Origin of the sequence: Shewanella sp. SM69, from assembly GCF_025653985.1 — a bacterium.
Classification (GTDB): Bacteria; Pseudomonadota; Gammaproteobacteria; order Enterobacterales; family Shewanellaceae; genus Shewanella; species Shewanella oncorhynchi.
The window spans coordinates 461374-574991 of the sequence record NZ_JAKKRV010000002.1 but is presented as its reverse complement, the minus strand read 5'-3'; the positions used below and the strand labels follow the sequence as shown (position 1 = coordinate 574991).

The window sequence follows — 113618 nt, the reverse complement described above, 5'->3', positions numbered from 1 at the left end:
ACCTAACTCAGTCAAGGTCAGTGTCTTACATTCAATCAGTGCCTTAGAGGCCAGCATCAAGCTGTTTAATCGTTTTAGGTGAAGTTCTGGGCAGTATTGGTGTAAAGAATGTTGTAGGATATTGGCTTCGCGCATCTTGTTGTCCAAGTGTAGTTTTTGGCGAAACCATTTGATCATGCAACAAGATGCGCTTCCACCCTAATTTGATGATTTATTTGTAAATCATCAGGGGATTCTTCAGTGCTTAGTGAGGCTTTGAAGCTGATAATGACTCTTGCTAAATAATGCCTTTATGACATTTTTTGTTACATTTGTTTCTGGATCTAGCCAAAATATATAGTGTAAATCATAATGCATACGGTTAAATGTGTAGGCTAAATAGTATTTATCCTTGCTCAAGGTTTTGATTTTTAAAAATATTTAATTATGAGATAACGCTTTGCGGATAGTTAATTATGTTGGCTGGAGGAACAGAGACTATTCGATTTTACTCAGTTCGAATTCTTTGTAGTTAATTAAGTGATAAGTCTTTTATCTACAAATGCTTAACTGTCTTTTATAAAGCGAGTTGATAAATAATAGTCTATGAAGACTGTAAAATGATATGTCTTTTATATTTATAATTTGTTCTACCAAATATATAAATAATGCCTTTACAGGCACTCGTACCATTTGTTGCTTAGCAGCTTTGCTGTGTTAAATGACATTAAGCTGTGAAGTGGGAATGGGCTTACTGAGCTTTAATGTTTCTGAAATATCAGTTTTACTAAGCTTTAATAGAGCCGCCAGTTCATATGTGACACTAAGCTGGCGGTTTTAAATAGATAAACTGAAGCGGTATGGGTCACTCTTTGTTTATTTTAGCTTTGAAGCTGGCTTTGGTATTGTCGTTAGCTTGTTTGTACCAGTAATCCAGCATTTGACTGATTTCAGCTTGGCTAGGTGTCGTCGCTGGAGTGATTTGCTGAGCCTTATCATTGTTCGCTGCGACTGCTGACGACATAACTGCTGGCGCGATCAAGCTCGTGGATGTGGCTGCTGATGTTTGGCGTATTTGCGGCTGGCTTGCCAATACTGGTGCAATGGCGTCGCTTGCTTGCGTTGTTGCGGTATTCATAGTGAGATTTAATGAAGCCGGATGATTGCTAAGGTTGTACTGCAGTATCTCGTGTTCGAAATCCCGTCCCAGTTGAATGCCATTCTTAATCAATTTATCGTTGGTAAAACTCACTGCTTCATCTTGAGCATTTGATAGTGTCAGCTTGGGTGACTCATCAAATTTCTTGGCATCTCTGGCTGAGTTGATGGCGGGAAGTGTCAGCGTGAGTGTTTGTGCTGATGCATCAAAACGGACGATGAGCACGTCGGAGAGATAATGCACTGAGTCAGCTTGTTGTCGATATTGCGCGGCATAACGGAAGGCAATCTGATTGGTCCCATCGGCTAAAACGAGATCGCCACTCTTTACGGCTGGCTTGCCATTGACCGTTAACACTTCAGCATTTTTAGGTAGTTTGAGATGAACATCGGCCGTTGCTGGCTGCACAGTCCCCAGCACTAATGCCGTGGCACATAAGATTGATTGATATTTCATAAGCTTTCTCTGTTGTTGCGAGGACGCCGCTAAATAATAAGGCAGAAATTTGGCGACACAAAGCAGGTTTAACCTTTAGTGTGGAGCATGATGAACTAAATGGCGACACGCCGTTTATAGATCGCAGATTAGCGTTAATTTAATCTGTAGGGAATAAAAAAGGCTCACGAGGAGCCTTTTTTAGCATGATATTTCGGGATTGAACGCTTATTTGGTTAGGTTGATGCTATAAACGGCGAAACCCAGTTCATCCTTACCGATCTTCTTCATTTCACGTTGTTTATTGGCTTCGATAAAGGCAGCGGCTTTGTCACTGTCTTGGGTTTCGAAGCGAATGTCTAATGTGACGTTGGTAGTGATGGTTTTGAAATCCCAGTTGTAATCGGCACTTGGATTGACCATAGCTTCGTACTTACCTGTGGTTTCGTTGTACTGAGATTGCGCTGTGATATAAGCAGCTAGCGCTTCACGGTTAGTATCGGGCAGTTCAAGTACCACATGGTCGCTACCCGTACCAGCAAACTTACCCCCAAAGGCGCGGTAGTTATTTGAGGTGACGATAAATTCTTTCGCGGCAAATTCTTCACCTGTGATGACTTTGCCGTTTTCGTCTTTATAGCTTAAATCAACGATACGGTTTGCGTTGGCATTAACGACGGCGCAATCGCGGTCAAACTTGCTCGGTTGGGTCACATCAATTTTATAGGTTAAGCCATCCAGTACGTCGAAGTTGTAGGTTGGATGACCATCCCAATTGATTAAACCTTGTGGGGTGGTTTTTGCTGGGTCAATTTGATTGAACTGGTTCGCTGAGCACTCGAGCCAATCTTTCAATTCGGCGCCCGTTGCTTTGACGGCCACCATAGTATTGGGATACAGGTACAGATCAGCGGCGTTTTTAAAGGTCAGTGGGCCTTTATCAACTTGCACAAATTGATCTGCATCACTGGTTGTACCGTGGCGACCGCCCGCTTTAAAGGGTGCAGAGGCTGACAGCACTGGCAGCCCTTTTAATGCTGCAGGTAATTTCGCTTTCACGTTAGCGATTTGCGCATCGGAAACGATTTGTACCGTAGGGTCGTCCTGCACTAAGGTAAGGAAGCTGTACATGTCCGCTGCGGCAACGCCGATAGGTTCATCCACAAAGGCGAGGGTGCCTTGGTGTTCTGCTGCGACTGCATCTTTAATTGCGGGATCTTGGCTAACTAACTCTTCCTTAGTTGCACCATTATATATGGGGCGAGCTTGCGTTTTCGCACTAAGGACATGCCATTTACCATCTCTACGTTCAAGTTTAAAGTCAACAACCCCTAGGTTATCACCCCAACGACCTGGCATCACTGCGGGGACGCCGTTCAGTAGGCCTTTAGTGACGTCGGTATTGGGTAAGTCGGCATACTTAGCATCAGGGAAGATAGAGTGGCTGTGGCCGAATAGAATCGCATTGATACCATCAACATAAGTCAAAGCGTAAGTGGCATTTTCAGCCATAGGATCGCCAGGATTTTCCGTTGAACCAATGCCAGAGTGAGGAATGGCGATAATGATATCTGCCCCTTTGGCTTTCATTTCTGGGACATATTTTTTCGCGGTTTCAATAATATCTTCGACCGTCACTTTACCCGTCAGATTTTGTTTATCCCACAATAGAATTTGCGGTGGCACAAAACCAATATAACCAATGTTAATGGTTTGATTATTGCCTTCACTGTCGATAATGTTTTTTTGTTTGATGATATAAGGGGTGAATAAATGCTCACCTTTTTTAACCTCATTCCAGCAACCATTATCGTCGGCGCAATAAACGTTTGAGTTGATATAAGGGAAATCTGCACCACTAATGGATTTATTTAAGAAATCTAAACCATAGTTAAATTCATGGTTACCGATATTACCGACTTCATAATCTAATAGGTTCATGGCTTTATAGGCTGGATGAATATCACCCATTTGCAGGCCAACTTTAGCCATGTAATCGCCCATTGGGCTGCCTTGTAGTAGATCGCCGTTGTCGACGAGTACGCTGTTTTTGGCTTCGTTGCGTGCAGCGTGGATTAAGCTTGCAGTACGGGCTAGACCGATAGTTGGGTCATTTTTGCCACTGTAGTAGTTGAAATCCATGATATTTGTGTGCAGATCTGTGGTTTCGAGTACCCGTAAATCGGCTTGAACGACTTTGTCGTCATCAGAATTACAGGCGCTTACACCAAGGGCGGCAGTGATCATCACTGCGAGTATTTTCTTATTTAACATAGTTATCTCTATTTATATTTATTTGACCCCAATGCATGTTCCGTAAAAGAACATGCCCATCATCCCGTTAATTCAGCGTAATTTAACTGTTAGGTTAATTTGCCGCTAAGTTAACGAGCGGGAATTATAAAGACATTTGATGATCTGAATGTGACATTAATCGGATAAAAGCTGTTTCAAATTGTGACTCAAGGTTTGCTTGCCTAAATAGTGAGCCATTTGGCCTGTTTATTTGTTACGCCAATGTTTAAATAATTACAGTAAACAGTTTATTAAGAAGAATTAATATTTGTTATTGGAATGGCATTTTATTTGCTCAGCCCCTTGTCTATGTCGGGGATATTTGACTTAAAACTTCAGTAGAATTGTTTTAAATAATTCTTTTACATCAAATTTTAGCCAATGTTGATCACCTATGCTCACATGTCTCTTGGCTTGATTGAGGCGAGTTAGGTTTAGCGTAGCGTTGGCAAAGGCTTATTTAGACGAGTAATACACATAAAGTGATACAAATTAGCTGTGCTCTGGGCGGGTAAAACTTGGCTGAAATGCGCGTAACTTGTTAAGGTAGTTCATCGAAATTGACGTACGAAGCTACACAAGTTCGTTAAAACAGACTGTTGTAAACCGAAAGCCAAAATCCGTTTGCGCGCACCTTTCACCTTAAAAATACAATCGAAAGGGCAGCAACATCCAAGGGAGTTAATATGCGTAAGTCCGTTATTACCACAGCCGTAGCTGCGGCATTGTTACTTGGCGCTTGTTCAGACAAGCCTGCTGTAAGCACCAATGAAGCCAAAAATGCCGTTGCGACTCAATCCGCCGCCAAAGCTGAAGCAGCTAATGTGCTGCTGAGCAAGAGTCCACTGCAAGATCAAGCGCCGCAATTTAATCTTATTCAGTCTGCAGATTATGCTCCCGCCTTCGAGCAGGGCATTAAAGCTCACGATGCAGAAATCGCGGCGATTGTGAATAACAAACAAGCGGCTAGTTTTGACAATACCATTCTCGCCATGGAAACCTCGGGTGAATTGTTAACGCGCGTATCGCGTACCTTCTTTAATCTCGCAGGTCTGATTTCTGATGATGATTTCCAGAAAACCGAAGCGGATCTTGCACCTAAGCTATCTGCCCACCGAGATAATATTTATCTCGATCCGACTTTATTTGCCCGTGTTGAAGCCGTATACCAGCAAAAGAGCAGCCTAAATGCGGAAGATCAGCGTCTAGTTGAATATTACTATGAGCAGTTTGTCCGCGCTGGCGCGAAATTGTCGGCCGAAGATAAAGCTAAGATGCGAGACTTTAACGCTGAGCTTGCAACCTTAGCGACGGACTTTTCACAAAACAGCTTAAAATCATTTAAAGATGATGTGGTTGTTGTGACTGATAAAGCCCAGTTAGCCGGTTTATCCGACAGCGAAATCGCCACCTTAGCCGCGGCTGCCAAAGCTGCTGGAAAAGAAGGCTATTTGATTACGTTAGTGAACACGACACGCCAACCTGTGCTTTCTAGCCTGAGTAACCGTGAACTGCGCCAAAAAGTATGGGAAACCTCGGCGCACAGAGCCGTCGCAATCAATGGTCCATTGATTGTCAAAATGGCGCAAATACGGGCTAAAAAAGCCAATTTACTGGGGTTCGATACTTGGGCATCCTATGCGGTTGCCGATCAAATGGCGAAAACCCCTGCTGCTGTGTATGAAATCCTCGATGATTTAGCGCCAAAAGCTTTAGCTCGCGCCAAAGTGGAGGCGGCTGATATTCAAGCTGAAATCAAAAAGGCGGGCGGTGATTTTGAACTGCAACCTTGGGATTGGGCTTATTACGCCGATAAAGTGCGTCAAGAGAAATACTCTCTCGATGAAAGCAGCATCAAGCCTTATTTCGAGTTTAATACTGTACTGAAAGACGGGCTGTTTTTCGCTATGCATAAATTGTATGGCATCAGCTTAAAACCGCGTACCGATTTACCTGTGTGGCATTCCGATGTTTTAGCCTTTGAAGTTTTTGATAAAGATAACAGTTCTATTGGCTTATTCTATCTAGACCCGTATGCCCGTGAAGGTAAAGGCGGCGGCGCGTGGATGGATGAGTTCGTCACCCAAAGCGGTCTGCTCGGCACTAAGCCCGTAGTCTATAACGCGCTTAATATTCCTAAGCCAGCCGATGGCCCAACGCTAATGACCTTCGATGAAGTGACCACTCTGTTCCATGAATTTGGCCATGCAATACACGGTTTATTCTCGCAGGTGAAATACCCAAGCGTGGCTGGCACATCAACCGCACGTGACTTTGTTGAGTTCCCATCACAGGTTAACGAAGATTGGAATATCGACCCTGCTGTGATTGCTAACTATGCCAAACACTATAAAACGGGTGAGCCAATTCCTAAGGCGCTGCTTGATAAAATCTTAGCGGCCAATAAGTTTGGCCAAGGTTTTGATACCGTTGAGTACCTGTCAGCGGCCTTGTTAGATATGGAATGGCACTCTATCAGCGCCGACACTCAAATTAGCGATGTAGAGAAGTTTGAGCACCAAGTGCTAGCTAAACATGGTCTTGATTTTGCGCCAATACCACCCCGTTATAAGTCGAGCTACTTTAGCCATGCCTTCTCCGGTGGTTATTCCGCAGGTTATTACGCGTATCTGTGGACCGAAGTGTTTGCCGCCGATGCCTTTGCCTATATGGGCGAGCAAGGTGGATTAAAAGCCGATAATGGTGACAAATTCCGTAAGGAAGTCTTATCTAAAGGTAACAGTGAAGATCTCATGCAAGATTATATTCACTTTACTGGTAAAAAACCGACAACAGAGGCACTGTTAAAGCGCCGCGGTTTAGTCGACTAATCGATTCGTTGTAAAAAGGCCCAAAGGCTTGTTAGGGAAACCTAGCAAGCCTTTTTTATTGATGTCGGGGCGGATTTATTAACCATTTTTTGTTTCAAGACAGGAGGTTTAGAGGATAAGGAAATCTGCAGGTAACGCTCCTAATCACAGTTCCAAAATAGTTTGTTGGAATGTTGTCGAAAGACAGTCTTAAACTATTTTTTATTGATTAAATTGTTATGTTTGATTGTCACTTATAAAGTTAGCAATAGTGTCCTCCGTACGTTTACTCTCTAATAACCACTCAACCCTCCATTCAGTTAGGCGCTCACCCTTTTTATGAATGAATTTTCCTGCTTCTGGTTCATCAATCCATTCAAGCTGTTTAATAAGTACTAAAGGCGCTTCAGACCCATCAGTTTCATTCGAAAATTCAAGAGCCTCATTATAAGTATGAAATGCGTAATAGTAGATTTCACCATCAAATTCATCTGGTGCACCTTGCCAAGGGCGGCACCAAACACGATATTCTAGTACTTGATCATAGAAATAACCGCCGCCTGATTTTGTTTCCGCCGGATACTCTCCAACCCTATTCTCATCGATTGAATCAGGATACATCTACAATCCCTCAATGGAATATAACGCCATATGCAACAGCGGATAAGGTTTACCCTGTCCATCAACGGGTGAGCGACCCGTTACTGAAAAACCAATATGCTGGTAAAAACCTAATGCTTGCTGATTCTGCTCATTAACATCAACCTTTGTGGCTCCCAGTTCTTTAATGGCATGTGTCGCTAGCATGGAACCAATACCTTTTCCGCGCGCGTCAGGTGAGATGAACAGCATTTCAATATTGCCATCATGTATCCCGCAGAATCCGAGTATTTCTCCATTGTCATTTTTAGCGCACTTTAAGTGAACGGCGTCAAAATATTGTTCGAGGATCAACGGTTTTAATTCCTGTAGATCTTCTTCTGCTAAAAAGTCATGGGTTGCTCTCACTGATGCTTCCCAAATATCGAGCAGACTAAGATGATCTGCTTTTTCTACCATCTCAATATTCATCATATAACTCTATTGAAAATTTAATGCCGCCTAAGTGGCGAATAATAGTGGGTTAACATGTGAAGCGGGAACGTACCATTATTACTAATCCGCATTTAAGAAGTTTAGGCGTAAGTTCCGTAACATCTTTTTCCCAAGATGTTAGCTGCCAAGCTGCACTCTGTCATCTTGACCTTTCTCGCTATTTCCCTATTTAGTATCAATAAAATAAAAACAGGGAGTATTCGCTCCCTGTTTATGATATTTAAAACTTCAATTTAGAGGGATGATGTTATGTTACTCGGCCAGTAATCCGCGGCTACGCAGTAGCGGCTCTATACCGGCTTCTTTACCGCGGAAGTTTTTATACATCAGCATAGGATCATCGCTGCCGCCTTTCGAAAGGATATTATTACGGAAGGAATCCGCAGTGGCCTTGTCGAAAATGCCGTTTTCTTTAAAGGCTTCGAAAGCATCTGCACCTAAAATATCCGACCAGAGGTAGCTGTAGTAGCCTGCTGAATAACCGCCCGCGAAAATATGCGAGAAGTAAGTGCTGCGATAGCGTGGGCTAATTTCTTCAATCAGTCCCATTGCCGCTAACGAGTCCGCTTCAAACTTGGCCGCATCCTTTGGTATAGTGTCGGTCAGTGTGTGCCAATCTAAATCGAGTTTAGTGGCCGCCATGTATTCAACGGTAGAAAAACCTTGGTTGAACTTGCTGGCTGCTTGGATTTTCTTCACCAGTTCTTGCGGGATCACTTCGCCGGTTTTGTAGTGCTTGGCAAATTGGGCTAACACTTCTGGCTGAGTCATCCAGTTTTCATTCACTTGCGATGGGAACTCAACGTAATCGCGAGGTACGGCGGTGCCGCCCTGTGAGCGATATTCGACGTTCGATAACATGCCGTGTAGTGCGTGGCCAAATTCGTGGAATAGTGTGCTGGCTTCATCGAAAGTCAGCAACGCTGGCTCATTACCCGCTGGGCGAGGGTAGTTTAATACGTTGACAATAATAGGTTTAGAATCAACGCCATTCATATTGTATTGCTTGCGGAAGGAGTTCATCCAAGCGCCGCCACGTTTGCTGTCACGGGTGAAATAGTCACCCATAAAGATGGCCATCAGTTTGCCGTCTTTATCGTAAACTTCCCAAGTACGAACTTCTGCATTGTATTTGGGCAAGTCGGTGCGTTCTTTAAAGGTTAAACCGTACAAACGGTTAGCCGTGTAGAACACGCCTTTTAATGTACTGTCGAGGGAGAAATACGGGCGGGTTTGTTGCTCGTTAAAGCTGTACTTAGCGACACGGATCTTGTCGGCGTAGTAATCCCAGTCCCACGCTTGCAGCTTAAAATTGCCACCTTGAGCGTCAATCATAGCTTGCATATCAGCCACTTCGTTTTTGGCTTGGGCCAATGCCGCTGGCCATACTTTATTGAGTAAACCGTAGACGTTTTCTGGTGTTTTAGCTGTGCGTTCTTCTAACACGAAATCCGCATGGGTTTTATAGCCCATCAGTTGAGCACGTTCAGCACGCAGGGCAGCAATCTTAGCGAGGATAATCTTGTTATCGTTGGCGTTATTGTTGTTACCGCGCTCGATATAGCCTTTGTAGAGTTTTTCACGTAACTGGCGATTATCGGCATAGGTTAAAAAAGGCGTGATAGAAGGGCGAGACGTGGTAAATACCCACTTGCCTTCGTGGCCACGTTTTTTGGCGGTTTCAAAGGCTGTGGCAATCACATCTGCGGGTAAACCCGCGAGATCGGCTTTGCTATCAACCACTAATTCGAATGCATTGGTTTCGGCTAATAGATTGTCGCCGAAGGTTAAATTGAGTTTGCCGATCTCTTCGTTCAGCGCGCGCAGTTTGGTTTTATCTGGCTCGCTTAAGTTAGCGCCGCCACGGGTGAAAGATTTATAGGTATCTTCCAGTAATTTGGCTTGGGCTGTGCTGAGCTTCAGGTTGTCTTTTGCGTCGTGGACAGCTTTAACTTTTTGAAACAGTTTGTCATTAAGCAAAATATCGTCTTCGGCGGACGATAACATAGGCGACACTTCTTTGGAGAGTGCTTGCAATGCTTCATTCGTATCCGCGCTCGTCAGGTTAAAGAAGACGTTAGAAACGCGCGTCACTAGATCGCCAGAAAACTCCATGGCTTCAATCGTATTGGCGAAGGTGGGTTTTGCTTTATTATCAACAATTTCTTGAATTTGCTCGTGTTGTTGGGCGATTCCCGCTTTAAATGCGGGGAGGAAATGCTCAGGCTTGATTTTATCGAAGGCCGGAATTTCCATAAAAGTATCATAGGGTTTAAAGAATGGATTAGTCGCATTCTGGCTGATAATTTGCGCTGACACTGCATTTGGCGCCGCACTTGCTTGAACACTGGCATCGGGTTGTTGTGTGCTACAGGCGCCCAAAGTTAAGGCTAAAGCGATGGTACTTAGCGTGAGCTTAGCAGTGCGTGGCGTGAGGGCTTGCGGTTTGAGGGTTAGTCCCTTCATTATTTGTTCCCCGTTAGGTCGATATTGTTATGGATGTTTGCATGATGATGGCCTTGGATTTCAAGAAAAAATTGAAGTCTACGTACGGCTAAAACCATTAAATTAAGCTTAATGTGACTGTTTAACATGTATCGGACTAGGGGTTCCATCGATTTTGTGTTTAGTTTGTAACAAATGTTTTGTTTCAGGCTTTTAAGCAAAATAATATGGCAAACTGGCTGAGGCTTGTTATCGGGTCTCGGTGCGCTTTATTGGCAACATCATTGGTCAAGGCTGTAGTCGAAGATAATAGCCGCAAACACGTCGCAGATGACTGGTATAAGCAACACGTTGCAGTAAACCAGCTTAATCCATTTTCAACCGTCTCTTGCAGTACGGTCCTAAAACACGAATAACAATAATAGGATCTTCTATGTCTCAATCTGGTATTCAACATGCTCGCGTGCGTCGAGCGTTATCTTTGGCATTACTGACTGCGTCCAGCTGGGTTATGCCGCAGTGTATTGCAGCGCCAGCAACAACAGCGCCAGCAACAACAGCGGCTCAAACAAACGTCCCCCAGTTAAGCCAAAATGCACTAAAGGTCGCCGATTACGCGGTCGCAAAATACGATGCGGCTATGGTGCAGAGTTTGACTCAGTTGGTGAGTTTTAATACCCAAGCGGTTGAAGGGCAAACGCCAGATACCAATCCCGCCTTTGTGGGCTTTAAGTCGAGTTTAAAGCAACTCAGTCAGGAGCTCGGGTTAGATTATGCCGATCATGGTTATGTGGTGTTGATTGGCTTAGATGCCAATTCGGCTGTGAACAATGAACCTAAAAAGTTAGGCATAGTCACCCACGGCGATGTGCAACCAGCTAATCCTGCCTTGTGGGCGCAGAGCCCTTATCTGCTTGATACTCAATCGGAACCAGGCAAACTGATTGGCCGCGGCACAGAGGACGACAAGGGCGCCATTGTCACTGCCATGTATGCGATGAAGGCGATTAAAGATAAACACATTAAGCGAGATAGACGCATTGAACTCTTGGTTTATCTTGCTGAAGAGTCCGACTGGGGACCACTGAAAACCTTTTTAGCCAGCTACACGCCAGCGGATATGAACATTACTATTGATGCTGAATACCCCGTGGTCACCGCCGAGAAAGGCTGGAGCAAGATTACCTTTACTGTACCCAATATTACGCTCTCCAATATAGAAGCGAAAGCAGAGGCTTCAACTCAAACTCCCAGATTAACCGCTTTCTCTGGTGGCTATTTTGCCAGCCAAGTACCGCAGCAGGCTGAAGCAGAAATTGAGGCGGTTTCACCTGCATTACTCACAAAGTTACAGACCAGAGCCGCCGCGCAGCAGGGGATGAAATATCGTTTTGAAAACCATTGCGTCGATAAACAGTGCAACTTGCATATCTTTGCCGACGGTAAAGCCGCCCATTCATCCACTCCTGAAGATGGAGTGAATGCTGTGACCCATTTGGCGGCATTGTTAAGTCCCGAATTGAATGATAAACCTTGGCCGAAAACTAGCGCATCCTTAACTGTCGCCGCCATGGACGAGCTGGTGGGGTTAGGCATTTATGCCGAGCAGTTTGGTGACTTAGCCTATAAAGATGATTTTATGGGACCGCTGACCTTAGCCCCAACTGTGGTGGTGCAAACGCAGAAGGGCACTGAGGTGACCATTAACTTGCGCCGTCCTGTCGGCAAAACACCAGAGTTACTCGCTAAACAAGCCCGTGAAGCCTTAGCCCTGTGGCAGGAGAAACACCAAGTGCAGCTTGCTGATATCGAAAGTTATTGGGGCGAGCCTATGGTGATGAAAGGTGCGCCACAGCAACAAACCCTGCTCGACGTGTTTGCCCACTTCACTGGCATAGTCGACCCTAAACCCGTTGCAATCGGCGGGTCAACCAACAGTAAATTATTCCCCAATGCCTTAAGTTTTGGCCCAGCCATGCCGGGCGTGGAATACACTGGCCATACCGAAAAAGAGTTCATCACCCATAAGCAATTTATGCTGAACCTAAAAATGTACACCGCAGCATTTATCGAAATATCGGCGGTTAAATAGTACTCTTTGTGAAAGTGATTTGTGGATGGCATAAAAGTGTAGGGGAGCAATAAAGTTTCTTATCAAGTATTAAGCCAAGCATTAAGGGTTAATAGAACTATGGCGGTTAAATCTTAGATTTCCGCCATTCCAACTTGAAATGCTCAAAAGCTCAAAGCTAGTGAGTTATATCGTCAGTTGTGCTGCATGAATTGTCATTGTTTCCCCAGTGACTCGCCCTCTTTCATTTAATAAGAAGTATCCCTGAGGGCTCAACTAAAACATCGCTGTTTTAGAAGGTCACTGGTGCAACAATACCAATCTTCACTAACCTTTTCGCTGTTCGTTTAGCTAAAAAGCTAATGCCCCAAAGCTTTCTAGCACTCGGCTGGTGAATCGCAAACTTGCTACCTCATTTCCCAACAAATTCCCATCAATGTTCTGCTTTCAACTATTCACTACAAAGGGCTTAATGAGAACGTCATACAGTCGTATTCAAACTGCTTTGTTTTGAATATTTTTTAGTCGCCACTTGTGCGCGTTAACTCAAGTATTTAAATCTAAAAACATTTTAAATTAAACACTTAAAGGTTACCGTTTTTGGTAATATGTGAGGGAAACGCGCATGCGCACTATGAAATGTTATATTTTTAAAGGTGAATTTTATGAAAAGGAAGTTTTTAGCTTTATCGATTATCAGCTTTTCTTCACTTGCATTTGGAAAGCCTGTCTACTTGAATTGTAGCGTTTCATCAAACAATGAAACTAAAGTTTTCAGCACCAAACTGGACGAAGAGTCAGGAAAAATTACTCATTTGAACAAAGGCGGTGGTGCATTCAACGCTGAAGGTTTTTTTTCCGCAAATAAAATTTCATATCAAAAGGTAAGTGCTGGCGGAGGCATCAAAATGACTTACCTATATGAAATTAATCGAACAACACTAGCAATAACAGAGACTTTTGTTGCGGAGCCTAGTGATCCAAAAATGGCCTTAACAATTCCCGCGTCAACAATTTTGATGTCAGGCGCTTGTGAAATCGAGGAAGTTGGCGAACGTAAAATATAATAAACGTATTATGTTCATTCGCTTCGCTGATTGGGAAGCAATCTAGCTGGCTTCGCGCGTGCCTCGAGATTATCAGCAGCAAGCCTATACCTTCTATGTGAAAAGTTGACTCATACAAATATTAATCTAAATATGCCAAGTAGCACTGTAGTTTAAGTTCACTTTAGTGTCCCAAAGTGAGCTAGTGAGTCACTCTTACCTTTTTGAGTTTGTGAGCAATTATGAGTAAAAATTATAGAGTAATCGATAGCCAAAATGGAATTGTAGGAAGTTATTTAAAAATGGTTTGTTATCGCAACTCTGATTTAATGGGGCAGGTTACAGCATTAAAATGGTTTGCAATGACAATTGTTGAGATGGTTGTTGGAACAGAGTTGCTAGAGAGCTTTGTGATCACCGGCTCTGTTATTCCTTATTACACTATAGTAAAAGATGATAGCGCTAATTATGGAAGCGAGTTGCATCTTTCACTTCACATACCTGAAGGAGTAATTACTAATATATTGAGAAACCAAATTATTGAACTTTTATATTACAAATATTCTTTACAGTATTTAATATTGAGTCCAGTAGGTAAACCTTATGTGAACAATGAAAAGAATACTATTGATTGTTCAAGAACACGATTCAGAGCTAGAAAAGATATTTTCTACCAATTTATTGCGTTGCGAAGAGTTTATGATTTATTTTGGCTTGTCTTTAATATCACTGTTGATTTAATAGTGTTTTTTGTGACTACTGACATTAAGTTTGCACTGTTATCTGCTCTTTTTGTTGAGGCTATTCGACGACTATTACGGGTATAATAAGATGTTGTATACGAACTCGTGACCTGTGTTGCTGTTTTTGCTAACAGAAAAGACAGTGAACGCAGCGTTAATCATAGATTTATTCACGGTCGTTTATCCTCAAATTGGGCCGAGAATCAGAGGCTGTTCATAATTCTGTGTCAGGTTAATTTCACAGATCGATATGGTTTTCTAAGCGCCCCTCAAAATGGATTGAGAGCTGTGATAGCGTCAAATTCCAGTTTTGGATGGGATGCGTCCAGCGCTCAGAGGCCTTCAATATACCCGCGTAAAGCAGCTTGAGTAAACTGTTCTCGCTAGCAAAACCGCCCTTCGTTTTGGTTAACTTCCTGAATTGCCTATGTACCGCTTCAACCGCATTAGTGGTGTAGATGGCAGTGCGGACATAATCTGGGTATTTGAAATACACCGATAACAGCGCCCACTTGTTGCGCCATGATTTAATCACCACGGGGTATTTATCGCCCCATTTTGTCTCTAGCTCATCCAGTGCCATCTCGGCCGCATTCAAGGTGGCAGCCTTATAAACGCACTTTAAATCGGCCATAAAGGCCTTTTGATGCTTAGAAGCAACATACTTCATCGAGTTACGAATTTGGTGGATGACACACAGTTGCACTTCCGTCTGCGGGTAAATGGTTTCAATCGCTTCAGGAAAGCCTTTAAGGCCATCAACGCAGGCGATGAGAATGTCTTTAACGCCGCGATTATACAGGTCAGTTAGCACGCTTAACCAATGGTGAGCGCCTTCATTATCAGACAGATATAAGCCTAATAGCTCTTTTTTACCTTCGACGTTAAGGGCCAAAATGGTGTAAACCGCCTTGCTAATAAAGCGACCGTTCTCTTTGATTTTATAATGAATTGCATCGAGCCATATGACGGGGTAAAGCGGCTCTAGCTCGCGTTCGCGCCATGCTTGAAGCTCAGGTAGTAACTTGTCAGTAATGGCGTTCACCGTGCCGTTGGACACCGACATGCCGTACATGTCTTCGATATGCGCGCGAATATCTTGATAGCTGGAGCCTAATGAAAATAAGCCAATGATTTTACGCTCCATTTCATCGGTAAGTTGGGTTTGGTGCTTTTTGACTAATTGAGGTTCGAAGGTGCCCGCTCTGTCTCTGGGCGTATTGAGCTCGAAGTTGCCAATGGGGCTTTTAACCGTTTTAGTGGTTTTACCGTTTTTACGATTAACCGTATCAGGGTTAGCCAAATGGCCATCCAACTCAGCAACTAATGCCGCTTCAGTGAGTTGCTTAATCAAAGGGGTTAAGATGCCATCCTTGCCTGTGAGGTCTTTTCCTTCACGTAGCGCTTGAATGGCAGCATTGATATCAAAAGTAGGTGTGGTCATAAATCATCTCTTTTTGGTATAGCTTAAAGAAATGACACAGAAATTTGAACACTACCGAGAATCACTCTAAGGTAGGATGATTTACGCCATCTGCTAAAACCCGTCCTTGCTCCCCGTATGTGGTTATTTTAGGAGGATTTTCTCCCTTAATATGAATCAAACTCTATACTACTGATTCATACCCATATATGCGCCTCTTATGTTCTATTACGACTAGTTATGTCTAACCATTAAGGAATGTTGATTAGTTTATAGTCAAAAGAAGCATTGCTAGTACAATAGTTAATCCGAATCTGCCTAATTAGAGCTAATTATCTAACAATGCTTTGTCCAAAAGGCTGTTTGATTTTTATTAAAAATCTTTTCTAAATCATTAATAAATAAAAAAAGCGGTAAAATAACCGTCTGAAATAAATGAGCTAATCAATCGTTAGTGTCTGCTCTCGTCTTTAGAAGCAACAAGTTACGCTAATGCGCGAAAGGGGAGCCATGGTGATTTACGAGACGACCGTCCGCCCCATGGACGGGGCGGTCGAGCATCCAAGGACGGACTAGCTGCGTGTCGGAGAATGAATGCCATGGCAAGCCTATATGATTGAATACCAGCCAACACTTAGATCCCTGTGACTGAAATAACAGGTCACCCAGTACAATTTGCCTACACCTTCTGTCCTGAAGTGAGTTGTGTTTAGTATGATATTTCATGACTCTATTGCAGGAGAACTAAAGTAAAAAACAATGTAAATCAGCACAATAACTTTTCCACGCAATAAAAAGCCCTGCTTATACAGTGATGTATAGCAGGGCTTTTTGATTGCGAGTTTGTATTCGTTGAGCGGAAGGACAAGCTTTACTCAGGGTTTATGACCTAGATCGAATAGGTCATAAATCCTTTTTATCTCATCCACCTATTTCTCTCACCCATTTCTTTACACTCATCTCTTTCACTAACATTGGCATCATGGAGATGCTAGTAGCCGATGGCTTCGCTACCCGAGTGGCGTGGATCAGACGCGCCAAAAATCCCTTGTTCGGTCACCATGATTGATTGTGTACTGCCCATAGCGGACTGTACTTTCACTTTGTGGCCTTTGGCTTCGAGCAGGGAAATGGTATCGCGGTTTAAGCTGGATTCGACTCGCAGCTCATCGGGCAGCCATTGATGGTGCACCCGCGCCGCATTACTGGCTTCGGCGATGTTTAATCCATGGTCGATCACATTCATGATGATCTGCAGTGTTGTGGTGATAATGCGTGAACCGCCGGGGCTACCAGTGACGAGGAAGGGCTTGCCATCTTTCATCACAATAGTGGGGCTCATGGAGCTCAATGGGCGCTTATTGCCTTCGACCGCATTGGCATCACCGCCAACTAAACCGTAGCCGTTTGGCACGCCGGGTTTGGCCGAGAAATCATCCATCTCGTTATTGAGCAAAATGCCAGTTCCTTTGGCCACTAAACCTGAGCCGTAGCTGAAGTTTAAGGTGTAAGTGTTTGAAACCGCATTGCCCCATTTATCCACTACCGAGAAGTGAGTGGTTTGGTCGCTCTCATAGGGCGCGAGTTTACCTGGCTTGATTTCGGCGCTTGGCGTTGTTTTATTCATCGCGATTTGGCTGGCGATTTTTTGGGCGTAGTCCTTACTGGTTAAGGCTTTGACGGGCACCTTATAAAAGTCGGGATCGCCTAAGTATTCGCTGCGATCGCTATAGGCATGCTTCATGGTTTCTGCCATCAGATGAATCGTCTGCGCCGTATTGTGGCCGAGTTTATCAATCGGGAATTGTTGCAACACGTTGAGCATTTCGATGATGTGTACGCCGCCCGATGATGGCGGTGGCATAGACACAACCTCGTAGCCACGGTATTCGCCGCGTACGGGTTCGCGTTCTACAACCTTATAATTTTTAAGGTCGTCTAAGGTCATAATGCCGCCAGCGTCTTTCACCGCATTGATGAGTTTAGTGGCGGTTTCACCTTCGTAGAATCCTTTGGTGCCTTTTTCAGCGATAAGACTTAACGAATGGGCAAGTTCAGGTTGTTTAAGAATATCATCCACTTGATAGTCACTGCCGTCGGCTTTGTAGAAGATAGCGGCCGTGGTTGGCCATTGGGCCATGCGGCGTTTTAGGCCAGCAAGGGATTGGGCAAGATCTGGCGTCACGCTAATGCCTTCCTGCGCTATTTTAATCGCGGGCGCGGCGACTTGGGCGAGAGTCATAGTGCCATATTTTTCAAGGGCTAAGCTCATGCCCATCACTGTACCTGGCACACCCACGGCAAGACCGTGTTCGCGGCTTAGTTTTTCAACTGCGTCGCCATTTTCGTCGAGGAAAATGTTTTTCTTGGCTTTAGACGGCGCCATTTCACGGTAATCGATAGCGATGGTTTTGTTTTCTTTGGCAATATGCACCAGCATAAAACCACCGCCGCCGATATTGCCAGCACGGGGTAAGGTGACAGCCAAACTGAAGGCGACAGCCACGGCGGCGTCAACTGCATTGCCGCCTTGCTTTAGGATCTCAACGCCGGTGCGACTGGCGAGAGTTTCTTGGCTTGCGACCATGCCATGCTTAGCCCACACAGGTTGTGCGGTGGCCATCTGGCTGAAAATTGGCGATTCATCGGCAAGCAGACTGGGAGATGATAGTAGGGGAAGCGCCATCGCAATGGCGAGAATAAGAGGTCTAAAAGGTCTTGTTGGACGCATACTCAATCCTGAATTTATTTTAATTATGGCTATGCAATGTGCCGAGAATTAGGCTTAATTGCAACCTCGTATACTTGTTCACACCAGTAAAGGACGATAATTTACCCAATGAGACAGCTTATTTTGGCTTTTGCGAGCTCAATGTCGGATATTTCGGCCAGTGCGTGGAATGCCGCCATGGGTGAGGCGAATCCATTTTGCCGCCATGAGTTTCTGTTGGCACTTGAGCAAAGCCGCTCCGCCTGCACTGCAACCGGTTGGACGCCTCGACATTTATGCGTGTTCGATGCGGGTGACACATTAAATGATGTCGCCAGTAAGGATAAAAGCTTGTTGCCTTTGGCTGAAGGAGGGTTTATCAGTGTGCAAACGGCTAAGCACTTCAATCAGTTCCCACTTATTGCCGTCATGCCCTTGTACCAAAAATCCCACTCCTACGGTGAGTATGTGTTCGATTGGGCGTGGGCCGAAGCCTATGAGCGCCATGGGCTCGATTACTATCCCAAATGGGTGAATGCGATCCCTTTTACCCCAGTGCAAGGTCAACGGATGGGCATTCATCCCGCATTGGAGCGCGCCGAGCAACTGCGCGTGGCGGCATTACTGCTGCTGACATTGAATCGCCGACTAATATCAGCGCAGGATAATCTCGTACTTGAGGAAGCTATTCTTAATCAGCCAGGGCTGGGCGATAACCCGATTTCCTCATGGCATAGCCTGTTTGTTACCCCAACACAAACGCCGTTATTTGAAAGTTTGCCAAATTTGCTGTTAAAACGCTTAGGCACTCAGTTCCATTGGAATAATCGCAGTTATCGGGATTTTAATGATTTTCTGGCGGGCTTTAGTTCCCGTAAGCGTAAAAATATCTTGAAGGAGCGGGCGCAGTTACAGCCTTTTAATCTTAAGTTTCAGTTTGTCGAAGGGGAGCAGATCACCGCTTCGCAATGGCAGACTTTTATCCAATGTTATCAATTAACTTACCTTAAGCGCTCCGGTCATCGCGGCTATTTAACGCCAACCTTTTTTCAGCAGTTGGGGGCACAACTCGCTGCGCAAGTCCTACTGTTGGTGGTTGAAGATGCAAAGGGCGAGATGGTCGCTGGCGCCTTGTATTTAAAAGGTGAGAATACCCGAGGGCAGAAATGCTTATATGGTCGTTATTGGGGGACGACGGTTGAGCTTGACGGTTTACATTTTGAGGCCTGTTATTATCAAGGTATTCAATATTGTATTGAACATGAGTTTCAAGTGTTTGATGCGGGCGCGCAGGGGGAACATAAGGTGCTGCGTGGCTTTGAACCCGTAGCAATGTATTCCTACCATAACATCGCCCATTTGGGATTTAAGGCGGCGATTGCCGACTTTGTTGAGCAAGAAACACTGCAAATGCAGCAATATATGGCGCAGATGCAGGATGTGTTGCCCTACAAAAAAGAGCCTTCATAAAGACCGAGTTAACGGGACTTTATTGGGTTAATTTTAGGTAGAACAGGTTACATTTAAGCGGTTAGTTCAAACCGTTAGCTCATGGCTAACCAAACTCCTACGCCTATCATTAGGCTGCCTGCAATGCGGTTTAACCAGCGAATATTATCGCCACGGCTCAAGAAGATGCGCAGGCTTTTGCCACCACTGGCGTAGGCGAGCATAGAGGTAAATTCGGTCACCATGATAATGCTCAGTAAGGCGAGGAGCTGCGGCGCGACGTCGCGCTCGGCATTGATAAAAGGGGGCAATAGCGACACCATAAATGCCCAACCTTTAGGATTGGCAATGGCGGTAATAAAGCCTTGAGAGATCAAGGTAACATTGCTGGCTCTGGGGTTAGTGTCATCATCGCTTAATATGGCCATCTTGCCGCGCGCGCGCCACATCTGTACGCCGATAAAGCCTAAATAAATCCCGCCGATCCATTTGAAGATTTGAAAGACTTCGGGATAGTTGAGCATGATACTGGCAACGCCCATCACGGCGGCTGTCGCCACTAACGCCACCCCAACCAGTTCACCCAACATCATCCACAGGGTGCGGCGCACACCTATACTCATGCCCAGTGTCATGGCGAGTGTCATGCACATGCCCGGCGTAATAGAAACAAAGAAGAAGGTCGGGATAAACACTGCAAGTAAGGCAAAATCAGGCATGGTTTGGTCATTCTTGGGTGAAGATGAGAAGGGCGATAGTGTAATGAAAACGGCTGATTTAGCCAATCTGCTTATTTTGAACTTGCTCTCTTTAAATGTAATCGGTTGTGTTGGCTGGCGATATTTCACGCAAAAAGCATATTGTAGTTATTATTAACAATATGCTCACTAACCCCATTGTGATTAATTCTGCAGTTGTTCGGTTAACAGTGATTAACTTCATAGTTAACAAGATAAGACATTGACTGTAGGTTCTACATCAGTATCGATCAAGTAGACACTATCGGCGCCCACCATATAATAACTGTATAGGTCTTGGTAAATATGTTCGCCTAATTCACCATAATAAGGACGGCGTGCATTTTTTACCGACTTCCATATTGGCCAAGGTAAAGAAAAATAATCGGCATTGGATTGATTCGTGATATTTAAATCTGAATCAATAGGGAATGGCGTATTGCTTTTATCATCATGTTGAATATCACTAAAGTTATCACTTATGTTATCTAAGAAGGTTTGATAACTTGACTCATCAATGACTTGTATTCCTGAAATCGTAGGGAAATACAATTCCATCGTGAATGCATCGTTATCAAGTTCCTGCCACAGTATGGTTAAAGATAAATGGTCTAATCTGCAACTCAGGTTCGGGTGTGGCTTTAGGTTTCTGTTCAAGGGAAACCAAGGTTGATAAGCCGCTTTAATCATAGCGAAACCTCGTTATATTATTGTGTTAAGAACATATCTTAGTCGTTTGGCTGTTACTTTTTTGCATTATTTTTGCTGAAAGTACCATAACCTAAAAATAACTGAGAAGCATGTTGAGATTATCCAATATTTTTTGAAACTCATATCAACCAAATGCGCCTTATCAATCATAATTTGATTGATATGCTAACCCATATTCTCAAATCAATGGTTAATGACTGTTCTAGGACAGTTCAAAAATGGGTTCAGCACATTATGAAATCGCCTTATTTCTCCTCTTTTAAAAATACTCTCTTGGTGACTGTCGCTTTGGCCGCCAGTATTAATTACGTTATGGCTGACGACAGTGCCTCTGCGTTTAGTCTCGAAAGTAATTTAGCTGATAATTCAAGGTTCCCTCCTGAGTATTATTGGAATCAATTTGGTTGTTCGGGCGAAAATATTGCGCCGCGTTTAACTTGGCAAAATGTACCTGCCGGTACCAAGAGCTTTGCTGTCACTTTATATGACAAAGATGCGCCTACTGGCAGTGGTTTTTGGCACCGTGTTGTGTATGACATTCCGGCACAGGTGTCGACTCTCGCAGGTGGTGTGAATGGCGGAGCGCTACCCAGTGGTGCCATTGAAGCTAATACCGATTTAGGTAAACCTGGATTCTTTGGACCTTGTCCACCAGAGGGACGTGAACACAGTTATGTATGGACAGTGCATGCTTTGGATGTGGCGCAGTTGCCGATAGACAAGGGATCAACACCCGCTTTGGTGGGATTCTATCTTTGGCAGCATAGATTAGGCGAAGCAAGTTTAACGCTTTTAGCTGGCCCACGTTAGGAGGAATGAAGATGACCATATTATCTACGCGCATTACATACCCAATGTTATCAAAGGTTTTTACACTACTGGCAACCAGTTTGTTGTGTTCTCACTCATGGGCGACACAGACTGAGCCGCTGGCAAAAATGGAAGTCTTTGCCGAACTTGATGGGGCTGTGGGCGGTATTACTTTCACATCAGATGAACGATTGATTTTCAGTTATCACCCTTTCTATCAACCTAATATTAAGGTGGCAGAGCTTTTAGCGGATGGTAGTACTATGCCATTTCCTAATTCGGATTGGCAGCAATGCCATGATCCGCAGGGCAAAGCGAAAGAACCTGACACTTGCCTTAATTGGGTGTTGGGGCTGCGAACCGACGATCAAGACAGAGTTTGGCTATTAGACTCTGGCCAGCAGGCGCCACGTATTGAGCCTAAATTAGTGGCGTGGGATACCAAGAAAAACCAATTAGATCGCATTATTCATTTGCCCGCGCCAGTCTCTCTTCCTGAGTCACAACATAATGACTTTGTTATCTCATCTCGACATCAAGCGATTGTGATTGCCGATGAGGGGATTGGCACGGGTCCCATTGGTGAAAAGGCTGCGCTGGTGGTTGTGGACTTAAATACAGGGAAAAGTCGGCGCCTATTACAGGGAGATAACAGTGTGATGCCAGATTTACAGCGGCCACTGATTATCGATAAAGACTCAAAAGATAGAAAGCAGATTGAAGTTTATGTGGGTGCCGATGGCATTGCTTTAGATAAAACCCAAACATGGCTCTACTTTGCCCCGATGAATAAAGACAAAGTTTACCGTGTGCGGATGACAGATCTCATCAATCCTTCGTTAACGCCTGCGGCACTCTCTGCCAAAGTGGAGGCTTATGCCGATAAGCCCGACAACGGTGGCTTAAGTATTGATGAAGCGAATAATTTGTATTTAACGGAAGTGGGAGAGCGGGCCATTGGTGTGATCCCTGCAGATTCTCTCCAGTATCGCACTTATGTCCATGATGAACGTATGGTTTGGCCCGACGGTGTGAGTTATGGCAAGCAAGGTTACTTGTACTCTGGGGCTGCGCAATTACCGTTATCGGCACCATTAAACAATGGCAAAGCTGAAAACAGTCCACCTTATTATATTTTCCGTTTTAAGCCGTTGGCTGCGGGCGTTCGTGGTAATTAATTCGAACAATTAATCTCATCAATTAATTTTATAACCTTACGCCAAGTGCTTATCTTAACTGAATTTATTCACACGATTTTTGCGGATTAAAACGGTTTGGATTCGCACTTGGTTATACCGAGTCACTGAGTCACGACATCCAGAGGATGACAATATGAACATTATCGGATTGGATCACTTTACCATCAGAACGCCCAAACTGGTTGAAACGCTGTTGTTTTATCAAGTCATCCTTGGATTGAAATTAGGTTGGCGGCCACAGTTTGGTTTTCCTGGACATTGGCTCTATGCCTCAAATAAGCCCATTTTGCATTTGGTGGAAGCGGGCGATCAGGCGCTAGAGGCCTACTTAGGGGAAAACAGAAATATTTATGGCTCGGGACGTGTTGACCATTTGTCGTTTCGTGGCACGGATTTACACCAGATGCAGCAGCATTTATGCCAGCAGATGATGACTTTTCAGGAACGAATTGTGCCTGAGATTGGTGAGCATCAGTTATTTCTTGAAGATCCGAATGGCATCAAAGTAGAGATGATATTCCCCTATGCAAAGGATAACGCCATCGTTGGAATTGTGATGGATAGGCTCGCTATTTCAGACACCAAGGAGCCTGAACATGGCGGAGATTAATGTCTTCAGGCGGCAATTATTGCAAACGCTGGGATTGGGCAGTTTGGCATCATTGGCATTATTTCCTCGAGGTGTGATAGGTATGAATTCATTGAATACGAGTACAAATATGGAGAGCTCACAGGGTAAGCCGAAGATTCGCATGGGAGTGACGGACTTAAGTTTTCATCGTGTCACCGCCGCTGTGGTGGCCCATGTGATAGGGATTATGGGCAAAGAGGTGCAACGAAGCTATGCATTGCACGAGGCTAATTTTGAGCAGCTAGGTGAAGGCACAGTGGATATGCTGTGTTCTGCATGGCTGCCCCATAGCCACGGGATTTATCGACAAGGTGTCGAAGAGCGAGTTGCTACGCGGCAACTCGGGCTACATTATGAGCCCTATGCGCTCTGGGGCGTACCCGATTATGTGCCTGCTGAGCAAGTGTCGAGCATTGAGGATTTACTCAAACCTGACGTGCAGCAACGTATGCGGCCCATCATTCAAGGGATTGGTGAGGGGGCGGGGATCACGCGATTTTCTAAAAATATTATGACGCAATATGGATTAACGGCGGCGGGTTATCAATTTAGAACAGGCACTCAGGCCGACTGTGTCGCCGCTTTTGAGTCTGCTGTGGCGGTAAACGATTGGGTGATCGTTCCTTTGTGGCATCCACAATTTTTACATCATCAATACGGCATTCGCGATCTTCAGGACCCTAAAGGTTTACTCGGGGGAAAAGATAAAGCGGTATTGCTCGCCCGTGAACACGAGTTAGCGGTTAATTTCTCGCCCGCACAAATTCAGGTACTTGATAACATAGTATTATCGAATCAAATGGTTGCAGAACTCGATTATGCGGTTAATCGACAAGGAATGACGGAAGATGAGGCAGCTGCGAACTGGCTGACAGTCAATCCTCAGCATTTGACGACCTGGTTAGCCCCGCTGCTTAATCCTGCGAATGCCTCATCTCAGGAGGTGACATTATGATGATCACACCTGAATCGCGGCTAGTGGCGGCAGGGCTTGAACTACCTGAGGTTGCTGCGGCTCTTGGAAATTATGAACCCTATTCAATTGTTGGCAGTCAGTTAATGACCTCGGGTCAGTTTCCCTATTTAGAGGGCGAGCTTCAGTATCAAGGACAATTGGGCGCAGATCATACTGTGAGCGAAGGCTACGCTGCCTGTCGTCTTGCTACCCTAAATGCCATTGCCCAATTGAAACAGGCTTGCGGTGAGCTTTCGCGGATAAAACAAATTTACCGCTTGGAAGGGGTGCTAAATGTGCATCAATCTTGCTTTGAACATCCTAAAGCACTCGATGGGGCTTCGGATTTATTGCTTGAAATCTTCGGTGAAGCAGGGCGTCACAGCCGGATGATTTGGACAAATCCTGTCATGCCGCTGAACAGTTTGTGTCTAGTGTATTTATTTGCAGAACTCTATTGTGATGACGAACAAAGGCAATGACCTTTGTCTCGATTGAGATTGGATGCTTGAATGTGACTCACATTGGCTGTTAGCTAAATGTTCTGTCAGCAAGACGGGTAGTTCATTCAAGAGCATATGAGGCAGTTCTTGAACTTTCATCAATCGATTGTTAGGGTTAGGTCATCATTGACGGAATGTTGACAATACGATGACTGAGAAACAAAAAATGTTGGCGGGCCAGCCCTATAAGGCTTGGGATAATGAGTTATTGGCTGAGCGGATGCGGGCGAAATCCATTTGTCATCAGTTTAATCTGGCCGAACCGACTTTACTTGATGCCCGAATGGAGCATCTTCGTGGCCTGCTTGATATTCAACACTGTGCCCATATTGAGCCTAATTTCTTTTGCGATTACGGCTATAACATCCATATTGGTAAACAATTTTACGCCAATCATAATCTAACCATATTAGATGTTTGCTCCGTCTCGATTGGCGATAATGTGATGTTTGGTCCCCATGTGATGATTTCTACCGCAACGCATCCTATTAATCCCATTGCGCGGCAAACGACGGAATACGGCGCGCCAATTCAAATCGGCAATAATGTCTGGCTAGGTGGAAACGTCTCTGTACTGCCCGGTGTGACCATTGGTGATAATTGTGTCATTGGTGCTGGTAGTGTAGTGAATAAGAGCATTCCGGCGAACTGTGTGGCGGCGGGGAACCCTTGTAAAGTTATCAAACCTATCGATGTGGACTAGCGCAGGAAAGTTAAAGCCGAGTGATTGGTGTCAAAGCTGATAGTGATTTAGATGACGATATAGATATTCGTAGAAAGAAAAACGGTACGCAGTGCGTACCGTTTTTTATTAGTTGGATGACAATTTACAGTACGCCGCGGCGCATTTGGTCCCGTTCAATTGATTCAAACAGGGCCGTAAAGTTGCCTTCACCAAAACCTAAGTTATTCTTACGTTGGATGATTTCGATGAAAATCGGTCCAAACAGGTTTTTAGTAAATATTTGCAATAAATAGCCTGTATCATCACCATCCACCAGAATTTGGTGATGTTTAATGCGCTCACGATTCTCTGTAACCTGCGGTAACTTATCGAAAATAGTGTCGTAGTATTCAGGGATAATGTCTAAGCATTGGATTGAGCTGCCTTCCATCGCATCCAGAGATTTAACGATATCGCGGCTTCTAAAGGCTAAATGTTGCACACCTGGGCCATTGTATTCCTTCAGGTATTCATCAATTTGGTTTTTATCGCTGCCTTTACCTTCGTTGATCGGGATACAGAAGCTGCCATCTGGCGAACGTAGGGCGTAGGACACTAGCGCGGTTTGTACGCCGCTGATGTCAAAGTAGCGCACTTCCGTAAAACCAAAAATGTTTTTATAGAAGTTAGCCCAATGTTCCATTGTGCCTTTGTAGACGTTGTTGGTTAAGTGATCGACCTCGATAAAGCCTTTCTCTTGGGTGATGACTTGCTCGTCTAAATCTTCAAAATCAGCGGCATAGATATTGTTATCTGCGCCAAAGGTGTCGATGAAATAAATTAAGCTGTCACCAATGCCGTAAATCGCAGGATAAGGCAGATCTTTGTTGGCATCATCGGCGGGTTTTGCACCACGTTCAACGGCAACGCGATAGGCAAAGCCGGCATCTTCTACACGCCAGCCCATAGAACAAATGGCTGGGCCGTGGGATTTAGCAAACTTAGCTGAGAAACCTTCGCGTTCAGTGTTGAGCAGAAAATTAATGTCATTCTGTTTGTAGTACAGGATGTCTTTGTTCTTGGCTTTTTTCAGCAGAGAAAAACCAAAGTCGATAAAGACTTTGTGCATAAAATCAGTATCAGGGCTGGCGAATTCAGTGAATTCGATACCTAATAAGCCCAGTGGATTTAGTTCGCTTGCCATGTTGTTTTCCTCGTTATTTTAGTGCAACACGCCGTCACTCTAATGACTCCCGCATGGGAGTGCAGGTGGCTTGGGGCTAGTCTTCTAGCCAAGAGCGGTTGTAGTCTTTGCTCATGCAATTTTGTACATGTTCGGTTAATTTCAGTGGGGCGAACGTGTCCACCATCACTGCATATTCATAGGTTTCTTTTTTGCCAATTGAGGCTTCAGTGCGGCCCGGTTGTGGTCCGTGGGCCACGCCTTTTTGATGTAAGGTCATGTAACCCGCTTCAATGCCCGTGCGGCTCATAAAGTCGCCATCGACGTAATACAAGACTTCGTCGCTATCTATGTTGTTGTGGTAATAAGGCGCCGGAATCGATTTAGGGTGGAAATCGTAGGGGCGCGGTACGAAGTTACAAATCACAAAGTTATGGGCGGTAAAGACTAAGTGATCAGAAGGGGGGAGATGGATTTTGCCTACCTTTGGTGCGTATTCTGTGATGTTGAATGCCCAAGGATAAACGCAGCCATCCCAACCTACTAAATCAAAGGGATGCCATTCGAGCGTGGTGAGTTGGTACTTATCGCCAAACTTACACACTAAGGGGAAGGCGCCGCGCTCAACCACAGCATCTTGCAATGTAGGTACGCGCAAATCGCGCTCGCAGTAAGGTGCTGATTCTAATAGCTGACCATACTCGTTACGGAAATGCTTAGGCACTTCCACCATAGAGAATGACTCGATGACGAAAAGTCGCACATTGCTGTAATCGTTGAATTTTAGTTGATAAGTGGTACCACGTGGGATCACGAGATAGTCCCACTTTTGGACCTTAATCGTGCCGTACTCGCTGTAGAGTGTGCCTTCGCCTTCGTGGACAAAAACCACTTCATCGGCATAGGCGTTACGGTAAAACTCGTCGGTATCGGCGGTGACTTTGGCTGTATACAGTGCTAAGTCATTGTTATAAAAAATCTTGTTACGGGCGCTGAAAAAATTACCTTCACGGTCGGCGTCGCGGGAATCGAGTTTATAGTTTTGGACCAGCGAGTCTTCCCAATTGGCACCATGGCCTAGGCTATAGGGCGCCACTTCTAATGCTTTGGTTGGCATGTTGTGGTGATATTTATTGGAATAAATATTGGAAAAACCATGGGTTGAGAACAACTCTTCACGGTAAAGCTCGCCGTTTTCCTTTTCAAATGCGATATGGCGCTTATGGGGAATCTGGCCTTGTTTCACATAAAATGGCATGGAGGATCCTTGGTTTTTACAGCGGCGTGAGATTAGCTCTACTTCGCTTGTCGTTATGGTTATGTGATCTTGTTATCAATTTAGTTGCTTGAATGAACAAAAAAAAGAATAATAAATCCGCCATCTCAATCTAAAAATTAGATGGTATTCTAATCTTTACGAATCGTAGTGTTTCCGTGACATGTTCATTAGAGCCAAGGAGTGACCATGCGCATCGATATTGATGCTTTTAATGTGCTGCAAGTGCTGGTGGAAGAGGGCAGTTTTGCCAAGGCGGCGGAGCGATTACACAAAGCGCAATCGGCGGTGAGTTATCAAGTTAAAAAGTTAGAAGAGCACCTAGGCGTGCCGCTTTTTAGCCGTGAGCAATATCGTGCTGAGCTGACGCAAGAGGGCCGAGTGATTTTGGCCGAGGGACAAAGATTACTGCAACACCTTGCAAACATTGAACATCTTGCCAGTCGTTTCAGTGAAGGCTGGGAGCCCAAGCTAGAGCTAGTGATAGACGGTGCCTTACCGATGGAGCCTATCATGACGGCCTTAAAGCGCATGGCTGAACATCAGATCCCCACTAAAATTCAGCTGAATATGGAGTTTTTAGGCGGTGTACAACACAGATTCGAGCGTGATAATGCTGACTTGATGTTAGTGAAAGATTATCGCACTGGCCCCTACTATCATCCGCAGCCGTTGCCTGCAATTACTAGCGTACTGGTAGCCAGTGCTTCGCATCCTTTGTCTTTTATTCGCGAAATTAGTTTGTCTGAGCTGCAGCAACATGTGGAATTAACTATCGAAGACTCTTCACCCAATAAAAGTTACCGCGATGAAATGCAATTTGGCGGCGATAAAGTGTTTTATCTTTCTGGCTTTATCATGAAAAAGAACGCTTTGTTAAAAGGCTTAGGTTTTGGCTGGTTGCCGGACTTTTTAGTGCAAGAAGAGTTAGCTAAGGGCGAATTAGTTGAAATCGACTTCGTCGGTGGCAGTCGTTTTACGTTTATTCCACAACTCGTCTCGACCTTAGAGCGTCCGTTAGGCCGTGCGGGACAACTTTTTACCGAGTTGATATTAGAGGAGTTTGCTAAGGCTGAGCAGTTTAATGGTGTGGGTTTGGGTTGATAAGTCTTCGCTTGTCATCTTTTGATACAAGTTACCGCATAAAATAATCGCATTTTGACATTTTATGTCATAGATTAATGCCTAGGTCAGATTAAGGTTTAGATTGAGAGTTAAAATAAGGCCTAAATTCAGATTGAGCTTAGATCTAGATTAGGGTCGAGATGAAGAGTGAAATTGAGCCGCGATAGGTAAAGAGTCGTCCATCGGGGTCAATCTAAAGGATAGTAACAAGGAACTGACAGTTAAGGGGAACAGTATGTCTAGACGTTGTCATGAAGTGGATTATGAAATTATCGGCCACAGTATGCAGTTGGTTGAAGTGGAACTCGATCCCAACGAAACCGTGGTCGCTGAAGCGGGCGCGATGAATTATCTAGAGCAAGATATTAGCTTTGAGGCCAAAATGGGCGATGGCTCTGAGCCTGAGTCAGGCTTTTTTGGCAAGTTGGTGGGCGCGGGTAAACGGGCATTGACGGGTGAGAGCATTTTTATGACTCACTTTACCAACCAAGGCAATCAAAAACGTAAAGTCGCTTTTGCCGCCCCTTATCCTGGCACTATCCTAGCGATCGACTTGGCCGAACATGGTGGTGAGCTTATCTGTCAGAAAGACAGTTTTTTGGCTGCGGCTTTAGGTACACGCGTGACGATGAAATTTAATCGCCGCTTAGGTACCGGATTTTTCGGTGGTGAAGGGTTTATTCTGCAAAGTCTACAGGGCGATGGTATGGCGTTTATCCATGCGGGGGGCACCTTAGTGAAAAAAGAACTAAAAGGTGAAACCTTAAGAGTTGACACAGGTTGTCTTGTTGCATTTACCTCAGGGATTGATTACGACATAGAGCGTGCAGGCTCATTAAAGTCTATGGTCTTTGGCGGTGAAGGTTTGTTTTTAGCCACACTCAAAGGCCACGGGACGGTTTGGCTACAAAGCTTGCCATTCTCACGTATGGCGGACCGTATTATCGCCCATGCCCCATCTGCGGGAGGCAGTGATCGCGGTGAAGGCTCTGTGCTTGGTGGTATTGGTCGCATGCTCGATGGGCGCTAAATTATAAGCTGACATGCTGTCTCCTGTTAAGGCATTCCAGACTATCCTCTGGGATGCCTTTTTAGTTGAAACCTGTCATTTCCTTTATTGTTTTAAGCATTTTCGCCGTTGTTAAGGCTTTGTTGAATGCGTCTTTCAATTAGTTTAGATATGAGATACATCATCAAATAGCCCGTGCCTAAGGCTAAAATCACCGCGACGACATTCTCCGTATACAGGCGGTAAGCGTAGAAAGTACCGACCAGTACTGCGATACCAGCAAGGCGAATAAGTAGACTTTGAGTAAAGTAGCCATGAGCTTTGATATAAGCAAGCTGGTAGCCATTGAGCATCATAAATATAAAAAACATGGAGAAATGCATTAATACTGGGGCCGCTTTAATGTATTGCTCGGGGAATAACCAAGCGACTAACGGCTTGCTCGCAAAGACCATAACGACAAAAAAAATACCGCTGGTCCACAAAGAAACTTTCGTCAGCCATGACTTAATTTGTTGAACTTCGTCAAAGCGTTTTTCTCGTACGCACACTGCGACTTCGGGCAGCACAAAACGGTAGATGGGAAAGACAAAAAGCAGGGTGAGGTAAGTGATCATCGGCCGCACCACCACTTGGAAATCACCCAGTTCATCTATGCTGAAATAGGCAATAGTCAGCAGTACGGTGATGTAAATCATCAAGATACTGGCCCCCGCTTCCATGGACGCCGTCAGGCTTTTCTTCATAAAACTGCGTAAACCCGTATCAAAATGCACTGCACTTAAGGGCGGAGTGGCAATATCTTTGCGCCGTTTTAAGTACATATATAAGGCAACGATGAGCGATGACAGTGTCATGCTGTAAAAGAGTGATGCAATGGCGGTTTGTTTTAAGCCGTAGAAACATAATAAAAAGCTAGTCACTTGCGCGAGCGGCTCTAACCAAGTGACTCTATTGGAGATGGCATATAGCCGGTACATGGCAATTTGATTGGTAAAATAGACCTTGAGCCCCATACTCAGAATAATCCCAACCAATTGAAAATATTCTACATTGAGCTGAAGTTTGTGTTTGATATAGGGTAAAACTAAGCCCCATGTCAGTAGTACCATAGCGATCAAGCTGTAGCGGAATATATTAGTGATATCCACATCTTGCTTGGTCTGGGAGTAGGTCACCACCATAGAGGAGCGAAATCCCGTCATTAGGATTAGCGACAGTGAGATAATGTCGATCACTGTGTGATAGAGCGCTAGATCGGCTTTGGCAACCCATTGTGCTAGCCAGAGTTTAAATAGAAACCCCACAGAAATACTGGCGAGTGATGCCCAGAACCCCGCAATAATTGCCTGCTTAACCCGTCGAAGTGAGGTGTTTTCCATTATCAAAAATCCAGCGTTAGTCTACGGTCATTATCGGGATGCTATGAATTCAATTAAGATTTTGCCTTAGCCGCATGAGTATTTTTAGGTGACACTTATCTTGTTCTGTTCGATATCTTTTCACCCTGCATGAGTCTAGCATTTAGCCAATTTACGACCAATAGCCAGATAGTAAAGATATGATAAATATCAATATGTTGCTTTATTGTAAGTTAGAACGTTATTGAGTGAGGACTGGGATGATAAATTGTCTTACAGACAACGTTTTTTGATAGATCAAAGCAGTATTAAGAAGTACTCAACGCCCAGATAAGCGCTGGGCGTAGTTGTAAAAGTGTCAGTTATAAATGCCATTTTGCCATGGGAAGTTAATCGGTAATGATATTGACGATATCGAGGATTTTACGGCTGTTATTATCGAGTTTGATTAGTGCACCTTCGACTTGAATGCTAATGATGCCATCTCTGTCTAAGGGGACTACGATGCGGCCGCGATCATAAATATCATGCTCAAGCACATCACCACGCTGGAGTTTTTTCTGCCAACCGGGTGGCAGTGACTGACCTTGGTCAACTTTTTTCTGTAGTCCCGGCGGTAGACTTTTATCCTTTTTGTGGTGCTCATGGTCATCTTTAGCAAAGGTTGAGATGGACATCGTTAAGCTGAGGACAAGTCCTGTGATTACCACTGAGGTTAATTTATTCATCTGTACTCCTAAGGGGCATTGAGTTGATGTTGTGTCCAATGCTTGATGTGGCCAACAATAGGCGATGCTAAATGAACTATAGCTGAACGTTCTGGTTCAAGATTGCTTTCTAGCGGGTTAACATGAGTACGGCTTGCCATTGTTCGGCGGTCACAGGTTGGATACTGAGTCTTGACCCCTTAGAGACTAAATACATGTCCGCCAGTTGGGGTAAACTTTTTATCAAACTTAAGGGAATAATCTCGTTAAATTTTTTGACAAAGCGGATATCTACTCGTAGCCATCTTGGTTTGGTTGGATCTGACTTAGGGTCAAAATACTTCGATTCTGGATCGAAGGCCGTGCTGTCGGGATACGCATTGGTCACAACTTCAGCGATACCGACAATACCGGGCACTTTGCAGCTTGAATGGTAAAAAAATACCTTGTCGCCAATCTGCATCTCATCGCGCATAAAGTTACGCGCCTGATAATTACGGATCCCATGCCAAGCTTCAGTTTGGTTAGGGCAAGCCTTAAGATCATCTATGCTAAATTCGTCGGGTTCCGATTTCATAAGCCAGTAGTTCATCTTGTTTCCTTTACTCATAGTTGCCGTTAAGCGCTTCAATACCGCTGAGTTTATCTGAATTTTGTCGAATACCCCAGTTCGTCACCCATATCAGATATTGTGAGTTTGATTAAGTTTCCGTTCAGATAACGTGGCTTAGCCTGTTGACAGCAATCTTATTTGGTATGCCTTATGCAAATTTTCGTTTCTAAGGCAAAGCGTCAAATTCGATCTCGGTTTGTGACTGGTGTCGTACAAGTTGTGGCAGCAGAGGCAACCAAAACCTGTGAGGTGTGTTATGGGGACTTCAACAATGACATCCGATTGTGGCTTATACACTAAATATCTTAAGGATTTTACGGCGGGTGATGTGATCTTAAGTCATGAGCGAATGCTGGAATTTATTAATGACCTGACAACGCAAGGTTGGTTATTGGCTAATTTCACTTGGGACTATTGGTATAACAACAGTTACTTAGTCGATAAACCTGCCTATATTCGTGATGCGAGCATCGCACAATGTAAGTTGCTGCTAACCGCCATGACGCGACTCGAGGTTTTTAGCCCCGGCGTGTTAGAAAATATGCGTCGCCAAGGGGTGTTACTGGCCATTGTTGAGCGGTTACAAAGCTTAAATGTGCCTAAGTCGAGTGCTCATTTTGAGTTTATCAGCCGTTAGCACTGGGCTTTAATGGATTGTTATCTAATAGTTTGTCTTACTCTTTAGTCTAATAAAGTGCTTTTTTACTTGTGACATGATCCGTGGATTGGTTAGTTTGGACCTCGCTAACCATAATAATAAATGCACGGAGGCCTTAATGTCAGTTCCTACAAGCCAAGTTATAAGCCCGCTCAACGTTAGCGAGTTTAGAGGCGAGTCATCACCGAAACTCGTTGAGAAGACCATAGGTCAATATCTTGATGAGATTGCGGCAACGTATCCCGACCAATTAGCTGTCGTCGTACACCATCAACATATCCGCTGGAATTACCGCCAATATCTTGCCCAAATCGATGCGCTCGCCACAGGACTATTAAAACTCGGCATTAAGTCTGGTGATAGGGTAGGGATTTGGTCGCCTAACAATATCGAGTGGTGTTTAACTCAATATGCGACCGCTAAAATTGGCGCCATCATGGTGTGTATTAATCCTGCGTATCGTCCTGAAGAGTTGCAATATGCGCTGAGTAACGTGGGTTGCCGCGCAGTAATTTGTGCTGATAAGTTTAAATCCAGCAATTATCTTGAGATGCTATATGAATTGGCGCCTGAGCTAACCTCTTGCCCCTCGGGTAAATTACAAGCTAAAGCCGTACCTGAGCTTGAATTTGTGATCCGTATGGGCGCGGAGAAATCCGTCGGTATGCTGAATTTTGATGACTTGATCGTTGATGTGACCGCCGCTGACAGGATAATGCTCGAGAGGATTGCTAAGGAATTAAGCCCATACGATGCGATTAATATCCAGTTTACCTCTGGCACGACGGGCAGCCCGAAAGGTGCGACCCTATCCCATCATAACATATTGAATAATGGCTATTTAGTCGCAGAGGCGATGAAGTTTACCTGTCACGATAAACTCTGTATTCCAGTGCCTTTATACCATTGTTTTGGCATGGTACTCGGCAGTTTAGTCTGCTTAGCTAAAGGCGCAACTGCTGTGTTCCCCGGAGAATCCTTTGATCCACTGACGACATTGCAAGTGATTGAGCAAGAGCGTTGCACCGCTTTGCATGGCGTACCGACCATGTTTATTGCCGAGTTGGAACACCCAGAATTTGCTCGTTTTGATTTGAGTTCCTTACGTACCGGCGTGATGGCGGGGGCAACTTGTCCTGAAGAAGTGATGCGACGTGTACAAAACCTGATGTATATGAAGGAAGTGCTGATTGGTTATGGTCAGACCGAATGCAGTCCGCTCAATCACATTACTGAAATCGACTCACCCGTAGAGAAACGCGTGCTTACCGTTGGCCGTGCTTTACCCCATACCGAAGTGAAAATTGTCGATGAATTTGGCGAAGTGCTGCCAATTAATCAACCCGGTGAAGTTTGTAGTCGCGGTTACTGCATTATGCAGTGTTATTGGAATGATCCTGAGAAAACGGCGGCAACCATAGACAGTCAAGGCTGGCTACATTCGGGCGATATTGGCCAAATGGATGAGCAAGGTTATGTGCAAATTGTGGGGCGCATTAAAGATATGATTATTCGCGGCGGCGAGAATATTTATCCCCGTGAGATTGAAGAGAAACTTTACACCCATAAAGATGTGCAGGATGCGGCGGTCTTTGGCGTTCAAAGCGATAAATACGGCGAGGAAGTGTGTGCTTGGATCAAAGTCCGCTCAGGAGCCGTGATTACAGAGGCTGATATTCGTCATTTTCTCACCGAGAAATTCGCCTACTTTAAAGTGCCGCGCTACATCAAGTTTGTGGATCAGTATCCAATGACAGTGACGGGAAAAATTCAGAAATTCAAAATGCGTGAGCTGATGTATCAAGAGTTATATGAAGATATTAATGCTTAAGTCATTTGGCTTTGAGTTGATTAATACTATTGATATTTGACTTCCAAGCCGCGCAATGCGGCTTGAATTTTATTCTGTCTAGCTATTTCGGTTAGCAGATAAACGAACAAGCTAATTGGCTAATGAAAAAGTCGGCGAGTCATACCATCAAGCCAAGCTGTACTTTGAGTTAGCTTTTGCTGCTAATGTCGTTATTCTAATTGTAACAAAACTTCACTTCCCCACTGTGGCTTGATGGCTATACTAAAACCAGTCATAAAATCTAACCAGTCATAAAATCTCGGCAGATAAAAACGAAAGCGTTAAGTTGTCGATGATGTAGTCGTAAATCCATGTAGGCAAAGGAGTACTAAATGGTTCGATGGCGTTCAATGCTCCTTGTGTATTGTCTTTCCTTTATGGGATTGAGCGTAGCTAAAGCGGATACCTTAATGCTCACTTCTTTACTTTGGCCGCCTTATTCAGGAGAGCAATTAACGGAGCAGGGTGCCAGTATTGCCGTGGTACGGGCGGCGCTGAACGTTATGGGACATCAGTTAAAAGTGGATTTTTATCCGTGGAGCCGCGCTGTCAAACTTACGACTATGCCGAACTCTGACTACATGGGTTATTTTCCTGAATACTATGTAGAAACTGAAAAGTTTATTTTTTCAAAACCGATTGGCGAAAGTCCATTGGGGCTAGTGGAGCAAAAGTCCCATCCAGTAAGTTGGAATTATATTGAAGATCTTAATCGCTATACCTTAGGTGTGGTGAAAGATTATGTGAATACTCAGGCCTTAGATCGCATGATCGTTTCCGGTGTACAGCGGACTGAACCTGTGACTTCGGATGAGCATAATGTTAAAAAAGTTGCCGCAGGTCGGATTGATGCCGCGGTGATTGATGTCAACGTTCTGCACTATTTACTCAAGCAAAAGCCTTTACAGCCGCTGGCGACAAAGTTGCAAATAAATCGGCAAATTCTGGCGAATAAGCAGCTCTATGTCGCGTTTCGTAATACAGAAGAGGGACGGCGTTGGCGAGATATTGTTGACCAAGGCTTAGCGCAGGTTGACGTAGAAACCATCATTGGAGAGCTACTTTATCGTGAAGACTAATGTAGGGTTTTAGGATGGTTTATTCTTTGTTTTACCCGCTATTTTTCCGCTTATTTCCCCGTAAAGTCACTTCTGATATGCAGTTTGTCATCATTTTGTCTTTGTTCAATATTAGTATCACTTTAACGGCATGAGTTGTTCTCTCATTTTATTGATTAAGGTGACATGAAGAAACTTCCTTTTGAGCTTCCATTTGAGTTAGATACGCTGCAGCAACTCATTGATACTCACCATCTTAAGTTGGATTATCAGATCCTTGCCGACATTCCATTCCGCCAAGAGCATTTCCCCCTTTACAGTGTTGAGTTAGGTGGTACAGATACGCCTTGTCCGACAGTGCTCTTTGTGGGTGGCGTGCATGGGGTTGAACGTATTGGATCTCAAGTTATTTTGGCATTGTTAAACAGTTTATTGCAGCGGCTTGTTTGGGATAAACATCTACAACAGATGTTAACGGGCCTGCGGTTAGCTTTTGTACCTGTAGTGAATCCTGTTGGGTTATTCATGGGAACGCGGGGCAATGGTAATCAAGTGGATTTGATGCGTAACGCTCCGATAGAATCCCGTGAAAAAGTGTCCTTTATGGTGGGAGGACAGCGTATATCGTCACGGCTGCCCTGGTATCGCGGTATTGGGGGAATGGAGCTGGAAACTGCGGGCTTAGTTGCCTATGTACAACAACTGTTGAGTCGCAGCACAAGTTTGATTTCGCTCGATGCCCACTCGGGATTTGGCTTGAGTGATCATATCTGGTTCCCCTACGCCCATACCCGTACCGCCTTCGAAAATGCCAATTATATTTTTCATCTAAAACAATTATTTGAACAGAGTTATCCCCATCACGGCCATTATCGGCTCGCGCCGCAGAGCCAGTTTTATCGCACTCATGGTGATATTTGGGATTATCTCTATCGCCAGCACCAAGTGGCTGATCCTTCTGCTCAGGTGCCATTTTTACCTTTGACATTAGAGATGGGATCTTGGGCATGGATAAAGAAGAATCCTAGACAAATATTTAATTTTGCTGGCTTTTTTAATCCACAAAAAACACATCGTCACCACAGGATTTTACGCAGGCATACAGTACTCATGCAATTTATGATGGAAGCGGCCTATGCCCAATCGTTAGAGCAGTTAACACCTGAACGTTTGGCTGAGCTGACAGAGCGTGCGCGGCATTATTGGTATCGGGAGTCTCAGTCATGACCACTTGGGTGTTATTAAGGGGATTAATGCGTGATCAGCGCCATTGGAATGGTTTCGATCAGCGTCTGCGACAAAATGGATTGCGAGTGCTGACACCGGATCTTCCGGGCAATGGGACGCTATCCCACGAATTAAGTCCGCTTAAGATTGCCGATTATGCCCATGCCGTGTGGCAGCAATTAGATGAGCAGGTACAGGAAGGGGAGACTATTTATCTCCTCGGCTTGTCTATGGGCGGTATGTTGGCGCTGGAAATGGCATGCCAGCGACCTTGGCAGATAAGGCATGTCTTTGTATTAAACAGCAGTGCGGCGAATTTATCGTCTTGGTATCAAAGATTTAACCCGCTGAATGCATTGAAGGCTTTTTTCATGCGGGCTCGGGGTAACGCTTTACATCCAATCGAGTCGACTATAGTGCGTTTAACCAGTTTTCGTCATCGGCGAGATCGAGAGTTAATTGTCAAGTGGAGTGAGTTTCGCCGCGATACCACACCAAGTGGACGCAATGTATGGCGACAACTTTGGGCGGCTTTTCAATACCAATGTCCATTGACTGTGGAAGTGCCGATAACTGTGCTCTGCGGTGACCGTGATGCGCTGGTGAGTATGGCATCGAGTAAGGCGTTAGCATGGCATTTTTACACCGATTTGATTGTACTTGCTTATTGTGGTCACGATGCTGCTATAGATGCACCCGCAAAACTGGCGCATTATCTGTTGGACATTGTGGGGGCGACTAAGCCGCAAGCGCAGTTTTCTGCGGATAGCGAGTCTGCCAATACTCAATATGATTGCAATGATTTATTGGAGGAAGAAATAGCCTTAAACGAAGCGATATTTGCTGTATGGGATGACAAAGCGCTATCCACTCTTGAAACCAAATAATCGAGAGTGAATAGCGCAGTTAACGCATTGTCTTATTAAGCTTTAGCCACTACGGTTTGGCCTATCGGTGTGAGGCTGAGTAAAGCCAACTTAAGATGCTGTATCCCAAAGGGAATTCCGATAATCGTCACAAAACAAGCTAAGGCGTGGACCAAATGCCCTATGGCTAACCAGATCCCAAACAGTAAGAACCAAATGATATTTCCTACCATGCCTAATGCACCTGTGCCTAAGTCTTCACGTCCAGTTAAGTGGCGACGGTTCATTTGTTCTTGGCCGAAGGGCCAAAAGGTCATTTCGCCGATAACAAAACAGGCGCGGCCGAAGGGAATACCAATGATACTGATAAAACACAGGATACCTGTGAGCCACCAAGCGAGTCCCATTACAAATCCGCCGAGTACAAACCAAGCTATGTTGAATATTAAGCGTAATACAGCCATTGAAAACTCCTTGTGTTTACCCTGTTAGCCTTTATCGTTAGCTTTGATAAATTGAATATATGTCAATGTCTAAGCGATAACTATGCCAACTATTTAACTTATTAATAATCAATGGTTTAAATTTATGCATTCGAGATTCATGTGTCATTTTCACTAGTTTTTCGCCAAATTGATAATTTCTTAAGGGCGTAACAGGAAGGTCGGAGTTACACTAGCCTTCCCTTAACTGGCTTAAAAACCAGAGAATTTAATCGTTTGAGTCGCTTGATGTTTGCAAATTCCCCTGTCGATACATTTGCCTTTGCTGGCAGAGACATATTCCTAAAACGTGATGATTTACTGCATCCGGCGTTTAGTGGCAATAAAGCTCGCAAATTCGGCTATTTTTTAGATCATGAGTTTGTAGGCATCAGCAAGGTGATAGGTCATGGCTCGCCATTAGCTAACTCACTGTATTCATTGTCAACATTAGCGAAGATGAAAGGCTGGCAATGTGATTTTTATGTAGATCATATTGCCAGTCAAGTGGTTAAACATCCTACGGGCAATTACGCTGCCGCTTTAGCGAATGGCGCTAATATTATCGATTTAAGTGTGTTAATAGCACAAAAGCAGGCGTGCACTCAGTCGCAATCTGAACCTCACGTTTTGTCAAATCTTAAGGCTAGTCCTGAGCCTACTGCGCAAGTGGGCGATGTGCGACTGAGTTGCCCTGATTATATCGAGGCTCAAGTACTCGTGAATGAGCCGACGGCGCTTTTTATCCCAGAGGGGGGGCGCTGTGCTTACGCCGAATACGGGATAAATAGATTGGCGCAAGAGATAGTACAGTTTGCGCAGGCGAATGGATTGGTTGATTTAACGGTGTTTTTACCTTCGGGGACGGGAACGACTGCGTTATTTTTAAATCAGTATTTTATCCGTCAGCAAACGGATATTCGTGTCGTGACTTGTGCCGTTGTCGGTGGCGATGATTATTTGCGCTTGCAATTTTCGTTGCTTAATACCAATACCAGTGAGCATCCACAGATTGTTAATGTCGGCAAGAAATATCATTTTGGTAAACTTTATCCGGAATTTTATGCCATGTGGCAGCGGGTCTGCGCCTCAGGCGTGCAGTTTGAATTACTCTACGATCCCTTAGGTTTTATTGTGCTTGAAGATTATTTACAACGTAGTGAACCAGGTCATGTGATGTATTTGCATCAAGGCGGATTATTGGGGAACGAGACCATGTTGCCGCGTTATCAGCGTAAATTTGGCCAAAGTAGCTATGCCCACGGTGCCAGATATTTACTTAGTGACGCTAAGACATAATGTGTTTGAAGCTGTGTCATGCCTAAGTTAAGCTTATGACATTGAATGATGGGGAATACTCATGACTGAAGCGGAATATCTTGCCAATTACGATCCTAAGGCTTTCAAGGCTCAGCTACTGACAGTGGATGCCGTATTGTTTACCTACCATGATCAGCAGCTTAAAGTACTCTTAGTGCAACGTTCAAACCATCCTTTTTTAGGTTTGTGGGGATTACCTGGAGGCTTTATTGATGAACATTGCGATCAATCCCTAGAAGAAGCGGTGTTACGCAAATTGCAGGAGAAAACTGCGGTAGTGCCACCTTATATTGAGCAGCTTTGCACTGTGGGTAATAGTCGTCGCGATGTCAGAGGCTGGTCGGTGACTGTGTGTTACACCGCCTTGATGAGTTATCAAGCCTGCCAAATCCAGATTGATTCAGTGAGTGATGTTAAGTGGTGGCCATTAGCGGATGTGTTACAGATGCCCTTGGCGTTTGATCATCTGCAGTTAATTGAGCAAGCGCGGGAACGCTTAACACAAAAAGCCTTATATTCTTTAGTGCCAGGATTTGCACTGTCTGAACCTTTTACCTTGCCAGAACTGCAGCATGTACATGAGGTTTTACTGGGCAAGCCTATCCAAGGTAAATCTTTTCGTCGGCGGGTTGAACAGGCCGATTTATTGATCGATACGGGATTAAAGCGCACCGAACGGGGTCGTCCTGCTAATTTATACCACTTGAAACCCAATACCGCATCGTATCGCTTCTTAAGAAATTTAGAATGTTGATCACAGTGAATGTGGATTTAAGCCAGATATTCGCCTTGCTCAATATGAGTTACGGCGACTGCTTATGCCTTATTCATGGTGACTTTGAATCAGTAAAGGCTGTTTAATTACTGATTTTGCCCTAATGTCTCCGATTCTTGTATTACTCGATACCCATATTGTGGCTTCTTAGTTGTCGCACCCATCAATAGTGTCTGAAAGACACTATATGCCATTTAAGCATAACATTTCAGGTTGCTCCGTCTGAAATAGTCTAAAAATCAACTTTACACAATAATGTCTTTAAGACACTATTATTCATGTAGACAACAAGGGCGCCGTCAATTTCGGCAATCTTGCCACAGACAGGAGGTTACTATGTCTCAACGTATTCAGACGTCTCAAGATGTTTTTCACGCTCAATGTTCGCAAACCGATTTTTATCGGTTACCCGCTGCTAGCGATGAGACTCACTACCGCTTATTTCAATTTGGTGCGGGGGAGAATCATGTTCAAATACTTGTTCCTCCTGCTAAACGAGTAACGATCTTTTTCAGTTATCGGGGCGATCATTCCATCATGCAGCTCTTGTTGTTAACTGATGCATTGCGTCGCAGTGGTGCCGAGCAAATTAATTTGCTACTGCCTTATATGCCGGGCGCTCGCCAAGATAGGGTGTGTAATGCCGGTGAGGCCTTGTCGGTAAAAGTCTATGCTAGCCTAATTAATCAGCAGCAATATGCTTCGGTCACCATTTTTGACCCTCACAGCGATGTCACCGCCGCATTGTTAGACCGAGTTCAGGTTATAGACAATCACAGCTTTGTCGCCGCTATCACTGCCCAATTATCGGGTGAGCTAGTGTTAGTCTCGCCCGATGCGGGGGCGAATAAAAAAGTATTCGGTTTAACTAAAGCGTTACAGGGAATGCCGGTGATCAGGGCCGATAAACATCGCGATGTGGTCAATGGTCATATTATCGCTACCGAAGTGTTCTGTGATGATTTATCGGGTAAAACCTGCTTAATCGTCGATGACATTTGTGCTGGTGGCAGAACTTTTATCGAACTTGCCATCAAGTTAAAGCAAAAGGGGGCCCAAAGCGTCATTTTGATCGTGTCACATTATGAAGATAAGGCCAGCGAATCGGCTCTGCGCGAGGTGGGCATCGACAGATTATTTTGTACCGATAGTTTAGGTGTCCCCACACATATTTCGAGCGAGTTCTGTCATTGCCATGCTGTTTTGAGTTATATGAATCATTAAGGAAAATATTATGTACTTGAATCCCGTTACCGCCATTGATGGCTATAAAGTCGACCACCGTCGTCAATATCCCGATAATACTCAAGTGATTTTTAGTAACTTGACCGCCCGTAAATCCCGTCGTGGTTATACAGACCAAATGGTGTTTTTTGGCTTGCAATATTTTATCAAGCATTTCTTGATTGACAGTTGGAACCGTGATTTCTTTCAACAACCCAAAGATCAGGTCATTCGTCAATTCTCCCGCCGTATCAATAACTATCTCGGGCCGAATAATGTTGGCACTCAGCATATTGAGGAGTTGCATGATTTAGGTTATTTACCAATAAAAATCATGGCTTTACCTGAAGGCTCAGTGTATCCACTAAAAGTGCCTTGCTTGGTTTTGTACAATACCGATGAGCGGTTCTTTTGGTTGACCAATTACCTCGAAACCATCCTTTCCGCGAATGTGTGGGGTATGTGTACCAGTGCCACTACCGCGCTGCAATACCGCAAAATATTTGAGACTTACGCGCTAGAAACCGATGGTGACATCGCATTTGTTGATTGGCAGGGCCATGATTTTAGTTTCCGCGGCATGTATGGTGCAGAGGCTGCGGTAATGAGCGGCGCCGCCCATTTACTCAGTTTTACGGGTACAGATACCATTCCCGCGATTGATTTTCTTGAGCAATATTACCGTGCCGATAGTGATAATGAACTCGTTGGCGGCAGTGTGGCCGCAACGGAGCACAGTGTGATGTGTGCGGGTGGTATGGAGAATGAATTAGAGACGTTCCGCCGTCTGATTGAAGATATTTACCCAACGGGCATTGTCAGCATTGTTTCAGATTCTTGGGATTTTTGGCAGGTGATGACAGAATTCACTTTAGCGTTAAAAGACCGCATTCTTGCCCGCGATGGCAAAGTGGTGTTTAGGCCTGATACGGGTTGCCCTGTGAAAATCATTTGTGGCGATCCACAAGCACCAATCGGGAGTCCCGAATATAAAGGCGCTATTGAGTGTCTGTGGGACGTCTTTGGGGGCAGCACAACTGCCAAAGGGTATAAAGCGCTGAATAGCCATGTTGGACTGATTTATGGCGATTCAATCACCATTGAACGGGCTGAAGCCATTTGTGCTGGCTTAAAGGCTAAAGGTTTTGCGTCAACCAATATTGTGTTTGGGATTGGCAGTTTTACCTATCAACACGTGACCCGAGATACTGACGGTTATGCCGTGAAAGCGACCTTTGCGAAAGTTGATGGTAAAGACAGAGAAATATTTAAAGATCCTAAAACAGATGATGGCACTAAAAAATCTGCTAAGGGTTTAGTGGCGGTATTTAAAGATGAGCAGGGTCAATTTTATCTTAAAGATCAAGCCAGCTGGCAAGATGTCAACAATTGCGAGTTTGTCCCCGTATTTGCCGATGGTGAACTATTAACGGAATATTCTTTGGCAGATATTCGCGCAAGGTTGGCAGAGTCTAGAAGTTGAGCCTATCGATTTGTGATTTTTAACGGCTATCGACAATAGCGAAGATAAAACTGGCAATGTGATTTCTATTAGGGTCATATTGTCAGTTAAGTTTTGAATTTATTTTAAGTCGCGTAAGTAAAACGCCCTATAAATAGTCAAATGCAAATACAAGCGATTAAGACAGTAACTGGTTCCGTTTAAGAATTTTATAGGTACGACGGCCAATGTTTTCGAGGTTTTTTAAATCTTTTAGGCTAGGCGTCACCTCACTAAATTGCCAATAACTGATTTCGGCATCTAACATTTCCAGCATTTTCTTCGAACAACCTAAACATTGTCCCTGGCACAGTTGTGCTTCTTCTAAATTGAGTGGAATAGTCTCTTTGATCTGGTTTATCAAGGTTTGCATGGCAATTTGAGTATTGGGTTTTGGCATAGATGATGTGCTGAACAGTATTCATGTGTATGAATATTAGTGGATACTGCAATGGAAAGAGGTGATCTAACGCTGGATTTGACTCATTTGGTTCGGCAGGTATCTGTGTGAGAGAGATACAGCCTGAACCAAATGTGCTCGTCATAATGACGTAAAAAAGGATAGCGTGTTCGTGACATTCGGCTATCAGTCTACTTAAGTGCTCGGTACTGCGAAGATAATGGAAACCGATTAAATACACTTGAGTAAACGGGTACTGCGGTATTAATTTTTAACTTATCGTTTTACTTACTTTTTGACTTATTTGTTCGCGGACAATAACCATTTCATAAAGCTGATGGCTTCTGTACGTTTAGAAAAAGTCTGTCTGTTTTTACCTTGACGATCGGTAAAAGCAATTGAGGTTTTATTTACTGAGATTGAATCTACAGGGAAGTTCACTGTAATTTCATGTCCATTAATTTTGTATGACATATGCCACACTCCTTTTTGTTAATTCACCCATAGGTGAGATAGTTGTAACTATAAAATATCCTTAGCAATTGTGCGAAAGATTCGTTCTATTGAGTATCGAGGTTACCCCATCTTTGATTCATTAATCAAGAGATGCTTAATCGATAAATATTTCATGTTGTCGATTACGTCAATGGAATAACTCGATTCAACCAGTTGACCATAGCTTAATGACAATACTATGACAACAAGGAGAACGGTAAGTTCACAGACATAACCACATGATTTTAGTGATATCGAATGATTGAGCTTATGGGGTTTTGCTTGTAGTAGGCTTTCTTTATGAGGACCGAACTCTGATTGCTAAATATCAGGCTGGGTTAAAAAGGTAAACAACAAGGTGTATCTCAAAACGACGTGCAGTATATCAATAAAAATGGCTTATGCAAGTTTAATTTTTATTCGATGTCATTATTTATTTGCTAATGTTGAATTAAAGTGTATTTTTCGTGGCTATTCACTTGATTTAAAGGGGAAAGGTCAGGTCGGTTTGTGCGTTGTTTTTTATTTTTGTGGTAATTGACTAAGATTAATATTGCCGTTTTATAGGCAAATGTTATAAAAAAATCCCACTAAAACAGGTCATTTTAATGGGATTAATCGTAGTCAGTTATGTAATGGACTCATTAAACTGAATTTATAAATGAATCTATGCGTTTGCTCTTGTTTAAAAAACTCAGTCAAAAGGTTTAATAAATTAGTTCACCTATGGGATTGAGTAGCTTACTCAGACCTTTGGTAAAATGCAGCGGTGCATCTAATACTGTGTAGCATAAGCAACCGTTAATGGTTTTCGGTGAGTGATGATGTTGGCCGTCAAGCACGATAAAATCACCTGGCACATAGTCACCATTTAGATCGGAAAACTCTCCGGCTAGTAATAGTGTTAGTTCATAACCTTTATGGGTATGTTGGGGGATTTCACCTTGGGCATCTATATGCAATAGGCTAGCGCGGGTGTTCGTTTCGTCGACATCAAAACGCATGCGACTGACTTTGCCTAATATTTGCCATGGACGGGCCAAATGCTGACGAAACACCGAGGGCACAGTGTAATGCTGTTGCTTTATGTCGACATCGATAGGGGCGTTATTAGGCACATTTGTCGCTGCCGGTTGAGCCATGATTTGCGCCATCATAGCGTCAATGTCCAATGCCGATTCTTGATTGTCGCCTGAGTGTTGCACCTCAACATACTCTCTGTGCATCAACTCTTCGCCCGTATCATTTGCAGCATGACCGCCATCAGGATTTAATGCTAAATTTGCAGCTTGTTCTGTGAATAGGGCAAGCTGCTCTCGACAAGTCTCACATAGGTGGCAGTGTGCGGATATTGCTATCGCCATTGATAAAGGTAAGTTCCCATTGGCATGGCTCACGAGTAATTCTTGTTGGGGATGATGCTTAATCATTGTGTGTCTCCAAGAAGCTTTTCAACTTTTCTAGCCCTAATCTTAAACGGGACTTTATGGTCCCAATTGGTACCTTTAGGGCATCGGCTAGCTCTTGTTGAGTGAGTTCTTGCATGTAAATGCCTTGCACAACTTGTCTTTGTGCTATGGGAAGGGCATCAAGATGTTGGAGTAATTTAGCCGTCAACTTGTGATCAGCGAGTGTGTCCTGAGCCATGGTCGCATCACACAGCGGCCAAATATCATCACCGAAAGTATCTTCTCTATTGTGTTGTACCCGTCTAAGCATATCGAAACATTGATTACGCATAATGGTAAACACCCAAGTTGTCACTGACCCTTTTTCTGCATTATATAGATGAGCCTTAGTCCAAACGCTGGTCATGGTTTCTTGTACTAAATCCATCGCCAACCCTTGTTGATTCAGTCTTTGTAAACCAAAGGCTCGGATCTTGGGCATGAAATGCTGGAATAAGTGACCAAAGGCGGCTCTGTCTCGGTTGTCTGCTACTTGTAGCATAAACGTGATTAAAGCATCCGCTTGAGGCTCGCAGGTTTGGGAAGCTGGAATTTCGTTATCCATAGCCGAATTAGTCAGAGACGTGATTGGGACATGATACCGAGTTTGCCTGCTTTGTGATTGAATATTTTCCATTATTTTCGCTCTTATCGCAGTCGTGAGTGCTGAGTGTGATATCAGTAACGACAAAATTGAGAAGTGTGTTGCACTTCTGAGCCCATTTTTGTTGTTAAACTTTCAATCAATACGAAGTGGCTTAAATAAAGGATCATTCACAGCATTATTTAATGACGGCCCGCAATAGATCTCGGGTCATAATATGATCTAAGGCATTAATGCAGGTGTACTTTTCGGATGCTTGTACGGGTAATATTTCTAGCCAGCGCTGGCAGACCCAAGCGATATCATCGAACTGTTCTGTTTGGTAGTGCTTGAGATGTTGCGGATATTCCTTAAGAATGTTTTGTAACATTTGACTCAAGTAACGTTCATCGGTCGCAATACGTACAGCAGGCCAATTGTCGATTAAACTGACGTCTCCGCGTTTTAAACCATCGGCTTCGACACTGATTTTATCAAGTTTAAAGCGTTTAGAACCTTGAATACTGATCCCTAATAGTCCGTCTGGTAAGGTTTCAAAATCAATAATATGCACTAAGGTGCCTATGGGCTGAATGGTTTTACCATCCTCTTCAAGCATACATAAGCCAAAGCCTTGGCCTGACTTTAATGATTCGGCGACCAAGCGCTTATATCTAGGTTCAAATACCCGCAGTTGTGTGTAACCTTCGGGTAATAAACAAATGGGTAATGGAAAAAGAGGTAATTTCATCGTGGCCTCTGGTGAACTTATGTTCTTATCATTACGTACCATAATGTCAGTTCGATCAGTAAAATTATTCAACAGTAGTTTACCCATAGTGAGAGGATGGCATGAAATTAAATCCATTTGAGAAAAAGATCGTTCAGCATCCATTACGTTTTTGGCTACAAAATCATCTCGAAGCGCCTTTACTAACGTCTATGATGCCAAAACCTATGGCTTTGTGCGAACGCGCATTAGAAATAGGTTGTGGGTTTGGTAACGGCATTCAGTTGATCCGCGAACATTTTGGCGCGGGACATATCACGGCCGTGGATATCGATACTGACATGGTTGCCTCCGCACAATCCCGTTGGCAATCTCGGCCGCAAGGGTTAAAAGGGCTGAGTTTCTCGGTTGCTGATGCAACATGTTTACCCTTTGCCGATAGCGAGTTTGATATGGTGTTTGATTTTGCCGTATTCCACCATATTCCAGAGTGGCAAGCGGCCATTAAGGAAGTTGCAAGGGTGCTGAAACCGAACGGATACTTTGTGATAGAGGATTTATATCGTGCCGCAATTTGTAATCCATTGAGCCGACGCTTATTTGAGCATCCACAGCAGAATCGCTTTAATCATAGTGAGTTGTTAACGGTATTGCACCAGCTGGGATTTAAGATTGTCCGCGATAGAAATGCCTTTAATCTTGCGGGTATGGTGCTCGCCCAGAAAATATTGCGTTAGGCGTTAGAGTTGATGCTTAACCTAAATTGAATCGTTAGGATTAAATGATTGCGTTAGCACTAAGACCAAATATTAGCAATGCCGCGTATTATCTGAAGATATCAGCTTAGGGATGCGGATATCTGAGATGCGCTAAACGAAGTTTATGGCCGAACTTTGCGAGAGTGGTTGTAATTTTTAGATAAAATAGACTCTCGGCATGGTTCTTCATGGGAGTTTACCGCTATAATTTGAGCTAATCCGTCGCATGTGGGGAAAGGATTTTCCTCAAGAGTAGAGAAGCAGCATTATGGCAAACGTACTTGCAACCGTAGATCAGCGTACCAAACTCGTTGGTGAGAACCGACTTGAGTTGTTGCTCTTTAGCATTAATTCCACGCAGTTATTTGCCATTAACGTCTTTAAAGTCAAAGAAGTCGTCAAGCTTCCTCCCTTGAATGCGATGCCGGGTAGTCATCCGCATATTTCTGGTGTTGCTAATATTCGTGGGATTTCTATCCCCGTGATTGATTTACGTTCGGCCATAGGGTTTAAGCCCGTGCCGCCTAACGAAGATGCCAATATGATCATCACAGAATATAACCGTAGTGTGCAGGGTTTCTTAGTCGGTAAGGTTGAACACATTATCAACATGACTTGGAGCGATATTATGCCGCCGCCGAAAACGGCTGGGCGTAATAATTATCTAACGGCAATTACTCGCATAGAGCATCAAGGTCAGTCGCAGTTAGTGTCTATTATCGACGTAGAAAAAGTCTTGGCGGAGATCATTCACTACGATATCCGTTTATCTGAAGGTGTACTCGACGAAACCTTAGTCCATGAAATGCCAGGCAGAAAAATCCTGATTGTGGATGATTCATCGACCGCCAGACGTCAAGTGCGTGAAACGTTAGGCCAACTGGGTATCGAAATTATTGAGGCATCTGATGGCTTACAAGCGCTGACGTTATTGCAGAAATGGCGTGATGAAGGTAAACAAGTTGCCAAAGAATTATTGATGATGATTACCGATGCTGAAATGCCCGAAATGGACGGTTATAAGCTCACTTCTGAAGTGCGCAGTGATAAAGCTATGTCGGATTTATTCATTACCTTAAATACTTCGTTGAGTGGCAGTTTTAACCATGCCATGGTTGAAAAAGTGGGCTGTGATAAGTTTATTTCTAAGTTCCAACCGGATTTGCTGGTGCAAGTGGTGCAAGAAAGATTAAGACAAGTGATCAATCACTGATCGCATTTTGAGATTCGAACTATCGGTGATTGACCTTGAGTCGATCATCGATAGGTTCGGCGCTTTGAATGAACGCTTTAATAACAGTTTTTAATACGGTCTTGAATCACATTCTTTTAACTGCTACCCTTTCAACTGCTTTTCTGCAAACATCTGCCAACCCACTACCTATAACCCACTACTTATAACTCGCTAGATTATAACGCTAATTCGGCTGCTACATCGTGTAATACTTGGCGCTTCATTTCTTTGGCGGCGGCGATATGGATACGGGCGAGCCTTAAGGCATAGTTGAATCTTGCTCGGCCGACGAGGCTTACCAGTTCGGCAAAAAACTGTGGATCTAAAGTGAATTGCGTCGAATAGTATTGGATAGCGGCATTGACTGAATTAAAAGTCACGCCATCGAATTCAAAACCTGCGTTATAACCTTGGTCGTCAATTTCTTCGCCTTCTAATACCAGTGGCCAACCGGGCGCATTGATACGGTCGCGGGCAATTTGGTACATCATCCAAGCACTTTTTTTAAAACCTTCAAACACTTTGCAGGAGAATTCGGACTCAGCAAGCTCTTCTTCGGTCCAATTAATCCCAATGGCGAGGTGTTTCGCATAAATACGCATCAGTGCATCTTTGACGGCCATACGACAATCCCAAATGGAACTAAGAGTATGTTGTTTGGCTAATCGCAAACATTCGCTGCAGGCGGGCACAGCTAACGAAGCATGTGGTGTATGTGTGTGTGCGATATATTCGAAGTGTTGATGACTCGGTTCGCCACAAAACCAGCATGTATGGCGTTTGTCGAAGGGAATATCGATAAGCGGAATAGCAGACATCAAGGAATGAGCACCTCAGTCCTTGATGTCATCAATGGCATACTGAAGCGATTAAACTTCTTCAACATCAACCAAATCTTTTGCTAAAACAATCGGATCAAGTTCAAGACAATCTTCATCGGTTTGCCAATCAACACCGATCAATACACCATCGTCGTTTAGATCTGAGACCCAATATTCTAGAAATTCTTCTAATGAAATAGAAACGGGTTGATAGTCGTGCCATTCGTCGCTGCAATGGGATTTTGCAGTAGCTTCATTTGACCATAATGGCATCACATCTGTGTCTTCAAATTCTGAAGAATCACAAACGACCCAGCCTTCGCCAGTTTCATCCATTAGACCCCAAAGCGTCTGATGTTGTTTTACATTTTTGATAAAGCCAGCCAAAGCCGCATTGATTTCAGTCATGATAGGTCTCTTTGATGTGTGCTGTTAACTTATCCATTATACGGTAACGTGCTGCGATACCAAGGGATTCTTTGTTAAGAATTTTTTTGTGTTGGATAACTGAGCAATAAGCCTATGCCGCAAGGTATTTATGGCGATAAGGATTGTGTTACGTGTCACTATGGGTCAGGATTATCGATAATGAGTCGCCTTGGTACAGGCTGTTTTACTGACTAAATGTGGCTTAGATAGGGGCTTTACGTAGCGGAGAAACGTGTCTTCTATGCTTTTGGCCGTTAAAGGTGTTTTGGATTCTAACCTTTAACTCGTTATGCCAAGGCGAATATCTCTCTAGGGCAATTCCCTCTTGAAGACGGAATATTGTCGTGTTTAGCCACAACAGTGTGATTGTTGTGAGATCAAATATTGGAGTTGTTGATTTGATTAAAATTAAAGGGTTAACTTATCTGTTTGCGAGTATTGCCGCCTGTGTCAGTCTGAGTGCCTGTTCAAGTGCGCCAACGGCGAGTGCCAGTGCTAACGCAACCAGCACTAACGCAAGTGACATTGCTGCTGAAGCCAATCCAATGCCCGATATCAGTGCTAGCGTACAATCTAATGCAGAGGCGTTTCCAATGTGCTTGACTGGACTGCAAGCGCGAGCACGTGCAGAAGGCCTGTCTGAGGCGACGATAAACTCTACCATTGCGAACTTGAAATTTGTCCCTCGAGTGATTGAGCTGGACCAACAGCAACCCGAATTCAGCCAGACATTTGATAATTATTTCAGTAAGCGCGCGACCGAATGGCGCGTCAATGAAGGCCGCCGTTTACTGCAAAAGCACAGTGTCTTACTTAATCAATTAGCGCAAAAATACGGCGTCCCACCGCAATATATCTTGTCTTTTTGGGGACTGGAAACGAACTACGGTTCCTATAAAGGCAAAATGTCGGTATTGAATTCGCTGGCGACTTTGGCCTGTGAGCCACGCCGTAGCAATTATTTCACCATAGAGCTTATGCAAGCCTTAAAACTGAAAGAAAAGTATCAGTTCGATGATGACACTATGGTGGGATCATGGGCAGGTGCTATGGGACATACGCAATTTATGCCTTCTGCGTATGCCAAATATGCGGTCGATGGTGATGGCGATGGTAAGGCCGATTTATGGAATAGCACTACAGATGCGCTCACTTCTGCCGCGAACTTTTTGCAGCACTTAGGTTGGCAGCGTAATCAGCGTTGGGGGCGTGAAGTCTTGTTGCCAAAGGATTTTAGTTACAGTCATTTAGGTGCGAAACAGCCCTTGTCGTTATCGGAATGGGCTGCGCTCAATGTAACGCAGTCGAATGGGCAACCTTTGCCTGCCGTCGATATTCAAGCTGCGCTGTATTTGCCTGCGGGACACACAGGCCCAGCCTTTTTAGGTTATGAGAATTTTAATGTGATCATGCGTTGGAATCGCTCCGAATTTTATGCCATTACGGTTGGGCACTTAGCCGATCGTATTAATGGTGGACAACCCTTGACGGTCAGTCCGCCTGAGCAACCACGCTTAAGCCGCGAGCAAGTAAAGCAACTGCAAACAAAACTGAACGAGGCTGGATTTGATGTTGGTAAGCCTGATGGCGTGTTGGGACGTAACTCTATGGCAGGGTTGCAAGCCTTTCAACGTAGCAAACAGATGATTGCCGATGGCTTCCCAAGCCCAGAGGTGTTTACCGCTTTAGGATTATCACTTTAGTTACTGTAGCTACTGTAGCTACTGTAGCTACTGTAGCCAAAGAGCGCTCGCTGCGGGTTTTGAGTGCTTTGAGGCCGGATAAAAAAGTGGAGTGAAAAGCGCAGTTTTGTTAAGCTCGGCCCACAATTGAAATCGAAGAAAATCAAAGGATATTCGATGAGCATTAAAGACGATATGGTTGTGCAGTTTAACTACACACTGCGCGACGAGAAAGGTGAAGTGATCGAGACGAACGAAGGTCGCGATCCGATTGCCTATTTACACGGTCATGACAACATGATGCCAGGTGTAGAAAACGCGATAAATGGTAAAGCCATAGGTGAAAAGTTCACTGTGACTTTGCCTGCTGCTGAAACCTACGGTGAGCGTGTAGCGGATGCTGACGCACATCAACGTGTGTCAGTTAAGCACTTATTAGGCGCGACTGTGTGGAAACCAGGCATGACAGCAGTGGTTAATACCGACCAAGGTCAGCGCCAAGTGACTATCGTTAAAATGGGTAAGTTTATGGCGACTGTGGATGTAAACCATCCATTAGCCGGCCGCGAACTGACATTTGATATCGAAGTCGTTGGTGCCCGTGACGCGAGTGATGAAGAAATCGCCCACGGCCATGCCCATGGCGCTGGTGGTCATCACCACTAATCTTTAGGCTTCGGGTTCGGCTTCGAACTTGGCTTCTATTTGACTCAATGTGAGATGAGTATAAGTTCAGTATGAGTTGAATGAATCGAGGCTAAAGATTAAATAGCAAAAGCCCAAACCTAGGTTTGGGCTTTTTGTTTTTATGGTGCTAATGGCTTAATGATTGTCGCAACCGCTAATGGCTCCTTATCTCGCTAATGGCTATGTTCATGCTCGAGTGGTTTGTCGGCAAACATCATATCTAGGCTTGCTTGGGTTTGGGGATGATAGCCGCTGCGAGCACTGAGATAGACACTCTTGGCCCAGTCGTATTTATCTGAGCTTGCTAGCTTTTGATATAAAGGCACGATTAAGCGCATGCGGCCAATATGGGTTAAGTGTTGTTTTAATGCGGGTAGTACTGCGTAATAGCCGTTGTCTAGGGCGAGTGAATACCATGCGAAAGCAATTTCACTGTTGCCAGTGCCCGTAAAATGGAACGCCTTATCTAGCTCGGCAAGTTTGGTTTGATCTAGATTGATCCTTGGCATTTCATTGATGAATCTTAACCACTGGTGGACTGTCCAAGTGCTGGTTTTCAACTCGCTTGCACTGAGTTTACCCTCGAGCCAAGTTTGTCTTTGAGCATCAATATCATCGAAGGCATGGGAATTAGGCGGCACAAGAAATGACGGTAAACCTTGACCTTCAATCCAAGTATCCACTTCGCCTTCACTGACAAGATGGGGATATTTGTTTAATAGATTCAAAGATAAATATTCACGGAATTGCGCCGTAGTAATACTCTGAAATGCAAAATGATCGAAGTAGCTTTTTACAAAAGTGTCGAAGCGTTCACGGCCAAATTTTTGCTCTAAAAATATTAAGAACAACTGGCCTTTTACATAAGGGACACCGCTGAAGGCTTCGTCGGGCGAACGTTTACCGAGATTGAGATGTAGCACTGAATCGGCAGGAGTAAGTTCTGCAAGCTCGGCAAGCAATTCAGAGTAGCCGATGGTTTGCTCCATCAGCGCTCGGTCACGACCATAGAGATCTTCCATGATGCGATTCTCAACATAGGTCGTAAAACCTTCATTAAGCCAGAGATCGCGCCAAGTGGCGTTGGTCACTAAATTACCCGACCACGAGTGCGCAAGTTCGTGGGCGATGAGGCTCACTAAGCTTTTATCACCCGCGATCACTGTGGGTGTAATAAAAGACAAACGCGGGTTTTCCATGCCGCCAAAGGGGAAACTTGGTGGCAAGATAAGTAAGTCATAACGTCCCCAAGGGTAATCGCCATAACGTTTAGCCGCGATTTTGATCATTTCTGGCGTGTCGGCAAATTCTTTGCTCGCTTTGTCGAGGATCTCTGGCTCAGCCCAAATGCCCGAGATGTTATCTAAGGGAGCAAACTTTAAATGTCCGGCCGCAATGGCAATCAAATAAGCTGGAATAGCCTGCGGCATAGTGAATTGGGTCTGCGTGCTCGACAGGGTTTTGCGATCGGCACTCATGACCACAGTAATGGCTTTATCGGCCGTAATCGTTGCGCTATAGGTTTGGCGAACGGCTGGCGTATCTTGCAGTGGGATCCAACTGCGGGCGTGAATAGCCTGACTTTGACTGAACATAAAAGGCAACTGTTTACCTTGGGTTTGCTCAGGAGTTAACCATTGAATACCAGACGGATTATTCGATGTGTGATAATTGATTTTGACCTTTTGACTATTTTCATCAGCAAGTTTGATGGTTAGCGCGGCGCCTTTTACAGCGTCCGCTTTGGCTAACGTGAAGGGTACGCTTTGCCATTTCCCCGCTGTATTTAAAGCACTTACGCTGTTAATCGTCAGATCTCGAGTATCTAAGATGAGTTCTTTCCCCGCCTTATGCCAAGCTAAATCGAGGGTGGCTTCACCGGATAAGCGGTTTTGCTTAAAATCGACGGTAAGGGCAAGCTCCGAATGACTCACGCTGACTTCAGTGTAATTGGCGTAGGTCAGTGCATCTTGGTTCTGCTGCGTATCAGCTTGTACAACAGTGGCAGTAGGCTCAGTGGTTAAGGTATTTGGAGTGCTATTGGCATAAGCGCAGGGAAGTAGTTGCAGGGCAAAGACTAGGGTGCTGCAAAGGACGGTTCGACGAAGTGAAAGCATTATTTATAGTAGCCTAATGATGAAGTATGTTAGTTCGAGTTTGGGGTGATAAGACCATCAATTCAGCTTGGTTTTCTGTTAACCCACTCTATTAGCGCAAAAGTTTACCTGATAATTCACTGGATTTGTTATCTCACTGTTAGCTCAAATGTAATCAAACTTTAATGGCTTGAATGCTGGTCAGGAAATGCCATCGGTAAAAGAGCACAAGTTTGCTATGATGACGGCGTTTTCACATAGGGCGGTTATCATAATGGTGTTAGATTTTTCGCAGGGTAAGTTAATCGTTACTGAGTTCGAGGTTCAAGTGCGCCTCAACGTTGCCAGTATCGTACTGCAAGCGAGTGCTGAGGATATCGGCTTGAGACGTCAGCCTCCTATGCTGATCGCCGATGGTGGCGGTGTACGTTGGAGCTTAGTATTGGACTCAAATACTCAGTTACGTGCGATTCAAGATGTGCTGGGCATGGATGCTGAATAACCTGTGCCCGAGTGGTGATGAGTGTTTAACGTATAGATTTATCATCATTTTTTAGTTGATGAGTGTTTAATATCGAATTGGGAATTTTTAGTATGTCAGTTTCTCTTGAGCGTATTGTTGTCGAACCTAAGACTCCTGCTACGGCTGTGGTTATTTGGTTACATGGATTAGGGGATTCGGGGGCCGGATTTGCTCCCGTAGTGCCTGCATTAGGCTTACCTGTAGATCATGCTATTCGATTTATTTTTCCCCATGCACCAGAGCAAGCCGTGACCATTAATGGTGGCTACGTTATGCGCGCTTGGTACGATATTAAAAGCATGGATTTGCATGACAGAGCCGATATGCAAGGCGTGCTTGAGTCGGAGAAAATGGTTGCCGCATTAATTAATGAACAAATCGCAGCGGGTATTGCGAGCCAACGTATCGTATTAGCGGGATTCAGTCAGGGTGGAGTAATGAGTTTATTCTCTGGACTGCGTTTCCCTGAGCCACTTGCAGGGATTATGGCGTTGTCTTGCTATTTACCGACGGGCGATGTGTTACCCGCTGAATTAAGTGCGGCGAATCGCAATACACCCATATTACAGCAACACGGTCTACAGGATGATGTTGTACCATTATCCGCTGGAATGTTAGCAAAAGAAGCCTTAACGGCGGGCGGCTATCATGTTACGTGGCAGACTTATCCAATGCCTCATTCTGTCATTCCTGAACAATTGAAAGCGATTTCTAAGTGGTTATTACAGCGATTTGAAATGTAGATAAGTCTAATTGCTGATAAAAGCAGCATGCGGTAAGTTGAAATTTACCCATGCTTGTTTTTTTAAAGGAACAATCGCGATGTTTTTTCATATTTCCTAAGTTATTTATAACAAACGATTAAAATCCATTTATTCCATTTTTATTTTGTATTCTGTAAATATATAAAAATCAGTCATTCAGCTTATTTTTTATATGAAACAAATCCTTCTTAAAATGCCCGCCAAATTTCATATAAATGTCAAGTTTTTAATAAAAATGACACAATTTATCTTTATTATTTGCTATTATCCGTGACGCTGAACTTGATGGAGTTCACGGCAATCTTTCTATGATAAAATAATTAAAATCAAGGGGTTGATGTAATGAGACATATGCTTATTAAAGGATTAGTTGCAACTGCTGTTCTCGCTGCACTTGCGGGTTGTAATAATAGTGATGACGATAAAGTTCCAACAACGTGTGCTGAAGCGGGAAGTGCTTGTAAAACGTTTACCGTTTTACATACCAATGACAACCATGGCCGTTTCTGGGAAAACAGTGATGGTGAATACGGTTTAGCCGCTCAGAAAACTCTAGTTGATCAAATTCGTGCAGAAGTGAGTAAGAATGGCAGTCAAACCTTATTATTATCTGGTGGTGATATTAATACGGGTGTACCAGAATCTGATCTTCAAGATGCCATACCAGACTTTACGGGCATGAATAAAATCGGTTATGACGCCATGGCTGTTGGCAATCATGAGTTTGACAATCCGTTATCAGTACTTGATATGCAGCGTCGCCTTGCTGAATTCCCTATGTTAGCGGCGAACATTTACCGTAAAAATGCCGATGGTACTCTTGGTGAGCGTTACTTTGATGCCTATAAAGTATTTGACGTTAATGGTCTTAAAGTTGCTGTTATTGGTTTAACGACAGAAGACACTGCTAAGATTGGTAACCCAGAATACATTAGCGATCTAACATTCACCGATCCCAAGGTGGAAGTTGCTAAAGTGATTAAAGAAATTAAAGATGCCAAAGCGGCAGATATCATTTTCGCTACCACGCACATGGGTCATTACGCGGATGGTAAAAATGGTAGTAATGCCCCTGGCGATGTAGCTATGGCTCGCGCATTGAAAGAAGGGGATTTACAAGTTGTTATCGGTGGTCATTCACAGAATCCAGTGTGTATGGAACCGGGAACTGACAACAAAGCTTATGCAGCCTTTAAGCCTGGTGATGCATGTGCACCTGATAAACAAAATGGCACTTGGATCATGCAAGCCCATGAATGGGGTAAATATGTTGGCCGTGCAGATTTTGAATACTTTAACGGTGAACTCCATCTAGCGAGCTACAAGCTTGTCCCTGTGAATATGCGCAAACTGGATGATGCTGGTAAGAAAACTGCTGACTTAGCTGGCACTAAAATTGAACCGGATTCAGAGTTAAAAGAGCTGCTTTCTTACTATCAAGAGAAAGGTCAAGCTAAGTTAGACGAAGTCATTGCGACAACGGATGCCCTGTTAGATGGTGAGCGTGCAAACGTGCGTAATAAGCAAACTAACTTAGGCCGTATGTTAGCGATGGCACAAAGTGCTAAAGTGACTGCTGATTTTGGTGTAATGAACTCAGGCGGTGTACGTGCATCTATCCAACCAGGCAACATTAGTTACCGTGACGTGCTGACTGTTCAGCCATTTGGTAATATGGTTACCCTTAACGAAATGACGGGTACTGAAGTTGCGGCTTATTTAGGCGCAGTCGGCAGTCTTCAAGTTGGTTCTGGTGGTTATGCACAAATCACTGGTGTGAAAATGACCATTGACTGTGTGGCTAAAACAGCCAACATCAGCGACATCGGTGGCAAGGATTTTAGCCCAACAGCCACTTATAAGTTCACTGTACCTAGCTTTAATGCTGCGGGTGGTGACGGTTACCCTAAACTAACCAGCCCAATTCAAACGGGTTTTGTTGATGCTGATTTACTCTATTCTTTCTTGAAAGAGAAACAAGTGATTAAAGCTGCTGACTACAATCCTGTAGGCGATATTGTTTATGAGAACTCAAAAAGTGTTGAAGGTTGCCAACTTTAAGTAATCAATCATTACTCAGTGTTTCAATATTAATGCCACTCAAATGAGTGGCATTTTTTATGGTTAATTAATATTGAACTAAGTGTAAATTAATATCCAGCGTTTTATTTTCGATACACTTTGATTCATTTGTGGCGTGAGTTTCTTGGTATTCTTTTAGTTAACAATTAAGATTTATTGTATCAAATTAAATATTTAATATATTCAACAGGTCTGTATTGCTTAACCCCATGATGTATATCCGGATATCTTATATTTAAGTTGATTTATTTTGTGTCAATTTGTTTTAATTTGAGATTAATTGTTTTTAATGGTTGACTTAGATGTTGCGCATTAACATTATCCCTACAGCGAAATAGAGTTCGCTTGCCAAATATAAAAATAACAAACATAGGGTTTTATTTACCTCAAGGAGAGATTAATGCGCTATTTAAGTTTAACGGCCAAAGCTGTTCGTACTAGTTTAATTACAGTGGCGACAAGCAGTGTGGTTTTTTCTGGAATAGGCTTTTCTGCAGCGGTAAATGCGGCAGAAGAAAATGCGAAAGTTGAACGCATTGAAGTGACGGGTTCTCGTATTAAACAAGTTGATATGGAAACTGTTTCACCCGTGACTGTCATTAATGCTGCGGATATTGCCATGACGGGTGAAAAAACCGTTGCTGACGTATTGAATAACTCTGCGATAAACAGCTTTGGTTCTTGGCGTGGTATTTCTGGCTATGGATCAGGAGCAAGCTCAACCAGTGATGTCAATTTACGTGGTTTAGGAGCGTCTGCGACATTAGTGTTATTAGATGGACGCCGTATGCCGGGCACGAGTTCGAGCTCTGGCTCTGTGGCCGATACATCTTCTATCCCTATGGCTATCGTGGAGCGTATTGAAATCCTGCGCGATGGCGCCTCGGCAGTATATGGTTCCGATGCGGTTGCGGGTGTGATAAACATTATCACTAAGAAGGAGTTTGAAGGGTTTCAACTCGATTACAGCACTGAGCAGCCAAGTGTGGAAGGAGGCGATGCCAACCGTTTATCACTTGCAACGGGCTTTAATACTGATAAAGGCAATATCACGCTAACCTATGAATATTATGATACTAAATCTGTAATGGATCGTGATATTTGGCGAATGGACGATTCAAGTTATAACGCATATAGTGGATATAGCTCAGTACCAAACGGTAAATATGGACCAGGCAATGGTAGCTGGTATAGTAATTCAGATATATGTGAAAAAACGGAAAATACCATAGACTCAGGTGATGGTCGTTGTTTATATAATCATGGTAATGTCACTAAGTTATTTGTCGATCAAACTCGTAATTCGCTGTTATCTAATTTCTCCTATGAGATTTCTGAGAATATAAAATTCCGAGGTCGTGCTTCTGCTTCATTAGCAGAAACTGAAACCCGTTATGCGGGTACGCCAGTATCAACGAATACCCCTGTGATGAGTGCCGATAATAAGTTTAATCCAGTTGGCGAAGAATTAGTGATTTCTATGCGAGGCGCGCAACTTGGCGAGCGAGATACATTAACTGAAACCAACAACTTTGATATTCTAGGTGGCTTTGTTGGTACAATAGATTCAGGGAATGGTATCGACTGGGAATTAAATGCCCAGCACGCAACATCGACGACAAATAGTTTTAATTATAATTTACTGAACGACGATATTATTCAGCAAGAAATTGATTCAGAGCAATATGATATTTTCAATACCTCTGGAATGAGTTATGAGCAGTGGGATCAACAGATGACAGATCTGTATCGTAAAGCTGCGCATACTGGGGTTTATCAGGGAAAATTTGAAAGTACTCAATTGGATGGTCTTGCTTCGACCTTACTGCTCGATGACGGTGAGCTTTCGGTCGCTATGGTCGGCGGTCTTGAATATGAAATGATCAAGTTTAAGCAAACTAGTGATCCAGAATCGGCCGCGGGTATTATCTCCGGCGGTTCGGGTGGTGATGATGTGGATGCCACGCGTGACCGTAGCGCTGCTTATTTGGAACTCCAAGTAGGCTTACCTGCCAATGTTGAGTTTTCTGCCGCAGTACGTTATGAGCGCTATGAGCAGGAAGGAACTCTCACAGGGCCTCAGGGGGAAGTCGTTAATTCATCGACTTTCGATGCCGTGGTGCCTAAGTTTGGTTTAAGCTGGCGTCCTATAGACACGTTATTACTGCGTGCTAGCTATGGTGACTCATTCCGCGCGCCGAATATGAGCGAAATGTTCTCGTCTCAATCCTTGAGTTTTGAGAAGGGTGTTGATTCTTTATGGTGTAATGAACCTGGTAACGTGGATGCCATATATTGCGCGACTAATAATCAACATAAAACCTGGTATGGAGGAAATCCTGATCTAGAGGCAGAAGAGGGTAACTCGTTAACCTTTGGCGGCGTTTGGAATGTCACTGACGCATGGAACTTGGAATTATCTTATTACTCAATCACCTATGACAACAAAATTGAGTCAATTGATGTGGATGATATCCTGCGTGATGAAATCAAGAATGGTTCTTCTCCCTATGTGACTCGCGGCCCTGATGGCAAGATTGAATATATTGAAGCCGGAGTTCGTAACTTAGCTACAGTTGAGACCTCAGGTATCGATTTTGTTACGGCTTATAACTTAGAAACAGGCTTTGGGGATTTCAATTTCAAATTGGATTTAACTCATGTGCTTGATTTTAAAAAGCAGGATAACGCTGAAGCAGACATGATCGACTACGCAGGGTCGACTGACTCGCCCGATTGGCGCGGTAACTTTGCGACCAGTTGGAAATACGATGATTTTTCTGCCGCATGGACAGTTGTTTATATCGGTAGTCAATCAGCAAGTTATTTTAACGAGTTAGAAGAAACCGACCGTTATGTTGATTACGATAATTACTTTAAACATAACATTCAGTTTGGTTATACCCATGCTTATAACGGCTCTATCACAGTTGGGGTGAATAATGTGTTTGATGCTGAAACACCAAACTATTACACCTACGCCGATTATCGCGATGTGAATGTGGGTTTATATGATGTGTTAGGTAGAACGTATTACCTGAGAATAAACCAGAAGTTTTAGGTTGTCCGCCCTCCCTGGATAACTCAAACCTCCGCTTGCGGAGGTTTTTTTGCTTATAAGGCAGTTTACTGGATGTCGAATGAGCGCTATCAATGCGTGAGGCGCAGTTCGTGGCGGTGTTCATGCTGATAATGCTCGGCGCAGGAGGTGCAGCGTTGTTCGGTGGGATCTTGGCTTAAGCGTTCGCTTTCAATTTCTGCCTCACAATCCGAGCAAAGACCGTAGAGACCTAAGTCGAGCTGGCAAAAGGCGGCATCAAGTTTATTTAATCGGCAAAATAGTGGGTGTTCAGCCAGTGGTGTCTGAGCCAATTTATCAATTAATTCTGTCAGACTCAGGCTAGCGTAATGCTCCCCTATGGCTTCGAGGAACAGAGGGAGCGCGCCTATTTCTTTCCTTAGATTAGCTTCAAGCTCTGACAATTCATGTCTGATATGGGTGGTGCTCACGTAAAATCGCCTATTTCATTTGACTCTAGGCGTCCAGTCTAATAGTTCCACTATCAACGACTATGATAAAGATCAAGTATCTGCCACATTTTCGGTTTTTTAGCCGTTAAAAATCGAAAAAGTACTTCATTCTTATCGCATTATATGTGCTACGGCAAAAGCCCTTTTATCACACATATCGTCGCGATTATTCGTCGCATAAGTTCCGTTGCGCCGTTTCTAATACGCGGACTATTTCTTCCGTTGTTTTAAAGACTCGCAGTTCCCTAAACAAGGTATCGGCTTCGGGATATTGACGGTTGAGATAGGTGAACCACTGTTTGATCCGGGCTGGATAATAGTCACTCTTACGGCCATTGAGTTCCCTTTGGGTATAACTGAGCATGAGCCCTAAGGTTTGCGCCCAAGTATAAGGAGTGGCTCCTGTCTTGATAGTATCAGCCAAGTTCGGCAATGAAATTGCCCCGCGGCCGATCATGATACTGTCGCAGCCCGTGACTTCGATACAACGCTTAGCATCGTCACTGTTCCAAATTTCACCGTTGGCGATCACCGGGATTGGCAAGCGTTTGCGTACTTCGGTGATGTATTCCCAATAGGCTGGCGGTCTGTAACCGTCGACTTTACTGCGCGCATGGATGGCAAGTTCAGTTGCACCAGCTTCATACACAGCAATGGCGTTTTCCATAAACAGTGACTTATCTTCATAGCCCAAACGTATTTTGGCCGTTACGGCATGCTCTTTTGGTACTGCTTGACGCATGGCTTTGACAATATCGTGCACACTCTCAGGATATTGCAATAATACGGCGCCACCTTTACTGCGGTTAACAATTTTTGCTGGACAGCCAAAGTTTGCATCAACACCGTGTGAGCCTAACTCAATGGCACGCAGGGCATTTTCGCCCATACATTGGGGTTCTTGACCAAGCAATTGTACTCGTACTGGCGTACCTGAAGGGGTGTTGCCGTTGTTGAGCAGTTCAGGACACAGTTTGAGAAAGACCTTTTCAGGCAGCAGTTGGTCTACCACTCGCACAAATTCGGTGACGAGCAAATCGTAGGGATTGATGGTCGATAGGATGTCACGCATCAAAGCGTCTACTACGCCTTCCATTGGAGCCAAAATCACACGCACTGCAGTAAACCCATATCTGTTGCAAAGGGCGAGCATTCTACCTTATCAGCCCTAAGTTACAAAGTGGCCTTGTGAAGGAGGATGAATAGGTACGCCAATAAATAAAATCCAAGCTAAACTGATTGTCCTAGCAGGATATTTTGACCATTTCTGTGACTTAGTGATATTTTTTGCAATAGAATCGAAATAAGGCAGGTCTTTTGTTGTAAGCCAGCTACTTAAACTGTTGTTGGTCATTATTACTCAATAAACAAGAAGGGATTATTTATGAATTCAGTTAAAAAAACAGCAGTTGCAGTAGCGTTAGGTTCAGTTGTGATGAGTTCGGCTTTTGCTGTCAATGCACAAACTAACCCATTTGGTTTTGAAGCTATGGATGCGGGCTATCAAATTGTCGGTTCAGAAGGCAAATGTGGTGAAGCCAAATGCGGCGCAGACATGAAGAAAGCCGCCGCTGAAAAAGCCAAAGAAGGTAAGTGTGGTGAGGCTAAATGCGGTGCTGAGATGAAAAAAGCGGCTGCAGATAAAGCTCATGAGGGGAAATGTGGCGAAGCGAAATGCGGTGCTGACATGAAGAAAGCCGCTGATAAGGCCCATGAAGGTAAGTGTGGTGAAGCAAAATGTGGCGCTGATATGAAGAAAACCGCCGAAAAAGTGGATGCTAAAGTCGAAGCCGTTAAAAAAGAAGTGAAGTAAAGCGGGTTTGTTTTATCCCTGCAGTTATTGGGATAATTGAGCCTAAAGAGGCCAGCCAGCGCTGGTCTCTTGTGTTTTATTCTTAAGCGATTACAGGTTAGCGTTCGTGAGGTTCTATGAATGATCAAAAAAATACGGCACAGGTAGGGCTGGGATTAAGACGAGAAATGCTCAGTGAATTTTGTTTACAGGTGCCTGATGCTATTAATTTTTTTGAAGTGGCGCCTGAGAATTGGATGACCTTAGGTGGTAAATTTGGCCGCCAATTTCGTGAGTTGACTGAGCAACATACTTTCTACTGCCACGGTTTGAGTTTATCCATTGGTAGCCCTGAACCTTTAGATCTCGCGTTTGTAAAAAATATCAAAACCTTTATGGATTTACATCAAATCCAAGTCTATTCCGAACATTTAAGTTATTGCTCAGGGCAAGGTCACTTATATGATTTAATGCCTATCCCTTTTACCGACGCTGCAGTGAAGCATGTGGCGGCGCGGGTCAAGCAAGTAAAAGATATTCTAGAGCGGCCGCTTATTTTAGAAAATGTGTCTTTTTATGCCGCTCCAGGTGCGCAAATGACAGAACTTGAATTCGTTAATGCCGTGCTGCAAGAAGCCGATTGTAAACTGCTACTGGATGTGAACAACATCTATGTGAACTCGATAAACCATCAATACGATGCCGATGCCTTTTTACAGGCCATGCCGACGGAGCGCATCGCTTATCTACATATTGCTGGGCACTACAAACAAGCTGAAGATCTGCTCATTGATACCCATGGCGCAGCCATTAACGATCCCGTCTGGACATTATTACAGCACTGTTATGCCTTGCATGGGGTAAAACCGACCTTGCTTGAGCGTGACTTTAATTTGCCGACAACCGCTGAATTGTTGCTCGAGCTAAATCAAATCCACGGTTATCAAGCGGCGGCGTCCAGCTCCCATGCCCAAAATAGCGCTCATGCCGTAAAGAGGAGCGCCTAATGGATTTTAAGCAAGTGCAGCAATCCTTTATCGATTATATCCGCGATCCCTCTTCGCCATTGCCCGCGGATACTGATGTCCGGCGTATGCAGGTTTACCGCGAGTTATTTTTTAATAATGTGCTGGGATTTGTGTCGAACGGCTTTCCCGTGCTTAAAAGTTTGTATTCTGAGGAGGAATGGCTGACATTAGTGCAGCGTTTTTTCAGTCAACATGATTGCCAATCGCCCATTTTTATCGATATCGCGGGTGAGTTTTTAGATTTTTTACAGCAGGAATATCAGCCCACGGCAAATGATCCTGTTTTTATGCTCGAATTAGCGCACTATGAATGGCTGGAGTTGGCCGTTGCGGTTGCACAGGCGAGTGAGGATGAATCTCAACTTAGCCCAGCGCAAATGTCGACGCAGGCTTTATGTTTGTCACAGACGGCGAGGGTGGCGCAGTATCATTTTGAGGTGCAGCACATTCGTCAGGATTATCGTCCGCAGCAACAACTCGATACGCCAGTGTTTTTTTGTCTCTATCAAGATGCCGATTGCGAAGTGTGCTTCTTACAGTTAAATCCCTTAAGCGCGCAGGTGCTGGCATTTCTTCAAGCTCAAGGCCAAGCGGGTTTTAAAGAGATAGTTGATTGGTTAACAATCACTTACCCTCAAATGGCGCCAGAGATTATTGAGCAAGGTTGTATGCAGTTACTCGAGCAATTAGCGGCCAAAGGGATAGTGCGCGGACGTCAGTCTTAAGGTTGGGATTATTGCCGAAATAAATGCAATAACCCTACATTTAGAGGGTTTTTATTAATTTGACAAACCGCTACAATGTCGGCCGTTTTGTGATCTCAATCACTGTACGATTCCTGCGCACTTATACTTGCACATACTAGAGGAGCTGTAATGAGTAGTCAGCCGTTCAAAGACCCATTTAATTTTTTGTATTTTATTGGTTTTATTTTAGTTTTACTGTTGCCGACTCTGCCAGCAAGTCTGTCTTGGTTAAAGCATTTAGGTTTAATTTAAGCGAGCGTTAATCTCTAGCGCATAGCCTATTGGCCACTCTTCGAGTGGCTTTTGTTTTTTCGATAAAGGGCATTTAAACCTATGGTATTAAAGCGCGGATTATTTTTACTGTTAGGCTTAACCGCTTTAGTCTTAGGTTTAGTCGGTATCGTGCTACCGATATTGCCGACCGTGCCTTTTATCTTGCTTGCTGCCTTCTGCTTTGCCCGCTCGAGTGAACGTTTACACCATTGGTTGATGACACATCCCTGGTTTGCCGATGCTTTAACCCAGTGGCAAGAGCAGCGAGCAATGCGTAAGGGATTGAAACGCAAAGCCATGATAGTTAGCGCACTCAGTTTTAGTGTCAGTATTATTGTGGTCCCTATCCTTTGGGTAAAAGGTCTGCTGTTTGTCATGGCGTTGATCCTACTTTGGTATCTTAAAGGTATACCTGAAATAGAGGGATGATTGAGTGATTGAATGGGCTCAGGCGCTGTGACTGAAAGTTTAGTCGTGTTCTTGTTGAGGCTATTTAACACAGTGCCGACAGGGTTTGATCTAAGGCACAAATTGATAACCTTTCCATCACTTGTGCATTGTGATTGTTGCAACTAAAACTAAAGCGGCATAAGCTTTGTCCGACTTTCGACAATGCGTCCACCCAGTGTGGACGTTTTGTTTTATACCGCCACCGCTAGGTTGGTGAATTGATTAAGTAACTTATTAAGCAAATATGATGGCTATGAATACAGAAACCTTATCCTTGATAAAGCAAAGCATTAAAACGATTCCTAATTATCCTAAGGAAGGGATTTTATTTCGAGATGTCACCAGTTTGCTTGAGAATGCAGCAGCCTATAAAGCGACCATCGACTTGTTAGTTGAACATTATCGTGGTCAAGGCTTTACCAAAATTGTGGGCACTGAAGCCCGTGGTTTCTTATTTGGTGCACCGTTGGCTTTAGAATTGGGTATCGGTTTTGTACCTGTGCGTAAACCCGGCAAATTGCCGCGTGCAACCATCAGTCAAAGCTATGAACTAGAATACGGTCACGATAGCCTAGAAATTCATACTGATGCGATTAGCGCAAATGACAAAGTGCTCGTTGTTGATGATTTACTCGCCACTGGCGGTACTATCGAAGCGACCGTTAAACTGATCCGCCAACTCGGCGGTGAAGTTAAACATGCGGCCTTTGTGATCTCATTACCTGATTTAGGCGGTGAAGCACGTTTAACCGCATTAGGGCTTGAGTTGGTTAAACTTTGTGAGTTTGAAGGCGAATAAATCTGCAGCTAAAGGCGCCTTGGGATAGTTTGATGGCATGTCAAATCATGGCATGTTATCTTTCAAAGTTCTCGGGGCGCATGCTCCCGCTTTTGTATCACATACTCTGGGGAGTTCCATGTCATATCAGGTGTTAGCCAGAAAATGGCGCCCTGCCACATTTGATCAAATGGTTGGCCAAAGCCATGTTTTGCATGCCTTGACCAATGCGTTAAGCCAGCAGCGCTTACACCATGCTTACCTGTTTACGGGAACGCGCGGTGTCGGTAAAACCAGCTTGGCGCGACTCTTTGCCAAAGGCTTAAATTGCGAACAAGGCGTGACAGCCACTCCCTGTGGTGTTTGCGGCAGTTGTGTGGAAATCGCCCAAGGCCGTTTTGTCGATTTAATTGAAGTCGATGCCGCATCTCGCACTAAGGTCGATGATACCCGTGAGCTGTTAGACAATGTGCAGTATCGTCCAACCCGTGGCCGCTTTAAGGTTTATCTCATCGACGAAGTGCATATGCTGTCGCGCAGCAGTTTTAACGCACTGCTAAAAACCTTAGAAGAACCCCCCGAGCACGTTAAATTTCTTCTGGCGACAACCGATCCGCAGAAACTGCCTGTGACTGTGTTATCCCGTTGTTTGCAGTTCAATTTAAAAAGCCTGACCCAAGCTGAAATTGGCACTCAGCTCAATCATATCTTGACCCAAGAGCAGTTTCCCTTTGATGCTGAAGCCCTAAAACTGCTGGCTAAAGCTGCCAATGGCAGTATGCGTGATGCCTTGAGTTTGACAGATCAAGCCATCGCCTTTGGTGGCGGTAATGTGATGCTTGGCCAAGTGCAAACCATGCTTGGTAGCATTGATGAGCAGCATGTAGTTGCCTTGCTTAATGCCTTAACCGATGCCGATATTGGTGTGTTAATGCATACCTGTGCCCAAGTGCTCGCGTATGGCGCAGATGCCCAAGAAGTGCTACGCAGTTTACTTGAGTTGTTACATCAAATTACCTTGACCCAATTTGCCCCCGCTTGCGCGCAGCAATCCTTGTATAGCGCACAGATTCGAGCCTTTGCCGAACAGCTTAAGCCGGAACAAGTGCAGCTTTATTATCAGATTTTATTAACCGGCCGCAAAGATTTACCCCATGCACCAGACCCTAAATCGGGTCTTGAGATGGCACTATTACGCGCTGTGGCGTTTGTGCCTGAAAAGCCGGTAAAGCGCTGGCAGCCTGATGCTGTCGCTGAGATCAGTTTACCCGCAGGGCAAACGCCAGTTGCGGCAACTGCTGCAGCGCAAACTCCTGATGTAAATGAACAACAGTTTGCTGAAACACATACAGCTGAAAAAAAAACAGCATTAATTGAGCCTGTAGATACCGTAGAGCAGGCACTTGATGCTGAGCTCGAAGCGGATGCGGCATTAATTGCCGAACAGGCGGTGATTCTAAGTCAGGCGCAGAGTCAGGGATTTAACGCTGGCAGCTTAAACGTTGAGATAGTGAATGCTGAGGTCGAGCCACAAACTCAAACAGTATCAACCGCTCAAGTGCCTTCTCAAGTTACTGAAGCTGCTGCTGACATTGAGGCATCGGTTGCGAGTTTAGATGCTCAGAATAGTGAAGTTCCTGAATTCATTGGGGCAACTGCCGAGTCGAGTATTGTTAATCCAGCAGCGGCTGAAGTGATTGTTGGTTCAAGCGCTGTGGCTATTGGTAGTGACATTGCAGAGAAAGACAGTGCTGTTCAAAAGACTGTTGATGAAAACACTGCTGTTGACTCCCTCGCTAACCATACTCTTACTAATAGTACGCTAGAGCAAAAGGGGCTTGATGAACATAGTCCCTATGGAACTGAAGTCGAGCATTCTTATCCAGCGATGGGATCTTATGCCCAAGAGTCAGCGCCGCTCGATTCCTATCAAGATGCTTATGTTGAATTCTCCTCCGGCTCTTACAATGACGATGATTTTCATCACAGCTTTGACTCTCATGCTGTGCCTGATGATGTTCAACACTTAGATAATGTTCAAAATTCTGCTGATATTCAAAGCGCTGTAGGCATGGAAGGCTCAGTTGATAGTCAGTCAGTAGTAATGGCTCAAGTGTCTCCTCAGGCATCAATTCCAACACTAGCCTCCGCATCCTTAGCCGATGATGATATTCTCTCAGCTGTGTTGGCGGCGCGGGATTCGCTGCTATCTGATCTTGACGCCTTAAGTGCTAAGGACGGTGATGAAAAAAAGTCGTCATTGGACTCAAAACTTAAGACGCCAAACACTAAATCACATGGTGTAACCTTACCTAAATCGGTGACTAAAATTGAAGCGAGTCAGCCAAGTGTGGCATTTTCTGTTGATCCAGCATCTGATTTAGCCCCTGATTTAGCGATAGATTTTGATGATGACTTCGACTTAGATCTTGAGCCTATCGATCTGCACCAAGCAGTATCTTCAGTCGTCATCTCAACTGGAATTGTCTCTGAGAAGCCTGTCAAACCGTCCGCTGCAGATGATCGTCCGCCTTGGGAGGCAGCGCCTGAAGCTGAATCTATCGAAGTGACGCAAGTCGATAGCAATAAGACTGACAGTGTTCAGCCGGTGAGCGCGCAAGCTGCTGATATAAAGAATGTTCAAGCCAGTCATGCTCAAGAGCTTTTAGGCGTGAGTTACGCACCTAATCATGCACAAGATGACACTCTATCCCTGAGTGACGGGCAGGTCGCAGCATCAAGTTTGAAGTCGGAAATACTTCAAAATCAGGCTGTACGTCAAGAAGAAATACCCGCCTCAGAGTTTGCTTTGGCTAGCACAACAGCACTGACAAATGCGTCAAATACAGTGGAACACACGCAGGAGACACAAGTCGCGCTCAGTTCGACTCAACCTATTAGCGGTCATCCATTAGATTTACATTGGTACAAGTTGATGGCGAGCTTAGAGATCGGCGGGCGAGTGCGGCAACTGGCGGTTAATTCTGTCTGCCAAACCTTGAGCGATCCTTTGCCGTTGCTGCTTAAACCAAACCAGAAGCATCTAGCGGCCGATGTTGCCATAGTGCAGCTTGAGCAAGCCTTAACTACCGCGCTCGGGAACCCAAGACGGGTACAAGTGGTCATAGGAATCGATGAACAGCGGGAAACGCCCTTAGAGTTACGTAAGCGTTTCCACCAAGAGTTGCTGCAACAAGCGCATCAATCATTGATTCATGATGACAATGTGCAATGGTTGATCCAACGTATGGGCGCCGAACTCGATGCCGATAGTCTAGTATATCCGCCAGAGTTGTTGAATTTACGCAGTCAGCAAATACAAGCGTTACCTGAGTTAACTGAGGCTGCGAGTTAGCCATTATTGGCGAGTCTTTGGGTAAAATTTTCATCGTTAATTTGTAACGCTGTGGTTTAAATTTAGGCTTCGAGTGCATATTTATAGTGATGCTGCTGAGAAACTCTGCATCGAGATCATAAGTTTATTAACAAGATAACGGCATTGATTGCCAATCCCATTTATTTAAGTAAGATTAGCCGCGTTAATGCTTGCGACTAACCCTAATAGAAGAGAAATGACTATGTTTGGAAAAGGCGGTATGGGCAATTTGATGAAACAGGCCCAGATGATGCAAGAAAAAATGGCCAAAATGCAGGAAGAAATCGCCCGTATGGAAATGGTGGGTGAATCTGGTGCTGGTTTGGTGAAAGTGACTATGACAGGCGCGCACACAGTGCGTAAAGTCGAAATCGACCCAAGCCTGATGGAAGACGACAAAGAAATGCTGGAAGATTTGATTGCTGCGGCCTGTAATGACGCTGCTCGTCGAATCGAAGAAAACCAAAAAACTAAAATGGCTGAAGTTACTGGTGGCATGCAATTACCACCAGGCATGAAAATGCCATTTTAATTGAGATAGCCGATGAAATTTAGTCCATTGTTAGATGAGTTAATTCAGTCCCTGCGTTGTTTACCTGGGGTTGGGCCTAAATCGGCGCAACGTATGGCGTTTCAGTTACTTGAACGCGACCGAAAAGCAGGGCTTAAGTTAGCCAGTGCGCTGTCCAGTGCGATGAGTGACGTCGGTCATTGTCAGTCTTGCCGAACCTACACTGAAGAAACCCTCTGTCCGATCTGTGCTAGCCATAAACGCGGAACCTCCTCCACCATTTGTGTGGTGGAAACGCCGGCTGATGTGTTAGCCATTGAAGCGGGTGGACATTTCACTGGCCGTTACTTTGTGCTTTTAGGCCATTTATCGCCCCTCGATGGTGTGGGGCCAGAAGAGTTAGGCTTAGCGTTACTCGAGCGCCATTTGGCATCGGGTGATGTTGCCGAGTTGATTTTAGCGACCAATCCGACGGTAGAAGGCGAGGCTACAGCGCATTTTATTGCCGATATGGCCAGACGTCACAAAGTGATGATAAGCCGCATTGCCCATGGCGTACCCGTAGGTGGCGAGTTGGAATACGTGGATAGTACTACGTTGGCGCTGTCCTTTAATGGTCGTTTACCACTTTGACAGAACACAGTGACTCAGTTTAGTTAGTGTAATGTTATTGATTATATTAGCTTAATTTAAATGCTGAACTGTTCGGCTCGACTCAATTGTCGCGATATCCCTTAAACCCGCCAAGAACCTATCTTGAGCGGGTTTTTATTTGCCCAGTGTTTCAACCTAGATGTCGAGGCTGGGTTGTGGTGATAGGGCCGTGGAGATAGTGCTGTGCTTCAATCCTCATTTCAATTGATATCTACCCATATAAAAACTAGGTTTATCAATAGTTTTTTAAATTTCATACTTGTCTTATGCGAGCTTCATCCGTAAAGTCGGTTTGATAAGAAGCGGGCTAAGTTGCGATTTACCACAGTGTTCGCGCCTTTGTGCCTAAGCTAATTTGTGGATTTAGATCTGTGTGCTTAGCTCTATGTACGTTGAACCGGACAGGTATTTTTTATTAGAAAACCATGGAGGGGACTCATTGGAAAAGATTACGATTAGGCATGCAGAGAAGCGTGACGCCGCAGCCATTCAAGCCGTATATGCCTGCCCAAATGCCTATACTGGTACCTTACAACTCCCTTGGCCATCGACCGATAAATGGGAGTCACGCCTTGCGGCAACATCGAATCATATTAGTCGCTATGTCGCAGAGATTGAAGGTGAAATTGTCGGCGAGTTGGGTTTTGAGGTGTATGAGCAACCCCGTCGTAGGCATGTTGCCTCCTTTGGAATGGGGGTAAAAGACAGCTACCAAGGCCGCGGTGTTGGTAGCGCTTTGATTAACGCGATGCTTGAGCTTACCGATAAATGGATGAATATAAAACGAATTGAATTAACGGTTTATACCGATAATCATGCCGCCATTGGTCTATATAAAAAGTTTGGCTTTGTAATGGAAGGTGAGTCGAAGGATTTTGCTTTTAGAAATGGTGAGTTTGTCAGTGTGTATCATATGGTGCGGTTAAAATAAAATGCTGATTTCTATGTCATTTTATCTGTTACTTAAGGCTCTCACTCTAAGAGCGAACTTTAAACACTCACTCTAAGTACTAACTGTAAGAATTTGCTCTAAGCGCTCATTTTTAGAGCTCGCTTTAGGTGCTAAGTGTATGTCTGTCTCAACTTTTAAGGATAAAAATGGGACTCATTTTATTGCCGCTGCTGATACTTTGGTTGGGTGTCGGTATTTATGCCATTCGTATCGGCTATCAAGTATTGGCTGGGACATCTCAGTTAAGCTATACACTCAGTGTTTGTGCTATCGCCTTAGTGGCATTACTGCTCTATCTCTACTTTGGTTTTGCCCAATTTAAGGAAAATAAAGAGTTGTGGGCATTCGAAATCTCGATGTTTTTTGCCGCGAATAAGTTCGCTTTTGGCATAATGATTCTTGGTCTAATACTGCACTGGTTCGGTCAAGGTGTTCTCACTTCTGCTTATTTGAAACCTCTACCTTTCATCATGATTTTCGCCGTTTCCTTTGGTGCTATGGCAGGAGTCATATTGTCCGACACTTTTATGGCGAAATTTGACATCCAAAAAATGCATTGATGTCAGCTGAACAGTTTAAATCTTATTTTGGACGCTGTTGTTGAAGATGATTTGAACTGATGGCTTTCATCGGTTGTTTATAGGTCGTTGAATCCGATGAGCTACCATGGTGATCTGGTTAGGATTTTACAGAGGGTTATTACGAATTTTAGATACAAAAAAACCAGCTTGTGCTGGTTATTTTTCTCTTTCATGAAGAGAAGTGGTTGCGGGAGCCGGATTTGAACCGACGACCTTCGGGTTATGAGCCCGACGAGCTACCATGCTGCTCCATCCCGCGTCCGATTGTTGCTGTTAATAACTGTTTTAATTCTGTCATCTGAGAATTGGTTGCGGGAGCCGGATTTGAACCGACGACCTTCGGGTTATGAGCCCGACGAGCTACCATGCTGCTCCATCCCGCGTCCGATTATTTCTGCTAATAACTGTTTTAATTCTGTCATCTAAGAATTGGTTGCAGTAGCCTGATTTGAACTGACTACCTTCGCCTGTTGTTTATAAGGAGTTGAGCCCGATAAGCTGTTTCTCTTTATAAACACATATAGAAAGTGGTTGCGGGAGCCGGATTTGAACCGACGACCTTCGGGTTATGAGCCCGACGAGCTACCATGCTGCTCCATCCCGCGTCCGATTGTTGCTGTTAATAACTATTTTAATTCTGTCATCTAAGAATTGGTAGCGGAAGCCAGATTGCTAATGTTAAATCAGCGACGACCTTCGCCTGTTGTTTACAAGGAGTTGAGCCTGATAGGCTGTTTCTCGTTATAAACACATATAGACATTGGTTGCGGGAGCCGGATTTGAACCGACGACCTTCGGGTTATGAGCCCGACGAGCTACCATGCTGCTCCATCCCGCGTCCGATATCTATCTGTATTACTTTACTATTTTGCTTTTAAATGGTTGCGGGAGCAGGATTTGAACCTACGACCTTCGGGTTATGAGCCCGACGAGCTACCATGCTGCTCCATCCCGCGTCCGTCTTCAAAGCGGGGCAGACTATAACGGCAGCGCCTTGGCATTGCAAGGACGAAGATCGAAAAAGGTGGTGAACGCTTAAATATAAAGCGGAGTGGGGGGCTTTCATACAATTTAAACATAAGTTAGGGATTTTTCGTTGATTATCTTAAGTCGAGGATGAGACTAAATGGGGTTTCGACTAATAACTGTTTATCTTTTATGTATTCGAGCAGGTATAATGTCGCTTTGATTTTGACTGCGTACTGATTATCCCATGCTTAATTTTTTTGCCGCCGCCCCTAAGGGCTTTGAATATAGCTTAGCCCAAGAGCTGACAGAATTTGGTGCGACTGAAGTAAAAGAGAGTGTTGCTGGTGTGTATTTCACTGCCCCCTTAGCTTTAGCGTATCGGATTACTTTATGGACACGCTTAGCCAGCCGTATCGTGTTGGTTATCTATAAAGGCAGCTGCGAGTCGGCAGAGCAACTTTATAATGCCGCCTATTGTGTCGATTGGCCGGCGCACTTTTCCAATAAAAGCACTTTTAGTATCGATTTTCATGGTACGGGTGGTTTTATCAATAATACTCAGTTCGGCGCCCTCAAGATTAAAGACGCGGTTGTGGATAGATTCCGGGACGATGACGTTGAGCGCCCAAATGTGTCACGCGTCGATGCTGACTTTAAAGTTGATGCCCATTTTCGTAATGGCGTAATCACGATTGCGATGAACTTCTCTGGTCCATCATTGCATCAACGTGGCTATCGTTCTACTACTGGTGAAGCGCCTCTGAAGGAAAACTTAGCCGCCAACATGTTAGTACGCAGTGGCTGGCAAGCAGCGCCTTCGACCTTGCTCGATCCTTTCTGTGGTAGTGGAACTGTGCTGATTGAAGCGGCTTTAATGGCGGCCGATATTGCCCCAGGCTTACAGCGTAGCCGTTTTGGGTTTGAACATTGGCGTCGTCATGATAAAGCCGTGTGGCAAGAAATTGTTGAAGAAGCAAAAGCGCGTGCCTCATTAGGCGTGAAACGTTGCGAGATTAAATTCTACGGCTCAGATATCGATTCGCGCTTAGTCGCGTTAGCCAAACGTAACGCCGAAAATGCCGGTGTGCTCGAGTTAATCGAGTTTCAAGTTGCAGATGCGTTGACTATAACGCCGCCTGCAGAAAGTGGATATTTGATCACTAACCCACCTTATGGTGAACGTTTAGGCAATGTGTCTGAGTTATTGCAGCTTTACTATCAGCTAGGCGACAAGTTTAAGAAAGAGTTTGGCGGCTGGAAAGTGGCCATGCTGTGTAGTGATATCGAGCTGGTATCATCACTTAAGCTTAAAGCCGACAAACAGATGAAGATGTTCAACGGTGCCTTAGAATGTGCCTTTAACATTTATACCTTGCATGCGACCAGTACGCGTCGTGATACGCCAGTGCTGCCAGACGGCGTCGACATTGCCGATATCGCCCCTGCATTTGCTAACCGCATTAAGAAAAATGCCAAGTTATTAGAGAAATGGGCCAAGAAAGAAGGCATCGACAGCTATCGTATTTATGATGCCGACATTCCTGAATATAACGTCGCAGTAGATAAGTATTTAGATTACGTGATTATTCAAGAATATATGGCGCCAGCAACTATACCTGAAGCCGTAACCAAGCGTCGTTTAAGCGATGTTTTGTTAGCACTGCCGTCGGCCATTGGTATCAATCCGAACAAGATGATCATGAAGACGCGTGAGCGTCAAAAGGGCACGAGTCAGTATCAAAAGCTGGATGAGCGTAAGTTAGAGCTTATCACTACCGAATATGGTGCTAAGTTCAAACTGAACTTAACCGGTTATTTGGATACAGGTTTATTCCTCGATCACAGATTGACACGCCGTTTAGTCGGTCAAAAATCTAAGGGACGCCGTGTACTTAACCTGTTCTCTTACACAGGTTCTGCTTCTGTGCATGCGGCGCTTGGTGGGGCTAAATCGGTGACGACGGTGGATATGTCAAATACCTATATTGCTTGGGCGAAGGACAACTTTGCACTCAATGGGCTTCAAGGTAAGCAGTATGAGTTTGTTCAATCTGACTGCATGCAGTGGATCCGTGATTGCCGTGAACAGTACGATCTGATTTTTATCGATCCGCCGACCTTCTCAAATTCTAAGCGTATGGAAGATTCATTCGATGTGCAGAGAGACCATGTGAACTTACTGGCATCCTTAGTGAAACTGCTAAGCCCAACGGGCGAGCTAGTGTTCTCTAATAATAAACGTAAGTTTAAGATGGACATAGAGGCGCTGACAAAGATGAACATTAATGTGAAGAACATTGATGACGTGACTTTGCCTATGGACTACAAACGTAATCCACATATTCATAATACTTGGCTTATCACCCATGCCTGAGTTGACTCAAGCAGAACTAGATAACAGGCATTATCTGCTATATCACACAGAGGGATGTCATCTGTGTGAACTGGCCGCGGCCTTACTGGACGCGGCCGATATTGGCTATCGGGCCATAGATATTTGTGACGATGAATACCTCGCGCAGCGTTATGGCGTATCGATCCCTGTGCTTAAAGCTTGGGATGATAGAGAATTACATTGGCCATTTAACGCAACGCAATTACAAGAGTTTACAGGAGCTTAGTTTGAGTCTGGTTCGTATCAATAGTGGCTCTTTAGCCTATGGTTACACTCCGTTGTTACAAAAAGCGGATTTTACTATTCAACGCGGTGAGCGCGTGTGTATTGTTGGCCGTAATGGTGCCGGCAAGTCGAGTTTATTAAAAGTGTTATCTGGTGATGTACTGCTGGATGAAGGCGAATTCAACATCGCTGGTAATGTGACCGTTAGCCGTCTACAACAAGATCCGCCAAAGGCTGAGCAAGGCACGGTATACGCTTATATTGCTGCGGGATTAAAGGAAGTGGGTGAGGCGCTTGAGCGTTATCATCAACTGTCCCACGATGTGGCCCATGCCGATCCAGAGCAAATGGATCGTATGCTAAATGAGATGCAAGGTCTGCAAGAAACCTTAGACCACTATAATGGATGGCAGTTAGATTCTCGCATCCAACAAAACTGCGAGTTGTTAGGTCTCGATCCTGACAAATCCTTGAGCGAGTTATCGGGTGGTTGGCAGCGTAAAGTGGCGTTAGCCAGAGCACTGGTGAGCGAGCCAGATCTGTTGTTACTTGATGAACCGACCAACCATTTAGACATAGACACTATCGAGTGGCTTGAAAAGTTTTTACTAGATTATCAAGGCGCTATCGTCTTTATCAGCCACGATAGGGGCTTTATTGCCCGTATGGCGACGCGGATTGTCGATTTAGACCGTGGTGTGGTGACCTCATGGCCGGGCAACTATCAAATGTATCTTGATGGTAAGCAAGAATGGTTGCGCGTCGAAGCCGAGAAAAATGCCTTGTTTGACAAGCGTCTCGCTGATGAAGAAGTGTGGATCCGTCAAGGCGTTAAAGCTAGACGTACCCGTAACGAAGGTCGAGTTCGCGCACTGAAGGCGCTACGTGAAGAGCGAAGTGAACGTCTGAATCGTCAAGGCAATGCTAAAATGGCAGTATCGGATACTGAACGTTCTGGTAAGTTAGTGTTTGATGTGACCGATCTTAACTTCAATCTGCCCGATAAAAATCTGGTTAAAAACTTTAATACAACGGTTATCCGCGGTGACCGTATTGCGCTGATTGGGCCAAACGGTTGTGGTAAATCAACCTTGATCAAGCTGTTAATCGAGAAGCTGCAACCGCAATCGGGCGAAATTAAAGTCGGTACTAAGCTCGAAATCGCTTATTTCGACCAATATCGTGAAGCGTTAGATCCTGAGCAAACCGTTGAAGATAACGTTGGTGAAGGTAAAAAGACCATCACGATCAATGGTCAAGACCGCCACATTTTAAGTTATTTGCAGGACTTCTTGTTCTCGCCTATGCGTGCCAGAACGCCAGTGAAAGCGCTGTCGGGTGGTGAGAAGAACCGTTTGTTATTGGCTAAGTTATTAATTCGCCCAGCAAACTTAATCATTCTCGATGAGCCAACTAACGATCTTGATATTGAGACCTTAGAATTGCTAGAGTCGTTGCTCACTGAATACCAAGGTACGTTGTTGCTAGTGAGCCATGATAGGGCATTTATCGACAATACTGTGACCAGTAGCTGGTGGTATGCGGGTAATGGCCATTGGAGCGAGTATGTAGGTGGTTATCAAGATGCCGTGAACCAAGGGGCAAAGTTTTATTCTGAGGAACCTAGTTCACAAAAGGTGGTCGAAGCTCCTGCGGTTGAAACTAAACCCGTTGAAGTTAAAACTGCAGAACCTGTGAAAGCGGTAAAAAAACTGTCGTATAAGCTACAGCGTGAGTTAGAGTCGCTACCTAATGTGATGGAGCAATTGGAGGCAGAAATTCTCGCATTGCAGACCACTATTGGACATTCAGACTTTTATAGTCAGGCGCAGGATAAAGTCAATCAGGTATTGAGTCAGTTGGCTGATAAAGAAAAGCAATTGGAAGTTTGCTTCGAGCGTTGGGAAGAGCTTGAGTCACTGAAGTAAACCAATAATAAAAATGGGAATAGAATTAATGAAGTCAAAGTTGGATAAAGCCCTTTCCTTGGTTGCCTTAGGTGTCCTTGGTGTATTAAACAGTGCCCATGCTGCACCTGTCTACGAAATCGTTAACATCGATAATTATGACCTGCAGGGCACGCTTGAAGGCACTCGTAACGGTTATGCTTTAGGTGTGAATGCCAATGATGAATTAGTCGGTATTTCAAAGGGTAAGAAAAAACTTAGCAGTTCAGATGTCGAAGGCGGCGTGATTGATGTTGCCGATGGTATCGCACCGGAAGAAACCATTACTTATTCTATTACCGCTGCCATTGTTGCAAATAACTTTGCTTTTATTGCTGCAGAAAATGGTGCAGCTGGGGCTTGGTTACCGACATTCGACAGCATTAATGGTACTACACCGCCAAATGATACTGCTGTGATTAACTCTGTTGATACCTTTTATTACGGTATTAATGATGCCGGTATTAAAGTGGGCAGCATGACTGCGCCTGAAAAGAAAACAGAGAACACTGCAACTACTGATGTTACCGATGATTATTGGTATTACCGCGACTATGAGTTCCGCGGTGTTGTAAAAGTGGGGAGCACTGAAATTCCATTAGTTCCTCCCTACACGCAATTTGTTAATGCTGATAAGACTAAAACCGCAGAGTTAGGTGGATGGTCTGCTGCTACAGCTATTAATAATAATAACTTAGTGGCTGGTTATGCCAGTACTGCTATCAGTAAATATGGTAGTGATCGTGTTAATTATTGTTTAGGCTCGGATAACACTTTGCCATTGGATGTTTGTGTACAACGTGAGCAATATCCGAACTCTACGGGTACGCGTAACATTCAGTACCAGACGCGTGCCTATGTATGGCAAATCGACAATAATATCGCTACGGGAATTGAGTTGCCTTTAGGGTTAACGCCTAAAGCTGATAACACCTTAACCTTTACTGCTCAGGCGCTCGGCGTGAATGATAACGGCGTGGTTGTTGGTCGTTCGCACGTTTATCGTAACAACAATACAGATAAGTTGCACCAAGATGCGGCTTATTGGGCTAAGGATGCCGAAGGTAATTATAAATACCACTGGATCCCAATGGGCGAATCGATTTCAAGTTCCATTGCCTATGACATCAATGATAGTGGTATTCTTGTCGGTAGTTATCGTAGCTATATTCAAGGTTATTTACGCGACAAGTTTTTCTATTTTGATACTAATACACCCGATGTTGGCTATGTAACCCCTAATGATTTTGCCTCAACGGCAACGGATCTTTCGAGTAAACCCAAGGATATTAACAATAAAGGTCAAGTAGTTGGTTACGTTGAAACGACTTACGATAAAGAGAAGCCACGCCCCAAAGCGGGTTTCCTGTATGAGAAGTCGACGGGTGAGTTTAGCAATATCAATAAATTGCTGACCTGCGAGTCTAAGGGGTATGAAAAATCAAACGATGGTAGCTGGGCACGTCATCAGGTCGAAGTTCAGGATGGCTCGGGTAAAATTCTTCAATATAACGCTGATATTTTAGTGGTTGAAGGTACGAGTATCAATGAAGATGGCACTATCGTAGGTACGGCTTTTATTCGTAAACCTTCTTATCAATTTGATAAAGATGGCAACATAGTTATTGGTGAAAATGGCTTACCGCTATTTGAGCTGAGTGGTAGTGGCGAGCCTGTAACGGCTTATGTTCCACGTATGGTTGTACTTAAACCGGCTACCAGTGGTGAAGCTTGTACTGTTGAAGATAGTACCGATACCGGTAATTTTGAGCGTTCTGGTGCGGCAACGTTAGCTTGGTTATTTGCCTTGCCATTGGTGTGGTTCCGTCGTCGAATTCGTTAAGTTTTAAGCTTCAATTCAGACTAAAAAAATCGAGGCGAAATGCCTCGATTTTTTTTCGCTAAGATCTCAATAGTTTAATAAATAGTCAGTATAATAGCCGATTTTTTGATTGATCTTGGCGTCAAAAAGCACTATTTCTATGGGTAGAAGCTTTTGCTTCTATTTTATGTAGAACAGAGGACGCTTGCATGAAAAGACAAAAACGAGATCGTTTAGACAGAGCTTTTTCAAAAGGATTCCAAGCTGGGGTTGGTGGACGCTCTAAGGAGCTCTGTCCATATGCAAATCTTGATTCGCGATCGCAGTGGTTAGGCGGTTGGCGTGAAGGTGTGGATGGCCGAGTTAATGGGCTATTTAATAAATAATTGAGTTTTACTCATTAATTAAATAGCCCAGAACAAGCAAAGTAATGCAGCATATTGCCCTCAGATGAGGGCTTTTTTATATCTGCAGTACTGATATCTTCAGTGTATTGGAGTAAGACTGATCAGAATGTAGACGTATCGCTAAAGACACCGACTTTAAGATCGGTTGCACTGTAGATTTGACGGCCATCAACTTCAAGGATTGCATCGGCAATACCCATCACCAGTTTACGGTGAATAGTACGTTTAATATTGAGTTTATAAGTGACTTTCTTAGCGCCTGGTAATATTTGACCCGTAAACTTCACTTCACCTACACCCAGAGCACGTCCTTTGCCTTCCGCGCCTTCCCAGCCTAAATAGAAGCCAACGAGTTGCCACATGGCATCTAGCCCTAAACAACCAGGCATTACCGGGTCGGTAATAAAGTGGCAGTCAAAAAACCATAAGTCTGGATTAATATCGAGTTCAGCGACAATTTCACCTTTGCCAAACTCACCGCCATTATCATTGATAGTAACGATTCTATCTATCATCAGCATGTTATCGACAGGCAGACGAGGTGAGTTTGGACTAAATAATTTCCCATGGCCACAGGCGATGAGTTCTTCTTTATTGAAACTGTTTGCTTTGTTCATTGTTTTACTACTCCAGCAATAAGAGCCGCCAAGATTAGCGAACACGTGTAAGCTAAACAACTCCGATCAGCTAATTAGCGGCGAAAAAATCCCAATTTTGCGAGTAATCTCGTGATTATGCCGATTTCCTCCTCGCCATTTCCTGCGAGCTTGTCTAATCGTTCCTGTACAAGGCCGTATAATGAATCATGTGGAAAATCATTATCTTCATCGGCTACACCCGCAGGCATTTGCATTAATAGCTCAACAGCTTGGTCCATATGCTCGATTGCATAGAGGTGAAATAAGCCTTTGCCTACAGCTGTAATCACTTTGGGATTGAGGTTAAGCTGTAACACGTTCGACTTGGGCATAATAACGCCTTGTTCTCCCGTGAGACCACGACGTTCACACAGATTAAAAAAGCCTTCAATTTTCTCGTTGATGCCACCAATCGCTTGCACATTACCAAATTGATCCAATGCACCAGTTATTGCCAGTGACTGAATAATGGGTTGTTCAGCAATCGCTGACATCAAACAGCAGTATTCGGCGAGTGATGCGCTATCACCATCAATTTCTTGATAGGATTGCTCGAAAACGATATTGGCATTTAGGTGTAATGGTGCATCTCGCCCAAAGATACGGTACAAGCAGGCAGAAAGGATCATCATTCCTTTGGCATGTATATTGCCACCAAGTTCAGATTTTCTTTCGATATCGGCGACTTCACCATCACCATAGTGAACAGATGCCGTGATCCGCGCAGGCTCACCATAACTGTAATCGATGGCATCAATGACAGTTAAACCATTGATCTGACCAACCATAGCACCCGAAGTTGGCAGATTTATGAAGTTGTCATCGAAGCTTTGACCTGAATACTCTTCCGAGCTGTTATGACGATAGTTGGCTTGGGCTAACGCGAGCTCAATACTGCTCGCATTGATACTCGGTTTACCACAATAGGCTTTAGCTTGTACCATCAGTTGGGCAAACTCGAGCATAGACAAACTGAGGCGGCGCTGATGTTCGGTTAGCCGTGCACTATAACGAAAAAGTGGCGCTAGGCTTGATTGTTCTAGAGTGACCTCGACACTTTGTGCAACCGCTTGTAACCATGCGACGTATTGTGACTCTGTATAACGGACCAAGTCGATTTCGCTAGCGAGTTCTGCTAGTAGGGTAAAGTGACGTTGAAATTGCCAATCCTCAGTTCTGACTTGGCTATAAATCATTCCTGCACCGATAAGGACAATTTTACAATTGAGCGGGATAGGACTTAGGTTATTGCTAATCTGATACGCTTTATGGGTGAGGATTTGCATCACTAATTCCCATAAACCTTCACGTTTCCAAAGTGACTCGGCGCAAATAAATACATAATGACATTCGGCCAGAGCACCAGCTTGATACTGGCTTGTTGTTCCTGTTTGTGCCATACGGCCAATGAGGTCTACACGGCGAATATTACCACTGAGGTAGCGATAGCGAGTCGTTTTTTCGGCAATACTGACCTGATTTTCCTGTGGTTTCTCTGATTGCCACTGAAATGTTGCCGCTTTGTCAGTCGGGCGTGTTGCCACTAAATAAGCTGGAGATAACGGCGCTAGGCTATCAATACAGGCTTGGATCATTAATTGGCGGTCAATGCTCGGGAAATCAGCCAGATACAAGTGCTGATCGACAATAGCTTGGTGGAGTTTAAACGCATCCACAGCACGCTCTTGTCCTAAGAGTAATGCGCTTAGATTGTCAGCCGTTTCGGGAAGGGTTGGCAGGCTAAATTCAGGTGCGAGTGAAGACGTGGGTATCAAGAGTGAATTCATATAAGCATTTACCGTGAAAAGTTGCAGTGATTTTACCATACCAAGACGACAAGTCTCTCACTGTATAGGTGTTTTTACCTCTGTTTACTCGATTATTCGTTGAAACTGGCCATGTATTTGTTGTAAAAAACATCGGGGTGAACATAAGTTGAGCATTTGACTCGATATTTAAAAATTGAGGTTTACAAGTTAGCGGTATACTTATATTATTTTCGGCGTTCGGAGGGGTGGCAGAGTGGTTTAATGCACCGGTCTTGAAAACCGGCGTGGGTTTATAGCCCACCCAGGGTTCAAATCCCTGCTCCTCCGCCATTTTTAGTCAAAAAGCCGCTAAGCAATTAGCGGCTTTTTGCATTTATACAGTTTGAACCCTTGGGTTCCTGATTTGAAGCGCAGCTCCTGCGCCATATTCACGAGAAAGGCCATCAGTAATAATGGCCTTTTTTGTTTATGCAATTTGAACCAAGGTTCCTCATTCTAAGTTCAGCTCTTGCGCCATATTTAGTTAAAATGCCGCTAAGCAATTAGCGGCGTTTTGCATTTGTGCTATTTCCGCTCTTAGGTTTTGGCCCTAAACGTGGCGTCAGTGCCATGCTTTAGGGAAAGACTATCTGTCATGATTGTTCATTGTGTTAACCCTAGATTCTTCATTCTGATATCAGTGACTGCTACTGATTAATGGGCTTTTTTATCCGCGCTTCTCGTTTATGGTCTACACTAAGTTTGTGGCCAAGTTAATGGTTTTTATGGTCTTTAAAATTTGCACTAGGATGGTGCGACGTATGATTCTCGACAGTCTTGGATCATACGGCCGAACAATTCTCCCATCAGGGTGACTTATTTTAAGTAGAGAAAGCTATGTTGTTACCTACACGTATTTCGCAGCGGCTCACAATGGGCAGCGTAGTGCTGCTTCTACTGACTGGGCTCGCGGTTTTTGGTGTGATGTCACTTCGAGGGCAGCCTCGAGTGGTGGCGGCGAGTCAAGAGTTAATTGAGCAAACGGGGAGCAGTATCGTAAGGCAACTCGCACTTAAGTTGGCAAGCATTGAGGGGATTACTTTAAGCCTTGCACACCTCGCCGAAGTGTTGCCCCACGAGCAAGCTCTTTATCTTAACTCCTTACCTAATTTGATTGATAACAATAGCGATCTCACTATCGCTGGGGGCGGGATCTGGCCTGAGCCAGATAAATTCGTCGCTGGGAGTATCCTCCACAGTTTCTTCTGGGCCCGTGGTAGCGATAATCTACTGGCTTATTCGGATGACTATAATGCGCCATCTGGCCCTGGGTATCATAATGATCCTTGGTATACGGGCGCGCGGACTAGCTCAGTATCTCAATGTTTATGGTCAGAGGCTTATCAAGATCCAGTCACAAAGGTGGCTATGGTGACATGCAGTGTGCCATATCGTCTCACGGGGACATTTGCAGGGGTCGCAACGATAGATTTAAAACTTGATGATTTAGCCAAATTTTTAACAGAACATGGCAATGTAACTGACGGTTATGCTTTCGCTTTAGACCAAGCGGGTAATATCTTACATTTTCCTGAAACGAATAAGTCCGACACTATGTTGCGTTTTACGGATCTCGTCGGGCAGTTACCTTGGCTTGCCCCCGTTGAAACTGCACTTAAGCAAACCTCAATCAACAAAGTGGTGTCTGTAAGCTTAAATAAGGATGGAAGACTTAATCAGGCGAGTGAGGTGAGCCTTTTTGTAATGCCTGATACTGGATGGGTGATTGGCCTTGTGACGCCTAAAACGCGAGTCACAGGGCTTGCCCGTGAGCTGACATTTGATATTTTATTGTTTTTATTACCATTACTCGCCATTTTACTTTCTCTGGCTTGGTTATCGGGAAAAAAACTGTTGGCGCAACTTGAGGAAACCACAGATCAAATTGCTTCCCTTGGGAGCGGTAGTTTGGGGGCGAATGTTGAACTGCAAATTCAGCGGGATGATGAGATTGGTGCTTTGCGCCGAGCCGTAAACACCTATGCAGGGACGTTAAGGGCAATGTTAGATCTGATCACTCAAGAAGCGAAGAAAATTCAATTTGAGGCAACGCAATTAAGCGGACTTAGCCGTAAGTTAGCTCAGCGCGCAGAGCAACAGCGGCTGGAGAGTGCACAATTAGCCGCTGCGATAACGCAAATGTCTTCAAGCGCTATGGAAGTCGCGAATAATACCAATGACTGTGCTGCAACTGCGCAATCGTCTTTGATTGTAGTGCGAGAAGGGCAAACCCGTGTTGCAGCCAGCAATACTTCTATTGAGGCATTATCAGGAGAAATTGCCAACGCAACTAAGGTGATATCCCAATTGGCCCAAGACAGTCAAAAGGTGGGCGCTGTATTAGATGTGATTAAGGCGATTTCTGAGCAGACTAATTTGCTCGCTCTCAATGCGGCAATTGAGGCGGCTAGAGCGGGCGATCAGGGCCGCGGTTTTGCAGTCGTTGCTGATGAAGTTCGAACTCTTGCGGGGCGAACTCAAGATTCGGCCAATGAAATTAGTACCATGATTAACGCTTTGCAATCGGCTTCGCGGCTCGCTGTGCAAGCAATGCAAGCTGGGGAGTCCCGCACTGTCCATGCAGTTGCGGAGGCTGAGGGCGCTGCCAATTCTCTATCGAGTACCGTACAAAGTTTCGATGATATTTCACAGCGTGCCCAACAAATCGCGTTAGCTGCTCAGCAGCAAAGCCAAGTCACTCAAGAAATTAATGAGTTGGCGGTGCGAATAAATAGCATCAGTGAAGATAACTCTCTCGATGCAACGGCGCTTGATGTGTTAAGCCTTGAGATGCAGAAACTATCTGACCGTTTAATCAATATCAATCGAGCTTAGTCTTAATATAGTGTGAAGTGTGCCACCTTAAAATGGCGCTTCAACTGACAAGGGTGTCAAAGATAAGTTGAATAACGCGATATTTTTAAGCGGATTGGATGTAGATTGACCATGTAGATTGCTTCTTTAAATTAAGGGTTTACAGCAGAGTAGTAGATAGCTATTATCTCGCTTGTTCGGAGGGGTGGCAGAGTGGTTTAATGCACCGGTCTTGAAAACCGGCGTGGGTTTATAGCCCACCCAGGGTTCAAATCCCTGCTCCTCCGCCATATTTACGAGAAAGGCCATCAGTAATGATGGCCTTTTTTGTTTGTGCAATTTTCATTTCAGTTTTCTCATCCTAAACCCTTTGTTGTTCACGGCTTTCGATTTAAGTGAATATGAAATAGTCAATCAACGCTATTAACCATAAATTTAAGTTTACAGTGGCGACAGAGATAGCTATTATCTCGCTCGTTCGGAGGGGTGGCAGAGTGGTTTAATGCACCGGTCTTGAAAACCGGCGTGGGTTTATAGCCCACCCAGGGTTCAAATCCCTGCTCCTCCGCCATATTTTACAAAAAAGGCCATGTTTATTCATGGCCTTTTTTGTGTGTGAAATTTGAACTAGGGTTCTTCATTCTAAGCGTAGCTCCTACGCTTTTTTGCATTTAAGCTATTTAAAAACCTTAGGTTCCTGATTCTAAGCGTATCTCTTCTGCTATTTTCACGTGAAAGGCTATCAGTAATGATGGCCTTTTGTTTTTCTTGAACTGAAAAATTGCCTATATTTGCTGGATATTTTGATATCGATTTAACAGGGATTTTAGGCTGGTCATTCTGGGGTTATTGCTTCGTTTTTAAACGCTTTTTATTGGTATGCTATTCTGGAATCCTTCCTTTAAATATCATCTAGTTAACAATGTTGAATTTATGCTTTGCGAAATGGGGTTGTTGGGCTAAATTAGCCCTATGAACTCGTTATCCGTTTGCCATGTTGCTTTTTCTAACACACGGATCGAGCTGTAAATTGTAAAAGGTGGGTTAAGTTGATTTCGATATATTTGGTTGACGATCATGAGCTTGTGAGAACTGGGATCCGCCGCATCTTGGAAGATGAACGTGGGATCAAAGTCGTGGGCGAAGCCCCTGATGGTGAGACTGCGGTGCAGTGGGCTCGCCAGAATGAAGCGGATGTGATCTTAATGGATATGAATATGCCTGGGATGGGCGGATTGGAAGCCACTCGAAAAATTTTACGATATCAACCCCATGCAAAAATTATTGTATTAACTGTACACACGGAAGATCCGTTCCCAAGTAAGGTGATGCAGGCTGGCGCTTCGGGCTATTTAACAAAAGGAGCAACGCCGCCGGAAGTATTGCAAGCGATACGTCAGGTCTCTCGCGGACAACGTTATTTGTCCCCAGAAATTGCCCAACAGATGGCGCTGAGTCAGTTTAATCCTGCCGATGAAAACCCGTTTAAGTCTTTGTCCGAGCGCGAGTTACAGATCATGTTGATGATCACCAATGGCGAGAAGGTTAACGATATTTCTGAGCAACTGAACTTAAGTCCTAAAACCGTTAACAGTTACCGTTATCGTTTATTTGCTAAGCTGGGGATCAGTGGTGATGTCGAACTAACGCGGTTAGCTATTCGCTATAAGATGTTGGATGCTGGCCATTTTTAATGGAAAGTGGATTGCGTTGGTCGATGACTTTAATCTAGCGAGTTCTTGGGTTATATGTTCCTATGTTGTTTGTGTTAAGTCTCCAAAACTGTGGGTGTGAATGATGTCTAATGAATTTAACGCCCAAAGTTTCTTACGTACTGTTTCATCCTCCGCTGGGGTTTATCGCATGTATGACGTCAAGAATGACGTCATTTATGTGGGTAAAGCAAAAGATCTTAAAAAACGGCTCAGCTCGTATTTTCGTAAAAACCTCGGTAATGTTAAGACCCAAGCCTTAGTCTCACATATTCACCATATTGATGTGACGCTGACCCACAGTGAAACAGATGCTCTGTTGCTTGAGAATGATTACATCAAGCAATACATGCCAAAATACAATGTGTTGTTGCGTGATGACAAATCTTACCCTTACATCTTATTAAGCCAGCATGAGCACCCAAGGCTTGCCTATCATCGCGGTCCGCAGCGGGAAAAAGGCCACTATTTTGGTCCTTATCCCAATGGCGGTGCTGTGCGTGAAAGCCTGCATTTGATGCAGAAGCTGTTTCCAATTCGTCAATGTGACGACCTTTACTACAAATCGCGCTCACGGCCCTGTTTACAATATCAACTTTCCCGTTGTAGCGCGCCCTGTGTGGGTAAAGTCAGTAACGCTGATTATGATGAGCAAGTGAAATTAGCCAGCCTGTTTTTAAAGGGGAAAGATCAGCAAGTGATCAGCGCCTTGGTTGATAAAATGGAACTTGCGGCTGAGCAGCAAGCCTATGAACAGGCTGCACGATTTCGCGATCAGATCATGGCGCTGCGTAAAGTTGCGGAGCAACAGGAAGTCTCTAATAATAAAGGTGATATGGATGTTATTGGGGTGCATTATGCGTCAGGCATCGCCTGTTTCCACCTGCTATTTATCCGCGAAGGTAAAATTTTTGGCAGTCGTAGTTATTATCCTTCAGTGCCGGCCCAAACTGATATGGATGAAGTGCTGCGCTCCTTTATCCTACAGTTTTATTTAAATGCAGATATTCAACGCACTATTCCAAAAGAAGTGGTGATTAGCCATAATTTTGAAGAATTACATGAACTTGAAGCGGCGATTTCAGAGGCGCTAGATAAAAAGTTTTCGATTAAGACCAATGTTCGCGCCGACAGGGCGAGCTTCTTACGTTTAGCCGTGACTAATGCGACGAATGCAGTGGTTACGCGCCTGTCCCATAAGAACACCGTCGAACAGCGTTTTGTGTTACTCGAAGAAATCTTAGAGTTGAGTGTGCCTATCCAGCGGATGGAATGTTTCGATATCAGTCATACCATGGGGGAGAGCACCGTTGCCTCCTGTGTGGTGTTTAATCGTGAAGGGCCGCATAAAGGCGAGTATCGTCGTTATAATATTGATGGTATTACGCCGGGTGATGATTATGCGGCGATGAAGCAAGCGGTAAGTCGACGTTTCGATAAAATTGAAGCGGGCGGCAAAATTCCCGATATTCTGTTTATTGATGGTGGATTAGGGCAGTTACGTATTGCCCAAAAAATAGTGGATGAAAAGTTTGTTCATTTGGATAAAGCGCCGCAGCTTATTGGGGTGGCGAAAGGTGAGGGCCGTAAACCTGGGCTTGAAACCTTGATCTTAGGGGATACCGAAACCAGCTTTTCCCTCGAAGGGGATTCGCCAGCACTGCACCTTATCCAACATATTCGTGATGAATCCCATCGATTTGCAATCACTGGCCACCGTAACCGTCGTCAGAAAACCCGTAATACTTCAACACTGGAATCGATCCCTGGTATTGGTCCTAAACGTCGTAAAGCTTTGTTACAGCATTTAGGAGGCTTACAGGAAGTGAAAGGGGCAAGTGTGGCGGAATTAGTCAAAGTACCAGGGATCAGCATAGAAATGGCACAAACCATTCATGATGCATTGCGAGGGTGATAAAATTAAGGCAAGATTGGCGCTGCTTTTGACTAACTGGTTTGATCATGCCGTTTAACTTACCTATAGCATTAACTCTTTTCAGGCTTTTTTTACTGCCCATTTTTGTGGTGCTGTTTTATTTACCCTATGACTGGACCCCTTTTGTTGCCGCATTTACCTTTTGGCTTGCGGCGTTAACGGATGCATTAGATGGTTATGCTGCCCGTAAATTGAAACAATTAACTCGTTTTGGCGCTTTTCTTGACCCAGTCGCTGATAAGTTGATGGTGATTACAGCTTTAGTTTTGTTGGTCGATCAATACGCGAATATCTGGCTGACGTTGCCCGCCCTGTTTATGATAGGTCGCGAGATTGTCATTTCAGCGTTGAGGGAATGGATGGCTGAAATTGGTAAACGTGGTACTGTCGCCGTGTCTTGGATTGGTAAATATAAGACGGCTGCGCAAATGGTGGCAATTATTGGGCTGATTTGGCAATACAATCCTTTAATGACGAATGCCGCATTTGTACTGTTATATATCGCCGCTGTATTAACGTTTTGGTCAATGATGAGTTACATTTTAGCCGCTTGGAAAGATCTTACCGCTGAATAGTGCAATAAAAAATCAAAGAGATTATTTAGTGTGCAAGCAGTAAGTTATCGATAAAACAGCGGTTGACACTGGGTGGTAAATCGGTAGAATGCCACCCCGTAGACAAGAGGCAATGTGCAAACAAAGTCTTAACGATACCCAATATTGATGTTTGATATTTGCTAGGTAATAAAGTGAAATGCTTTGTTTATCTGAGTGAATAGTAAAACAAGATGCGACATTAGCTCAGTTGGTAGAGCGATACCTTGCCAAGGTATAGGTCATCGGTTCGAACCCGATATGTCGCTCCAATATTTTTAAAGTCTAATTCTATCGACATGAGTTAGCAACTATGGCGCGATGGCAGAATGGCTATGCTGCGGATTGCAAATCCGTCGATCTCGGTTCGACTCCGGGTCGCGCCTCCATAGATTAAAGTATTAATGACACGATTCCCGTCGTTAATATCAAGAGTTTGCCCGAGTGGTGGAATCGGTAGACACAAGGGATTTAAAATCCCTCGCTGGTAACAGCGTGCCAGTTCAAGTCTGGCCTCGGGTACCATTATTTTGATAGTGATGGTAAAAATAAAGTCCGAATCTTCAATAGGCTTTATTAAATAGATTTATTAGTGTAAAGCGTTAATTATTTAGAGTTAATAATATTTTTGACATGATTCCCGTCATTAATATTCAGCGTTTGCCCGAGTGGTGGAATCGGTAGACACAAGGGATTTAAAATCCCTCGCTGGTAACAGCGTGCCAGTTCAAGTCTGGCCTCGGGTACCAAAAAAGAAAAAGCCTCGATATTTATATCGAGGCTTTTTTGCATTTAGATTTCTACTTTTAGTCGGCATTCTTCGTGAGGGGTTTAAGGTCAAACTTGACTGACACACTTAACGTACTGCTTACTTTAGTTCGCAGAGGTCCTTGCGGCGACGCACATCAGGAGAGGCTAATAACCCTAAAATCACACAATAGTGCTACGTTTTAAGCTGATAGTGTCATTTGAATTAAGCCTGTAGTTATGCTGGCAGAGAAGTCGAGCGATAAGGTATGGGATTATGTTTGCTGAAAAGCAGGTCGTGAGTTTTTAGCCTTGGCTTGTTCTATTTATGCTAGAGATAAAACCTATAAATAGTAAGCCTATAAATAAAATCCTAGGTATAAAAAAGCGCCAGTAAAAACTGGCGCTTTTATTCATTTACTCGGTCAGTTTATGCTTGTTAGACAGTGATACTCGTGAATATCAGCTTATTGCCAATCATCGCTATTCCAGCGGTACAGCCAAGTCGCTGCAAGTGGTTTATCGTCTTTCTTAAGCTGTATTCTCAGTTCGGCTACATTGGTACTTTCTGGTTCGAAGCTGATAAATACTCGAGCGCCATTGATGTCCGGGTGGGCGACAATCCGAGACGACAGGATTTTACCTTTGCTGATGCTGGCATCGATGATAATTTTATCAATATCTTGCGGCTTGATGTTACTGAAATCGATAAGTAATTCTTTGCCTTTTGCTAAGACTTGCCCCTTAGTACTGCGGACAACACGTGCTTTTGACGCCGTAGAAGGGCTGTCGTTTGAGGCTGTTATGCGATAGGAGTATTTATAGGGCTGATCCTTTTTCAGTCCGCCTTGCGGCTCCCAATAGGCAACTATGTTGTCGTTGGTTTCAGCATTAGAGGGAATTTCAAGCAACACCAGTTGGCCTTTGCCCCAATCATTGAGGGGTTCAATCCATGCTGAAGGTCGAAGTTGATAGTTTGCACTCAGATCTTGATAGTCTTCAAATTTACGATGGCGCTGGATAAGACCAAACCCCTTTATATCTTCATCGCCAAAAGCACTGATCTGCAGTTTGTTAGGATTATTTAATGGGCGCCATAGGCGCTCGCCATTACCGCGATCGATTTGTAGGCCGTCGGAGTTATGTACTTGTGGGCGGTAATCGGGTTTATCTGAGTTATCGAGTCCGCCAAAGAGGAACATAGAGGTCAGCGGTGCAAGACCCACATGCTGGATATCTTTACGTGGGAATAAGGTTACATCCACTTCGACACGTGATGGTGCACCGGGATAAATACCAAAACGATAGGCGCCAGTGACACTTTGGCTATCTAGCAGAGCATGAACCACAATTGCCGTCTGATATTTAGATGGGCGCTCGACCCAGAAACGCTTAAACAGAGGATATTCTTCACCTTTTGGCTGAGCGACATCAATCGCTAGACCACGATTAGACAAGCCATAGGTTTGCCCTTTAGAGAGCACGCGAAAATAGCTCGCACCTTGAAACATGATGAATTCATCTTTTATTTCATCATCATTGATAGGGTAATGTAAACGCACACCCGCATATTGGCCCACTTGAGTGATGAGTTTTTCAATGGTGTCGTTAGGGACATCGAATGAAGCTTCTGTTAGCTCAATTGGAATAGCTTTGCTGTTTTCAACCACGTCGATATCGACAAGGTTTTTATAGAGAAAGCCTGGAGCAAAAAGTTGTACCGAAAATTTGGTCGGTGTTCCGCCCCAAATCGCGGCATTTTCTTGGTAATTGATTTTGCCATAGGTCGCGAAATCGAGATCAACCAGTTCTTTAGGTGCTTTTTTCGCTTCTTTAAATGGTTTTTGCGAAAGTTGTTGAGCGAGTTCAATGACTGTGTCTTGGGAGAATTTTTTGGATTTCTTCTCTGGTGCAGGCGTTGGTGTTGTCTCTGCCGCTGCGGCATTGACGTTGTTTATGCCGACGACATAGACGATGGCGGTCAAGATGACAAAAGGTAGTTTTTTGAGTAATGCCGGATAACCGGTAGGGTAATTCATCATAAGATTCATTCGCAAAATGGAAACTCCTTACTAAAATGACGCTGATTCATAGGCACAATGTATGCTTCAGTCTATCTAATCCCTAAATATTAATAACTTGTCTGCTATAAAATCCTCAGTCGTGGGATTCGAGTAGCTGAGGTGAGGGATAATTTTACCTGCGTAGCTGGAGATTTGTAACATAAATTATGCTTGGCGCTATTTTAGGTGCCGTTCTCAATACTTTGCGGTGTGATTTTACGATAAGTAATCGCAATTGGTACTGCAGTAAAAACTGTCTTGGCTGAGCTAACACTGTTCTCATTGAATTCAGTGGCGTTTTTACACAAAATTGGCGCAGTTGAATCGAGAGTGTTAATTAAAAACTTATAATATCAAATGGTTAATCTTAATTATTGCTAATGAGTGATTCAGGCTCACGGTGTTAACTGTGAGCCCATTTAGATATGCTAACGTGGATATTAGGACTTGAGTAAGTGCGATAGGTCACTGCCCACAGGAATTAGGATCTCTTGCTGCTCACCACAGAATAAATACGCAGGTTTGTCACCTAAGAGTGATAGTGTGTCTCCTTGTCGCCACAAAGCTGAGCCTTCAACTATGCCGATCACTGGGGTTAATGGGTCGACTTTAGTGAATTCTAATAATCGCTGGGCACGGGTTTCACCATTGTGGCCCGGTGCTTGGTAATTGGAATAGTGTGGATTGAGCTGGAACGGCACTAAGTTTAATGCGTTGAACGAAGGCGGTTCGATGATCGGCATATCATTAGTGGTGCGAATACTCAGTCCCGATACGTTTGAACCCGCACTCCAGCCGATATAAGGTTTACCAAGGGCGACTTGCTCACGAATAAGCGTGACCAGATCATAATGATATAGTTGGTGTAACAGGTGAAAGGTGTTACCCCCACCGATTAAAATTCCATCGGCATCTTTTATTGCTTGTTTAGGGTCTGGATGCTGATGAATACCACTGATATCGAGTTCAAGCTCAGCTAGCCCAGTCACGACAGACGCTAAATAAGTGTCATAACTCATGCTAACCCCTGCATAGGGGATAAAAATCCATTTTTGTGCGTTGACGGTGAGCGGTTTAATAAAAGGGATCGCGTGGGCAAGATAAGGCGTATCACCGACACGAGAGCTGCTCAGTAGTAGGGCGTTGATTGTCATTTTGTATCCTGAAATCTCGGAGTGTATTGGTATGTTAACAAAGATTAATTCCGATAAACATAGAGAGTTAAAGCAGAATTGCGCCATAGCACGGCTAGCGGCGGTGTTTTTCAAGATAGTGATCCCCACCAAGATGGAGCGTTCGGGGCATTCTACTTCTGTGTGGCATCAATGCAAAAGTCAGTGATTGATACGCCTTGAATTAAAGCTCTCAGAACGCGATGAAACTCGTCTCTTGAGGTTGCTTGGGCATAAGTTTAAGTTTCGATTAATATACTGTCCCTAGACTCTCGGCCATGAAAGGCAGTGTCTATATACGAGAAAGATAACCTATTTTAAAAACTCTTTTCTTTTACCACTTGAATTTCGATGATTTGGACATATTATGTCTTTGAACAAAGTTAAATGGCCTATTCTTGCCCTAAAGGAGCTGAAATGAAGCGTATATTTCTATTGATTGCGACTAACCTAGCTGTGTTGCTAGTAGCCTCAATTGTGATGTCTATTCTAGGCGTGAACACGTCTACTATGGGTGGACTGCTGGTGTTCGCTGCCATTTTTGGATTCGGTGGGGCCTTTATCAGCTTAGCCATTTCAAAATGGATGGCGAAAAAGACCATGGGTTGTGAAGTCATCACCACCCCACGTGACAGTACCGAACGTTGGTTAGTGGAGACGGTTGCCCGTCAAGCTAAGCAAGCGGGGATTAAAATGCCAGAAGTGGCGATTTATCAATCGCCTGACATGAATGCGTTCGCTACTGGTCCAAGTAAAGACAATTCATTAGTGGCTGTCAGTACGGGTCTGTTATATGGCATGAGCCAAGATGAAATTGAAGGCGTATTAGCCCACGAAGTGAGCCACGTTGCTAACGGTGACATGGTGACCTTGACACTGATCCAAGGTGTGGTTAACACATTCGTGATCTTCGCGGCCCGCGTGGTTGCTGGTATTATCAACAACTTCGTGTCGAGTAATGATGAAGAAGGCGAAGGTTTAGGTATGTTCGCTTACATGGCCGTTGTTTTCGTACTGGATATGCTATTCGGTATCTTGGCTTCAATTATCGTCGCTTACTTCTCACGTATTCGTGAGTACAAAGCCGATGAAGGTGCGGCACGTTTAGCGGGTAAAGGTAAGATGATTGCTGCGCTTGAGCGTTTACGCCAAGGCCCTGAAAGTACGGCAATGCCTGCACAAATGTCAGCCTTCGGTATTAACGGCAAACGTTCAATGGCGGAAATGATGATGAGTCATCCTCCATTAGAGAAACGTATTGCTGCGTTAAGAGCAAGCTAATAAAGAGAGAGTTAGGTTTAAGTTTTAAGCCTCACTTGAGATTAGATCTATGACTCTCAATATCGGGCTCAAACTTTGGTTTGAGCCCGATTTTTTATGCCTGCCATTTCATCCACATTTAATGAGACAAATAGCCGCTGTCATAGGAATCATCACTCCGTGTTAAACACCATCGCGGGTAAATCGCTGTAGATTCATGCGGGTTGTGCGTTCATTATTGATGCAATAAATCATACCTGCAGTAAATTTTGTTGCGCGGTTGCCGCAAGGGTGCGATAGACCAGTGTCGTTTGTTTTGCTTTGATATTCCAATGCTGCCAAAACAGCGGCACGCGCATGCGCCGTTCTGGGGTGATCTCAATCAGTATCCCTTTATCGATTAATGGTTTAGCTTGTAAATGCCCAACGAGTCCATAACCTAAACTCAAGTTAATCGCTTCTAAAAAGCTCTCGGAAGAGGGGATCGTATGTTGCCACCATTGCCCTGGCGTCATATTGAAATACTGGGCGAGAAACTTCTCGTGAAGCTTATCTTTGGTGGAGAACACCACTGCTGGCGCCTTTGCTAACTGAGCTTGGTTGATGGTGTTGAATGACGAGGTGTTACTAAATGATGGAGTGTCGCTCAGATCGCTAAAATAGCGCGCGGCAAATTCGGGCGTGGCTACACACCAATATTCCATCGTGCCTAAAAACTCACTGCTGCAACCCGCCATCGGCACTTCGGTTGTGGTGACACATCCGACCGCTTCACCATTTTTCAATAGATGATGGGTGTAAGACTCATCATCGACAATTAATTCCAATAACCAAGCGTGGCGACTGAACATGCCTGCTAGCGCAGGTAAAAACCACGTGGCCAAACTGTCGGCATTCACAGCGATGCGCACTGTGGTTGGATGGTTGGGATCGTCGGCGTCCATCTCAGCTCTTAATTCACTCTCTAGTAATTGTACCTGTGAATAGTGGCGCAGTAGGCGCTTACCTGTGGGCGTTGCGACCACAGGATTGGAGCGAATAAGCAGTGACTGACCAACTTTTTCTTCAAGTTGTCGAATGCGCTGTGATACCGCCGACTGGGTGATGTGCAGCACTTTAGCGGCGCGGTCGAAGCCACCTTCCGAGACCACAACGGCGAGCGCTTTGAGATTCGCGTATTCCAGCATAGTCATCCTTAAATGAGTGTGTTTGGACGGTTATTAATTTTACTTATGATACATAAAAAACATTAGTTATATTAATTTTGTTGTTTTGACTATGCTAGCGCCTTCTTTGAACATGAGAGGTGGTTATGCAAGCGGCATTTATACAGGGTATGGGGATTGGTGGGAGTTTGATTATTGCTGTGGGCGCACAAAATGCCTTTGTGCTCAAGCAAGGCATCAAGCGCTCATACCCGTTACCGATTGCCTTGCTCTGCTCTATCATTGATGCGCTGATGATCACTGCGGGTGTAGCGGGGCTAGGACATATTATTGAGTCGTTTCCCACTATTAAGCATGTGGCGAGTTTCGGTGGCGCCGCGTTTCTACTTTGGTATGGTGCGAATGCGCTAAAGGCGTCGTTTGTGGCTAAGGGCATTGAGATGGATCAGGCCGATAATGCGGACACATTTAAGAAAGCCGTACTGACGACGCTTGGGATCAGTTTGCTTAATCCGCATTTGTATCTTGATACTGTGGTGTTGCTCGGCAGCATTAGCACTCAATTTGATGATTTCGATCGGCCTTGGTTTGGCGCGGGTGCTGTACTGGCATCATTTATTTGGTTTTTTGGCTTAAGTTTTGGTGCGCGTTTGTTAGCGCCCATTTTTACTCGCCCAGCGGCATGGCGTTACCTCGACCGTTTTATTTGGTTAACCATGTGGAGCATTGCCGCTGCGATTATTTGGCCCTATGTGGCAGGATAACCGGTGTTGGGATGCCATAGAATACGGGCATAGCTGAATACTTTTGCGGATTTTTTGCTCGGTTTGACTGCATCTTGTGATATGAAAGTGAAAATTTTTCATGAAAAAGGTCCTGATTTCAGGACCTTTTCGTTATCGATTGCCGATTATTTATTCAGGCTGCCAAGTTCAACTCACGACGTTTACACTTTTGTGCCGATTAAAGCAGCAGCTTGAAGCCTTGTATTCGTCGTCATATTAGTCATTAACCCGCGATTTGCGCGAGTACGACTTCATGGTGATCTTTGGTTTTAAACTTATCGAATACGTGGGCGATGGCGCCGTCGGTATTGATAAGGAAGCTTAATCTATGAATGCCATCATAGGTTTTTCCCATGAATTTCTTTTCACCCCAGACCCCAAAAGCGTCGGCGACACTGTGGTCTTCATCGCTCAGTAAAGTGAAGTTGAGTGCTTGTTTCTCTGCAAATTTAGCCAGTTTAGCCACAGGATCTGGGCTAATGCCAAATACAGTGACATTATGACTATCGAGCTCGGCTTTACTGTCACGTAGGCCGCAGGCTTGAACTGTGCAACCCGGCGTTGATGCTTTCGGGTAAAAATACACTAAAACAGGGCCTTGCTTAAGGCTGTCAGCCAGCGATACTGAGTTGCCATGTTGATCTTGCAGTGTAAAGTGAGGCGCTTTTGCCCCAGCCGTTAAGGTATTCATCTATTATCCTCTGTCCTCTAAGATGGCAGTGCCTTCCATACGACGAATAGTACAATCTAAGGTCATATCTTGGGCGAGCTGATAGATACTCTGTTCGAGCTTTTCTAGTTCAACTTTTTCAGGAATATTAATGGTTAGCGACACATTTTGCGTTTGTTCACCACCGGGGAGTTCCTCAGAAAATGAACGTACTGCGGCAAGATCTAATGACCTGTCAGCAAGGAACTGGGTAATGCGTTTAATGGTGCCGCGTTGGTCCTTACCCGTGAAGCGTACTTCGAGGCGAGAAAGGTAGTTTTGTGGTGTGTGTTTAGAGGTGCGTTTCATCACCGTCAGCAGTTCTAACTCAACGCTCAGACTGGGGAACATACTTTCAATTTTCGTTATTGATGCCCACGAGCCAGACAACATCATAATTAGGGTAAATTCGTTACCAAATAATGCCATACGGCTGTCGACGATATCGCAGTCACAGTCACTGGCAAGTCGAGCTAGTTTACTTACAAGTCCAGGACGGTCGAGACCCATCGCTGTTACGACCAGGAAATTGGTCATGAATTTTCCTCACTTTTTCGATATCATAGAGCGAAAACTCAGGGTTAAAGCTGAGTTTTTGTGCGGGATGTAATGCTACCATAACTAATTCAATTTGAGAGCCCCGTTAATGCTTGTCATTAGTGGTTGGCATCAGTACCATAGCGAATCCTGAAATCTTGGGGAAAGTCAGATGATAAACGGAAGCATCGTAGCCTTAATCACGCCAATGAACAGTGATGGCTCAGTAGATTTTGCAAGTCTTGAAAGGTTAGTCGAATTCCATATTGACCAAGGCACAGATGCCATTGTGGCCGTTGGTACTACTGGCGAGTCAGCGACTCTGCCTATGCCTGAGCATGTAGCGGTCGTTTCACAAACCGTTAAATTTGCTGCGGGACGTGTTCCTGTCATTGGTGGCAATGGCGCCAATGCCACATCTGAAGCCGTTGAGCTCACCAAGTCCTTATCTAAGGTGGGTGTTGCCGCTATGCTTGGCGTAACGCCATATTATAATAAGCCAACGCCTAAGGGATTGATTGCGCATTATAAAGCCGTGGCCGCTAGCACAGATATTCCACAAATTCTTTATAATGTTCCAGGTCGTACTGCCGTTGATATGCTGCCAGAAACTGTTGCCGAGCTTGTTAGCGTGAGCAACATTATTGGTGTAAAAGAGGCGACCGGTGACTTATCCCGTGTAAAACGTCTGCGCGAACTGTGCGGCGACGATTTCCTCTTGTATAGCGGTGATGATGCCACTGCCAGAGAGTTTTTACTCTTAGGTGGAAATGGCGTAATTTCTGTGGCTAACAACATAGTACCAAAGGCTTTTAAAGCTATGTGTGATGCGGCGCTCGCTGGCAATGCCGAGCTGGCTCAGAGCATAGATACCCCGCTGCGCGGTTTGTATAGCACACTGTTTTGTGAAGCCAACCCTATCCCAGTAAAATGGGCTGCCCATCGTATGGGTTTGATTGAATGTGGCCATATTCGTTTACCTTTGACTGAACTTTCTGAGCAATGTCATGGTCTGTTGATAGAAGCAATGACTCGTGCCCAGATAGAGGTTAAATAATTAATGTTAAAGAAAGTCACTCCACTGATCTTAGTTGCTGCAGTTGCAGCCTGTAGTTCGCCACTTGATCGCCGCCAAGCGAACGGTAACGACGACTATGTTCAGGCCGAGCAAGCGCCTTTGCTTAAGATCCCCGCGGGATTAAAAACGCCACCCTACAATAAAGAATTCGATGTACCAGCACTGGGTTCTAAAGTGAATGCTTCGCTGTATGGCAAAAACTTAGATATCCGTCCGCCACTGCAAGTACTGCCAATGGCGGAAGGTACTCATGTGGAAGAGGGCAGTGACAACATTAAAATCGTAGTTGAATCCATAGACAATGCTGTGGATTTGAAACAAGAAATCTTCACAAACTTAGATGGTTTCTTTGCTCAAAAAGGTATTGCTGTTCGTAGCCGTGATTTTGACAAAGGCAACGTAGAAACCGATTGGATTGAAAGTCGTGAAGTGATTGAATCGAGCATGTGGGGTGCGGATAAAGTTTATCTGTTGCGCCAACGCTATCGTTTTGACGTGGAAACGCGTCCACATGGTCGTACTGCCAATATCGTTATTCACTTAGTTGAACACGAAGAGTTCTACGACGATAAAGCGCAACAAGTTTTATTAAGCGGTGAAGATAAGCAAAGATACACTATTGATATGCTGAACAGCGCCATTGCGTATATCAGCGTTAAGCGCGACCAAGCGATCCAATCGAATCGTTTGAAGCAAACCTTAGGTATTAATGTTGATCTCGTGACGCCTGAAGAAGGTAAGGCTTACTGGTCTGCTAAAGCCTCTTACAAGCAAGTGTGGGATCGTCTACGCATAGTGCTACCAGAAATGGGCTTTGAAATTGCCGATATGGATAGTGCTAAAGGATTGTACTTTATCAAGTTTGACGATAACTCTGGTTTCTGGAGTTCATTGTGGGGCGAAGATAAGTTAGCACTGAAAGAAGGTAGCTACCGTTTACTGCTTGAAGATGGTGATACTCCAGAAGAAACGAAAATCTTCCTTCGCGATAACGAAGATCAGCCATTAAGCGATGAAGTGGTTAGCAATGTGTACCAGTCACTGTCAAACCTGATGAAAGAAGAACGTCAAATACGTTAATTTCAGCAGTTGACTAGAAAAGGGCGAATTATCGCCCTTTTTTATTGGCTGCGATTTGAGTTTTAAGCAGGGGATTGTCGATTATCTAGGCGATCTGTGTTGCAGAATTAAATTATCTATATACCAATCTTTTTCAAATGGTTTTAGTGATAAATGTTGATTTAGTGGCAATAAGTAAAATTAATCACTTAACAACCTTGTTATCGTACTGCATTCTGGCAACTCAACCATTGATATCGCCAAAGACACTTAATCATACATATTTTGCGCTATCAGCGTAATTTGTAAGAAAAAGTAAAACGTATTGATGCGATGATGTGAGTGAGTAAACTAGCCGTCATTAATGCGAGTCATTCCTTGGAAGCCCGATGAAAAAAATTATTCTAATAATCGCCATATTGGCCGCGGCATGGTTTGGATACCAAGCCATGCAACCGCAAGAGATTGCTGCAGCCCAGATTAAACTCATACCTAATGTAGTGATTGCCACTGCCGCTATGGCGCCCATTCGCGATGAAGTTGAAGCTATTGGTAGCAATAAAGCCGCAGAATCAGTAACGATAACGCCTAAAGTCACCGACATGGTGATAGCGCTTAAATTTGACGACGGCAATATCGTTAAAAAGGGCGAGTTATTAGTCCAACTGCAAAATGCTGAGCAGATCGCTAAGGTTAAAGCCGCGCAAGTCAAAGTCAGTGATAATCAACGTGAATTAGCTCGGATCAGTTCGTTGGTGACTAGCCGCACTGTGGCCGAGTTAGAACGCGACAGATTACAAACCCTTATTGATACCACCCGTGCCGAGCTCGAACAGGCACAATCATCACTCAATGATCGCAGTATTCTGGCGCCTTTTAATGGCCGTTTAGGTTTACGTCAAATCAGTGTGGGCAGCTTAGTGTCACCCGGCACTGTGATTACGACATTGGATGATATTTCTACCATTAAGCTCGATTTTTCAGTGCCAGAGCGCTTTATTCAAGATTTAGAGCCAGGTAAAAAGGTGGAAGCCAAAGCGGTCGCTTTCCCTGATGTGACTTTCAAAGGTGTGGTGACATCGATTGATAGCCGCGTGAATCCAACCACGCGTACAGTGATCGTTCGCGCCGAAATCCCCAATCCTGAGCTGCGTTTATTACCGGGCATGTTGATGAAGGTCAAACTCATCAAGCGTAGCCGCGAGGCCTTGATGTTGCCTGAATCTGCCATTATCCCGATCCAAAACAGCCATTATGTTTACAGCGTCAATGCTGACAAGGTGATTGAACGTAAACAAGTCACTATTGGTATTCGCACTCGTGGCTGGGTGGAGATCTTAGACGGTTTAGCCTTGGGCGAAAACGTGGTGATCCGCGGCTTACTGAAAGTTCATCCTGGGGATAAAGTGCAAACTGAGTTCGCGGAAAAGTTTAGTTATCTTGCTGATACGAATGCGGAGCCAAGTGTATGATCCTTACTGATCTCTCGGTTAAACGTCCCGTATTTGCCTCAGTGATCAGCTTGCTGCTGGTCGCTTTCGGGCTTGTCTCCTTTGATAAATTACCCCTGCGCGAATACCCGAATATAGATCCGCCAGTGGTATCTATCGACACGAATTACCGCGGTGCCAGTGCTGCCGTGGTGGAAAGCCGCATTACCCAATTGATCGAAGACAGGATCAGTGGCGTCGAAGGCATTCGTCACGTGAGTTCATCGAGCAGTGATGGCCGCTCATCGGTTACCTTAGAGTTTGATATTAGTCGTAATATTGAAGATGCAGCTAACGATGTGCGCGATAGGATCTCAGGTTTACTCGACAATTTACCCGATGAAGCAGATCCCCCAGAAGTACAAAAGGCCAATGGCAGTGATGAAGTGATCATGTGGCTCAATCTTGTGTCAGATCAAATGACGACCCTAGAATTGACCGATTACACCAACCGTTATTTGTCGGACCGCTTTTCGGTGGTCGATGGTGTGGCGCGGATGCGTATTGGTGGCGGTAAGGTTTACGCCATGCGCGTTTGGCTTGACAGACAAGCCTTGGCTTCTCGCAGTTTAACGGTTGCCGATGTTGAGGCCGCGCTCAGAGCTGAGAACGTCGAGTTACCTGCAGGTTCGATAGAGTCGAAGGAGCGGCACTTTACAGTGCGACTGGAGCGGGGTTATCGCACTGCCGAAGATTTCGCAAACTTAGTGATCACCCAAGGGGAAGACGGTTATTTAGTCAAACTGAGCGATGTCGCGCGGGTGGAAATTGGCTCTGATGAAGAGCGGATTATGTTCCGTGGCAACAAAGAGGCAATGATAGGTTTAGGCGTGTCTAAACAGTCAACCGCCAATACGTTAGAAGTGGCGCGCGCAGTGAACGCGCTGGTTGACAAAATCAACCCGACTTTGCCAGCGGGGATGTCGATTAAACGCAGCTACGATAGCTCAGTGTTTATCGAAGCCTCGATTAAAGAAGTGTATCAAACCCTGTTCACTGCGATGATTTTAGTGATTATCGTGATTTATCTGTTCCTTGGCAGTGTGCGCGCTATGTTGATCCCTGCGATCACTGTGCCTGTGTCTCTGCTCGGCACCTTTATTGTGCTGTATGCGCTAGGTTATACCATTAACCTCTTGACCTTATTGGCAATGATCCTCGCCATTGGTATGGTGGTGGATGATGCGATTGTGATGCTGGAAAACATCCATAGACGTATCGAGGAAGGAGATTCACCACTCAAAGCTGCTTTTCTCGGTGCGCGTGAAGTGGCTTTTGCTGTTATCGCGACTACACTCGTGTTGGTCGCGGTATTTATGCCAATCACTTTCCTTGAGGGTGATTTAGGTAAACTCTTTAAAGAGTTTGCCGTGACCATGAGTGCGGCAGTGCTGTTCTCTAGCCTAGTGGCGCTCACTCTCACGCCCATGATGTGCTCTAAGTTGCTTAAGCCGAGCTCGCAGGATTCTTGGTTGGTGCGTAAGGTCGACGGCATCATGACAAAAGTGTCAAACCGGTATCAATTGTCCTTAAAATCCGCCATGGCTCACCCGATATTGGTGTCGATTCTGGTGTTAGTCGCATTAGGCTCTAGTGTCTATTTAGTCCAAAAAGTACCGCAAGAATTTGCGCCACAGGAAGACCGTGGTTCGTTATTCTTGATGGTCAACGGGCCACAGGGCGCGAGTTATGAATACATAGAATCCTATATGAATGAAGTGGAAAACCGCTTGATGCCATTGGTCGAAACGGGTGATATCAAACGTCTGCTCATTCGTGCCCCCCGTGGCTTTGGCCGCGCGGCGGATTTCTCTAACGGTATGGCAATCATAGTACTGGAAGACTGGGGCAAACGTCGTCCAGTAAAGGAAGTTATCGTCGACATTAATAAGCGTCTTGCCAATCTCGCCGGAGTGCAAGCGTTCCCTGTAATGCGCCAAGCCTTTGGTCGCGGCGTAGGTAAACCTGTGCAATTTGTGATTGGTGGACCTAGCTACGAAGAGCTTGCCCGCTGGCGCGATATCATGATGCAAAAGGCGGCACAGAATCCCAAATTATTAGGATTAGATCACGATTATAAAGAGACTAAGCCTCAACTTCGAGTCGTCATCGACAGAGACAGAGCCGCGAGCCTTGGAGTGTCGATTTCAAACATTGGCCGTACGTTGGAATCCATGCTGGGCTCACGCTTAGTGACGACGTTTATGCGTGACGGTGAAGAATACGATGTGATCGTTGAAGGCGAGCGCGATAATCAAAATACGGCGGCGGATCTGCAAAATATCTATGTTCGTTCCGAGCGCAGTCAGGAGCTTATTCCGCTGTCTAACTTAGTGACTGTGGAGGAGTTTGCCGACGCCAGTTCGCTTAATCGCTATAATCGCATGCGCGCGATCACCATAGAAGCCAGTTTGGAAGATGGTTATAGCTTAGGTGAAGCTCTTGATTATATGAATCAATTGGCGCGTACCTATTTGCCAGCGGAAGCGGTGATTAGCTACAAGGGCCAATCCCTCGATTATCAAGAGTCGGGTAGCTCTATGTACTTCGTATTCATCCTCGCACTGGGGATTGTATTCCTCGTGCTCGCGGCGCAGTTTGAGAGTTATATCCACCCTGTGGTGATCATGCTTACTGTGCCGCTGGCTACCGTCGGCGCCTTAATTGGTTTGTGGCTTACGGGGCAGAGTCTTAATATTTACAGTCAGATAGGCATTATTATGCTGGTCGGGTTAGCCGCGAAAAATGGCATCTTGATTGTCGAGTTTGCTAACCAATTGCGGGATAAAGGCGTTGATTTTGATAAGGCTATTATTCAAGCGTCAGCGCAGCGGTTACGACCTATCTTAATGACAGGGATCACCACTGCTGCTGGTGCCGTGCCATTGGTATTGGCGGTAGGCGCGGGTGCTGAAACTCGTTTTGTGATTGGTGTAGTGGTGTTGTCGGGGATTTTACTGGCAACCTTATTCACTATCTTCGTGATCCCCGCCGCTTATGGACTGTTTGCCCGCAACAGCGGATCGCCCGAAGCTATCGCCCAACAGTTAGAAAAAGAATTAGCCCAAGACTAACGCCTAACACCGGCTGATGTTGAAAGCACACGAAAGTCCACATATATAGGCGCTTGGTATTCATCAAGCGCCTTATTTTTCGCCATTCGAACCTCGTTTTAGCCCTTGCCCTTGAAAAGCAAATTTGGAGCCCCATTTAGTAAGCACTAAGCGTTACTTTTACCAAATTGCGTAACAAATAAAGGAAAATTTCATGTCACAACAAGAAACTCATGGTTTTCAAACAGAAGTCAAACAGCTGTTGCATCTGATGATCCATTCTTTGTACTCCAACAAAGAAATTTTCTTGCGTGAACTGGTCTCCAACGCTGCGGATGCGGCGGACAAGTTGCGTTATCTGGCGTTGACCAACGATGCTTTATATGAAGGCGATGGCGAATTACGTGTGCGTATTAGTGCCGATAAAGACAAGGGCACAGTCACTATCGAAGATAACGGCGTGGGCATGACTCGCGATGGCGTGATTGAGCATTTAGGTACGATAGCTAAATCAGGTACGGCCGAGTTTTTCAAAAATTTATCCGGTGAGTCATCAAAGGATTCACAGTTAATCGGCCAATTTGGTGTCGGTTTCTATTCAGCCTTTATCGTGGCGAAGAAAGTCACAGTGCGCACCCGCGCTGCCGGTCATAAAGCCGATGAAGCGGTATTGTGGGAATCAGAAGGTGAGGGTAGCTTCACGGTCGATAACATCACTAAAGCCAGTCGTGGTACTGAAATCACCCTGCATCTACGTGATGAAGAAAAAGAATTTGCCGATGATTGGCGCCTGCGCTCAATCATCACTAAATACTCAGATCACATCTCTGTACCGGTGGAAATGTGGCAAGAGGGCACGCCAGAAACTGAAGGTGAAGATGGCGAGAAAGTGCCAGCAACTGAAGGTTATTGGAAGGTGATGAACAAGGCGACAGCCCTGTGGATGCGCAGTAAAGCTGATATTAGTGATGAAGAATACCAAGAGTTTTATAAGCACATATCCCACGATTACACCGATGCGTTGTTGTGGAGTCATAACCGCGTAGAAGGTAAGCAAGAATATACTAACCTTTTGTATATTCCAGCCAAAGCGCCTTGGGATATGTGGAACCGCGACCGTAAGCATGGCCTGAAATTATTTGTGCAACGCGTATTCATCATGGATGACGCTGAGCAGTTCATGCCAACGTACCTGCGTTTTGTACAAGGTTTGATTGACTCAAATGATTTGCCGCTGAACGTATCGCGTGAAATTCTGCAAGATAATCATGTGACTAAAGCCATGCGGACGGGTATCACCAAGCGTGTGCTGAGCATGCTGGAAAAACTGGCCAAAGATGATGCTGAAAAGTATCAACAATTCTGGGCTGAGTTTGGCCAAGTACTGAAAGAAGGGCCTGCTGAAGATTTCGCCAACCGTGAACGTATCGCGGGCTTATTACGTTTTGCCTCAACCCACACGGGCAGTGCTGCGCCGACGGTGTCGCTTGATGACTACATCAGCCGCATGAAAGAAGGCCAAACTAAGATTTACTATATCGTTGCCGACAGCCATGACGCCGCCGCTAACAGCCCACATTTAGAGTTGTTACGTAAGAAAGGCATTGAAGTCTTACTGATGTCAGAGCGTATCGACGAGTGGCTAATCAACCACTTAACTGAGTACAAAGAGAAACAACTGCACTCAGTGACCCGTGGTGATTTAGAACTTGGCGAGCTGGAAGATGCTGCTGAAAAAGAAGCGCAAGAAAAGCTTGAGCAAGAATCGGTAGCGTTAGTTGAACGCATTAAAACGGCATTAGGCACCAGTGTTGCCGATGTGAAAGTCACGTCACGCTTAACCGACACGCCAGCCTGTGTGGTGGCGGGTGAAGGCGAAATGTCGACGCAGATGATCAAGCTGATGCAAGCTGCAGGTCAACCTGTGCCAGAAGTGAAGCCGACATTTGAGATCAACCCAGCGCACCCATTAGTATCGCGCTTAAATGATCTTCAAGATGAAGCCGTCTTCGCGGATTGGTCAAATCTGCTGCTGCAACAGGCGCAATTATCTGAAAAAGGTAGCCTTGCGGACCCATCGGCCTTTATCAAGCTGATGAACCAAATGTTACTGGCTAACATGAAGTAAATGACTATCGGGGCCCTTCTTTGAACGGCCCCGATATTGTTTCTAGTGCAGGAAGAGTGGTTTGCGCCTAGCCTGTCACTCAATCCGTTAGCGGTAAGACTCGATTTTAAGACTTGGTTCTAACGCTTAGTTTTAAAAGAATAAGGCCTCCCATGATAGAGGCCTTAAATGTTAAGGGAATACTATGGACAATATCCTCAGTCTGACTAAAGACAATATTCAGCAAGTGGTTGACGCCTCGATGCAACAGATCGTGGTGTTAGCATTTTGGGCTCAGCCGCAGGAACAAAGTGTGGCTATGCTGCACACCTTAGAGAAAATTGCCGCGCAAAATGCGGGTCGATTCGTGCTCGCAAAAGTTGACTGTGAAGCCGAATTAGAAATTGCCAATTACTTTCGCATTCAAAGTCTACCGACCACGTTAGTATTGGATAAAGGTCAGCCTGTCGATGGTTTTGCTGGCCTGCAAGATGCGGCGCAAGTCACGGCTATGCTGGATAAATATTTACCGCCTATGTGGCAGTTACAGTTAGCACAGGCAAAAGCATTACTCGCCCTGAGTCAAGTTAGCGCAGAGGATCTTGCCACTGCCGCCGTGTTGCTTAAAGAAGCACATACAGGGTCAAATCAAGCGGGTGAGGTGAGTCTAGTGCTTGCCGATGTGTATCTGATGCAGGGCGAATTAGTGTTAGCACAAGCCATGCTTGAGAAAGTAGGGCTTGCCGACCAAGATGGTTATTACCAGAGTTTAAAAGCTAAGCTCGCACTTGCCTTGGATGCGGCGGATACCCCTGAAATTCGCGATTTGCAGCAAAAGTTTGAGCAAAATCCAACAGATTTAGTGTTATTACTCGAGCTGAGTAAGGCATTGCATGCTGCCCACCGCGATGATGAAGCATTAGAACTGTTATTCGGTGTGCTCAGTAAAGATTTAGGTGCTGAAAATGGCACAGTAAAACAAGTATTTATGGAAGTATTAACGGCACTTGGCCAAGGTAATCCCATAGCCAATCAATACCGCCGTAAGCTCTATACTTTGCTCTATTAATGAAAAAAATCGCTTAGTAACCGCAGTTTATTTGCGGTTTCTGAGGCTAAAGTCGAAGCTAAAACCCTTCTCAATGGCGGCCAGATGTGCGAAGATCGCCGCCCTAAGAAGAATATCAATGCGAAAAGAGGACTCTTGAGATGCGCATTATCCTATTGGGCGCCCCAGGTGCCGGTAAAGGTACCCAGGCCCAGTTCATTATGGAACAGTATGGTATCCCACAAATTTCCACTGGTGATATGTTACGTGCCGCGGTAAAAGCGGGTACTCCACTGGGTTTGGAAGCGAAAAAAGTGATGGATGCTGGTCAACTGGTTTCTGATGATCTGATCATCGGTCTGGTTAAAGAGCGTATCGCACAGGAAGACTGTGTTAAAGGTTTCTTGTTAGACGGTTTCCCACGTACTATCCCACAGGCGGATGCGATGGCGGCAAACGGTATTAGCATTGATCACGTGATTGAAATCGACGTGCCAGACGAAGAAATCGTTAAGCGCATGAGCGGTCGCCGTGTTCACCCAGGTTCTGGCCGTGTTTACCATGTGGTTTTCAATCCACCTAAAGTGGAAGGTAAAGACGACGTGACGGGCGAAGATTTAGCTATTCGTCCAGATGACGAAGAAAGCACAGTGCGTAAACGTCTTGCGATTTACCACGAGCAAACTAAGCCGCTGGTTGAATACTACGGTAAAGTGGCTGCCGCTGGCCAAACTCAATACAACAAGTTTGACGGTACTCAATCGGTTGCGGCCGTGAGTGAGCAGTTAGCTAGGGTGTTGAAATAACCGAATAAAGGTTAATTTACGAGAACAAGTTCTCATATTAAGAAAAAGCCTGCCGATGCAGGCTTTTTTTATGGGTATCGCAATGTTAGCCTCCAAGTGAACTTCATTAACCATGAGCCTAACGTTGAATCCTTCCCCTGCTTTTGGTGTGTTATTGGTTAACCTCGGCACGCCTGATCAACCTAGTCCTAAGGCCGTTAAACGCTTTTTAAGGCAGTTTTTAAGTGATCCGCGTGTCGTCGATTTATCGCCGTGGATTTGGCAACCGCTGCTGAACGGTATTATTCTCAACACCCGTCCGGCTAAAGTCGCGAAACTTTACCAAAGCGTGTGGACGCCGGAAGGCTCGCCCTTGATGGTGATAAGTGCACGCCAAGCACAAAAGTTGGCGGTGGACTTAAGCGCAACCTTTAACCAGACCATTCCGGTTGAACTGGGCATGAGTTACGGTAATCCCTCCATCGATGTGGGATTTGAACGCCTGAAAGCCCAAGGGGCAGATCGCATTATTGTGCTGCCTTTGTATCCTCAATATTCCTGCTCGACAGTGGCAAGTGTGTTCGATGCTGTTGCCCGTTATCTTAAAACCGTGCGTGACATGCCGCAGGTTCGCTTTAATAAAGACTATTTTGACCATAGCGCTTATATTGCTGCGCTGGCACACAGTGTGACGCGCCACTGGAAAACCCATGGGCAGGCCGACAAGTTGCTCTTGTCATTTCATGGTATTCCACTGCGTTATGTGAAAGAGGGCGATCCTTACCGTGAGCAGTGTTTTGTCACAGCTAAACTGTTGGCGCAAAAACTTGAGCTGAGCGAGTCGCAATGGCAAGTGTGCTTCCAATCGCGCTTTGGCCGCGAAGAATGGTTAACGCCCTACGCGGATAAATTACTGGCCGAGTTACCTGCGCAAGGGATCAAAAGTGTCGATGTGATTTGCCCTGCGTTTGCGACCGATTGCCTCGAAACCTTAGAAGAAATCTCCATTGGTGCTAAGGAAACCTTTTTACATGCGGGTGGCAGCGACTATCGGTTTATCCCTTGTTTGAACGACGATGAGTTACACATTGAATTATTACGGCAATTAATCCAAGAACAAGCGGTATCTTGGGCCCATACCCAAGCCACCTGAAGATACGAGTTTCAGAGCGCCTAGGGTGATTCAATTCAAGGCGCATCAATGACAGAATGTCGGCCACCTTTTGAATTGATGCAACACGGAAGTGAAGTGCCCTAGGCGCTCCGTCCCGGCGGCAGATGTTAAACACGAGGTAACGCACTTTATACTGTGTTGACTATTTTTAACTTAGCCCACTAGGTCTGCAAATAGCCGCAATCGCCATGGATGGCGTGAATGCCATTTATGCAGGAGTAATAAATTGCCTTGTCTGAACCATTCCGTTAAATTCCCGCTGAATCCTGCATCTTCAGGTTGTTTGGGTATTGGAGCACTGGCTTCGAACTGATTTTGTGATAGAATCTGCGCCCTTCCGGCTAAGGGGTGGTTTTTTTGTCTCGCTAGCCTAGACTCAATATTTTTAGGATGCTGCTTGGCTTGACCGCCTCGGCAGACGCCAATTAGCATGGATGCCAGGAAAAGAGAGCCACTATGAAGTTTCCCGGTCAGCGTAAATCTAAACATTATTTTCCGGTTAAAACCCGAGATCCGCTGCTTGAACAGCTGACTCAACAGCCTCAGCCGTTTGCGACCTATATCAGCGGTATTGATCAAACCTTAGTGGATATCGAAGCGAAAGTGGAAGACGAATTGCTGAGCCGTTATGGCTTGCCCAAAGGCAATTCTACCTTGATCAATGATGAACAGGCCCACAGACTCTACACTGAGTTAAAAATTCATGGTTTGATTAGCGATGAATTTGCTGGTGGCACTATTGGTAACACAGTGCACAACTATTCTATTTTGGCCGATGACCGTTCAGTGCTGTTTGGAGTAATGAGTCAAAATATCGAAGTGGGCAGTTACGCCTACCGCTATTTATGTAATACCTCTTCTAAAGTCGACCTTAACTTTCTACAACCTGTAGATGGTCCTATCGGTCGCTGTTTTACCCTGATTTCTGAGTGCGGCGAGCGAACATTTGCGATCAGCAAAGGCGCTATGGATAAACTCACACCTGAATTTATCGATAAAGACGTGGTGCAGGGCAGTTCAGCCTTAGTGTTGACCGCGTATTTGATGCGCGCCAGTGATGGCGACCGTATTACCGATGCGGCCATGTGCGCTATCGAATATGCAAAAGCCGCCGAAGTTCCCGTGGTATTAACCTTAGGCACGCGTTTCTTGATTGAAGAAGATCCACAATGGTGGCAAAACTTCATCAAAGAACATGTCACCATTTTGGCGATGAATGAAGACGAAGGTGAAGCCTTAACGGGTTCACGGGATCCTCTGCTTGCCAGTGAAAAAGCCTTGGAATGGTGCGACATGGTATTAACCACAGCGGGTCCAATCGGGCTTTATACTGCAGGTTATACTGAAGATTCTGAAAAACGCGAAACGACTCACACGCTGTTGCCGGGTGCTATCCCTGAATTTAATCGTTATGAATTTTCCCGTCCAAAGCTTAAAAGTGACTGTGAAACACCAATCAAAGTCTTTGCCCACATTTCACCTTACATGGGCGGCCCTGAAAAAATCGGTAACACTAATGGCGCTGGCGATGGCGCATTATCGGCGTTATTGCACGATCTGGCGGCCAATACTTTCCACAAGACTAACGTGCCAGGCTCAAGTAAACATAAGCGTGATGGACTATGTTATTCCTCGTTTTCTCAAGTGTGTAAGTACGCTAACCGCGTCGCCTACGAAGTCTTAGCCCAGCATAGCCCGCGTTTATCCCGTGGTTTACCTGAGCGCGAAGATAGCTTAGAAGAATCCTACTGGGAAAGATAAGTCGATAGCTGTATTGGTATTAAGCTAACTGATTTACGCTAGGGCAATAACGGCAAACCGTTGTTGCCCTTATTTTTATGGCATTTATCAGCAATCAATCAGCCAAGCGCTAATTTTAACTACAGGCAGTTGCGAATAAATGTTAACGTTAGTTGGGTTCAGGTAGTCCAAATACAGCGATAATTTAAGGTGGAATTTTCGGTGAAAGCGCAAATCTTAAGAGAAATGAAGGTACTCACGGCCATAGAGCCTGAGTTCGAAGTGCAACGTCGTGTCGCGTTTATTAAAACCAAACTAAAAGAAGCGCGTAGCAAGGCATTGGTATTAGGGATCAGCGGTGGGGTGGATTCTTCTACTGCTGGGCGTTTGTGTCAGTTAGCGGTGGACAGTTTAAACCAAGAAAATAGCCAAGGCGGTTACCAGTTTATCGCTGTGCGATTACCCTATCAGATCCAAAAAGATGAGCATGAGGCGCAATTAGCCTGTCAGTTTATTCAGCCCTCTAAGTTGGTCACTGTGAATGTGCATCAAGGCGTTGATGGTGTGCATAGCGCTACCGTTGCTGCGTTAGTCGAAGCTGGATTGCCTTTGCCCGATGTGGCGAAGGTTGATTTTGTGAAGGGTAACGTCAAAGCCCGTATGCGGATGATAGCTCAATACGAACTCGCTGGACTCGTAGGTGGGTTAGTGGTGGGGACAGATCACAGTGCCGAAAATATCACAGGTTTTTACACTAAATGGGGCGATGGTGCCTGCGATTTAGCGCCATTATTTGGTCTTAACAAGCGCCAAGTTCGCCAACTCGCCGCGTATCTTGGCGCGCCAGAATCGTTAGTCTATAAAGCGCC

Annotated in this window: 94 protein-coding genes, 12 tRNA genes and 1 pseudogene (1 of these 107 running past the window's edge); 69 read left to right on the top strand and 38 right to left on the bottom strand. The window is 44.7% G+C overall.

All coding sequences use genetic code 11. From position 1 onward, the window contains the following. The 3 genes and pseudogenes from L5M37_RS05865 to L5M37_RS05855 form a co-directional block, all read right to left on the bottom strand. Positions 1–135: pseudogene (locus L5M37_RS05865) on the bottom strand (IS4 family transposase); the annotation flags it as partial. A gap of 709 nt (positions 136–844) precedes the next feature. Beyond that, positions 845–1594, bottom strand: coding sequence for a DUF2057 domain-containing protein (locus L5M37_RS05860; RefSeq protein WP_263199746.1), 750 nt, complete (start codon positions 1592–1594; stop codon positions 845–847). 207 nt (positions 1595–1801) lie between these two features. Then, positions 1802–3847 carry a bifunctional 2',3'-cyclic-nucleotide 2'-phosphodiesterase/3'-nucleotidase gene (locus tag L5M37_RS05855; RefSeq protein WP_219255565.1) on the bottom strand — a complete coding sequence of 682 codons (2046 nt, stop codon included), beginning with the start codon at positions 3845–3847 and terminating at the stop codon, positions 1802–1804. 707 nt (positions 3848–4554) lie between these two features. Between L5M37_RS05855 and L5M37_RS05850 the strand changes: the two genes are divergently transcribed. Then, the gene (locus L5M37_RS05850) at positions 4555–6699 is read left to right on the top strand and encodes a M3 family metallopeptidase (RefSeq protein ID WP_263199744.1); all 2145 of its coding nucleotides are present in this window, start codon (positions 4555–4557) and stop codon (positions 6697–6699) included. A gap of 216 nt (positions 6700–6915) precedes the next feature. Here the strand turns inward: L5M37_RS05850 and L5M37_RS05845 are convergent, their stop codons facing one another. The 3 genes from L5M37_RS05845 to L5M37_RS05835 form a co-directional block, all read right to left on the bottom strand. Continuing rightward, a complete protein-coding gene (locus L5M37_RS05845) occupies positions 6916–7299 on the bottom strand; it encodes a GCN5 family acetyltransferase (RefSeq protein ID WP_263199742.1) in 384 nt (127 codons plus the stop codon). Next, complete coding sequence (locus tag L5M37_RS05840; RefSeq protein WP_263199760.1) at positions 7300–7749, bottom strand: acetyltransferase; 450 nt, start codon at positions 7747–7749, stop codon at positions 7300–7302. A gap of 276 nt (positions 7750–8025) precedes the next feature. Then, positions 8026–10239 carry a M3 family metallopeptidase gene (locus L5M37_RS05835; protein WP_263199741.1) on the bottom strand — a complete coding sequence of 738 codons (2214 nt, stop codon included), beginning with the start codon at positions 10237–10239 and terminating at the stop codon, positions 8026–8028. Between the two features lie 412 nt (positions 10240–10651). Between L5M37_RS05835 and L5M37_RS05830 the strand changes: the two genes are divergently transcribed. From L5M37_RS05830 to L5M37_RS05820, 3 genes are all read left to right on the top strand, one after another. Beyond that, positions 10652–12310 (top strand): dipeptidase, encoded by a 1659-nt coding sequence (locus L5M37_RS05830; protein WP_263199739.1) that lies wholly within the window; start codon positions 10652–10654, stop codon positions 12308–12310. A gap of 644 nt (positions 12311–12954) precedes the next feature. Next, the gene (locus tag L5M37_RS05825; RefSeq protein WP_263199737.1) at positions 12955–13356 is read left to right on the top strand and encodes a hypothetical protein; all 402 of its coding nucleotides are present in this window, start codon (positions 12955–12957) and stop codon (positions 13354–13356) included. A gap of 221 nt (positions 13357–13577) precedes the next feature. Then, entirely contained in the window at positions 13578–14162 is a 585-nt protein-coding gene (locus tag L5M37_RS05820; protein WP_263199735.1) for a hypothetical protein, read from the top strand. A 154-nt stretch (positions 14163–14316) separates the two neighbouring features. Here L5M37_RS05820 and L5M37_RS05815 read toward each other — a convergent pair whose 3' ends face one another. Together L5M37_RS05815 and ggt are read right to left on the bottom strand one after the other, a co-directional pair. Next, positions 14317–15522 carry an IS256-like element ISSod5 family transposase gene (locus L5M37_RS05815; protein ID WP_263199733.1) on the bottom strand — a complete coding sequence of 402 codons (1206 nt, stop codon included), beginning with the start codon at positions 15520–15522 and terminating at the stop codon, positions 14317–14319. Between the two features lie 970 nt (positions 15523–16492). After that, positions 16493–18232 carry a gamma-glutamyltransferase gene (ggt, locus tag L5M37_RS05810; protein ID WP_263199732.1) on the bottom strand — a complete coding sequence of 580 codons (1740 nt, stop codon included), beginning with the start codon at positions 18230–18232 and terminating at the stop codon, positions 16493–16495. Positions 18233–18340: 108 nt separating this feature from the next. Here ggt and L5M37_RS05805 point away from each other — a divergent pair, with 108 nt between their 5' ends. Next, positions 18341–19681 (top strand): GNAT family N-acetyltransferase, encoded by a 1341-nt coding sequence (locus L5M37_RS05805; protein WP_263199731.1) that lies wholly within the window; start codon positions 18341–18343, stop codon positions 19679–19681. 74 nt (positions 19682–19755) lie between these two features. On the opposite strand, the gene L5M37_RS05800 is transcribed toward L5M37_RS05805, so the two are convergent. Both L5M37_RS05800 and L5M37_RS05795 read right to left on the bottom strand, forming a co-directional pair. Continuing rightward, positions 19756–20379 carry a LysE family translocator gene (locus L5M37_RS05800; protein WP_106650850.1) on the bottom strand — a complete coding sequence of 208 codons (624 nt, stop codon included), beginning with the start codon at positions 20377–20379 and terminating at the stop codon, positions 19756–19758. Positions 20380–20604: 225 nt separating this feature from the next. Beyond that, positions 20605–21087, bottom strand: coding sequence for a hypothetical protein (locus L5M37_RS05795; RefSeq protein ID WP_263180328.1), 483 nt, complete (start codon positions 21085–21087; stop codon positions 20605–20607). A 255-nt stretch (positions 21088–21342) separates the two neighbouring features. On the opposite strand from L5M37_RS05795, the gene L5M37_RS05790 reads away from it, so the two are divergent. From L5M37_RS05790 to L5M37_RS05765, 6 genes are all read left to right on the top strand, one after another. Then, positions 21343–21918, top strand: coding sequence for a YbhB/YbcL family Raf kinase inhibitor-like protein (locus L5M37_RS05790; RefSeq protein ID WP_168827397.1), 576 nt, complete (start codon positions 21343–21345; stop codon positions 21916–21918). Between the two features lie 11 nt (positions 21919–21929). Then, the gene (locus tag L5M37_RS05785; RefSeq protein ID WP_263199729.1) at positions 21930–23096 is read left to right on the top strand and encodes a major royal jelly family protein; all 1167 of its coding nucleotides are present in this window, start codon (positions 21930–21932) and stop codon (positions 23094–23096) included. A 154-nt stretch (positions 23097–23250) separates the two neighbouring features. Then, entirely contained in the window at positions 23251–23727 is a 477-nt protein-coding gene (locus L5M37_RS05780; protein WP_263199727.1) for a VOC family protein, read from the top strand. Further along, positions 23714–24703: a glycine betaine ABC transporter substrate-binding protein gene (locus L5M37_RS05775; protein ID WP_263199724.1), complete on the top strand. Its 990-nt coding sequence runs from the start codon at positions 23714–23716 to the stop codon at positions 24701–24703. The genes L5M37_RS05780 and L5M37_RS05775 overlap by 14 nt, the downstream gene beginning before the upstream one ends. Continuing rightward, positions 24700–25185, top strand: coding sequence for an Atu1372/SO_1960 family protein (locus L5M37_RS05770; RefSeq protein WP_198573679.1), 486 nt, complete (start codon positions 24700–24702; stop codon positions 25183–25185). Before L5M37_RS05775 ends, L5M37_RS05770 begins: the two co-directional genes overlap by 4 nt. A gap of 169 nt (positions 25186–25354) precedes the next feature. Beyond that, on the top strand, positions 25355–25909 hold the full coding sequence (locus L5M37_RS05765) for a sugar O-acetyltransferase (RefSeq protein WP_219251665.1): 555 nt from the start codon (positions 25355–25357) through the stop codon (positions 25907–25909). Positions 25910–26033: 124 nt separating this feature from the next. Here L5M37_RS05765 and hppD read toward each other — a convergent pair whose 3' ends face one another. Both hppD and L5M37_RS05755 read right to left on the bottom strand, forming a co-directional pair. After that, a complete protein-coding gene (gene hppD / locus L5M37_RS05760) occupies positions 26034–27074 on the bottom strand; it encodes a 4-hydroxyphenylpyruvate dioxygenase (protein ID WP_263185764.1) in 1041 nt (346 codons plus the stop codon). Between the two features lie 76 nt (positions 27075–27150). Then, a complete protein-coding gene (locus tag L5M37_RS05755) occupies positions 27151–28311 on the bottom strand; it encodes a homogentisate 1,2-dioxygenase (RefSeq protein ID WP_011919144.1) in 1161 nt (386 codons plus the stop codon). A gap of 207 nt (positions 28312–28518) precedes the next feature. Here L5M37_RS05755 and L5M37_RS05750 point away from each other — a divergent pair, with 207 nt between their 5' ends. Continuing rightward, positions 28519–29433, top strand: coding sequence for a LysR family transcriptional regulator (locus tag L5M37_RS05750; protein ID WP_028759592.1), 915 nt, complete (start codon positions 28519–28521; stop codon positions 29431–29433). 256 nt (positions 29434–29689) lie between these two features. Beyond that, positions 29690–30484, top strand: a complete 795-nt coding sequence (locus tag L5M37_RS05745) for a TIGR00266 family protein (protein ID WP_028759593.1) — start codon at positions 29690–29692, stop codon at positions 30482–30484. A 92-nt stretch (positions 30485–30576) separates the two neighbouring features. On the opposite strand, the gene L5M37_RS05740 is transcribed toward L5M37_RS05745, so the two are convergent. From L5M37_RS05740 to L5M37_RS05730, 3 genes are all read right to left on the bottom strand, one after another. Then, positions 30577–31845 carry a lipopolysaccharide biosynthesis protein gene (locus L5M37_RS05740; RefSeq protein ID WP_263199721.1) on the bottom strand — a complete coding sequence of 423 codons (1269 nt, stop codon included), beginning with the start codon at positions 31843–31845 and terminating at the stop codon, positions 30577–30579. A gap of 368 nt (positions 31846–32213) precedes the next feature. Then, positions 32214–32552, bottom strand: a complete 339-nt coding sequence (locus L5M37_RS05735; protein ID WP_219235284.1) for a hypothetical protein — start codon at positions 32550–32552, stop codon at positions 32214–32216. Between the two features lie 109 nt (positions 32553–32661). Beyond that, complete coding sequence (locus L5M37_RS05730) at positions 32662–33123, bottom strand: EVE domain-containing protein (protein WP_028759596.1); 462 nt, start codon at positions 33121–33123, stop codon at positions 32662–32664. Between the two features lie 277 nt (positions 33124–33400). On the opposite strand from L5M37_RS05730, the gene L5M37_RS05725 reads away from it, so the two are divergent. The 5 genes from L5M37_RS05725 (at position 33401) to L5M37_RS05705 (ending at position 38826) form a co-directional block, all read left to right on the top strand. After that, positions 33401–33781 (top strand): DUF6508 domain-containing protein, encoded by a 381-nt coding sequence (locus L5M37_RS05725; RefSeq protein ID WP_168827411.1) that lies wholly within the window; start codon positions 33401–33403, stop codon positions 33779–33781. Between the two features lie 139 nt (positions 33782–33920). After that, the gene (locus L5M37_RS05720) at positions 33921–35633 is read left to right on the top strand and encodes an AMP-binding protein (RefSeq protein ID WP_263199719.1); all 1713 of its coding nucleotides are present in this window, start codon (positions 33921–33923) and stop codon (positions 35631–35633) included. Positions 35634–35986: 353 nt separating this feature from the next. Next, complete coding sequence (locus L5M37_RS05715; RefSeq protein ID WP_263199718.1) at positions 35987–36733, top strand: substrate-binding periplasmic protein; 747 nt, start codon at positions 35987–35989, stop codon at positions 36731–36733. 165 nt (positions 36734–36898) lie between these two features. Beyond that, positions 36899–37939 (top strand): M14 family metallopeptidase, encoded by a 1041-nt coding sequence (locus L5M37_RS05710; RefSeq protein ID WP_028759600.1) that lies wholly within the window; start codon positions 36899–36901, stop codon positions 37937–37939. Further along, the gene (locus L5M37_RS05705; RefSeq protein WP_263142486.1) at positions 37936–38826 is read left to right on the top strand and encodes an alpha/beta fold hydrolase; all 891 of its coding nucleotides are present in this window, start codon (positions 37936–37938) and stop codon (positions 38824–38826) included. Before L5M37_RS05710 ends, L5M37_RS05705 begins: the two co-directional genes overlap by 4 nt. A gap of 35 nt (positions 38827–38861) precedes the next feature. Here the strand turns inward: L5M37_RS05705 and L5M37_RS05700 are convergent, their stop codons facing one another. Next, on the bottom strand, positions 38862–39269 hold the full coding sequence (locus L5M37_RS05700; protein WP_263199714.1) for a YccF domain-containing protein: 408 nt from the start codon (positions 39267–39269) through the stop codon (positions 38862–38864). A 267-nt stretch (positions 39270–39536) separates the two neighbouring features. Here L5M37_RS05700 and L5M37_RS05695 point away from each other — a divergent pair, with 267 nt between their 5' ends. The 4 genes from L5M37_RS05695 to L5M37_RS05680 all read left to right on the top strand — a co-directional run bounded on the left by L5M37_RS05695 (position 39537) and on the right by L5M37_RS05680 (position 44089). Next, positions 39537–40586, top strand: coding sequence for a pyridoxal-phosphate dependent enzyme (locus L5M37_RS05695; protein WP_263199712.1), 1050 nt, complete (start codon positions 39537–39539; stop codon positions 40584–40586). A gap of 61 nt (positions 40587–40647) precedes the next feature. Beyond that, positions 40648–41361 (top strand): NUDIX hydrolase, encoded by a 714-nt coding sequence (locus tag L5M37_RS05690; RefSeq protein WP_263199710.1) that lies wholly within the window; start codon positions 40648–40650, stop codon positions 41359–41361. Between the two features lie 357 nt (positions 41362–41718). After that, positions 41719–42606 carry a ribose-phosphate diphosphokinase gene (prs, locus tag L5M37_RS05685; RefSeq protein WP_263199708.1) on the top strand — a complete coding sequence of 296 codons (888 nt, stop codon included), beginning with the start codon at positions 41719–41721 and terminating at the stop codon, positions 42604–42606. Positions 42607–42616: 10 nt separating this feature from the next. Beyond that, positions 42617–44089: a nicotinate phosphoribosyltransferase gene (locus tag L5M37_RS05680; protein WP_263199705.1), complete on the top strand. Its 1473-nt coding sequence runs from the start codon at positions 42617–42619 to the stop codon at positions 44087–44089. 157 nt (positions 44090–44246) lie between these two features. Here the strand turns inward: L5M37_RS05680 and L5M37_RS05675 are convergent, their stop codons facing one another. The 5 genes from L5M37_RS05675 to L5M37_RS05655 form a co-directional block, all read right to left on the bottom strand. After that, positions 44247–44507, bottom strand: a complete 261-nt coding sequence (locus L5M37_RS05675) for a hypothetical protein (RefSeq protein ID WP_011789018.1) — start codon at positions 44505–44507, stop codon at positions 44247–44249. A 300-nt stretch (positions 44508–44807) separates the two neighbouring features. After that, complete coding sequence (locus tag L5M37_RS05670; protein ID WP_006082106.1) at positions 44808–44981, bottom strand: hypothetical protein; 174 nt, start codon at positions 44979–44981, stop codon at positions 44808–44810. Between the two features lie 728 nt (positions 44982–45709). Next, positions 45710–46432 carry a ChrR family anti-sigma-E factor gene (locus L5M37_RS05665; RefSeq protein ID WP_168827424.1) on the bottom strand — a complete coding sequence of 241 codons (723 nt, stop codon included), beginning with the start codon at positions 46430–46432 and terminating at the stop codon, positions 45710–45712. Further along, positions 46425–47087 (bottom strand): sigma-70 family RNA polymerase sigma factor, encoded by a 663-nt coding sequence (locus tag L5M37_RS05660; RefSeq protein WP_168827427.1) that lies wholly within the window; start codon positions 47085–47087, stop codon positions 46425–46427. The genes L5M37_RS05665 and L5M37_RS05660 overlap by 8 nt, the downstream gene beginning before the upstream one ends. Before the next feature lie 145 nt (positions 47088–47232). Beyond that, on the bottom strand, positions 47233–47784 hold the full coding sequence (locus L5M37_RS05655) for an LON peptidase substrate-binding domain-containing protein (RefSeq protein ID WP_028759610.1): 552 nt from the start codon (positions 47782–47784) through the stop codon (positions 47233–47235). A 101-nt stretch (positions 47785–47885) separates the two neighbouring features. On the opposite strand from L5M37_RS05655, the gene L5M37_RS05650 reads away from it, so the two are divergent. Both L5M37_RS05650 and L5M37_RS05645 read left to right on the top strand, forming a co-directional pair. Then, entirely contained in the window at positions 47886–48500 is a 615-nt protein-coding gene (locus L5M37_RS05650; RefSeq protein WP_263199700.1) for a class I SAM-dependent methyltransferase, read from the top strand. A gap of 289 nt (positions 48501–48789) precedes the next feature. Continuing rightward, positions 48790–49734: a chemotaxis protein CheV gene (locus tag L5M37_RS05645; RefSeq protein ID WP_173497450.1), complete on the top strand. Its 945-nt coding sequence runs from the start codon at positions 48790–48792 to the stop codon at positions 49732–49734. 197 nt (positions 49735–49931) lie between these two features. On the opposite strand, the gene L5M37_RS05640 is transcribed toward L5M37_RS05645, so the two are convergent. Together L5M37_RS05640 and L5M37_RS05635 are read right to left on the bottom strand one after the other, a co-directional pair. Beyond that, positions 49932–50573 (bottom strand): hypothetical protein, encoded by a 642-nt coding sequence (locus L5M37_RS05640; RefSeq protein ID WP_173497449.1) that lies wholly within the window; start codon positions 50571–50573, stop codon positions 49932–49934. A 51-nt stretch (positions 50574–50624) separates the two neighbouring features. Beyond that, positions 50625–50984, bottom strand: coding sequence for a DUF2750 domain-containing protein (locus L5M37_RS05635; RefSeq protein ID WP_028759614.1), 360 nt, complete (start codon positions 50982–50984; stop codon positions 50625–50627). 419 nt (positions 50985–51403) lie between these two features. Between L5M37_RS05635 and L5M37_RS05630 the strand changes: the two genes are divergently transcribed. Both L5M37_RS05630 and L5M37_RS05625 read left to right on the top strand, forming a co-directional pair. Next, complete coding sequence (locus tag L5M37_RS05630) at positions 51404–52708, top strand: lytic murein transglycosylase (protein ID WP_263199697.1); 1305 nt, start codon at positions 51404–51406, stop codon at positions 52706–52708. 156 nt (positions 52709–52864) lie between these two features. Continuing rightward, positions 52865–53353 (top strand): peptidylprolyl isomerase, encoded by a 489-nt coding sequence (locus L5M37_RS05625; protein WP_105252202.1) that lies wholly within the window; start codon positions 52865–52867, stop codon positions 53351–53353. Positions 53354–53547: 194 nt separating this feature from the next. On the opposite strand, the gene L5M37_RS05620 is transcribed toward L5M37_RS05625, so the two are convergent. Further along, entirely contained in the window at positions 53548–55491 is a 1944-nt protein-coding gene (locus L5M37_RS05620; protein ID WP_263199694.1) for a M1 family metallopeptidase, read from the bottom strand. Between the two features lie 253 nt (positions 55492–55744). On the opposite strand from L5M37_RS05620, the gene L5M37_RS05615 reads away from it, so the two are divergent. From L5M37_RS05615 to L5M37_RS05600, 4 genes are all read left to right on the top strand, one after another. After that, the gene (locus L5M37_RS05615) at positions 55745–55972 is read left to right on the top strand and encodes a DUF3389 family protein (protein WP_106651841.1); all 228 of its coding nucleotides are present in this window, start codon (positions 55745–55747) and stop codon (positions 55970–55972) included. A 92-nt stretch (positions 55973–56064) separates the two neighbouring features. After that, positions 56065–56736 carry an alpha/beta hydrolase gene (locus tag L5M37_RS05610; RefSeq protein ID WP_113940901.1) on the top strand — a complete coding sequence of 224 codons (672 nt, stop codon included), beginning with the start codon at positions 56065–56067 and terminating at the stop codon, positions 56734–56736. Between the two features lie 363 nt (positions 56737–57099). Then, positions 57100–58818: a bifunctional UDP-sugar hydrolase/5'-nucleotidase UshA gene (ushA, locus tag L5M37_RS05605; protein WP_105252205.1), complete on the top strand. Its 1719-nt coding sequence runs from the start codon at positions 57100–57102 to the stop codon at positions 58816–58818. Between the two features lie 421 nt (positions 58819–59239). Continuing rightward, a complete protein-coding gene (locus L5M37_RS05600; protein ID WP_263199692.1) occupies positions 59240–61900 on the top strand; it encodes a TonB-dependent receptor in 2661 nt (886 codons plus the stop codon). An 89-nt stretch (positions 61901–61989) separates the two neighbouring features. Here L5M37_RS05600 and L5M37_RS05595 read toward each other — a convergent pair whose 3' ends face one another. Together L5M37_RS05595 and L5M37_RS05590 are read right to left on the bottom strand one after the other, a co-directional pair. After that, positions 61990–62349 (bottom strand): TraR/DksA C4-type zinc finger protein, encoded by a 360-nt coding sequence (locus L5M37_RS05595; RefSeq protein WP_263199689.1) that lies wholly within the window; start codon positions 62347–62349, stop codon positions 61990–61992. Positions 62350–62536: 187 nt separating this feature from the next. Further along, positions 62537–63487, bottom strand: coding sequence for a tRNA-dihydrouridine synthase (locus L5M37_RS05590; RefSeq protein ID WP_105253104.1), 951 nt, complete (start codon positions 63485–63487; stop codon positions 62537–62539). A 267-nt stretch (positions 63488–63754) separates the two neighbouring features. On the opposite strand from L5M37_RS05590, the gene L5M37_RS05585 reads away from it, so the two are divergent. From L5M37_RS05585 to L5M37_RS05535, 11 genes are all read left to right on the top strand, one after another. Continuing rightward, entirely contained in the window at positions 63755–64183 is a 429-nt protein-coding gene (locus L5M37_RS05585) for a hypothetical protein (RefSeq protein WP_028759624.1), read from the top strand. Positions 64184–64299: 116 nt separating this feature from the next. Continuing rightward, entirely contained in the window at positions 64300–65169 is an 870-nt protein-coding gene (locus tag L5M37_RS05580) for a DUF692 domain-containing protein (protein ID WP_263199686.1), read from the top strand. Then, on the top strand, positions 65169–65915 hold the full coding sequence (locus L5M37_RS05575) for a DUF2063 domain-containing protein (RefSeq protein WP_263199684.1): 747 nt from the start codon (positions 65169–65171) through the stop codon (positions 65913–65915). Before L5M37_RS05580 ends, L5M37_RS05575 begins: the two co-directional genes overlap by 1 nt. Positions 65916–66065: 150 nt before the next feature. Further along, on the top strand, positions 66066–66188 hold the full coding sequence (locus tag L5M37_RS05570) for a hypothetical protein (protein ID WP_006082086.1): 123 nt from the start codon (positions 66066–66068) through the stop codon (positions 66186–66188). A gap of 81 nt (positions 66189–66269) precedes the next feature. Then, positions 66270–66638: a YbaN family protein gene (locus tag L5M37_RS05565; RefSeq protein WP_263196313.1), complete on the top strand. Its 369-nt coding sequence runs from the start codon at positions 66270–66272 to the stop codon at positions 66636–66638. Between the two features lie 268 nt (positions 66639–66906). Further along, entirely contained in the window at positions 66907–67458 is a 552-nt protein-coding gene (apt, locus tag L5M37_RS05560; RefSeq protein WP_105252212.1) for an adenine phosphoribosyltransferase, read from the top strand. Between the two features lie 37 nt (positions 67459–67495). Continuing rightward, positions 67496–70792: a DNA polymerase III subunit gamma/tau gene (dnaX, locus tag L5M37_RS05555; protein ID WP_411569064.1), complete on the top strand. Its 3297-nt coding sequence runs from the start codon at positions 67496–67498 to the stop codon at positions 70790–70792. Positions 70793–71015: 223 nt separating this feature from the next. Continuing rightward, positions 71016–71345, top strand: a complete 330-nt coding sequence (locus tag L5M37_RS05550) for a YbaB/EbfC family nucleoid-associated protein (protein ID WP_028759630.1) — start codon at positions 71016–71018, stop codon at positions 71343–71345. A 12-nt stretch (positions 71346–71357) separates the two neighbouring features. Further along, positions 71358–71957 carry a recombination mediator RecR gene (gene recR / locus L5M37_RS05545; RefSeq protein WP_006082081.1) on the top strand — a complete coding sequence of 200 codons (600 nt, stop codon included), beginning with the start codon at positions 71358–71360 and terminating at the stop codon, positions 71955–71957. Between the two features lie 460 nt (positions 71958–72417). Beyond that, the gene (locus L5M37_RS05540) at positions 72418–72909 is read left to right on the top strand and encodes a GNAT family N-acetyltransferase (RefSeq protein ID WP_263199680.1); all 492 of its coding nucleotides are present in this window, start codon (positions 72418–72420) and stop codon (positions 72907–72909) included. A 167-nt stretch (positions 72910–73076) separates the two neighbouring features. Next, positions 73077–73490 carry a hypothetical protein gene (locus L5M37_RS05535; RefSeq protein ID WP_263199679.1) on the top strand — a complete coding sequence of 138 codons (414 nt, stop codon included), beginning with the start codon at positions 73077–73079 and terminating at the stop codon, positions 73488–73490. Between the two features lie 203 nt (positions 73491–73693). Here the strand turns inward: L5M37_RS05535 and L5M37_RS05530 are convergent. The 5 genes from L5M37_RS05530 to L5M37_RS05510 form a co-directional block, all read right to left on the bottom strand. After that, positions 73694–73770 (bottom strand) — tRNA-Met (locus tag L5M37_RS05530). A gap of 47 nt (positions 73771–73817) precedes the next feature. Next, a tRNA-Met gene (locus tag L5M37_RS05525) sits at positions 73818–73894 on the bottom strand. Between the two features lie 145 nt (positions 73895–74039). Next, a tRNA-Met gene (locus L5M37_RS05520) sits at positions 74040–74116 on the bottom strand. Positions 74117–74272: 156 nt separating this feature from the next. After that, positions 74273–74349: transfer RNA gene (locus tag L5M37_RS05515), tRNA-Met, on the bottom strand. 41 nt (positions 74350–74390) lie between these two features. Continuing rightward, positions 74391–74467, bottom strand: a tRNA-Met gene (locus L5M37_RS05510). 257 nt (positions 74468–74724) lie between these two features. On the opposite strand from L5M37_RS05510, the gene rlmKL reads away from it, so the two are divergent. The 5 genes from rlmKL to rmf all read left to right on the top strand — a co-directional run bounded on the left by rlmKL (position 74725) and on the right by rmf (position 81254). Then, on the top strand, positions 74725–76854 hold the full coding sequence (gene rlmKL, locus L5M37_RS05505; protein WP_168827462.1) for a bifunctional 23S rRNA (guanine(2069)-N(7))-methyltransferase RlmK/23S rRNA (guanine(2445)-N(2))-methyltransferase RlmL: 2130 nt from the start codon (positions 74725–74727) through the stop codon (positions 76852–76854). Beyond that, complete coding sequence (locus tag L5M37_RS05500; protein ID WP_263199676.1) at positions 76847–77101, top strand: glutaredoxin family protein; 255 nt, start codon at positions 76847–76849, stop codon at positions 77099–77101. The genes rlmKL and L5M37_RS05500 overlap by 8 nt, the downstream gene beginning before the upstream one ends. 1 nt (position 77102) lies before the next feature. Further along, the gene (locus L5M37_RS05495; protein ID WP_263176579.1) at positions 77103–79028 is read left to right on the top strand and encodes an ABC transporter ATP-binding protein; all 1926 of its coding nucleotides are present in this window, start codon (positions 77103–77105) and stop codon (positions 79026–79028) included. A gap of 28 nt (positions 79029–79056) precedes the next feature. Beyond that, on the top strand, positions 79057–80889 hold the full coding sequence (locus tag L5M37_RS05490) for a DUF3466 family protein (protein ID WP_263199673.1): 1833 nt from the start codon (positions 79057–79059) through the stop codon (positions 80887–80889). A gap of 188 nt (positions 80890–81077) precedes the next feature. Continuing rightward, positions 81078–81254: a ribosome modulation factor gene (gene rmf, locus L5M37_RS05485; protein WP_006082074.1), complete on the top strand. Its 177-nt coding sequence runs from the start codon at positions 81078–81080 to the stop codon at positions 81252–81254. Positions 81255–81376: 122 nt separating this feature from the next. Here rmf and fabA read toward each other — a convergent pair whose 3' ends face one another. After that, positions 81377–81892, bottom strand: a complete 516-nt coding sequence (gene fabA, locus L5M37_RS05480) for a bifunctional 3-hydroxydecanoyl-ACP dehydratase/trans-2-decenoyl-ACP isomerase (RefSeq protein ID WP_263199672.1) — start codon at positions 81890–81892, stop codon at positions 81377–81379. Positions 81893–81966: 74 nt separating this feature from the next. Further along, positions 81967–83700, bottom strand: a complete 1734-nt coding sequence (locus tag L5M37_RS05475; RefSeq protein WP_113940941.1) for an AAA family ATPase — start codon at positions 83698–83700, stop codon at positions 81967–81969. A gap of 221 nt (positions 83701–83921) precedes the next feature. Between L5M37_RS05475 and L5M37_RS05470 the strand changes: the two genes are divergently transcribed. The 11 genes from L5M37_RS05470 to L5M37_RS05420 all read left to right on the top strand — a co-directional run bounded on the left by L5M37_RS05470 (position 83922) and on the right by L5M37_RS05420 (position 91525). Next, a tRNA-Ser gene (locus L5M37_RS05470) sits at positions 83922–84012 on the top strand. 546 nt (positions 84013–84558) lie between these two features. After that, positions 84559–86556, top strand: a complete 1998-nt coding sequence (locus tag L5M37_RS05465) for a methyl-accepting chemotaxis protein (RefSeq protein WP_263199670.1) — start codon at positions 84559–84561, stop codon at positions 86554–86556. Between the two features lie 178 nt (positions 86557–86734). After that, positions 86735–86825 (top strand) — tRNA-Ser (locus tag L5M37_RS05460). A gap of 190 nt (positions 86826–87015) precedes the next feature. Further along, positions 87016–87106, top strand: a tRNA-Ser gene (locus tag L5M37_RS05455). Positions 87107–87584: 478 nt separating this feature from the next. Further along, positions 87585–88229, top strand: a complete 645-nt coding sequence (gene uvrY, locus L5M37_RS05450) for a UvrY/SirA/GacA family response regulator transcription factor (RefSeq protein ID WP_006082070.1) — start codon at positions 87585–87587, stop codon at positions 88227–88229. Between the two features lie 103 nt (positions 88230–88332). Then, entirely contained in the window at positions 88333–90162 is a 1830-nt protein-coding gene (uvrC, locus tag L5M37_RS05445; protein WP_263199758.1) for an excinuclease ABC subunit UvrC, read from the top strand. A 47-nt stretch (positions 90163–90209) separates the two neighbouring features. Then, on the top strand, positions 90210–90758 hold the full coding sequence (pgsA, locus tag L5M37_RS05440; RefSeq protein ID WP_028759642.1) for a CDP-diacylglycerol--glycerol-3-phosphate 3-phosphatidyltransferase: 549 nt from the start codon (positions 90210–90212) through the stop codon (positions 90756–90758). Between the two features lie 214 nt (positions 90759–90972). Beyond that, a tRNA-Gly gene (locus L5M37_RS05435) sits at positions 90973–91048 on the top strand. A 43-nt stretch (positions 91049–91091) separates the two neighbouring features. Then, a tRNA-Cys gene (locus L5M37_RS05430) sits at positions 91092–91165 on the top strand. 49 nt (positions 91166–91214) lie between these two features. Next, positions 91215–91301: transfer RNA gene (locus L5M37_RS05425), tRNA-Leu, on the top strand. A gap of 137 nt (positions 91302–91438) precedes the next feature. Further along, positions 91439–91525 (top strand) — tRNA-Leu (locus tag L5M37_RS05420). Positions 91526–91990: 465 nt separating this feature from the next. Here L5M37_RS05420 and L5M37_RS05415 read toward each other — a convergent pair. Further along, the gene (locus tag L5M37_RS05415) at positions 91991–93574 is read right to left on the bottom strand and encodes a glucan biosynthesis protein G (protein WP_249195627.1); all 1584 of its coding nucleotides are present in this window, start codon (positions 93572–93574) and stop codon (positions 91991–91993) included. A gap of 452 nt (positions 93575–94026) precedes the next feature. Then, a complete protein-coding gene (gene pepE / locus L5M37_RS05410; protein ID WP_263199669.1) occupies positions 94027–94740 on the bottom strand; it encodes a dipeptidase PepE in 714 nt (237 codons plus the stop codon). A gap of 435 nt (positions 94741–95175) precedes the next feature. Here pepE and htpX point away from each other — a divergent pair, with 435 nt between their 5' ends. Beyond that, positions 95176–96039, top strand: a complete 864-nt coding sequence (gene htpX, locus L5M37_RS05405; RefSeq protein ID WP_006082065.1) for a protease HtpX — start codon at positions 95176–95178, stop codon at positions 96037–96039. A gap of 230 nt (positions 96040–96269) precedes the next feature. Here the strand turns inward: htpX and L5M37_RS05400 are convergent, their stop codons facing one another. Beyond that, positions 96270–97205: a LysR family transcriptional regulator ArgP gene (locus L5M37_RS05400; protein ID WP_263199668.1), complete on the bottom strand. Its 936-nt coding sequence runs from the start codon at positions 97203–97205 to the stop codon at positions 96270–96272. A 125-nt stretch (positions 97206–97330) separates the two neighbouring features. Here L5M37_RS05400 and L5M37_RS05395 point away from each other — a divergent pair, with 125 nt between their 5' ends. Further along, on the top strand, positions 97331–97948 hold the full coding sequence (locus L5M37_RS05395) for a LysE/ArgO family amino acid transporter (protein WP_028759646.1): 618 nt from the start codon (positions 97331–97333) through the stop codon (positions 97946–97948). 244 nt (positions 97949–98192) lie between these two features. On the opposite strand, the gene bcp is transcribed toward L5M37_RS05395, so the two are convergent. Both bcp and L5M37_RS05385 read right to left on the bottom strand, forming a co-directional pair. Further along, positions 98193–98660: a thioredoxin-dependent thiol peroxidase gene (gene bcp, locus L5M37_RS05390; protein ID WP_028759647.1), complete on the bottom strand. Its 468-nt coding sequence runs from the start codon at positions 98658–98660 to the stop codon at positions 98193–98195. Positions 98661–98663: 3 nt separating this feature from the next. Next, positions 98664–99215, bottom strand: coding sequence for a glycine cleavage system protein R (locus L5M37_RS05385; protein ID WP_028759648.1), 552 nt, complete (start codon positions 99213–99215; stop codon positions 98664–98666). A gap of 172 nt (positions 99216–99387) precedes the next feature. Between L5M37_RS05385 and dapA the strand changes: the two genes are divergently transcribed. The 10 genes from dapA to nadE all read left to right on the top strand — a co-directional run. Then, on the top strand, positions 99388–100272 hold the full coding sequence (gene dapA, locus L5M37_RS05380) for a 4-hydroxy-tetrahydrodipicolinate synthase (protein ID WP_028759649.1): 885 nt from the start codon (positions 99388–99390) through the stop codon (positions 100270–100272). Between the two features lie 3 nt (positions 100273–100275). After that, entirely contained in the window at positions 100276–101373 is a 1098-nt protein-coding gene (bamC, locus tag L5M37_RS05375; RefSeq protein ID WP_198572357.1) for an outer membrane protein assembly factor BamC, read from the top strand. Positions 101374–101741: 368 nt separating this feature from the next. Further along, positions 101742–102824 carry an efflux RND transporter periplasmic adaptor subunit gene (locus L5M37_RS05370; protein ID WP_263199667.1) on the top strand — a complete coding sequence of 361 codons (1083 nt, stop codon included), beginning with the start codon at positions 101742–101744 and terminating at the stop codon, positions 102822–102824. Continuing rightward, the gene (locus tag L5M37_RS05365; RefSeq protein WP_131523289.1) at positions 102821–105916 is read left to right on the top strand and encodes an efflux RND transporter permease subunit; all 3096 of its coding nucleotides are present in this window, start codon (positions 102821–102823) and stop codon (positions 105914–105916) included. The genes L5M37_RS05370 and L5M37_RS05365 overlap by 4 nt, the downstream gene beginning before the upstream one ends. A 193-nt stretch (positions 105917–106109) precedes the next feature. Further along, complete coding sequence (gene htpG / locus L5M37_RS05360; RefSeq protein WP_263199664.1) at positions 106110–108023, top strand: molecular chaperone HtpG; 1914 nt, start codon at positions 106110–106112, stop codon at positions 108021–108023. Between the two features lie 184 nt (positions 108024–108207). After that, positions 108208–109071, top strand: a complete 864-nt coding sequence (locus L5M37_RS05355) for a co-chaperone YbbN (protein WP_263199662.1) — start codon at positions 108208–108210, stop codon at positions 109069–109071. 140 nt (positions 109072–109211) lie between these two features. Further along, positions 109212–109856, top strand: coding sequence for an adenylate kinase (adk, locus tag L5M37_RS05350; protein WP_028759655.1), 645 nt, complete (start codon positions 109212–109214; stop codon positions 109854–109856). Positions 109857–109968: 112 nt separating this feature from the next. Further along, the gene (gene hemH, locus L5M37_RS05345) at positions 109969–110988 is read left to right on the top strand and encodes a ferrochelatase (protein WP_219235339.1); all 1020 of its coding nucleotides are present in this window, start codon (positions 109969–109971) and stop codon (positions 110986–110988) included. 477 nt (positions 110989–111465) lie between these two features. Beyond that, positions 111466–112770, top strand: a complete 1305-nt coding sequence (locus L5M37_RS05340) for an inosine/guanosine kinase (RefSeq protein WP_028759658.1) — start codon at positions 111466–111468, stop codon at positions 112768–112770. Between the two features lie 201 nt (positions 112771–112971). After that, a protein-coding gene (gene nadE, locus L5M37_RS05335) for an ammonia-dependent NAD(+) synthetase (protein ID WP_263162984.1) crosses the window boundary here: on the top strand, positions 112972–113618 show its 5' portion. Its footprint extends 184 nt past the window's final position; only the first 647 of its 831 coding nucleotides appear in the window; the start codon lies at positions 112972–112974; its stop codon lies off the right edge, out of view.

Bases quoted from the DNA above. Each gene is read 5' to 3' on its own strand.
- L5M37_RS05860 (WP_263199746.1), bottom strand. From the start codon at position 1,594: ATGAAATATCAATCAATCTTATGTGCCACGGCATTAGTGCTGGGGACT.
- L5M37_RS05855 (WP_219255565.1), bottom strand. From the start codon at position 3,847: ATGTTAAATAAGAAAATACTCGCAGTGATGATCACTGCCGCCCTTGGT.
- L5M37_RS05850 (WP_263199744.1), top strand. From the start codon at position 4,555: ATGCGTAAGTCCGTTATTACCACAGCCGTAGCTGCGGCATTGTTACTT.
- L5M37_RS05845 (WP_263199742.1), bottom strand. From the start codon at position 7,299: ATGTATCCTGATTCAATCGATGAGAATAGGGTTGGAGAGTATCCGGCG.
- L5M37_RS05840 (WP_263199760.1), bottom strand. From the start codon at position 7,749: ATGAATATTGAGATGGTAGAAAAAGCAGATCATCTTAGTCTGCTCGAT.
- L5M37_RS05835 (WP_263199741.1), bottom strand. From the start codon at position 10,239: ATGAAGGGACTAACCCTCAAACCGCAAGCCCTCACGCCACGCACTGCT.
- L5M37_RS05830 (WP_263199739.1), top strand. From the start codon at position 10,652: ATGTCTCAATCTGGTATTCAACATGCTCGCGTGCGTCGAGCGTTATCT.
- L5M37_RS05825 (WP_263199737.1), top strand. From the start codon at position 12,955: ATGAAAAGGAAGTTTTTAGCTTTATCGATTATCAGCTTTTCTTCACTT.
- L5M37_RS05820 (WP_263199735.1), top strand. From the start codon at position 13,578: ATGAGTAAAAATTATAGAGTAATCGATAGCCAAAATGGAATTGTAGGA.
- L5M37_RS05815 (WP_263199733.1), bottom strand. From the start codon at position 15,522: ATGACCACACCTACTTTTGATATCAATGCTGCCATTCAAGCGCTACGT.
- ggt (WP_263199732.1), bottom strand. From the start codon at position 18,232: ATGCGTCCAACAAGACCTTTTAGACCTCTTATTCTCGCCATTGCGATG.
- L5M37_RS05805 (WP_263199731.1), top strand. From the start codon at position 18,341: ATGAGACAGCTTATTTTGGCTTTTGCGAGCTCAATGTCGGATATTTCG.
- L5M37_RS05800 (WP_106650850.1), bottom strand. From the start codon at position 20,379: ATGCCTGATTTTGCCTTACTTGCAGTGTTTATCCCGACCTTCTTCTTT.
- L5M37_RS05795 (WP_263180328.1), bottom strand. From the start codon at position 21,087: ATGATTAAAGCGGCTTATCAACCTTGGTTTCCCTTGAACAGAAACCTA.
- L5M37_RS05790 (WP_168827397.1), top strand. From the start codon at position 21,343: ATGAAATCGCCTTATTTCTCCTCTTTTAAAAATACTCTCTTGGTGACT.
- L5M37_RS05785 (WP_263199729.1), top strand. From the start codon at position 21,930: ATGACCATATTATCTACGCGCATTACATACCCAATGTTATCAAAGGTT.
- L5M37_RS05780 (WP_263199727.1), top strand. From the start codon at position 23,251: ATGAACATTATCGGATTGGATCACTTTACCATCAGAACGCCCAAACTG.
- L5M37_RS05775 (WP_263199724.1), top strand. From the start codon at position 23,714: ATGGCGGAGATTAATGTCTTCAGGCGGCAATTATTGCAAACGCTGGGA.
- L5M37_RS05770 (WP_198573679.1), top strand. From the start codon at position 24,700: ATGATGATCACACCTGAATCGCGGCTAGTGGCGGCAGGGCTTGAACTA.
- L5M37_RS05765 (WP_219251665.1), top strand. From the start codon at position 25,355: ATGACTGAGAAACAAAAAATGTTGGCGGGCCAGCCCTATAAGGCTTGG.
- hppD (WP_263185764.1), bottom strand. From the start codon at position 27,074: ATGGCAAGCGAACTAAATCCACTGGGCTTATTAGGTATCGAATTCACT.
- L5M37_RS05755 (WP_011919144.1), bottom strand. From the start codon at position 28,311: ATGCCATTTTATGTGAAACAAGGCCAGATTCCCCATAAGCGCCATATC.
- L5M37_RS05750 (WP_028759592.1), top strand. From the start codon at position 28,519: ATGCGCATCGATATTGATGCTTTTAATGTGCTGCAAGTGCTGGTGGAA.
- L5M37_RS05745 (WP_028759593.1), top strand. From the start codon at position 29,690: ATGTCTAGACGTTGTCATGAAGTGGATTATGAAATTATCGGCCACAGT.
- L5M37_RS05740 (WP_263199721.1), bottom strand. From the start codon at position 31,845: ATGGAAAACACCTCACTTCGACGGGTTAAGCAGGCAATTATTGCGGGG.
- L5M37_RS05735 (WP_219235284.1), bottom strand. From the start codon at position 32,552: ATGAATAAATTAACCTCAGTGGTAATCACAGGACTTGTCCTCAGCTTA.
- L5M37_RS05730 (WP_028759596.1), bottom strand. From the start codon at position 33,123: ATGAACTACTGGCTTATGAAATCGGAACCCGACGAATTTAGCATAGAT.
- L5M37_RS05725 (WP_168827411.1), top strand. From the start codon at position 33,401: ATGGGGACTTCAACAATGACATCCGATTGTGGCTTATACACTAAATAT.
- L5M37_RS05720 (WP_263199719.1), top strand. From the start codon at position 33,921: ATGTCAGTTCCTACAAGCCAAGTTATAAGCCCGCTCAACGTTAGCGAG.
- L5M37_RS05715 (WP_263199718.1), top strand. From the start codon at position 35,987: ATGGTTCGATGGCGTTCAATGCTCCTTGTGTATTGTCTTTCCTTTATG.
- L5M37_RS05710 (WP_028759600.1), top strand. From the start codon at position 36,899: ATGAAGAAACTTCCTTTTGAGCTTCCATTTGAGTTAGATACGCTGCAG.
- L5M37_RS05705 (WP_263142486.1), top strand. From the start codon at position 37,936: ATGACCACTTGGGTGTTATTAAGGGGATTAATGCGTGATCAGCGCCAT.
- L5M37_RS05700 (WP_263199714.1), bottom strand. From the start codon at position 39,269: ATGGCTGTATTACGCTTAATATTCAACATAGCTTGGTTTGTACTCGGC.
- L5M37_RS05695 (WP_263199712.1), top strand. From the start codon at position 39,537: ATGTTTGCAAATTCCCCTGTCGATACATTTGCCTTTGCTGGCAGAGAC.
- L5M37_RS05690 (WP_263199710.1), top strand. From the start codon at position 40,648: ATGACTGAAGCGGAATATCTTGCCAATTACGATCCTAAGGCTTTCAAG.
- prs (WP_263199708.1), top strand. From the start codon at position 41,719: ATGTCTCAACGTATTCAGACGTCTCAAGATGTTTTTCACGCTCAATGT.
- L5M37_RS05680 (WP_263199705.1), top strand. From the start codon at position 42,617: ATGTACTTGAATCCCGTTACCGCCATTGATGGCTATAAAGTCGACCAC.
- L5M37_RS05675 (WP_011789018.1), bottom strand. From the start codon at position 44,507: ATGCCAAAACCCAATACTCAAATTGCCATGCAAACCTTGATAAACCAG.
- L5M37_RS05670 (WP_006082106.1), bottom strand. From the start codon at position 44,981: ATGTCATACAAAATTAATGGACATGAAATTACAGTGAACTTCCCTGTA.
- L5M37_RS05665 (WP_168827424.1), bottom strand. From the start codon at position 46,432: ATGATTAAGCATCATCCCCAACAAGAATTACTCGTGAGCCATGCCAAT.
- L5M37_RS05660 (WP_168827427.1), bottom strand. From the start codon at position 47,087: ATGGAAAATATTCAATCACAAAGCAGGCAAACTCGGTATCATGTCCCA.
- L5M37_RS05655 (WP_028759610.1), bottom strand. From the start codon at position 47,784: ATGAAATTACCTCTTTTTCCATTACCCATTTGTTTATTACCCGAAGGT.
- L5M37_RS05650 (WP_263199700.1), top strand. From the start codon at position 47,886: ATGAAATTAAATCCATTTGAGAAAAAGATCGTTCAGCATCCATTACGT.
- L5M37_RS05645 (WP_173497450.1), top strand. From the start codon at position 48,790: ATGGCAAACGTACTTGCAACCGTAGATCAGCGTACCAAACTCGTTGGT.
- L5M37_RS05640 (WP_173497449.1), bottom strand. From the start codon at position 50,573: ATGTCTGCTATTCCGCTTATCGATATTCCCTTCGACAAACGCCATACA.
- L5M37_RS05635 (WP_028759614.1), bottom strand. From the start codon at position 50,984: ATGACTGAAATCAATGCGGCTTTGGCTGGCTTTATCAAAAATGTAAAA.
- L5M37_RS05625 (WP_105252202.1), top strand. From the start codon at position 52,865: ATGAGCATTAAAGACGATATGGTTGTGCAGTTTAACTACACACTGCGC.
- L5M37_RS05620 (WP_263199694.1), bottom strand. From the start codon at position 55,491: ATGCTTTCACTTCGTCGAACCGTCCTTTGCAGCACCCTAGTCTTTGCC.
- L5M37_RS05615 (WP_106651841.1), top strand. From the start codon at position 55,745: ATGGTGTTAGATTTTTCGCAGGGTAAGTTAATCGTTACTGAGTTCGAG.
- L5M37_RS05610 (WP_113940901.1), top strand. From the start codon at position 56,065: ATGTCAGTTTCTCTTGAGCGTATTGTTGTCGAACCTAAGACTCCTGCT.
- ushA (WP_105252205.1), top strand. From the start codon at position 57,100: ATGAGACATATGCTTATTAAAGGATTAGTTGCAACTGCTGTTCTCGCT.
- L5M37_RS05600 (WP_263199692.1), top strand. From the start codon at position 59,240: ATGCGCTATTTAAGTTTAACGGCCAAAGCTGTTCGTACTAGTTTAATT.
- L5M37_RS05585 (WP_028759624.1), top strand. From the start codon at position 63,755: ATGAATTCAGTTAAAAAAACAGCAGTTGCAGTAGCGTTAGGTTCAGTT.
- L5M37_RS05580 (WP_263199686.1), top strand. From the start codon at position 64,300: ATGAATGATCAAAAAAATACGGCACAGGTAGGGCTGGGATTAAGACGA.
- L5M37_RS05575 (WP_263199684.1), top strand. From the start codon at position 65,169: ATGGATTTTAAGCAAGTGCAGCAATCCTTTATCGATTATATCCGCGAT.
- L5M37_RS05570 (WP_006082086.1), top strand. From the start codon at position 66,066: ATGAGTAGTCAGCCGTTCAAAGACCCATTTAATTTTTTGTATTTTATT.
- L5M37_RS05565 (WP_263196313.1), top strand. From the start codon at position 66,270: ATGGTATTAAAGCGCGGATTATTTTTACTGTTAGGCTTAACCGCTTTA.
- apt (WP_105252212.1), top strand. From the start codon at position 66,907: ATGGCTATGAATACAGAAACCTTATCCTTGATAAAGCAAAGCATTAAA.
- dnaX (WP_411569064.1), top strand. From the start codon at position 67,496: ATGTCAAATCATGGCATGTTATCTTTCAAAGTTCTCGGGGCGCATGCT.
- L5M37_RS05550 (WP_028759630.1), top strand. From the start codon at position 71,016: ATGTTTGGAAAAGGCGGTATGGGCAATTTGATGAAACAGGCCCAGATG.
- recR (WP_006082081.1), top strand. From the start codon at position 71,358: ATGAAATTTAGTCCATTGTTAGATGAGTTAATTCAGTCCCTGCGTTGT.
- L5M37_RS05535 (WP_263199679.1), top strand. From the start codon at position 73,077: ATGGGACTCATTTTATTGCCGCTGCTGATACTTTGGTTGGGTGTCGGT.
- rlmKL (WP_168827462.1), top strand. From the start codon at position 74,725: ATGCTTAATTTTTTTGCCGCCGCCCCTAAGGGCTTTGAATATAGCTTA.
- L5M37_RS05500 (WP_263199676.1), top strand. From the start codon at position 76,847: ATGCCTGAGTTGACTCAAGCAGAACTAGATAACAGGCATTATCTGCTA.
- L5M37_RS05490 (WP_263199673.1), top strand. From the start codon at position 79,057: ATGAAGTCAAAGTTGGATAAAGCCCTTTCCTTGGTTGCCTTAGGTGTC.
- rmf (WP_006082074.1), top strand. From the start codon at position 81,078: ATGAAAAGACAAAAACGAGATCGTTTAGACAGAGCTTTTTCAAAAGGA.
- fabA (WP_263199672.1), bottom strand. From the start codon at position 81,892: ATGAACAAAGCAAACAGTTTCAATAAAGAAGAACTCATCGCCTGTGGC.
- L5M37_RS05475 (WP_113940941.1), bottom strand. From the start codon at position 83,700: ATGAATTCACTCTTGATACCCACGTCTTCACTCGCACCTGAATTTAGC.
- L5M37_RS05465 (WP_263199670.1), top strand. From the start codon at position 84,559: ATGTTGTTACCTACACGTATTTCGCAGCGGCTCACAATGGGCAGCGTA.
- uvrC (WP_263199758.1), top strand. From the start codon at position 88,333: ATGTCTAATGAATTTAACGCCCAAAGTTTCTTACGTACTGTTTCATCC.
- pgsA (WP_028759642.1), top strand. From the start codon at position 90,210: ATGCCGTTTAACTTACCTATAGCATTAACTCTTTTCAGGCTTTTTTTA.
- L5M37_RS05415 (WP_249195627.1), bottom strand. From the start codon at position 93,574: ATGAATCTTATGATGAATTACCCTACCGGTTATCCGGCATTACTCAAA.
- pepE (WP_263199669.1), bottom strand. From the start codon at position 94,740: ATGACAATCAACGCCCTACTACTGAGCAGCTCTCGTGTCGGTGATACG.
- htpX (WP_006082065.1), top strand. From the start codon at position 95,176: ATGAAGCGTATATTTCTATTGATTGCGACTAACCTAGCTGTGTTGCTA.
- L5M37_RS05400 (WP_263199668.1), bottom strand. From the start codon at position 97,205: ATGCTGGAATACGCGAATCTCAAAGCGCTCGCCGTTGTGGTCTCGGAA.
- L5M37_RS05395 (WP_028759646.1), top strand. From the start codon at position 97,331: ATGCAAGCGGCATTTATACAGGGTATGGGGATTGGTGGGAGTTTGATT.
- bcp (WP_028759647.1), bottom strand. From the start codon at position 98,660: ATGAATACCTTAACGGCTGGGGCAAAAGCGCCTCACTTTACACTGCAA.
- L5M37_RS05385 (WP_028759648.1), bottom strand. From the start codon at position 99,215: ATGACCAATTTCCTGGTCGTAACAGCGATGGGTCTCGACCGTCCTGGA.
- dapA (WP_028759649.1), top strand. From the start codon at position 99,388: ATGATAAACGGAAGCATCGTAGCCTTAATCACGCCAATGAACAGTGAT.
- bamC (WP_198572357.1), top strand. From the start codon at position 100,276: ATGTTAAAGAAAGTCACTCCACTGATCTTAGTTGCTGCAGTTGCAGCC.
- L5M37_RS05370 (WP_263199667.1), top strand. From the start codon at position 101,742: ATGAAAAAAATTATTCTAATAATCGCCATATTGGCCGCGGCATGGTTT.
- L5M37_RS05365 (WP_131523289.1), top strand. From the start codon at position 102,821: ATGATCCTTACTGATCTCTCGGTTAAACGTCCCGTATTTGCCTCAGTG.
- htpG (WP_263199664.1), top strand. From the start codon at position 106,110: ATGTCACAACAAGAAACTCATGGTTTTCAAACAGAAGTCAAACAGCTG.
- L5M37_RS05355 (WP_263199662.1), top strand. From the start codon at position 108,208: ATGGACAATATCCTCAGTCTGACTAAAGACAATATTCAGCAAGTGGTT.
- adk (WP_028759655.1), top strand. From the start codon at position 109,212: ATGCGCATTATCCTATTGGGCGCCCCAGGTGCCGGTAAAGGTACCCAG.
- hemH (WP_219235339.1), top strand. From the start codon at position 109,969: ATGAGCCTAACGTTGAATCCTTCCCCTGCTTTTGGTGTGTTATTGGTT.
- L5M37_RS05340 (WP_028759658.1), top strand. From the start codon at position 111,466: ATGAAGTTTCCCGGTCAGCGTAAATCTAAACATTATTTTCCGGTTAAA.